The sequence below is a fragment of the Micromonospora sp. WMMD987 genome (genome assembly GCF_029581435.1).
GTDB lineage: Bacteria > Actinomycetota > Actinomycetes > Mycobacteriales > Micromonosporaceae > Micromonospora > Micromonospora rifamycinica.
Map to the genome: position 1 here is coordinate 4,714,998 of NZ_CP120861.1, position 115,343 is coordinate 4,830,340.

At 73.3% G+C, this 115,343-nt stretch carries 101 protein-coding genes and 1 pseudogene (2 of these 102 cut by a window edge); 18 read left to right on the forward strand and 84 right to left on the reverse strand.

The features are described from left to right. The 13 genes from metK to pyrR form a co-directional block, all read right to left on the reverse strand. A protein-coding gene (gene metK, locus O7612_RS19795; protein WP_282266382.1) for a methionine adenosyltransferase crosses the window boundary here: on the reverse strand, positions 1–1,069 show its 5' portion. The gene continues 125 nt to the left of window position 1, outside the view; 1,069 of the gene's 1,194 nt are visible here — the first part of the coding sequence; the start codon lies at positions 1,067–1,069; the stop codon falls past the left edge of the window. An 89-nt stretch (positions 1,070–1,158) separates the two neighbouring features. Then, positions 1,159–2,367 carry a bifunctional phosphopantothenoylcysteine decarboxylase/phosphopantothenate--cysteine ligase CoaBC gene (coaBC, locus tag O7612_RS19800; RefSeq protein ID WP_282266384.1) on the reverse strand — a complete coding sequence of 403 codons (1,209 nt, stop codon included), beginning with the start codon at positions 2,365–2,367 and terminating at the stop codon, positions 1,159–1,161. Between the two features lie 14 nt (positions 2,368–2,381). Continuing rightward, positions 2,382–2,645 carry a DNA-directed RNA polymerase subunit omega gene (gene rpoZ, locus O7612_RS19805; protein WP_007075826.1) on the reverse strand — a complete coding sequence of 88 codons (264 nt, stop codon included), beginning with the start codon at positions 2,643–2,645 and terminating at the stop codon, positions 2,382–2,384. Between the two features lie 135 nt (positions 2,646–2,780). Then, complete coding sequence (locus O7612_RS19810) at positions 2,781–3,281, reverse strand: guanylate kinase (RefSeq protein ID WP_282266386.1); 501 nt, start codon at positions 3,279–3,281, stop codon at positions 2,781–2,783. A gap of 25 nt (positions 3,282–3,306) precedes the next feature. Beyond that, on the reverse strand, positions 3,307–3,624 hold the full coding sequence (gene mihF, locus O7612_RS19815; RefSeq protein ID WP_067309448.1) for an integration host factor, actinobacterial type: 318 nt from the start codon (positions 3,622–3,624) through the stop codon (positions 3,307–3,309). Between the two features lie 174 nt (positions 3,625–3,798). Next, complete coding sequence (gene pyrF / locus O7612_RS19820) at positions 3,799–4,638, reverse strand: orotidine-5'-phosphate decarboxylase (RefSeq protein ID WP_282266388.1); 840 nt, start codon at positions 4,636–4,638, stop codon at positions 3,799–3,801. Between the two features lie 74 nt (positions 4,639–4,712). Beyond that, a complete protein-coding gene (locus O7612_RS19825; protein WP_282266390.1) occupies positions 4,713–5,987 on the reverse strand; it encodes an adenosylmethionine--8-amino-7-oxononanoate transaminase in 1,275 nt (424 codons plus the stop codon). A 220-nt stretch (positions 5,988–6,207) separates the two neighbouring features. Continuing rightward, entirely contained in the window at positions 6,208–7,254 is a 1,047-nt protein-coding gene (locus O7612_RS19830) for a quinone-dependent dihydroorotate dehydrogenase (RefSeq protein ID WP_282273965.1), read from the reverse strand. Between the two features lie 160 nt (positions 7,255–7,414). Beyond that, entirely contained in the window at positions 7,415–10,807 is a 3,393-nt protein-coding gene (gene carB, locus O7612_RS19835) for a carbamoyl-phosphate synthase large subunit (protein WP_282266392.1), read from the reverse strand. Continuing rightward, complete coding sequence (carA, locus tag O7612_RS19840) at positions 10,800–11,999, reverse strand: glutamine-hydrolyzing carbamoyl-phosphate synthase small subunit (RefSeq protein WP_282266394.1); 1,200 nt, start codon at positions 11,997–11,999, stop codon at positions 10,800–10,802. Before carA ends, carB begins: the two co-directional genes overlap by 8 nt. Positions 12,000–12,231: 232 nt before the next feature. Beyond that, positions 12,232–13,563: a dihydroorotase gene (locus tag O7612_RS19845; protein ID WP_282266396.1), complete on the reverse strand. Its 1,332-nt coding sequence runs from the start codon at positions 13,561–13,563 to the stop codon at positions 12,232–12,234. Then, positions 13,560–14,540 carry an aspartate carbamoyltransferase catalytic subunit gene (locus O7612_RS19850; protein ID WP_282266400.1) on the reverse strand — a complete coding sequence of 327 codons (981 nt, stop codon included), beginning with the start codon at positions 14,538–14,540 and terminating at the stop codon, positions 13,560–13,562. Before O7612_RS19850 ends, O7612_RS19845 begins: the two co-directional genes overlap by 4 nt. A 49-nt stretch (positions 14,541–14,589) precedes the next feature. Next, positions 14,590–15,171 carry a bifunctional pyr operon transcriptional regulator/uracil phosphoribosyltransferase PyrR gene (gene pyrR, locus O7612_RS19855; RefSeq protein WP_282266401.1) on the reverse strand — a complete coding sequence of 194 codons (582 nt, stop codon included), beginning with the start codon at positions 15,169–15,171 and terminating at the stop codon, positions 14,590–14,592. 285 nt (positions 15,172–15,456) lie between these two features. Between pyrR and O7612_RS19860 the strand changes: the two genes are divergently transcribed. Beyond that, positions 15,457–15,945 carry a helix-turn-helix domain-containing protein gene (locus O7612_RS19860; protein ID WP_013285505.1) on the forward strand — a complete coding sequence of 163 codons (489 nt, stop codon included), beginning with the start codon at positions 15,457–15,459 and terminating at the stop codon, positions 15,943–15,945. Positions 15,946–16,064: 119 nt separating this feature from the next. On the opposite strand, the gene nusB is transcribed toward O7612_RS19860, so the two are convergent. The 4 genes from nusB to aroB all read right to left on the reverse strand — a co-directional run bounded on the left by nusB (position 16,065) and on the right by aroB (position 18,726). After that, complete coding sequence (gene nusB, locus O7612_RS19865; RefSeq protein ID WP_172898569.1) at positions 16,065–16,475, reverse strand: transcription antitermination factor NusB; 411 nt, start codon at positions 16,473–16,475, stop codon at positions 16,065–16,067. Positions 16,476–16,498: 23 nt separating this feature from the next. Then, a complete protein-coding gene (gene efp, locus O7612_RS19870) occupies positions 16,499–17,056 on the reverse strand; it encodes an elongation factor P (RefSeq protein WP_067309483.1) in 558 nt (185 codons plus the stop codon). Positions 17,057–17,194: 138 nt separating this feature from the next. Continuing rightward, positions 17,195–17,653 carry a type II 3-dehydroquinate dehydratase gene (gene aroQ, locus O7612_RS19875; protein ID WP_282266406.1) on the reverse strand — a complete coding sequence of 153 codons (459 nt, stop codon included), beginning with the start codon at positions 17,651–17,653 and terminating at the stop codon, positions 17,195–17,197. After that, positions 17,650–18,726 (reverse strand): 3-dehydroquinate synthase, encoded by a 1,077-nt coding sequence (aroB, locus tag O7612_RS19880; protein WP_282266408.1) that lies wholly within the window; start codon positions 18,724–18,726, stop codon positions 17,650–17,652. The genes aroQ and aroB overlap by 4 nt, the downstream gene beginning before the upstream one ends. Positions 18,727–18,883: 157 nt before the next feature. Between aroB and O7612_RS19885 the strand changes: the two genes are divergently transcribed. Together O7612_RS19885 and O7612_RS19890 are read left to right on the forward strand one after the other, a co-directional pair. Then, positions 18,884–19,408, forward strand: a complete 525-nt coding sequence (locus O7612_RS19885) for a DUF2243 domain-containing protein (protein WP_282266411.1) — start codon at positions 18,884–18,886, stop codon at positions 19,406–19,408. Next, complete coding sequence (locus tag O7612_RS19890; protein ID WP_282266413.1) at positions 19,405–20,193, forward strand: cytochrome c oxidase assembly protein; 789 nt, start codon at positions 19,405–19,407, stop codon at positions 20,191–20,193. The genes O7612_RS19885 and O7612_RS19890 overlap by 4 nt, the downstream gene beginning before the upstream one ends. Here the strand turns inward: O7612_RS19890 and O7612_RS19895 are convergent. From O7612_RS19895 to O7612_RS20030, 28 genes are all read right to left on the reverse strand, one after another. Then, entirely contained in the window at positions 20,183–20,689 is a 507-nt protein-coding gene (locus O7612_RS19895; RefSeq protein WP_282266415.1) for a shikimate kinase, read from the reverse strand. The two genes, O7612_RS19890 and O7612_RS19895, sit on opposite strands and share 11 nt — an antisense overlap. Before the next feature lie 37 nt (positions 20,690–20,726). Next, the gene (aroC, locus tag O7612_RS19900; RefSeq protein ID WP_282266418.1) at positions 20,727–21,905 is read right to left on the reverse strand and encodes a chorismate synthase; all 1,179 of its coding nucleotides are present in this window, start codon (positions 21,903–21,905) and stop codon (positions 20,727–20,729) included. Between the two features lie 87 nt (positions 21,906–21,992). Further along, positions 21,993–22,880, reverse strand: coding sequence for a sulfotransferase domain-containing protein (locus tag O7612_RS19905; RefSeq protein ID WP_282266420.1), 888 nt, complete (start codon positions 22,878–22,880; stop codon positions 21,993–21,995). A gap of 14 nt (positions 22,881–22,894) precedes the next feature. Beyond that, entirely contained in the window at positions 22,895–24,535 is a 1,641-nt protein-coding gene (locus O7612_RS19910) for a polysaccharide biosynthesis C-terminal domain-containing protein (protein WP_282266422.1), read from the reverse strand. Next, positions 24,532–26,796 (reverse strand): hypothetical protein, encoded by a 2,265-nt coding sequence (locus O7612_RS19915; protein WP_282266424.1) that lies wholly within the window; start codon positions 26,794–26,796, stop codon positions 24,532–24,534. The genes O7612_RS19910 and O7612_RS19915 overlap by 4 nt, the downstream gene beginning before the upstream one ends. Continuing rightward, positions 26,789–27,718 (reverse strand): glycosyltransferase family A protein, encoded by a 930-nt coding sequence (locus O7612_RS19920; protein WP_282266425.1) that lies wholly within the window; start codon positions 27,716–27,718, stop codon positions 26,789–26,791. The genes O7612_RS19915 and O7612_RS19920 overlap by 8 nt, the downstream gene beginning before the upstream one ends. Beyond that, complete coding sequence (locus O7612_RS19925; protein ID WP_282266426.1) at positions 27,711–29,354, reverse strand: lipopolysaccharide biosynthesis protein; 1,644 nt, start codon at positions 29,352–29,354, stop codon at positions 27,711–27,713. The genes O7612_RS19920 and O7612_RS19925 overlap by 8 nt, the downstream gene beginning before the upstream one ends. A 193-nt stretch (positions 29,355–29,547) precedes the next feature. Next, positions 29,548–31,464 (reverse strand): delta-60 repeat domain-containing protein, encoded by a 1,917-nt coding sequence (locus O7612_RS19930; RefSeq protein ID WP_282266429.1) that lies wholly within the window; start codon positions 31,462–31,464, stop codon positions 29,548–29,550. Between the two features lie 221 nt (positions 31,465–31,685). Continuing rightward, positions 31,686–32,630: a glycosyltransferase gene (locus tag O7612_RS19935; RefSeq protein WP_282266431.1), complete on the reverse strand. Its 945-nt coding sequence runs from the start codon at positions 32,628–32,630 to the stop codon at positions 31,686–31,688. Positions 32,631–32,730: 100 nt separating this feature from the next. After that, positions 32,731–33,579: a phosphatase PAP2 family protein gene (locus O7612_RS19940; protein WP_282266433.1), complete on the reverse strand. Its 849-nt coding sequence runs from the start codon at positions 33,577–33,579 to the stop codon at positions 32,731–32,733. 321 nt (positions 33,580–33,900) lie between these two features. Further along, complete coding sequence (locus O7612_RS19945) at positions 33,901–35,142, reverse strand: hypothetical protein (RefSeq protein WP_282266435.1); 1,242 nt, start codon at positions 35,140–35,142, stop codon at positions 33,901–33,903. 115 nt (positions 35,143–35,257) lie between these two features. Next, complete coding sequence (locus O7612_RS19950) at positions 35,258–36,766, reverse strand: glycoside hydrolase family 16 protein (protein ID WP_282266437.1); 1,509 nt, start codon at positions 36,764–36,766, stop codon at positions 35,258–35,260. A gap of 252 nt (positions 36,767–37,018) precedes the next feature. Beyond that, on the reverse strand, positions 37,019–37,828 hold the full coding sequence (locus O7612_RS19955; RefSeq protein WP_282266439.1) for a shikimate dehydrogenase: 810 nt from the start codon (positions 37,826–37,828) through the stop codon (positions 37,019–37,021). After that, positions 37,825–39,054: an endolytic transglycosylase MltG gene (mltG, locus tag O7612_RS19960; protein WP_282266441.1), complete on the reverse strand. Its 1,230-nt coding sequence runs from the start codon at positions 39,052–39,054 to the stop codon at positions 37,825–37,827. The genes O7612_RS19955 and mltG overlap by 4 nt, the downstream gene beginning before the upstream one ends. Then, positions 39,051–39,512 (reverse strand): Holliday junction resolvase RuvX, encoded by a 462-nt coding sequence (ruvX, locus tag O7612_RS19965; RefSeq protein WP_067312321.1) that lies wholly within the window; start codon positions 39,510–39,512, stop codon positions 39,051–39,053. Before ruvX ends, mltG begins: the two co-directional genes overlap by 4 nt. 72 nt (positions 39,513–39,584) lie before the next feature. Next, positions 39,585–42,263, reverse strand: coding sequence for an alanine--tRNA ligase (gene alaS / locus O7612_RS19970; RefSeq protein WP_282266445.1), 2,679 nt, complete (start codon positions 42,261–42,263; stop codon positions 39,585–39,587). Further along, entirely contained in the window at positions 42,260–42,565 is a 306-nt protein-coding gene (locus tag O7612_RS19975; RefSeq protein ID WP_067312326.1) for a hypothetical protein, read from the reverse strand. The genes alaS and O7612_RS19975 overlap by 4 nt, the downstream gene beginning before the upstream one ends. A gap of 33 nt (positions 42,566–42,598) precedes the next feature. Further along, positions 42,599–43,060, reverse strand: a complete 462-nt coding sequence (locus O7612_RS19980) for a DUF948 domain-containing protein (RefSeq protein ID WP_067312329.1) — start codon at positions 43,058–43,060, stop codon at positions 42,599–42,601. A 147-nt stretch (positions 43,061–43,207) separates the two neighbouring features. Further along, positions 43,208–43,813, reverse strand: coding sequence for a hypothetical protein (locus O7612_RS19985; RefSeq protein ID WP_282273966.1), 606 nt, complete (start codon positions 43,811–43,813; stop codon positions 43,208–43,210). A gap of 3,434 nt (positions 43,814–47,247) precedes the next feature. Further along, positions 47,248–48,747 carry a replication-associated recombination protein A gene (locus O7612_RS19990; RefSeq protein ID WP_282266448.1) on the reverse strand — a complete coding sequence of 500 codons (1,500 nt, stop codon included), beginning with the start codon at positions 48,745–48,747 and terminating at the stop codon, positions 47,248–47,250. Positions 48,748–48,822: 75 nt separating this feature from the next. Further along, entirely contained in the window at positions 48,823–49,035 is a 213-nt protein-coding gene (locus tag O7612_RS19995; RefSeq protein WP_067307861.1) for a hypothetical protein, read from the reverse strand. A gap of 114 nt (positions 49,036–49,149) precedes the next feature. Then, complete coding sequence (locus O7612_RS20000) at positions 49,150–50,541, reverse strand: MFS transporter (protein ID WP_282266450.1); 1,392 nt, start codon at positions 50,539–50,541, stop codon at positions 49,150–49,152. Further along, entirely contained in the window at positions 50,538–51,137 is a 600-nt protein-coding gene (locus O7612_RS20005) for a helix-turn-helix domain-containing protein (RefSeq protein ID WP_282266451.1), read from the reverse strand. The genes O7612_RS20000 and O7612_RS20005 overlap by 4 nt, the downstream gene beginning before the upstream one ends. Before the next feature lie 246 nt (positions 51,138–51,383). Continuing rightward, a complete protein-coding gene (gene aspS / locus O7612_RS20010) occupies positions 51,384–53,186 on the reverse strand; it encodes an aspartate--tRNA ligase (RefSeq protein ID WP_282266453.1) in 1,803 nt (600 codons plus the stop codon). 172 nt (positions 53,187–53,358) lie between these two features. Further along, the gene (locus O7612_RS20015) at positions 53,359–54,411 is read right to left on the reverse strand and encodes a S1 family peptidase (protein ID WP_282266455.1); all 1,053 of its coding nucleotides are present in this window, start codon (positions 54,409–54,411) and stop codon (positions 53,359–53,361) included. A 902-nt stretch (positions 54,412–55,313) separates the two neighbouring features. Then, positions 55,314–56,249, reverse strand: coding sequence for an acyl-ACP desaturase (locus tag O7612_RS20020; protein WP_282266457.1), 936 nt, complete (start codon positions 56,247–56,249; stop codon positions 55,314–55,316). Between the two features lie 75 nt (positions 56,250–56,324). Beyond that, positions 56,325–57,647, reverse strand: coding sequence for a histidine--tRNA ligase (hisS, locus tag O7612_RS20025; RefSeq protein WP_282266459.1), 1,323 nt, complete (start codon positions 57,645–57,647; stop codon positions 56,325–56,327). A 71-nt stretch (positions 57,648–57,718) separates the two neighbouring features. Further along, a complete protein-coding gene (locus O7612_RS20030; RefSeq protein WP_282266461.1) occupies positions 57,719–58,438 on the reverse strand; it encodes an MBL fold metallo-hydrolase in 720 nt (239 codons plus the stop codon). Positions 58,439–58,699: 261 nt separating this feature from the next. On the opposite strand from O7612_RS20030, the gene O7612_RS20035 reads away from it, so the two are divergent. Together O7612_RS20035 and O7612_RS20040 are read left to right on the forward strand one after the other, a co-directional pair. Further along, a complete protein-coding gene (locus O7612_RS20035) occupies positions 58,700–59,572 on the forward strand; it encodes a peptidylprolyl isomerase (RefSeq protein WP_282266462.1) in 873 nt (290 codons plus the stop codon). Positions 59,573–59,631: 59 nt separating this feature from the next. Continuing rightward, positions 59,632–60,474, forward strand: coding sequence for a peptidylprolyl isomerase (locus O7612_RS20040; RefSeq protein ID WP_282266463.1), 843 nt, complete (start codon positions 59,632–59,634; stop codon positions 60,472–60,474). A gap of 121 nt (positions 60,475–60,595) precedes the next feature. Here O7612_RS20040 and O7612_RS20045 read toward each other — a convergent pair whose 3' ends face one another. From O7612_RS20045 to O7612_RS20100, 12 genes are all read right to left on the reverse strand, one after another. Then, positions 60,596–63,028, reverse strand: coding sequence for a bifunctional (p)ppGpp synthetase/guanosine-3',5'-bis(diphosphate) 3'-pyrophosphohydrolase (locus O7612_RS20045; RefSeq protein WP_282273967.1), 2,433 nt, complete (start codon positions 63,026–63,028; stop codon positions 60,596–60,598). Between the two features lie 276 nt (positions 63,029–63,304). Next, positions 63,305–63,871 (reverse strand): adenine phosphoribosyltransferase, encoded by a 567-nt coding sequence (locus tag O7612_RS20050; protein WP_282266466.1) that lies wholly within the window; start codon positions 63,869–63,871, stop codon positions 63,305–63,307. Between the two features lie 99 nt (positions 63,872–63,970). Next, entirely contained in the window at positions 63,971–65,170 is a 1,200-nt protein-coding gene (gene secF / locus O7612_RS20055; protein ID WP_282266468.1) for a protein translocase subunit SecF, read from the reverse strand. A gap of 1 nt (position 65,171) precedes the next feature. Beyond that, complete coding sequence (gene secD, locus O7612_RS20060) at positions 65,172–67,079, reverse strand: protein translocase subunit SecD (protein WP_282266470.1); 1,908 nt, start codon at positions 67,077–67,079, stop codon at positions 65,172–65,174. Positions 67,080–67,306: 227 nt separating this feature from the next. Next, positions 67,307–67,654: a preprotein translocase subunit YajC gene (gene yajC / locus O7612_RS20065; RefSeq protein WP_282266472.1), complete on the reverse strand. Its 348-nt coding sequence runs from the start codon at positions 67,652–67,654 to the stop codon at positions 67,307–67,309. Positions 67,655–67,792: 138 nt separating this feature from the next. Continuing rightward, positions 67,793–68,857, reverse strand: a complete 1,065-nt coding sequence (ruvB, locus tag O7612_RS20070) for a Holliday junction branch migration DNA helicase RuvB (RefSeq protein WP_282266474.1) — start codon at positions 68,855–68,857, stop codon at positions 67,793–67,795. A 43-nt stretch (positions 68,858–68,900) separates the two neighbouring features. Next, complete coding sequence (gene ruvA / locus O7612_RS20075; protein ID WP_282266476.1) at positions 68,901–69,503, reverse strand: Holliday junction branch migration protein RuvA; 603 nt, start codon at positions 69,501–69,503, stop codon at positions 68,901–68,903. Further along, positions 69,500–70,027, reverse strand: a complete 528-nt coding sequence (ruvC, locus tag O7612_RS20080) for a crossover junction endodeoxyribonuclease RuvC (RefSeq protein ID WP_282266479.1) — start codon at positions 70,025–70,027, stop codon at positions 69,500–69,502. Before ruvC ends, ruvA begins: the two co-directional genes overlap by 4 nt. 167 nt (positions 70,028–70,194) lie before the next feature. Next, positions 70,195–70,803, reverse strand: coding sequence for a TetR/AcrR family transcriptional regulator (locus O7612_RS20085; RefSeq protein ID WP_282266481.1), 609 nt, complete (start codon positions 70,801–70,803; stop codon positions 70,195–70,197). 11 nt (positions 70,804–70,814) lie between these two features. Then, positions 70,815–72,380, reverse strand: coding sequence for an MFS transporter (locus O7612_RS20090; protein WP_282266483.1), 1,566 nt, complete (start codon positions 72,378–72,380; stop codon positions 70,815–70,817). Between the two features lie 151 nt (positions 72,381–72,531). After that, positions 72,532–73,155, reverse strand: a complete 624-nt coding sequence (locus tag O7612_RS20095; protein ID WP_282266485.1) for a transcriptional regulator — start codon at positions 73,153–73,155, stop codon at positions 72,532–72,534. 155 nt (positions 73,156–73,310) lie between these two features. After that, a complete protein-coding gene (locus tag O7612_RS20100; protein ID WP_282266487.1) occupies positions 73,311–74,348 on the reverse strand; it encodes an aminotransferase class V-fold PLP-dependent enzyme in 1,038 nt (345 codons plus the stop codon). A gap of 270 nt (positions 74,349–74,618) precedes the next feature. Here O7612_RS20100 and O7612_RS20105 point away from each other — a divergent pair, with 270 nt between their 5' ends. Next, positions 74,619–75,479, forward strand: a complete 861-nt coding sequence (locus O7612_RS20105; RefSeq protein ID WP_067307804.1) for an SPFH domain-containing protein — start codon at positions 74,619–74,621, stop codon at positions 75,477–75,479. Between the two features lie 150 nt (positions 75,480–75,629). Here O7612_RS20105 and dnaE read toward each other — a convergent pair whose 3' ends face one another. From dnaE to O7612_RS20125, 4 genes are all read right to left on the reverse strand, one after another. Continuing rightward, complete coding sequence (dnaE, locus tag O7612_RS20110) at positions 75,630–79,160, reverse strand: DNA polymerase III subunit alpha (protein ID WP_282266489.1); 3,531 nt, start codon at positions 79,158–79,160, stop codon at positions 75,630–75,632. A gap of 233 nt (positions 79,161–79,393) precedes the next feature. Beyond that, complete coding sequence (locus O7612_RS20115; protein ID WP_282266491.1) at positions 79,394–80,665, reverse strand: M6 family metalloprotease domain-containing protein; 1,272 nt, start codon at positions 80,663–80,665, stop codon at positions 79,394–79,396. Positions 80,666–80,927: 262 nt separating this feature from the next. Then, positions 80,928–82,511 (reverse strand): MDR family MFS transporter, encoded by a 1,584-nt coding sequence (locus O7612_RS20120; RefSeq protein WP_282266493.1) that lies wholly within the window; start codon positions 82,509–82,511, stop codon positions 80,928–80,930. Further along, positions 82,508–83,197, reverse strand: a complete 690-nt coding sequence (locus O7612_RS20125) for a TetR family transcriptional regulator (RefSeq protein ID WP_282266495.1) — start codon at positions 83,195–83,197, stop codon at positions 82,508–82,510. The genes O7612_RS20120 and O7612_RS20125 overlap by 4 nt, the downstream gene beginning before the upstream one ends. A gap of 183 nt (positions 83,198–83,380) precedes the next feature. Here O7612_RS20125 and O7612_RS20130 point away from each other — a divergent pair, with 183 nt between their 5' ends. Together O7612_RS20130 and O7612_RS20135 are read left to right on the forward strand one after the other, a co-directional pair. Further along, positions 83,381–83,920 carry an RNA polymerase sigma factor gene (locus O7612_RS20130; RefSeq protein WP_282266497.1) on the forward strand — a complete coding sequence of 180 codons (540 nt, stop codon included), beginning with the start codon at positions 83,381–83,383 and terminating at the stop codon, positions 83,918–83,920. A gap of 91 nt (positions 83,921–84,011) precedes the next feature. Next, positions 84,012–84,563: a hypothetical protein gene (locus tag O7612_RS20135; RefSeq protein ID WP_282266499.1), complete on the forward strand. Its 552-nt coding sequence runs from the start codon at positions 84,012–84,014 to the stop codon at positions 84,561–84,563. Here O7612_RS20135 and O7612_RS20140 read toward each other — a convergent pair. Beyond that, on the reverse strand, positions 84,560–86,125 hold the full coding sequence (locus O7612_RS20140) for a protein kinase (protein ID WP_282266501.1): 1,566 nt from the start codon (positions 86,123–86,125) through the stop codon (positions 84,560–84,562). The genes O7612_RS20135 and O7612_RS20140 overlap by 4 nt on opposite strands. A gap of 144 nt (positions 86,126–86,269) precedes the next feature. Here O7612_RS20140 and O7612_RS20145 point away from each other — a divergent pair, with 144 nt between their 5' ends. The 3 genes from O7612_RS20145 (at position 86,270) to O7612_RS20155 (ending at position 88,277) form a co-directional block, all read left to right on the forward strand. Then, on the forward strand, positions 86,270–86,857 hold the full coding sequence (locus O7612_RS20145; protein WP_282266503.1) for a hypothetical protein: 588 nt from the start codon (positions 86,270–86,272) through the stop codon (positions 86,855–86,857). A gap of 119 nt (positions 86,858–86,976) precedes the next feature. Then, positions 86,977–87,318, forward strand: a complete 342-nt coding sequence (locus O7612_RS20150) for a PadR family transcriptional regulator (protein ID WP_282266505.1) — start codon at positions 86,977–86,979, stop codon at positions 87,316–87,318. Further along, positions 87,315–88,277 carry a permease prefix domain 1-containing protein gene (locus tag O7612_RS20155; RefSeq protein WP_282266508.1) on the forward strand — a complete coding sequence of 321 codons (963 nt, stop codon included), beginning with the start codon at positions 87,315–87,317 and terminating at the stop codon, positions 88,275–88,277. Before O7612_RS20150 ends, O7612_RS20155 begins: the two co-directional genes overlap by 4 nt. Before the next feature lie 108 nt (positions 88,278–88,385). Here O7612_RS20155 and O7612_RS20160 read toward each other — a convergent pair whose 3' ends face one another. The 7 genes from O7612_RS20160 to pgsA all read right to left on the reverse strand — a co-directional run bounded on the left by O7612_RS20160 (position 88,386) and on the right by pgsA (position 94,381). Continuing rightward, positions 88,386–89,138 carry a YebC/PmpR family DNA-binding transcriptional regulator gene (locus tag O7612_RS20160; RefSeq protein ID WP_282266511.1) on the reverse strand — a complete coding sequence of 251 codons (753 nt, stop codon included), beginning with the start codon at positions 89,136–89,138 and terminating at the stop codon, positions 88,386–88,388. A 303-nt stretch (positions 89,139–89,441) separates the two neighbouring features. Then, positions 89,442–90,047 carry a pyridoxal 5'-phosphate synthase glutaminase subunit PdxT gene (gene pdxT, locus O7612_RS20165; RefSeq protein WP_282266514.1) on the reverse strand — a complete coding sequence of 202 codons (606 nt, stop codon included), beginning with the start codon at positions 90,045–90,047 and terminating at the stop codon, positions 89,442–89,444. A 28-nt stretch (positions 90,048–90,075) separates the two neighbouring features. Further along, the gene (gene pdxS, locus O7612_RS20170; RefSeq protein WP_282266516.1) at positions 90,076–90,993 is read right to left on the reverse strand and encodes a pyridoxal 5'-phosphate synthase lyase subunit PdxS; all 918 of its coding nucleotides are present in this window, start codon (positions 90,991–90,993) and stop codon (positions 90,076–90,078) included. 130 nt (positions 90,994–91,123) lie between these two features. Continuing rightward, positions 91,124–91,627, reverse strand: a complete 504-nt coding sequence (locus O7612_RS20175; protein WP_282273968.1) for a hypothetical protein — start codon at positions 91,625–91,627, stop codon at positions 91,124–91,126. A gap of 8 nt (positions 91,628–91,635) precedes the next feature. Continuing rightward, positions 91,636–92,808, reverse strand: a complete 1,173-nt coding sequence (locus O7612_RS20180) for a glycosyltransferase family 4 protein (RefSeq protein WP_282266518.1) — start codon at positions 92,806–92,808, stop codon at positions 91,636–91,638. A 14-nt stretch (positions 92,809–92,822) separates the two neighbouring features. After that, positions 92,823–93,764, reverse strand: a complete 942-nt coding sequence (locus tag O7612_RS20185) for a phosphatidylinositol mannoside acyltransferase (RefSeq protein ID WP_282266520.1) — start codon at positions 93,762–93,764, stop codon at positions 92,823–92,825. Continuing rightward, positions 93,761–94,381: a phosphatidylinositol phosphate synthase gene (gene pgsA, locus O7612_RS20190; RefSeq protein WP_282266521.1), complete on the reverse strand. Its 621-nt coding sequence runs from the start codon at positions 94,379–94,381 to the stop codon at positions 93,761–93,763. Before pgsA ends, O7612_RS20185 begins: the two co-directional genes overlap by 4 nt. Before the next feature lie 249 nt (positions 94,382–94,630). Between pgsA and O7612_RS20195 the strand changes: the two are divergent. Next, positions 94,631–96,277 (forward strand): annotated as a pseudogene (locus O7612_RS20195) (GTP-binding protein); the annotation flags it as partial. 390 nt (positions 96,278–96,667) lie between these two features. On the opposite strand, the gene O7612_RS20200 reads toward O7612_RS20195, so the two are convergent. The 4 genes from O7612_RS20200 to thrS all read right to left on the reverse strand — a co-directional run bounded on the left by O7612_RS20200 (position 96,668) and on the right by thrS (position 101,499). Next, positions 96,668–97,726 (reverse strand): aldo/keto reductase, encoded by a 1,059-nt coding sequence (locus O7612_RS20200; RefSeq protein ID WP_282266523.1) that lies wholly within the window; start codon positions 97,724–97,726, stop codon positions 96,668–96,670. A gap of 446 nt (positions 97,727–98,172) precedes the next feature. Next, on the reverse strand, positions 98,173–98,826 hold the full coding sequence (locus O7612_RS20205) for a hypothetical protein (RefSeq protein WP_282266525.1): 654 nt from the start codon (positions 98,824–98,826) through the stop codon (positions 98,173–98,175). Positions 98,827–98,854: 28 nt separating this feature from the next. Beyond that, positions 98,855–99,367 (reverse strand): HIT domain-containing protein, encoded by a 513-nt coding sequence (locus O7612_RS20210; protein WP_282273969.1) that lies wholly within the window; start codon positions 99,365–99,367, stop codon positions 98,855–98,857. A gap of 128 nt (positions 99,368–99,495) precedes the next feature. Next, positions 99,496–101,499, reverse strand: a complete 2,004-nt coding sequence (thrS, locus tag O7612_RS20215; protein WP_282266527.1) for a threonine--tRNA ligase — start codon at positions 101,497–101,499, stop codon at positions 99,496–99,498. Positions 101,500–101,709: 210 nt separating this feature from the next. On the opposite strand from thrS, the gene O7612_RS20220 reads away from it, so the two are divergent. Next, complete coding sequence (locus tag O7612_RS20220; protein ID WP_282266528.1) at positions 101,710–102,591, forward strand: YcnI family protein; 882 nt, start codon at positions 101,710–101,712, stop codon at positions 102,589–102,591. 146 nt (positions 102,592–102,737) lie between these two features. On the opposite strand, the gene O7612_RS20225 is transcribed toward O7612_RS20220, so the two are convergent. Then, a complete protein-coding gene (locus O7612_RS20225; RefSeq protein ID WP_282266530.1) occupies positions 102,738–103,661 on the reverse strand; it encodes an ADP-ribosylglycohydrolase family protein in 924 nt (307 codons plus the stop codon). A 73-nt stretch (positions 103,662–103,734) separates the two neighbouring features. Between O7612_RS20225 and O7612_RS20230 the strand changes: the two genes are divergently transcribed. Then, positions 103,735–104,424: a response regulator transcription factor gene (locus O7612_RS20230; RefSeq protein ID WP_067307012.1), complete on the forward strand. Its 690-nt coding sequence runs from the start codon at positions 103,735–103,737 to the stop codon at positions 104,422–104,424. A 29-nt stretch (positions 104,425–104,453) separates the two neighbouring features. Further along, positions 104,454–105,857, forward strand: a complete 1,404-nt coding sequence (locus O7612_RS20235) for a HAMP domain-containing sensor histidine kinase (protein ID WP_282266535.1) — start codon at positions 104,454–104,456, stop codon at positions 105,855–105,857. 211 nt (positions 105,858–106,068) lie between these two features. Here the strand turns inward: O7612_RS20235 and O7612_RS20240 are convergent, their stop codons facing one another. Next, on the reverse strand, positions 106,069–107,088 hold the full coding sequence (locus O7612_RS20240) for an adenosine deaminase (protein WP_282266537.1): 1,020 nt from the start codon (positions 107,086–107,088) through the stop codon (positions 106,069–106,071). Continuing rightward, positions 107,085–107,873, reverse strand: coding sequence for a trans-aconitate 2-methyltransferase (locus tag O7612_RS20245; protein ID WP_282266539.1), 789 nt, complete (start codon positions 107,871–107,873; stop codon positions 107,085–107,087). Before O7612_RS20245 ends, O7612_RS20240 begins: the two co-directional genes overlap by 4 nt. 86 nt (positions 107,874–107,959) lie before the next feature. Between O7612_RS20245 and O7612_RS20250 the strand changes: the two genes are divergently transcribed. Together O7612_RS20250 and O7612_RS20255 are read left to right on the forward strand one after the other, a co-directional pair. After that, positions 107,960–108,943, forward strand: coding sequence for an aldo/keto reductase (locus O7612_RS20250; protein ID WP_282266540.1), 984 nt, complete (start codon positions 107,960–107,962; stop codon positions 108,941–108,943). A gap of 88 nt (positions 108,944–109,031) precedes the next feature. Next, positions 109,032–109,226 carry a hypothetical protein gene (locus tag O7612_RS20255; protein ID WP_067306999.1) on the forward strand — a complete coding sequence of 65 codons (195 nt, stop codon included), beginning with the start codon at positions 109,032–109,034 and terminating at the stop codon, positions 109,224–109,226. A gap of 108 nt (positions 109,227–109,334) precedes the next feature. Here O7612_RS20255 and O7612_RS20260 read toward each other — a convergent pair whose 3' ends face one another. The 7 genes from O7612_RS20260 to O7612_RS20290 all read right to left on the reverse strand — a co-directional run bounded on the left by O7612_RS20260 (position 109,335) and on the right by O7612_RS20290 (position 113,776). Further along, a complete protein-coding gene (locus O7612_RS20260; protein ID WP_067306996.1) occupies positions 109,335–109,538 on the reverse strand; it encodes a cold-shock protein in 204 nt (67 codons plus the stop codon). Between the two features lie 342 nt (positions 109,539–109,880). Then, positions 109,881–110,153, reverse strand: a complete 273-nt coding sequence (locus O7612_RS20265; RefSeq protein WP_067306992.1) for a DUF4235 domain-containing protein — start codon at positions 110,151–110,153, stop codon at positions 109,881–109,883. Then, positions 110,150–110,509 carry a DUF3618 domain-containing protein gene (locus tag O7612_RS20270; RefSeq protein WP_282266556.1) on the reverse strand — a complete coding sequence of 120 codons (360 nt, stop codon included), beginning with the start codon at positions 110,507–110,509 and terminating at the stop codon, positions 110,150–110,152. Before O7612_RS20270 ends, O7612_RS20265 begins: the two co-directional genes overlap by 4 nt. After that, positions 110,506–110,940 carry a phage holin family protein gene (locus tag O7612_RS20275; protein WP_282266558.1) on the reverse strand — a complete coding sequence of 145 codons (435 nt, stop codon included), beginning with the start codon at positions 110,938–110,940 and terminating at the stop codon, positions 110,506–110,508. Before O7612_RS20275 ends, O7612_RS20270 begins: the two co-directional genes overlap by 4 nt. Positions 110,941–111,216: 276 nt before the next feature. After that, complete coding sequence (locus O7612_RS20280) at positions 111,217–112,452, reverse strand: mechanosensitive ion channel domain-containing protein (RefSeq protein WP_282266560.1); 1,236 nt, start codon at positions 112,450–112,452, stop codon at positions 111,217–111,219. Positions 112,453–112,532: 80 nt separating this feature from the next. Next, entirely contained in the window at positions 112,533–113,354 is an 822-nt protein-coding gene (locus O7612_RS20285) for a DUF1206 domain-containing protein (protein ID WP_282266562.1), read from the reverse strand. Positions 113,355–113,413: 59 nt separating this feature from the next. Then, complete coding sequence (locus O7612_RS20290) at positions 113,414–113,776, reverse strand: hypothetical protein (protein ID WP_282266563.1); 363 nt, start codon at positions 113,774–113,776, stop codon at positions 113,414–113,416. 83 nt (positions 113,777–113,859) lie between these two features. Here O7612_RS20290 and O7612_RS20295 point away from each other — a divergent pair, with 83 nt between their 5' ends. Next, on the forward strand, positions 113,860–115,086 hold the full coding sequence (locus tag O7612_RS20295) for a cysteine desulfurase-like protein (protein WP_282266565.1): 1,227 nt from the start codon (positions 113,860–113,862) through the stop codon (positions 115,084–115,086). Positions 115,087–115,129: 43 nt separating this feature from the next. Here O7612_RS20295 and O7612_RS20300 read toward each other — a convergent pair whose 3' ends face one another. Next, positions 115,130–115,343: the final stretch of a glycoside hydrolase family 3 protein gene (locus O7612_RS20300; RefSeq protein WP_282266567.1), read on the reverse strand. 1,304 nt of this gene lie beyond the right edge of the window; only the last 214 of its 1,518 coding nucleotides appear in the window; its start codon lies off the right edge, out of view; the stop codon is at positions 115,130–115,132.

The window sequence follows — 115,343 nt, forward strand, 5'->3', positions numbered from 1 at the left end:
GGTCCCGGATGATCGCGGCCGGACGCAGGTCGAAGACCTCACCGACCGCCTTCTCGATCGCGGCCACCGGCACCGTCTCGGTGCCGAAGGTCTCGATGAAGAGGCTGACCGGGTGGGCCTTGCCGATCGCGTAGGCGACCTGCGCCTCGCAGCGCTCGGCCAGGCCGGCGGCGACCACGTTCTTGGCCACCCAGCGCATCGCGTACGCGGCGGAACGGTCCACCTTGGACGGGTCCTTGCCGGAGAACGCGCCGCCACCGTGCCGGGCGTACCCGCCGTAGGTGTCGACGATGATCTTCCGGCCGGTCAGCCCGGCGTCGCCCATCGGGCCACCGATCTCGAACCGGCCGGTCGGGTTGACCAGCAGCCGGTAGCCGTCGGTGTCCAGCCCCAGGTTCTCCAGCTCCGGAGCGATGACGTGGTCACGCACGTCCGGGGTGAGCAGCGAGTCCAGCGAGATGTCCGCGGCGTGCTGGCTGGACACCACGACGGTGTTCAGCCGGACCGGGCGCAGCCCCTCGTACTCGATGGTGACCTGGGTCTTGCCGTCCGGCCGCAGGTACGGGATGGTCCCGTCCTTGCGCACGGCGGACAGCCGCAGGGCCAGCCGGTGCGCGAGCGCGATCGGCAGCGGCATCAGCTCCGGCGTCTCCGAGCAGGCGAAGCCGAACATCATGCCCTGGTCGCCGGCGCCCTGCGCGTCCAACGCGCTCTCCGACGCCCCGGTCCGCAGCTCGAAGGCGTTGTCGACGCCCTGGGCGATGTCGGGCGACTGGGCGCCGATGGAGACGCTGACGCCGCAGGAGGCGCCGTCGAAGCCCTTCTTCGACGAGTCGTACCCGATGCCCAGGATCGTCTCGCGGACGATGGTGGGGATGTCGGCGTACGCCTTGGTGGTCACCTCACCGGCGACGTGGACCTGACCGGTGGTGATCAGCGTCTCCACCGCCACCCGGCTGTGCGGGTCCTGGGTGAGCAGGGCGTCGAGGATACCGTCGCTGATCTGGTCGGCGATCTTGTCCGGGTGGCCTTCCGTGACCGATTCGGACGTGAAGAGGCGGCGTGTCACGGGACTCCTAAGCTCTTTTGATAATCGTTGCGCAGCAGTCTAGTCATCACGGTGCGCCACCTTCGACCCCGTCGACGGGCATCCACCGTTCAGGAACGGTCGGCCCACTGGGCGAGCACCAGGTCCCACACCCGGTCGGCCAGCTCCTCCTTGGCCTGTTCCGGCAGGCGGTGCAGGGTGCCGTCCGCGCCGATCACGGTGGCCGTGTTGGTCTCGGCGCCGAAGACCTTGTCCACGCCGACCTCGTTGACGACCACCAGGTCGGCCCGTTTGCGGGCGAGTTTGGCCCGACCGTTGGCCTCGGCGTCGCCGGTCTCGGCGGCGAACACCACCAGCAGCTGCCCCGGGCGGCGCAGGCGCCCCCACTCGGCGGCGATGTCCGGGTTGGTGACCAGCTCGATGGTCGGCGCGCTGCCGTCATCCGACTTCTTGATTTTGCCGGTCGCGTAGTGCGCCGGCCGGAAGTCGGCCGGCGCGGCCGCCATCACCAGCGCGTCGGCGTCCTCGGCGGCGGCCAGGGTGGCCGTGCGCAGCTCCCCGGTGCTGCCCACCCGCACCAGGTCGACCCCGGCCGGGTCGGCCAGCGACACGTTGGCGCTGATCAGGGTGACCCGGGCACCGCGGGCGACGGCCGCGCGGGCGAACGCGTAACCCTGCTTGCCGGAGGAGCGGTTACCGAGGAACCGGACCGGGTCGAGGGGTTCCCGGGTGCCGCCGGCGGTGACCACCAGATGCCGACCGGCCAGGTCGGCGGGGGCGTCGACGCCCCGGGCGAGCACCCGGCGGGCGACGGCGAAGATCCCGGCCGGGTCGGGCAGCCGGCCCTTGCCGCTGTCGGCACCGGTGAGCCGGCCGACGGCGGGCTCGATCACCCGCACGCCCCGGCCGCGCAGGGTGGCGACGTTCGCGACGGTGGCGGGGTGCTCCCACATCTCGGTGTGCATCGCGGGAGCGAGCAGCACCGGGCAGCGGGCGGTGAGCAGGATGTTGGTGAGCAGGTCGTCGGCGAGGCCGTGGGCGGTCCGGGCCAGCAGGTCGGCGGTGGCCGGCGCGACCACCACCAGGTCGGCCCGCTGGCCGAGCCGGACGTGCGGGACCTGGTGGACCTCGGACCAGACGTCGTCGGCGACCGGCTGGCCGGACAGCGCCGCCCAGGTCGGCGCTCCGACGAAGCGGAGCGCCGACGCGGTCGGCACGACCCGGACCCGGTGGCCCGACTCCGTGAAGAGCCGCAGCAGCTCGCACGCCTTGTAGGCGGCGATGCCACCGCCGACTCCGAGCACGATCTCGGCGGACATCGGGGTACGGGCGACTACGGCTGGTCGGTCGGCTCGGCGGTGAGCAGGCCCGCGTTGATCTCGCGCATGGCGATGGAGAGCGGCTTCTCCTGCGGAGTGGTCTCCACGAGCGGGCCGACGTACTCGAGCAGGCCCTCGCCGAGCTGGCTGTAGTAGGCGTTGACCTGACGGGCGCGCTTGGCGGCGAAGATCACCAGCGCGTACTTCGAGGTGGTCTTCTCGAGCAGCTCGTCGATCGGCGGGTTGGTGATGCCCTCGGGGTTGGCGATGGATCCCACGAAATACCCTCTGCGTCTGAAGTGTCCGCGCGAGCGCGGCTGGTCGCTCGGCCACGCGGAGCGCGGCTGATCGCTCGGTCGCGCGGAACGCGACCGGCCGGTCGACCGCGACACCGCGGCCGGACGGAAGCCAGATTAGGACGAACCGAGCAAGCCTACCAGCTCATCGGCGGCGCGCTCGGTGCGGTCGTGTCGGACGGTGTGCGCGGCGCGGGCCGCGACGGCCGGGTCCGGGAGGTGTCCCGGCGGCAACAGCAGCACCAGGCGGACCCACGACAGGGCCGCTCGCAGGGCGAGCGCGCCGGGCAGGTCCAGCGGGAGCAGGACCGGCCGTCCCCGCGCCAGTCGGTCGACCAGCGGGGCGCGCGGGGTGCCCCGGCGGTACGGCCCGGCCCGGGACCACTCGAGCAGCTCGCCCGCGGCGATCATCCGATCGAACTCGACCGGCTCCCGGAAGAGCCGGTCGACACCGTCGGTCTCGCCGGGGCGACGCGCCCGGGTGGTCACCGGAACCGGCACCCACACGGAGGAGGAACGCACCCGGACCGCCTCGACCACACCGCCCCGACCGGCACCCGAAGGTCCGGTCAGGACGGTGAGCCGCACCGCCGGGCACGTCTCGTCATCCGTGCTCACCGCTTGTTTCTACCTGCTGCGGCGATCAGTTGGCGGCGAACTCTCCAAGCAGCGCCTTGCGCTGCTGCTCGCCCAGACCACGCAGACGGCGGCTGTCGGCGATCTTGAGCTTCTCCATGATCTGGGTGGCCCGGATCTTGCCGATACCCGGCATCGCCTGCAGCACGGCCGACACCTTGAGCTTGCCGACGACATCGTCGGACTCGGCTCGCGCAAGGACGGCGGCCAGGGTGGTCTTGCCCTGCTTGAGCTGCTCCTTCAGCTCAGCACGGGCCTTGCGGATCTCCGCGGCCTTTTCCAGCGCGGCAGCGCGCTGCTCGGGGGTCAGTGACGGGAGCGGCACCAGTTCTCCTCAGGTCCCTATCGCGACGGGCGGAACGCACCGACGCTCTGTGAAACGTGGTGTCGCTGGCAACCAAAGGGGTCCGTGGTTCCCAGCGCGGGGAAAACTAGCGTTCGCCGGAGTTTTCGGCAACGTGGACGCGCGATGATCAACGTAAAGTGACCGAGCCGTCAGTCAGTTTGCGGAAGCAAGAATCTGCCGGCAGTCGGCCGCCGCGCGGTCGGCGGCGGCCCGCAACGCGGACGCGTCGGGGCCCGCGTTGAGCACCTCCCGGGAGTAGGACGGCAGCACTGCGGAGAGGTTGGTGCCGAACACGGTGGGTAGATCGGCCGCCGTCGCACCCTGGGCGCCGAGCCCCGGTGCGAGCAGCGGACCATTGACCGAGGACAGGTCGTGACCGGTGTCACCGATGGTCGCGCCGACCACCAGACCGATACTGCCGAGCGGGTCGGCACCCCTGTTGAGCTGGGAAATCTCATCGATAACAAGCTGTGCCACGGTGCGCCCGCCCGAGGTGACCGCACGCTGCACCTGCGCCCCTTCGGGGTTGGAGGTGAGCGCTAACACGAACACCCCGCCACCGTGCGTGGTGGCGGCCTCGAACATCGGCGCCAGCGAACCTACTCCCAGGTAGGGGCTCGCGGTGAGCGCGTCGACATACAACGGGCTGGATGGATCAAGGTACGCGGAGGCGTACGCGGCGACGGTCGAACCGATGTCGCCGCGCTTGACGTCGAGCAGAACGAGCGCCCCGGCCTCGCGCAACTGTCGGATAGTTGACTCAAGAATCCCCACTCCACGGCTCCCGAATCGCTCGAAGAAGGCCGACTGGGGCTTGATCACCGCAACCCGGTCACCGAGCGCTTCCGCGACGGTCCGGGCGAACCGCTCCAACCCGCCGACGTCGTCCGGCAGCCCCCAGCGGGCCAGCAGCCCGGGGTGCGGATCGATGCCCACGCAGAGCGGCCCACGCTCCGCCATCGCCCGGTGCAGCCGGGTTCCGAAGGTCTCCATCGTTGCTCCTCTCGTGTCGTGTCCACCGGCCGCGACGACGGTCGTCGCCCGGCTTCCGGATGCCCGCCCGGACCTCAGCCGGCTTCCACCGCGGCGGCGATCCCGGCCGTGATCCGGGCCACGTCCGCGTCCCCGGTCAGGTACGGCGGCATGGTGTACACCAGGTCCCGGAAGGGGCGCAGCCACACGCCCCGGGCCACCGCGGCGGCCGTCGCCGCCGCCACGTCCACCTCGCGGTCCAACTGCACCACGCCGATCGCCCCCAGCACCCGGACGTCCGTCACGCCCGGCGTCCCCCGCAGCGGCTCCAGGCCGGCGCGCAGCCCCGCCCCCACCCGGGCCACCTCGGCGGCCCAGTCGCCGGCCCGCAGCAGCCCCAGGGAGGCGTTGGCGACCGCACAGGCCAACGGGTTGCCCATGAACGTCGGGCCGTGCGCGAGCACCCCGTCCCGGGCGATGCCCCGGGCCACCCGCGGGGTGCACAGCGCCGCCGCCAGGGTGAGGTAACCACCGGTCAGCGCCTTGCCGACGCAGAGCACGTCCGGACTCACCCCGGCGTGCTCGGCGGCGAACATCGTCCCGGTCCGGCCGAACCCGGTGGCGATCTCGTCGAAGATCAGCAGCACCCCGTGCGCGCGGGTCACCTCGCGCAGCACCCGCAGGTACCCCGGGTGGTGGAAGCGCATCCCGCCCGCGCCCTGCACCACCGGTTCCACGATCACCGCGGCCAGTTCGTCGGCGTGCCGGGCGACGGCGTCGGCCAGCGCCGTCACGTACCCCGGGTCGGGCGGGTCGGCGAAACCGCCGGGCGGCACCGGGGCGAAGACCTGCCGGGGCAGCACGTCCCCCCAGAGGTGGTGCATCCCGCCCTCGGGGTCGCACACGCTCATCGGGTGGAAGGTGTCCCCGTGGTAGCCGCCCCGCCAGGTGCCCAGCCGACGGCGCTCCGGCCGCCCGGTGGCCCGCTGGTACTGCAGGCACATCTTGATCGCCACCTCGACCGACACCGAGCCCGAATCGGCCAGGAAGACGTGTTCCAGCCCGTCCGGGGCCAGCTCGACCAGGGTCCGGGCCAGCCGGACCGCCGGCTCGTGGGTGAGCCCGCCGAACATCACGTGACTCATCCGGCCGAGCTGGTCGGTGACCGCCGCGTCCAGCACCGGGTGCCGGTAGCCGTGGATCGCCGCCCACCAGGACGACATCCCGTCGACCAGTTCCCGCCCGTCGGCCAGCCGCAGCCGCACCCCCTCGGCGCTGCGCACCGGGTAGGGCGGGTGCGCCGGCGGCGACGTCGCGTACGGATGCCAGACGTGCGCCCGGTCGGCGGCCAGGATCTCCTCGGGCGTCACGCGCGCTCCTTTGTACCCTCGTCGACCGGCACCCCGACGGCCCGGCCCGCCGCGCCGCGCCCACGGCACAGCCCTGTCCGGCCCGGCACCCCGACGCCGCGGATCCGCCCGCGGCGCGGCCACCGACCGGGGTCCGGCACGGTGCGACCGGCGGTGGAGCCGGAACGCGGGGTCGACGGCGCGACGGGCACGACCGGGAGCGCCGGGCGTACCCGTCGGCTCACCGCCCGATCACCGCCCGGTCGCCCGCCGTCGCCCCGCCCGACACCCGGGCGGCGGCCCGGACCAGGCCCGGCCCCCGGTAGATGAAACCGGTGTAGAGCTGGACCAGGCTGGCCCCGGCGTCGAACATCCGGGCCGCGTCGTCCGGGTCGAGGATGCCGCCGACCCCGATGATCGGCAGCCGGCCGCCGGTCTCCCGGTGGACGAAGGCGACCATCTCCCGGGCCCGCCCGGTCAGCGGGGCGCCGGACAGGCCGCCGGCCTGGCCGCCACGCTCCCGGTCGGCGGGGGCGAGACCGTCGCGGGCCAGGGTGGTGTTGGTGGCGATCACCCCGGCCGCCCCCCGGGCCAGGCAGACCTCCAGCAGTTCGGCCACCGCCGGCTCGGTGAGGTCCGGGGCGATCTTCACCAGCACCGGCTTCTCCCCCACCAGCGCGGCCAGCAGGGCGTCCAGGTGTGCCCGGTCCTGCAACGACCGCAGCCCCGGGGTGTTCGGGGAGGAGACGTTGACCGCGAAGTAGTCGCCGTGCCCGCGCAACGCGCGGTACGAGGCGAGGTAGTCCTCGACCGCCTCGTCCAGCGGGGTCACCTTGGACTTGCCCAGCGAGATGCCCAGCGGCACCCCGAGCGGGCGGGGCAGCGCGGCCAGCCGGGCCGCCAGGGCCGCGGCACCGGCGTTGTTGAAGCCCATCCGGTTGATCACGGCCGCGCTGTCGGGCAGCCGGAACAACCGGGGCCGGGGGTTGCCCGGCTGGGCGTGCGCGGTGACCGTGCCCACCTCGACGAAGCCGAACCCCAACGCCGGCCAGGCCGGCAGGGCCACCCCGTTCTTGTCCATCCCCGCCGCCAATCCCACCGGGTTGGGGAAGTCCACCCCGAACACCGTCCGGGGCGCCCGGTGCAGATTGCGGGCGCGCAGCAACGCCAGCGCCGCCGGCCGCCGGGACAGGGCCGCCAGCCGGCGCAACGTCCAGTCGTGCGCCGCCTCGGCGTCCCCACCCCCGATGCGGAACAGCGCCCGGCGCACCCCCTGCTCGAACATCACCACGTCACAGCCCTCCGACGGACGCTCCCCCGGCCGACGCCTCCGCCGGTGATCAAGAGGTCCGCGTCACCGCCCCCGCCGTCCGGTGACCGAAACCTCCCGGTCACCGGGCCGAGCGGGGCGCGGGGGCGGGATCCACCCGGCGGGTGGGGGTACCGGGTCACTGGGCGGCCCGGAGGGCGGCGTGGAGTTCCTGGAGGGGACGCACCCGCATGTCGCCGCGGATCCGGGCCTCGATGCCCATCACCGCCGCCGCCACCCCCGGCACGGTGGTGATGCAGGGGATGTCGGCCGTCACGGCGGCGCTGCGGATCTCGTAGCCGTCCGAGCGGGCGCTCGCGCCCGAACCCTGCGGGGTGTTCACCACCAGGGCCACGTCACCGGCGAGGATCATCGACACCGCGTCCGCGCCCTCGCCGCTCTGGTAGTGCTTGCGGATCTGCTCACAGGCGATGCCGTGCCGGCGCAGCAGCTCGGCGGTACCCGTGGTGGCGACGATCTCGAAGCCCAGGTCGGCCAGCCGCTTGATCGGGAAGATCATGGCCCGCTTGTCCCGGTTGGCCACCGAGACGAAGATCCTCCCGGTGGTCGGCAGCGAACCGTACGCGGCGGACTGGCTCTTGGCGAACGCGTGCCCGAAGCTGGTGTCGATGCCCATCACCTCGCCGGTCGACTTCATCTCCGGACCGAGCAGCGAGTCCACGCCCTTGCCGGCCGGGGTACGGAACCGCTTGAACGGCAGCACCGCCTCCTTGACCGCGATCGGGGCGTCCGGTGGCATCGTCCCGCCGTCGCCGGTCGGTGGGAGCAGCCCCTCGGCGCGCAGGTCGGCGATGGTCGCGCCGAGGGCGATCCGGGCCGCCGCCTTCGCCAACGGCACGGCGGTGGCCTTGGAGACGAACGGGACCGTCCGGGACGCCCGCGGGTTCGCCTCCAGCACGTAGAGCATGTCGTCCTTGAGGGCGTACTGGACGTTGAGCAGGCCGCGCACCCCCACGCCCCGGGCGATCGCCTCGGTGTAGCGGCGCACCTCGCTCAGGTGCACGCCGGACAGCGTGATCGGCGGCAGCGCACACGACGAGTCACCGGAGTGGATACCGGCCTCCTCGATGTGCTCCATCACACCACCCAGGTAGACCTCGCCGTCGGCGTCGCAGAGCGCGTCCACGTCGATCTCGATGGCGTCGTCGAGGAACCGGTCGACCAGCACCGGGTGGTCCGGGGAGATCTCGGTGGCCCGACCGATGTAGGCGCGCAACGTGTCGTCGTCGTAGACGATCTCCATGCCCCGCCCGCCGAGCACGTACGACGGGCGCACCAGCACCGGGTACCCGATCTCGTCGGCGATCGCCTTCGCCTCGTCGTACGAGGTGGCCATGCCGTGCGCCGGGGCCCGCAGGTCGGCCCGGGCCAGCACCGCGCCGAACGCGCCGCGCTCCTCGGCCAGGTGGATCGACTCCGGGGAGGTGCCCACCACCGGCAGTCCGGCGTCCTTCAGCCGCTGCGCCAGCCCCAGCGGGGTCTGCCCACCGAGCTGCACGACCACCCCGACCACGCCGGGGCCACCGGCCGCCCGGCCGGACGAGTCCTCGGCGTGCCAGGCCTCCAGCACGTCCTCGAAGGTCAGCGGCTCGAAGTAGAGCCGGTCGGCGGTGTCGTAGTCGGTGGAGACGGTCTCCGGGTTGCAGTTGACCATCACCGTCTCGTAGCCGACCGCACCGGCCGCGTCCGCGCCGCCGCCCACCCCGTCGAGCGGGGCGGTGCGCAACGCCTGCACGGCGTGCACGCAGGAGTAGTCGAACTCGATGCCCTGGCCGATCCGGTTCGGCCCCGACCCGAGGATGAGCACCTTGGGCCGGTCCGACGGGGCGACCTCGGTCTCCTCGTCGTACGTGGAGTAGTGGTACGGGGTCGTCGCCTCGAACTCGGCGGCACAGGTGTCCACCGTCTTGTAGACCGGGCGCACGTCGAGCCGGTGCCGCAGGGTGCGTACGCCGTCCTCGCCGGCCAGCTCCGGGCGCAGCGCGGCGAGCTGCCGGTCGGACAACCCGGCCCGCTTGGCCCGGCGCAGCAGGGCGGCGTCGAGCACCGGGGCGGCGACGATCTCGGCCCGCAGCTCGACCAGGCCGACGATCTGGTCCAGGAACCACGGGTCGATCCCGCCGGACGCCCGGGCGACCTCGGCCACCGACGCGCCCAGCCGCAGCGCCCGCTCGACGGTGTAGAGCCGGCCGTCGTGCGGCACCCGCAGCGCGGCGAGGGTGTTCTCCCGGGTCGCCCCGGCCGGATCCGGCTGGGTCCAGAAACCCACCGCCTTCGTCTCCATCGAGCGCATCGCCTTGTTGAGCGCCTCGGTGAAGTTGCGGCCGAGGCTCATCGCCTCGCCGACCGACTTCATCGTGGTGGTCAGCTCCGGGTCGGCGCCGGGGAACTTCTCGAACGCGAACCGGGGGATCTTCACCACCACGTAGTCCAGCGTCGGCTCGAACGCGGCGGGCGTCTTGCGGGTGATGTCGTTGGGGATCTCGTCGAGGGTGTAGCCGATGGCCAGCTTCGCGGCGATCTTGGCGATCGGGAAACCGGTGGCCTTCGACGCCAGCGCCGACGAGCGGGACACCCGCGGGTTCATCTCGATCACCACGATCCGGCCGTCGGCCGGGTTGACCGCGAACTGGATGTTGCAGCCGCCGGTGTCCACCCCGACCTCGCGCAGCACCGCGATGCCCAGGTCCCGCAGGTTCTGGTACTCCCGGTCGGTGAGCGTCATCGCCGGGGCCACGGTCACGCTGTCCCCGGTGTGCACACCCATCGGATCGACGTTCTCGATCGAGCAGACCACCACCACGTTGTCGTGCCGGTCGCGCATCAGCTCCAGCTCGTACTCCTTCCAGCCGAGCACGCTCTCCTCGATGAGCACCTCGTGCACCGGGCTGGCGGCCAGACCGGCCCCGGCGATCCGGGTCAGGTCCTCGTCGGTGTGCGCCATGCCGGAACCCAGGCCGCCCATGGTGAACGACGGCCGGATCACCACCGGCAGGCCCAGCTCGGCGACGGTCTCGCGGACCTCGTCCATCGAGTGGCAGACCCGGGACCGGGGCACCAGGCCGTCCGGGTCGGGCAGCCCCAGCCGGACGCCGGCCTTGGCCACGATCTCCTTGAACAGCTGGCGGTCCTCGCCCCGGTTGATCGCCTCGATGTTCGCGCCGATCAGCTCGACGCCGTACTTGTCGAGGACGCCCGCCGCGTGTAGGGCGACCGCCGTGTTCAACGCGGTCTGCCCGCCCAGGGTGGGCAGCAGCGCGTCGGGGCGCTCCTTGGCGATGACCAGCTCGACGAACTCCGGGGTGATCGGCTCGACGTAGGTGGCGTCGGCGAACTCCGGGTCGGTCATGATGGTCGCCGGGTTGGAGTTGACCAGGCTGACCCGGATCCCCTCGCTGCGCAGCACCCGGCAGGCCTGGGTGCCGGAGTAGTCGAACTCGCAGGCCTGCCCGATCACGATCGGCCCGGAGCCGATCACCAGGATGTGCTTGAGATCGTCGCGCTTAGGCATTCGTGCGCCCCTCGCTGTGGTTCCGGCCCGGACCGGGCTGCCCGTCGGGGCCACGGCCCTCGATCAGCTCGGCGAAACGGTCGAAGAGGTAGTCGGCGTCGTGCGGGCCGGCTGCCGCCTCCGGGTGGTACTGGACGGTGAAGGCGGGCACGTCCACGGCCCGCAGCCCCTCGACGACGTTGTCGTTGAGGCAGACGTGCGACACCCGCACGCCGCCGAACTCGGTCTCGACGACCTGGTCGGGGACGACCGCGCCGGCCGGCCCGTCGCCGTGGCCCGGCCAGGCCACCGCGAAGCCGTGGTTGTGGCTGGTCACCTCGACCTTGCCGGTGGCCCGGTCGAGCACCGGCTGGTTGATGCCCCGGTGGCCGTAGCCCAGCTTGTAGGTGCCGAACCCGAGCGCCCGGCCGAGGATCTGGCTGCCGAAGCAGATGCCGAACAGCGGAATCCGCCGGCTCAGCACCTCCCGGGCCAGCGCCACCGGCCCGTCGGCGGTGGCCGGGTCACCCGGACCGGGCGAGAAGAAGACCGCGTCCGCACCGGTGGCCAGCAGGTCGTCGATGGTCGACCCGGCGGGCAGCACGTGGGTGGTCACCCCCCGGGCGGCCAGCCGACGCGGCACGTTGCGCTTGATGCCCAGGTCCAGCGCGGCGACGGTGTAGCGGTGGGTGCCCTCCGCCTCGACCACGTACGGTCGGGCCGTGGTCACCTCGGCGGACAGGTCCGCGCCGACCATCGGCGGGGACTGCCGGACCCGCTCCAGCAGGGCGCGCGGGTCGTCCTCGACGCTGGAGATGCCGACGCGCATCGCGCCCCGGTCCCGCAGGTGCCGGGTGAGCGCCCGGGTGTCCACCCCGGCGATGCCGACCACGCCCTCGACGCCGAGCCGGTCCTCCAGACCGCCGGTGGAGCGCCAGTTCGAGCCGATCCGGGCCGGGTCGCGGACCACGTACCCGGCGACCCAGATCCGGTCGGACTCGTCGTCCTCGCCGTTCACCCCGGTGTTGCCGATGTGCGGGGCGGTCTGCACCACCACCTGCCGGTGGTAGGACGGATCGGTCAGGGTCTCCTGGTAGCCGGTCATGCCGGTGTTGAAGACCGCCTCGCCGAACGTCTCGCCGACGCTGCCGTACGACTCGCCGTGAAAGGTGCGCCCGTCCTCGAGCACGAGGATGGCTGAACGCCTGCTCATTCCGTGTTCCCTCCGACCCCCACTGCGGGACTCCGCTGCGCTACGTTCCTCGCGCTCACCGGACCGACCCTTCGCTCGCGACTGCGGGACTCCGCTGCGCTGCGTTCCTCGCGCTCACCGGACCCACCCTTCGCTCGCGACTGCGGGACTCCGCTGCGCTGCGTTCCTCGCGCTCACCGGACCCACCCTTCGCTCGCGACTGCGGGACTCCGCTGCGCTGCGTTCCTCGCGCTCACTTGACAGCCTTTCCGTCCAGGACCGTCGGCTCGCCGCGCAGGAAGGTCGCCACGATGCGACCCGGCAGCGTCATGCGGGCGTACGGGGTGTTGCGACTGCGACTGGCCAGCTCCGTGGGTTCGATCACCCGACGGGCGGCCGGGTCGACCAGGGTCAGGTTGGCCGGCACCCCGGGCGCCGGGTCCAGACCGTGGCCGTCGAGGCCGGCGATCCGGGCCGGGATCCGCGACATCCGGTCGGCGATCAGGTCCCACCGGGGACCGAGCACGTCGAGGACGATGGACAGCGCCGTCTCCAGGCCCAGCATGCCCGGCCGGGCGTACGCCCACTCGCACTCCTTGTCCTCCACCGCGTGCGGGGCGTGGTCGGTGGCGACGACGTCGATGACACCCTCGGCGAGCGCGGCGCGCAGCGCGGCGACGTCGACGCCGGTGCGCAGCGGCGGGTTGACCTTGAAGACCGGGTCGTAGCTCGCCGTCGGGCTCCAGCCGTCGGCGAGCGCGGGGCTGGCCAGCTCGCCGCGCCCGCCCACCACCTCGTCGGTCAGCAGCAGGTGGTGCGGGGTGACCTCGGCGGTGACCCGGATCCCGCGCCGCTTGGCCTGGCGCAGCACCTCGACGCTGCCGGCGGTGGAGACGTGGCAGACGTGCAGCCGGCTGCCGACGTGCTCGGCGAGCAGCACGTCCCGGGCGATGATCGCCTCCTCGGCGACCGCCGGCCAGCCGGTCAGCCCGAGCCGGGTGGACACCTCGCCCTCGTGCATCTGCGCGCCCTCGGTGAGCCGGGGCTCCTCGGCGTGCTGGGCGATGATCCCGTCGAACGCCTTGACGTACTCCAGCGCCCGGCGCATCAGCTTCGGGTCGGCCACGCAGTGCCCGTCGTCGGAGAAGATCCGCACCCGGGCCGGCGAGTCGGCCATCGCGCCCAGCTCGGCGAGCCGCTCGCCGGCCAGGCCGACGGTGACCGCGCCGATCGGCTGCACGTCGACCAGGCCGGCCTGCCGGCCGAGCCGCCAGACCTGCTCGACCACGCCCGCGGTGTCGGCGACCGGCGAGGTGTTCGCCATCGCGCAGACCGCGGTGTAGCCGCCCAGCGCCGCCGCCCGGGAGCCGGACTCCACGGTCTCGGCGTCCTCCCGGCCGGGCTCGCGCAGGTGGGTGTGCAGGTCGACCAGGCCGGGCAGGGCGACCAGCCCGGTGCCGTCGACGACCGCGGCGTCCGGGGCGGTCAGCCCGGCCCCGGTCGCGGCGACGACGCCGTCGCGGATCAGCAGGTCGGTCGGTGCGCCGCCCACGACGCTCACGTTCTTGATCAGGTACGCGGTCACCGGTTGTTCCCTCCGAGCAGCAGGTAGAGCACGGCCATCCTTACGGAGACTCCGTTGGCGACCTGTTCGACGATGGTGGAGCGGGGCGAGTCGGCGACCTCGGGGGTGATCTCCATCCCCCGGTTCATCGGCCCGGGGTGCATGACGACCGCGTGGTCGGGGAGCCGGCGCATGCGCGGGCCGTCCAGGCCGTACCGCCGGGCGTACTCGCGGGCGGACGGGAAGTAGGAGTCGTTCATCCGTTCCCGCTGCACCCGCAGCATCATCACCACGTCCACCCCGGGCAGCACGGCGTCGAGGTCGTAGCAGACGTCGGTGTCCGGGCGGGACACGGCGGCCGGGCCGGCGTCGGTCCCCGGGGACACCGACGGCGCGACGCCCGCGCGGGCGGCCCAGTCGACCGGGATCAGCGTCGGCGGGCCGACCAGGGTGACCTTGGCCCCCAGGGTGCTCAGCAGCAGCACGTTGGAGCGGGCCACCCGGGAGTGCAGCACGTCGCCGACGATCGCCACGTGCAGGCCGGCGAGCCGTCCCAGCCGGGACCGCATGGTGTACGCGTCGAGCAGCGCCTGGGTGGGGTGCTCGTGGGTGCCGTCCCCGGCGTTGACCACCGACCCGTCCACCCAGTTGGCCAGCCGGTGCGGCGCCCCGGAGGCGGGGTGCCGGACGACCACCGCGTCGGCCCCCATCGCCTGGAGGGTGAGCGCGGTGTCCTTGAGGCTCTCGCCCTTGGTGACGCTGGATCCCTTGGCGGAAAAATTGATCACGTCGGCGCTGAGCCGCTTGGCGGCGGCCTCGAACGAGATCCGGGTGCGGGTGGAGTCCTCGTAGAAGAGGTTCACCACGGTCCGGCCGCGCAGCGCGGGCAGCTTCTTGACCTCCCGGCCGGCGACGGTGGCCATCTCGGCGGCGGTGTCGAGGATCTGGGTGGCGGTGTCGGCGTCCAGGTCGGCCCCGGAGAGCAGGTGTCTGATCATGAGCGGGGCCGCCTCTCGTGCGCGCCTGCGGGATGCCGTCGCGGCGCGCTCACCGCGTACCCCCGTAGAGCCGGACCTCGTCGGCGCCGTCGGTGTCGACGAGGGTGACCTTGACGCTCTCGGCGAGCGCGGTCGGGATGTTCTTGCCGACGTAGTCGGCGCGGATCGGCAGTTGCCGGTGGCCCCGGTCGACCAGCACCGCGAGCTGCACCGAGGCGGGCCGGCCGACGTCGTTGAGGGCGTCCAGGGCGGCCCGGACGGTACGGCCGGAGAAGAGCACGTCGTCGACGAGGACGACCCGCTTGCCGTCGATGCCGCCCGGCGGCAGCTGGGTGGGACCGACCGCGCGGGTGGCGTGTCGGCGCAGGTCGTCGCGGTAGAGGGTGATGTCGAGCACCCCGACCGGGACGTCGACGTCCTCGAAGGTGCTGATCCGGGCGGCGAGCCGGCGGGCGAGCGGGGCGCCCCGGGTGGGAATTCCCAGCAGGACGGTGTCGGCCGCGCCCTGGGTCTTCTCCAGGATCTGGTGGGCGATCCGGTCGACGACGCGCTGGACGTCGGCGCTGGCGAGGATCACCTTCACCGAGGGTTGCCGCTCAGGCGACGGATGGGCAGCCGGTGGGCAGGCCACGGCGGACCTCCTTCCCCGCCTCACGGGACGGGTCGTTAAAGGATGTCGGGGGTCCGGACGGGTCGCGGGCGGCCCGACCGGGGCTGCGGCCACGTTACCAGCGGTCACCTGGGGCTTCGCCGCGACCCACTGATCCCCGGATCAGGACGGTGAAAAGGGGACAACTCCCCCACTATCTCCGATGGGAATGTCACGAGCACTTGACCACGTGTCGCAATCCCCGTACCGTCACGCTCCGTAGCGATCGCTGGGAGAACCCCAAAGCACAGCACTGGGAGTGTCCGAATGCCCTCTGAATACGCCAAGTCGCTGGGTGCCCGCCTGCGCTCCATCCGCCAGCAGCAGGGCCTGTCCCTGCAGGGGGTGGAGGAGAAGTCGAACGGACGCTGGAAGGCCGTGGTGGTCGGCTCATACGAGCGAGGCGACCGGGCCGTCACCGTGTCCCGCCTGGCGGAGCTGGCCGACTTCTACCGCGTTCCCGTCTCGGAGCTGCTGCCCGACGGCAGCGGAGTGCGGCACGAGCCCACCAGCAAGATCGTCCTGGACCTGGAGCGACTCTACGACGAGGCCTCCGAGGACCTCGCCTACGTCGCCCGCTACGCCCGGGCGATCCAGCAACAGCGCGGCGACTACAACGGCCGGGTGCTCTCCATCCGGGCCGACGACCTGCGTGCCCTGGCGATCGTCTACGACGCCTCGCCGTCCGGGCTGATCGAGCGGCTCACCGAGCACGGTGTGCTGGTGGCCGACCCGCGGGCGTTCTTCGCCTCCTGATCCGCGGTCGCCGACGAGAATGGCCCGTGCCGTCCGGCACGGGCCATTCTCGTCACACCGTCGCCCAGCCGGGCCGACGGGCACGCCCGCCCCGGTAGGGGGCACGCGCCCGGGCCCGGTCAGCGGGTGGCGTACTCGGCGATCCGGCCGAGGATGCCGTTGAGGAAGCGCGGCGAGTCGTCGGTCGACATCTGCCGGGCCAGCTCCACCGCCTCGCTGATCGCCACCGCGTCGTCGATCTCGTCGACGTAGAGCAGCTCGTAGACGGCGATCCGGGCCAGGTTGCGGTCGACCGCCGGCATCCGGTCCAGGGTCCAGCCCTCGGCGTAGCTGGCGATCACCTCGTCGATCCGGTCGAGGTGCCCGGCCACCCCCTCGACCAGACCGATCGCGTAGTCCAGGTGCTCCGGACGCGGCTTCTCGATCCGTTCGAGGTAGCCGGCGAGCACCTCCACCGGGGGCCGGTCCCGCAGGTCGGCCTCGAAGAGCACGTCCAGCGCCCGCTTGCGCGCCTTGCGACGCGCCGGCATCTGCTGCTTGGCGCCCTCGGCCATCAGGCCCGGCCGAGGTAACGGCCGTCGCGGGTGTCGACCTTGATCTTCTCGTCGGTGGTGATGAAGAGCGGCACCTGCACGGTCGCGCCGGTCTCGACGGTGGCCGGCTTGTTACCGCCGGTCGACCGGTCGCCCTGCAGACCCGGCTCGGTGTAGGTGACCTGGAGCACCACGCTGGTCGGCAGCTCGATGTAGAGCGGCACGCCCTCGTGGGTGGCGACGGTCGCCTCGGCCTCGGGGAGGAGGTAGTTGGCGGCCTCGCCGACGGTGCCGCCCGGGACGGTGATCTGGTCGAACGTCTCCAGATCCATGAAGACGAAGTCCTCACCGTCGGCGTACAGGTACTGCATGGTGCGCTTGTCGACGGTGGCGGTCTCGACCTTGGTGCCCGCGTTGAAGGTCTTGTCGACGACCTTGCCGGACAGCACGTTCTTCAGCGTGGTGCGGACGAACGCCCCACCCTTACCGGGCTTGACGTGCTGGAACTCGACGACGGCCCAGAGCTCCCCGTCGAGGTTGAGTACCAGGCCGTTCTTGAGGTCGTTGGTGGATGCCATTTCCTGCCTTGATCATCAATTGGCGGACAGACCTGGCAAGTCTACTAGCTGCGTCTCATCGACGGCACACCGTCGCCCGGCGGACCGCTCCACCCGCTGTCCGCCACCCCCGATCGTCACGCTCAGTGATGATCGGGGTCAGCCACCCGCGTCCAGCCGGGTGGCGAGGTGCCGCAGGGCCAGCCGGTAGCCGTCCACCCCGAGACCGCAGATCACCCCGGTGGCCACCGCCGAGACCACCGAGTGGTGCCGGAACTCCTCCCGGGCGTGGATGTTGGAGATGTGCACCTCGACCAGCGGCCCCCGCAGCATCGCGCAGGCGTCCCGCACCGCGACCGAGTAGTGCGACCAGGCGGCCGGGTTGAGCACCACCGCCGCGCCCTCGTCCGCCGCGCCGTGCAGCCAACCCAGCAACTCGTGCTCCGCGTCGGTCTGCCGGACCACCACGTCCAGCCCCAGCTCCCGCCCCGTACCGACACAGAGCCGTACCAGATCGGCATAGCTGGTCACGCCGTAGACGTCGACCTGGCGGGTGCCCAGCCGGCCCAGGTTCGGCCCGTTGAACACGTACACCCTGGGGGTCTCCGGCCCGCTCACCGGCTGACCTCCCGGAACGCGGCGTGCAGCAGCCCGTCGTCGGGGCCGTCCAGGATCGCCGGCCGGGCCAGCCCGTCGAGCACCACGAACCGCAGCCGGCTGCCCCGCGTCTTCTTGTCCACCCGCATCGCCGCCAGCAGCGCCGGCCAGGCGTCCGCGGGATAGCCGGTCGGCAGGCCCAGCGCGGACAGCACGCTGCGGTGCCGGTCGGCGGTCGCCGCGTCCAGCCGGCCGGCCAACCGGGCCAGCTCACCGGCGTAGACGGTGCCCACGGACACCGCGTGCCCGTGCCGCCAGCGGTACCGCTCGACCTTCTCGATCGCGTGCGCCAGGGTGTGCCCGTAGTTGAGCACCTCGCGGACGCTCGACTCGCGCAGGTCCCCGGCGACCACGTCGGCCTTGACCCGGATCGCCCGCTCGATCAGCTCCCGCACCACCGGCCCGGCCGGATCGACGGCCGCCGCCGGATCCGCCTCCACCAGGTCCAGGATCACCGGGTCGGCGATGAACCCGCACTTGACCACCTCGGCCAGCCCGGCGGCCAGGTCGGCCGGCGGGAGGCTGTCCAGCGTGCCCAGGTCGGCGAGCACCCCGACCGGTGGGTGGAAGGCGCCCACCAGGTTCTTGCCGGCCGCCGTGTTGACCCCGGTCTTGCCGCCGACCGCCGCGTCGACCATGCCGAGCAACGACGTCGCCACCGGCACCCAGGGCACCCCGCGCAGCCAGCAGGCCGCGACGAAACCGGCCAGGTCGGTCACCGCACCGCCGCCCACCCCGACCACCGCGTCGGTACGGGTGAAGCCGGCCGCGCCCAGCCGGTCCCAGCAGTCGGCGGCCACCTCGACCCGCTTGCCCGCCTCGGCGTCGGGCACCTCGATCGCCAGCGGGGTCGCCCCCGCCGCGGCCAGCCCCTCGCCGATCAGGTCGGCCAGCGCCTTGAGCGGCGGCGCGTGCAGCACCGCCACCCGGGTCGCCTCGGGCAGCAACGCGGGCAGCTCGGCCAACAGACCACGCCCGACCAGTACGTCGTACGGCTGCTCGCCGCCGACCGGAATCCGGGTCACCTCGTTCATCGCCGGCAGCCTAGTCCAGCGCAGGCCCTGGTACGGCGACTGTCCACCTGCTGGCGCGGCCCGGGCCGCCGGCCGCGTGACCCGACGGCGCGCAGGGCGTTTAGCCGGGCAGGACCCGGGCACCGGGACGGGACCGGCCCCGACGGTGGAGGAACCCATGGCGAGCACCACCACCATCGACGGCGCGGACATCCGGCTGCCGGCCACCATCCTCGGCGTCGGCCTCGGCGGGTTCGTCGACGGGATCGTCCTGCACCAGGTGCTCCAGTGGCACCACATGCTCAGCAGCACCGGCAGCGACAACGTCGGGATCCGGGCGTACCCGGTCGACACCGTGCCGGGCCTGCAGATGAACACCCTCTGGGACGGGCTGTTCCACGTGGTGACCTGGGTGGCGGTGCTCACCGGGCTGGCCCTGCTGCACGCCCGGGTCACCCGCTCCCGGGGCCGACTGTGGCGCTCCGGCATGCTCTGGGGCTGGGCACTCGTCGGGTGGGGGCTGTTCAACCTGGTCGAAGGGGTGATCGACCACCACCTGCTCGGCATCCACCACGTGTACGGCGGGCCACACCAGAGCGCCGCGGACATCGGCTTCCTGCTGCTCGGGGCGGCGCTGGTGCTGCTCGGCTGGGTGGTCCAGCGCCGGGCCACGGCCGTGGACACCTGCGCCGGGCGACGGTGACCGGGCCGCACGGCGGGGTCGACCCGCTGCTGCTCGTACCGATGGTGCTGTTCTGGGGTTACCTGGCCGCCGCGCTGCGCCAGCGCGACCCGGGCCGCGCGGGCTGGAGCCACTGGCGGACGGCCAGCTTCGGCGTCGGCACGGCGCTGCTCGCGGTGGCCCTGCTGCTGCCCGCCCACGACCTGGTCGGACACGTGTGGCAGCACCTGCTGGTCGGCATGCTGGCACCACTCGGGCTGGTGCTCGGCGCACCCGGGACGCTGGCCCTGCGCACGGTACGGCCCCGGGTCGGCCGGGCCGCCCTACGGCTGCTGCGCCGTCGGGTCGCGGCGGTGGCCCTCCACCCGGTCACCGGGCTGCTGCTCACCGCCGGGGGCCTCTACCTGCTGCACCTGACCCCGCTGTACCGGGCCACCCTGGCCCACCCCGGCCTGCACACGCTGGTCCTGCTGCACTTCCTGGCCTCGGGTTACGTCTTCAGCTGGGCGATCGCCGGCCCCGACCCGGGACCGCACCGCCCCGGCGTGCCGCTGCGCCTGGCGGTGCTCGGCCTGTCCGTCGCCGCGCACGCCACCCTCGCCCAACTCATGTACGCGGGGCTGGTCGACGTCGCCGCCCCGGCGGACCGGCTCCGGACGGCGGCCACCCTGATGTACTACGTCGGCGACCTGGCCGAGATCCTGCTCGCCCTGGCGCTGCTGGCGACCTGGCGGCCCACGCCCCGCCGGGACCGGCCGACGCCGGACCGGCCGGACCGCCGGCCGCGCGCCGTGGTCAGGACTTGAGCAGGGCGACGACCTCGGCGACGATCTCCTCCGGCGGTCGGCCGTCGGTGACCACCGTCGCCGTCGCGACCTCCGCGTAGAGCGGTCGACGCTGGTCCATCAGGTGCTTGAGGGTGGCCCGCGGATTGATCGACAGCAGCGGACGGCCGGCGCCCAGCCCCACCCGCTTCACCGCGTCGGGAAGCTCCACCGACAGATGGACCACGGTGTGCCCGACCAGCGCGCCCCGGTTCTCCTCGGCCAGGACCGCGCCGCCGCCGAGGGCCAGCACCCCGGCGTGGGACGTCAGCGCCGCCGACACCGCGGCCCGCTCCAACGCCCGGAAGTGCGCCTCGCCCTCGTCGATGAAGATCTCCGGGATCGGCTTGCCGGCCATCTCCTCGATGTCGGTGTCGGTGTCCCGGAAGGCCACCCCGAGCAGGGCGGCCAGCTCCGCGCCGACGGTGCTCTTGCCGGAGCCGGGCGAACCGACCAGCACGCAGACCGGTTTCGTCACCGCGACCGTCCCCCGTCCGTGACCGGGCCGTCGACGCTCATCGGATGATCAGGGCGTCGAGGTACCCGGCGACGTTGCGGCGGATCTCGGCCACCGAGTCGCCGCCGAACTTCTCGGTGGTGGCCTCGGCGAGCACCAGCGCCACCATCGCCTCCGCGACCACCGCCGCGGCGGGGACGGCGCAGACGTCGGAACGCTGGTTGATCGCGGTCGCCGGCTCCCCGGTGCTGACGTCGACCGTGGCCAGTGCCCGGTTCAGCGACGAGATCGGCTTCATCGCCGCCCGCACCCGCACCGGCTCACCGGTGGTGATGCCGCCCTCCAGGCCACCGGCCCGGTCGGTGACCCGACGGACCCCGGTGGCGGTGGGCATGATCTCGTCGTGCGCCTCGGAGCCCCGGGACCGGGCCTGCTGCCAGCCGTCGCCGATCTCCACCCCCTTGATCGCCTGGATGGACATCAGCGCGGTAGCCAGCCGGGCGTCGAGCTTGCGGTCCCACTGGACGTGGCTGCCCAGGCCCGGCGGCACGCCGTAGGCCAGCACCTCGACCACGCCGCCGAGGGTGTCGGCGGCCTTCTTCGCGGCGTCGACCTCGGCGACCATCCGGGCACTGGCCTCCGGGTCGAGGCAGCGCAACGGGTCGGCGTCGATGCGCTGGGCGTCCTCGGGCACCGGTCGCAGCCCCGGCTTGGCCGACACCGAGCCGAGTTCCACCACGTGCGACACGATCTCGATCCCGAGGGCCTGCCGCACCAGGGCCTTCGCCACGGTGCCGACGGCGACCCGGGCGGCGGTCTCCCGGGCGCTGGCCCGCTCCAGGATCGGCCGGGCGTCGGTGTGACCGTACTTCTGCATGCCGGCCAGGTCGGCGTGGCCCGGCCGGGGGCGGGTCAGCGGAGCGTTGCGGGCCTGGCGGGCCAACTCGTCCGGGTCGACCGGGTCGGCGGCCATCACCGTCCGCCACTTCGGCCACTCCGAGTTGCCGACCCGGATCGCGACCGGGCTACCCAGGGTGAGCCCGTGCCGCAGGCCGCCGATGATCTCGATCTCGTCCTGCTCGAACGCCATCCGGGCGCCCCGGCCGTAGCCGAGCCGGCGACGGGCCAGTTCACCGGCGATGTCACCGGTGGTCACCGCCACCCCGGCGGGAACCCCCTCCACCATCGCGACAAGAGCCGGACCGTGCGATTCACCTGCAGTCAGCCAACGCAACACAGCGGCCAGTCTGTCACGCCCGGTGTCCGCCCCCGCGTCGTGCCCGGCCCGTCCCGCCCTGCGGACGCCGTCGTCCGCCGGACCGGGTCAGGACCAGTCGAAGCGCATCCCCAGCCGCTGCTCCAGCGCCGCGTTGTGCGGGGCGAAGTGGGCGCTCAACTCGGCCCGGACCGCCTCCGGCATGGCACTGCTGCGCCGGTGGTTGTGCGCCTCGTAGGCGGCCAGCCGGTGCGCGGGCAGGCCGAGGAAGTCCAGCACCCGGGCGTGGGTGGCGGCCGGCTCGGCGTACAGCGTCTCGCTGGGGAGGATGAGCAGCTGGGACCGGTCGAAGCGGTCCAGCCACGGCGTCAGGTGCTCCAGGTAGCGGCCCCGGGCCCGGTAGGTCCACCAGTCGAACGCCTCGCTGAAGTACGTCGGGTCGGCGATCAGCTTCTCCCGCTCCCCCGCCGTCCGTTCCTCCTCCCGGGCCAGCGCCTCGGCGAAGTCCAGCGGCTCCCTGCCCTCGGTGCGCCGCTCCTTCCAGTGCGAGTACGCCCGCTCCACCGGGTCGCGGAGCAGGAAGACCAGCCGGACGTCGGGCATCAGCTCGGCGACCCGCTGCGGGACGAGCGGGTGGAACATGTACAGCGGCGCGGCCTCACCGACCCGGACCGGCCCACCGTGTCGACGCTCCAGCGCCCGGCGGTGCCGCTCGGTCGGGAAGTGCGACCGGTACCACGCCTCGCCCCGACCCCAGTTCTCCTCGAAGTAGTGCGAGGTCTTGGTGTTCCAGGCCGGGAAGAGCCGGGGCACCAGCGGGTGCGCCAGCAGGTACCGCCACAGTGAGGTGGTGCCGCCCCGCTTGGTGCCGGTGATCAGGAAGTCCGGCAGCGGTCGACGGTCGCTGGTCCGTTCGCCGTACCGCACCAGCGAGCTGCGCACCTGGTGGCTGACCCGGTGCGGGACCACACCCTTGAGGCGGTCGCGGATCGTCATCGTCTTCCCTCTCGTCACGCCGGTCTCGGGCCGGGCATCGTCCGGCCGCTCTCGGTCGGCCTGAGCATCGTCACGGCGGCCCGCACCGTACGCCGGACCCGCCGGTCCAGCAGCAGCGCGGCGACGGCCACCGCCAGCACCACCAGGGCCAGCGCCAGACCGGCCACGCCCCGGCCGGCGACCAGCGCGCTGAGCACCGCCACCACGGCCGCGCCACCGCCGGCCCCGGCCGCGGCCCAGCCCACCGAGCGGGTCAGCAGCGGCTCGCCGATCACCACCCGGGCGGCCACCGCGGCCAGCACGTTCTCGGCGACCACCCCGGCCGTCCAGGCGTACGCCGCGCCGAGCGCCCCGTGCCCGGGAACGAGCAGGAAGCCCAGCCCCACGGTGAGCGCCAGCCCGACCACGGTGGCCTGGAGGTGGCGGGCGCTGTTGCCGCTCATCAGCAGCATGGTCTGCACGATGCCCACCCCCGAGTTGACCAGCATGGCCCCGGCGAGCACCGCCAGCGGGGCGGCCCCGGCGGTGAACCCGTCGCCGAAGAGGCTGAGGAAGGCCGGCGCGAAGACCGCCAGCAGGAGGTACGCGGGCCAGGACAGCAGGATGGTCACGACGGTGACCCGACGGTAGACCAGCGCCGCCTCGGCGGTACGCCCCTGCCCGAGCAGCCGGGACAACTGGGGCGCGACGGCCACCCGCAGGCCCTGCATGATCAGCAGCCCGGCCAGGGCGTAGCGGCCGACCGCGCCGAAGACGCCGGACTCGTCCCCACCGGCCAGCGCCGCGGTGAGCAGCACCCCGACCCACATGCTGCTGGCGTCGATCGCCGCCGACACCGCCCGGGGCAGCGCGAAGCCCCAGAGGGTACGCCAGTCCGCGCCGTCCGGCCGCAGCCGCGCCCCGGCGAGCAGGCCGAGGGGCCGCACCAGCAGGACGGCGGCGGCGACCACGGCGAGCGCCACCGGCAGCAGCCAACCGCCGAACCCGACGACCACGCCGGCACCGGTGGCGACGGTCGCCAGCAGCAGGACGGGCCGGGCCAGCGGCACCAGCACGTACTGGATGCCGACCACGGCGGTCACCGGGCGGACCGCCCGGACGGCGGCGAGCAGGACGGTCATCGCCACGGTGGCCGGCAGCGCGAGGAAGGCCAGTCGCAGCAGCATCGGACCGTCCGACCGGGCGAAGAAGACCGGGGCGAGCCGGTCGGCGGTGAGCACGCCCACCGCCGCCACCAGCCCGGTGAACCCGAGCACCGGCAGCAGGGCCACCGGCAGCAGTCGGGCGGCGTCGCCGTCGACCCCCGGACGGCGTCGGGGCAGCGCCCAGACCAGCGCGGTGTCCGCACCGGCACAGCAGACCGCCCCCAGGATGGAGACGACCCCGATCGCGGTGAAGAGCGCGCCGGAGCGGTCGGTGCCGAAGCCCCGCACGATGACCACGGTGAGCAGGAAGCCCAACACCCCGTTGACCGCCGCGCCGACCAGCCCGACCGCGCCGCTGCGGGCGCTGCGCCGTACCTCGCCGGCACCGCCCGCCGCGTCGGCCCCGTCGGTGGCCGCCGGGCCGGTCGACGGGTGCGCCCCCGGGTCGGCGGCGCGGCGGTCGAGCTGACGGGGCACCGCCGGAGTGGTTCCGGTTCCCGGTCGTCTCATGCCTGCTCCCTGCCGTCCTCGGTGCGGGTCTGGTGCCCGGTGCCGCCCTCGTTTCCGGCGCGGGTCCGGTCGTCGGCCGGGGTGCTGGGTGGGGTGTCCCCGCCGACGCGGACGGGTTGTACCACGGTCGGCGTGTCCACCCCGCCGACCGGCCGGGAACCGTTGGCAGATATCGCCGCCGGGGTGGGCGCCGGGGCCGGAGCCGACACGGGGGCCGGAGCCGCCGTCGGAGCCGGGGCCGGAGCCGGGGTCGGGGTCGACGCCTGGTCGGGAGCCGGCGGTCGGGACGGCCCGGGAAGGGGGATCGCGGTCCGGGGGGTCATCGGGCCGAGGGCCGGCCCGGACGTCGGGCGCGGGGCCGCGACCGGTGGCGGGGTCGGGGACGGCCCCTGGGCCGGCACCGGGGTGGGTGGGCTGGGGCGGGCCGGGGCCTGAGCCGGGGGCCAGGACGGAACCGACGAGGCCGGTGGCCGGCCCGGCGCGGACGTCGCAGGCGGGACCGGCGAAGGGGGCGCGGCCGGGGACGACGGCACGGGCGGAGCCGAGGCATGCGGCGCGGTCGCGGACGGGACCGAGGCATGCGGCGCGGTCGCGGACGGGACCGAGGCATGCGGCGCGGTCGCGGACGGGACCGAGGCATGCGGCGCGGTCGCGGATGCCGTCGCGGACGCAGGTGGGGCCGGGGGTACCGGCGGGGGCGGGGCCGCGGACGGGGCCGGGAGGCGGGACGGGACCGGGGGTACCGGCGGGGGCGCAACGGGGGGTGGGACGGCGGCGGGCCGGGGCGGCACGGAGGCGGCCGCCCGGGTCGGCCGGGTCGGGACGGAGGCCGACGCCCGGGCCGGCACGGCAGCGGTGCCGGTGGCGGGGGCCGTACCGCCGCTCGCGGTATCGCCGCTCGACGGGGTGCCGGTCGCCGGGGACGGTAGGCCGGAGCCGGCCGTCGCGGGGCGCGGCGTTCGGGCGTCGACGACCCCGGGCGCGAGGGTGACCGGGCGGTTCACCGGCCCGCTGACCGCCGCCAGCCCGGCCCCGACCGCGAAGAAGATGACCGACATGTTCGGGTCGATGTAGGCGTACACCGGGATCACCACCAGGGCGATCACCGGGATGGTACTCAGCCACTGCCCGGCCGGGGAGACCGCGCCGGCCAGCCGCTTGGCGATCAGCACCAGCCAGGCCAGGAAGGCGACCAGGGCCGGGATGCCGTGGCTGTAGAGCACCTGCCAGATCATGCCCTGGGTGCCCAGGGGTTCCTCGGCGAGCGTGGTGTCGACACTGTTGGGTGCGCCGTACCCGAGCAGCGGCGATCGTTCGACCGCCTGGAGGGTACGCACGTAGAGGTCCATCCGGTCGACGTTGGTGTCGGTGCTGCTGACCCGGTTGTCGATCAGCTCCTGTACCGGCACCACCAGGCTGACCACCCAGACCAGCAGCACCAGCCCGCCGATCGAGGCGATCAGCTTGGCGTTGCCCCGCACCAGCGCCCGCAGGCCCAGGTAGGTCAGCCCCGCGCCGAGGCCGAGGAACATGCCCCGGTTGAGGGTCATGAACGCGGGCACCATCGACAGCGGCAACGACACCAGCAACGCCACCCGGAACTTGCCGGTACGCACCGAGGTCAGGTACGCCAGCACGCACGGCACCAGCAGCGCGTACGCCGTACCCCAGTTGTTGGTGTACGGGTAGGGCGCGGCGGTCCGGTAGATCGGCGCCCGCGAGACGGGGTTGAACTCGTTGGCCCGCACGTGGGTCAACGCCTGGATGAAGCGCTCCCCCGACATGCTGCCCGGCAGCAGCAGCTCCACCGGGGTGGTGAGCTGGAAGCGGGGTGCCAGCACCGCCAACCAGCCGAGGGCGACCACGCCCAGCCAGTACCAGCCGAGCGGGCGGAGCACCTGGGCCCAGGGGACGCCGTCGCGGACCAGGTTGTAGACGTACACGCAGACGATCAGGGCGGTGATCATGAAGCCGAGCCGCAACCCGGAGGTGAGGTAGGCGGTGGCCCGGTCCAGCCGGGTGAAGCTCAGCAGCACCAGCGCCAGCAGCACCAGCCAGCAGGCCGTGCCGGCGGGCAGCGCCACCCGGCCCCGGGTGACCATCAGGCCCAGCAGCACCAGCCCGAACGCCGACCAGCCGAGGTAGAAGCCGCCGAGCGCCCACCAGAGCGGCATCAGGCCGAACATGGCCAGCAGCGGCCAGGTGGGTAGCGGCGGCAGTCCGGACGGCGAGGTGCCGGCCCGACGCCGCCGGTCAGACACCCCGCCCCCGGCGCTGGGCCAGCCGGAGCACCCGTTCCCCGGAGAGCAGCCCGAGCACCACCGGGACGGTCACCAGCACCCGCTTCTCCCGGGGGTTGAGCCGGACCACCCGGCCGAGTTCGCGGACCGCCTCCCGTCGCCGCCGGCCGGAGGCGAGCGCGAAGGCGATCTGGCCGTGCAGCCGGGCCAGGCCGGTCCGGCTGCCCGCCAGCTCGGGGTGCTTGTCCAGCAGGTAGCGGGTGGCCTCGACGATGGTCGCCCAGCGGCCGAAGAAGAAGGAGCCGCCGTGCCAGTCGACCACCACCAGCACCTCGGGGACGATCACCACCGGGCCGTGCGCGGCGATCCGCAGCAGCCACTCGTAGTCCTCGCCGTAGCCGCCGGGCAGTTCCTCGTCGACCGGGCCGATGGCGTCCCAGGTCGAGCGGCGGATCAGGATGGTGCTGGAGTGCACCTCCATGATCCGGTCCTCGACGAAGTCGGGGAGGGTGACCTCGGCCCGGTCGAGCTGCCGCTCCTTGGCGATCCCCGGCCCCTCCAGCCGGATGCCGCAGCTCGCGGCGGCGGCGTCGGGACGCTGCGCCAGCAGCTCCACCTGGCGGCGCAGCTTCGCCGGCAGCCAGAAGTCGTCGTCGTCGCAGAACGCGATCAGCGCGGCGGTGGCCTCGTCGACACCGGTGTTGCGCCCGCCGGGCAGGCCCTGCCGGTGGGTGTTGTGGACGTAGCGGAGGCTCCGGCCGGCCGGGACGTCCACGGCCAGCTCGCGCAGGTCGGTGTGGTCGTAGACCACGATGCACTCCACCGGGCCGGGGTAGTCCTGGTCGAGCACGGCGGCCACGGCGCGTTCCAGCAGTCCGGGCCGGTCCCGGGTGGCGATCACCACGGTCACCGGCTGGTGGTGCCCGACCGCCGCCTCAGTCACGCTTCTCTCCCGTCACCACGAATCCGACCGGCTCGACGCCCACCGCGCGCAGCCGTTCCACCAGTTGGCCCAGCCGGCCGGTGCGGGTCTTGTCCCGGGCGGCGACCAGCACGGCCCGGCCCTCCCGGGCGGCCCGCACGCCCCGCTCGTCGTGCAGCGCGGGCGGCGCGTCGATCACGGTGACGCCGCCGCCGGTCGGGGCGTCCAGCGGGACCAGGTGCACCGCGCCGGAGCCGATGCGCAGTTCCTCACCGTCGACGGTGGGGGTCTGGGGCAACACCCGGGGGATGACCTCGGTCTTGTCCGCCGCGTTGGTGGTGGACCGGTAGACCCCGCCGTTCTTCGCGTCGTCGGTGGGGAACGGCCGGGGCTTGCGGACCGGCTGAATGACCATGGTGTCCTCCGGGTTGCCCGTCGGGGCGGCGGCCGGCGTCGGTGCCGGCGTCGGCACCGCGCTGGGCGCCGGCCGGGGCCGGGGCACCCGGGGGCGGGTCGGCGCGGTCGCCGGGTGGCGGCGCTGGGCCTCCTGCAGCAGCGGCCGGATCCGGTCCCGGCTCTCCGGGGCGACTCCGAGGCGCACCTCGTGCCCGCCCTGGGCGAGCGCCGCGGCGATCCCGGCGGTGACCTGTTCACGTCGCTCGTCGGCGGCGCTGGAGAGCAGCACCACCGGGAGTGGCTTTGGCCCGTCCACCCAGCGGCCCAGGGCCAGCGCCAGGTAGCGCAGGTCGGTGTCGGAGAGCTGGCCGGACCGGTCCCGCCCGACGGTCCCCAGCAGCGGTGCGCCGACCAGGGCCGACACCTCGTCGGCGGTGCGTACCCGGCGGTCCACGGACTCCCGCACGAAGGCGACCAGGCCGCCCACCAGCAGGCCGCCGAGCAGCCCGGCGACCAGGATCAGCGGGGCGGCGTCCCGGCTCGACGGGACGGGGGCGCGGGCGGCGCTGGTGACCGAACCGGGGCTGAGATCCGCCGAACCGATCTTGGAACGCTGCTCGGCCAGCGTCGCGAGCTGGTCGTTGAGCGCCCGGAGCTGGTCCAGCAGGGCGCTGGTGCGCGGTGACGGGGTCGAGGAGTTCTGGTTGGCGGGCAACGACCGCTGGGTGGTGGTGCGCTGGCTGGTGACCAGGGCGATCGTGTCGTCGTACGACTTGAGCACGGCGGCGCGCTGGTTCTCGTACATCCCCTTGCGCAGTTCGAGGTACGCCTCGGCGGCCCCGTTCGCGCCGTCCACCGCCTCGGTCTCGCTGTGCCCCGAATAGCTGAACCGCATCACCTGGCCGCCGACCGGGGTCTCCACGGTGAGCGCGTCGGCCACGGCGGTGGTGTCCCGGCCGGTGATCGAGGCGACCTTGTCGATGACCCCGTTGCTGGTGGCGATCCCGCTCTCGGCGGTCATGTTGACCGCCCGGTCGGCGCCACCGGAGGGCACCGAGAACGGGTCGGTGACCACCGGGCGGACCACCACGGCCGTGGTGGCGGTGTAGGTGGCGGGGAAGACCAGGAGGTAGGCGGCCACCAGCAGCAGCACCAACCCGGTGGCGGCGAGCACCGTGCGCCACCGCCGCAGCGGGATACGGGCCAGTTCGGCCAGGCCGACCGGGCGCTGCCGGGCCGGAGTGACGTCGGTCACGTCCATCAGTCAGGTCCTCTTGCGATGAGGGGGTGTGGGCGGGTCGGCGCGGGCCGGACGACGGCCCCGGTGCGAGCCGCCGGTCGTCCTATTGTCGCCGACCGTTCACCCGTGGTCGACAGCCGACCGGTCCCCTGCGCCACGGGCGGCCCGCCGGTGTCCCGGGGACACCGACGGACCGCCCGTACCGGAAGGTCGATCAGGAGGTGGCGAAGAACAGCGTCTTGCTCGACCAGGTCAGGTCGGCGCTGGCCGGCGCGATCTCGACCGAGGCGGCGCCGTCGACGGCGACCTCGTCGAACGGCACGGCCCGCAGCGAGCCGTTGGTGTTGCCGTAGACGATCTTGCCGTCGACCCAGGTCATCCCGCGCACGTTACCCCAGCTCACGCCCACGCTCGGCAGGGTGAACTCGGAGCAGCCCACGATGTAGCCGTCCGGCTCCAGGTAGCGGTAGAACAACTTGTTGGTGCCGGCCTTCGTGTAATACATCCGACCGTCGAGGTAGAACGCGCCGGCCATCGTCGCCGGGTTGAACCAGTCGTTGTAGCCGCTGCTGACCCAGGGTGCGCCCACCGAGCCGCCGGTGAACATCGACACACCCAGGTAGCTGCCGCCCGGGGCGGTCGCGTCGGTCTTGGACCAGTAGAGCTTGTTGCCGACCGCGAAGGCCGCGCCGGCCGCGGTGAGGTTCGCCTGCGCGCTGCTCACCGGGGTGCCCAGGGCACTGCCGTTGAACGGCACCTTGGTGGTCTGCCCGTTGCCGGTCCCGACGTACAGGTAGCCGGACGACGCCGTCGGCGCGTTGGTCGCCGCGACGGTCCGGCCGCCGGCCAGCGGGAACAGGCCCAGCCGGCCGTGGTACTCGTTACCGAGCCCGTCGGAGTCGAAGCCGGCGTACAGGCCGGTGCTGCCCCGCCACAGCTCCCACATGATCGGACCCCAGGTGGTGGTGCCCGCCGGGGCGCCCGACCGGGTCGGGTTCCAGACCAGCGGCAGGCCGTTGATCGGGTCCAGCGCGCCCAGGCCGAACCGGTTGATCGCGCCGCTACCGGCCGAGTCGTTGCCGTTGGCGTTGCTCAGCCAGCGGAAGTGACCGCCGACGTAGACCACGTTGTCGGCCACCTCGACGGAGGTCACCGAGTCGGTGCCGGTGTAGTTGACCCAGGTCGCGTCCATGGCGGAACCCCGGTCGGCGGTCTCGAACCGGGCGATGGCGTCGCAGTACGCCCCGTCGCCCCGGCCACCGTCCGCGATGATCACGAAGTACGAGCCGTCGTCGGAGAAGTCGACGTCCCGGGCGTAGAACGGGAACGAGGCGCTGTAGCAGGGGGCTACGTAGCGCTGGGTGCTCCAGTTGGCGACCGCCGGGGTGCCGTCCAGGTCGACGACCACCACCTGGTTGCGGGGCTGGCCGTTGACCTCGGTGAAGTTGCCCACCGCGACCAGGGTCTTGCCGTCGGGGGCGACGGCGAGGCCCCAGACCAGCTCGCTGCTGGCGCGGGCGACGCTGGCGTCGATCTGGAAGCCCGGGTCGATCGCGCCGGTGGTGGCGTCGAGCCGGGCCAGCAGCGAGTGCTCGGTGCCGTTGACCCAGTGGAACGCGCCGGCGATGTAGAGCTTGTTGCCGACCACGACGGTCCGGCGGACCAGGCCGCCGTCGCTGCGGCCGACCCAGCCGGTGACCGTCGCGCCGGTCGCCGGGTCGAGCGCGACGAGGTTCTTGCGGCTGACCCCGTTGACGTTCTTGAACGCCCCACCGACGATCAGCTTGCCGTCCGGGCTCGCCGCGAGGGCGTGCACCGCGCCGTCCAGCGTCGGGGTGAAGTCGGCCTTCAGGGCACCGCTGGTCCGGTCGTAGGCGAACAGGTAGTTGCGGGAGGTCCAACTCCCTCCGGCGGCCTTGACCGACGTGAAGGAGCCGCCCACGTAGACCGTGTTGCCGATCTCGGCGAACGCCTTGGTGTCACCGTCCTGCGCGTGCGGAATGTTGTCCGCCGGGTTCGCCGACGTGAGGGTGCTGGTTACCGGGGTGAGGTCCGCCGCGCGGGCGGGCGCGGCCAGCAGGCCGACCGCGAGCACCGGTGCGGCGAGCACGGCGAACCACCGCCGCCACACCGGTCGAGACGTTCTGTGAAGCACTGGCGCCCCCAAAGATGAAGTGAGATCCCGCGTAGCTTGCTCTGCCCGGACATTTCGCACCATCGACCGACCGGTCCGCCCGACCACCGGCTCGGTCCGGTCCCGCCGTACGGGTCGCGTCCGGACGACCCACGGAGGACGAGGATTCCGCATCGACCGGCGCGTCCCGCCACCGGGCTGCCCGGTCCCGGCCGCCCTCATGCCGGCTGCTCCCAGCGGAACGGTGGGACCGTACCGGTGTTGGTGACCGTCCAGGACGCCGCGTCGGCCAGGTCGTCGGCCGTGACGGCGTCGGCCTCCCGGGCCAGCACCAGGCCCCGCCGGTCGAGTTCCCGGGCCATCTCGACCTGGTGGTCGTCGACGTGCTCGCCGTGCCGGGCCCGGCGCGGCACGTAGACGGCGCGGTGACCGGCCCGGATCGCGGCCAGCGCCGACCCCACCCCGGCGTGGGTGACGATCACGTCGGCCTCCCGCATGGCCTGCTGCATCTCGTCGTGCGGCACCTGGCGGCGGGCGTCGGCCGGCATCCGGGGGATCCGGGTCGACCCGACCTGCCAGAGCACCTCCGCCTCGGGGGGCACCACGTCGACCAGCCGTTGCAGCAGGCGCGGAAAACCGAAGCGGTCCTGGGTGCCGAGGGTCACCACGATCCGGGAGACCGGGCGTGGGGCGGCGGGCTCGGGCAGGTAGCCGTCGAAGATCGAGCCGCCGTAGCGCCACCGGCCGCCCGCCCACCCCGGGTACTGGGTGTAGAGCCGGGTCCGGGGCACCCGGGCGACCAGCCGACCGGTCAGCGACGGGCCCTCCGTCCGGGTGGCGCTCTCGATGTAGTGGCAGTCCAGGCCGTGCCGGGCGGCGGGCAGGAAGAACGACATGGCGACGCTGGCACCGGTGCTGACCACCCGGCGGAAGCGCCCACCGCAGAGCACCCGGCGGGCGGCCAGCAGGTCACGCAGCGCACCCACCGGATCCCGGGTGGCGGCCGGTGGCACGTGGATGACCTCGTGCCCGTCGAGCAGCGAGCGGCTCTGCGGGGAGTCGAACGTCGCCCAGACGCAGTCGTGCTGCACCCCGAGCCGGGGCAGCAGGTCGTGCAGCTCGGCGAGGTGCCCACCGGTGGAGGCGACGAGGAGGGTGGTCACGGTGGTGGCCCAACTTCCGTTCGTGGAGTGGTGGGGGCCGGGTCCGGACCGGCGCGGGGAGGGGTCGCGCCGACCGGACGGGGTACGGGTCAGGTGTCGGTCAGGGACCGGTCGTCGACAGCGGCGGGCGGCTCGGCCGGTCGTCGACAGCGGCGGGCGGCGCGGCCGGTGGTCGGACCCGACCGTCGGCGACCAGCACGGCGAGCACCATCACACCGGTCAGCAGGGTGCCGAAGAACCACCCGCCGAAGACGTCGGTCAGCCAGTGCTTCTCGGCGTAGATGCGGGTGTACCCCTCCACCGAGACCAGCACCGCCAGCGCGGTGACCAGGCCGATCAGCACCCGACGGGGGATCCGCCAGGTCAGCGCGGCCAGCACCAGGATGGTGCCGAAGGTCATCAACACCCGGCCGCAGCCGCCGGAGGGGTAGGTGCCCAGGTCGGTCGGCGGGTGGCCGCGGTCGACGACCTTGGCGAGGATCGTCTGGGTGTACTGCTCGACGACGAACTGCAATGGCATCGCCACCAGCGGGATCCACCAGCGGCGACGACGCCAGGCGATGGCGAAGCCGATCGCGGCCACCGCGGTCACCCACTTGAGCGGGTAGCGGTCACCGATCGGGGAGATGAACAGGTTGACGTCCTCCCAGAAGCCGACCCGCCGGGCGTGCACGTAGTCGAAGACCGGGTGGTCGACGTGGGGTTCGAGCCGGGAGATGGCCTCACCGAGCGGCCAGCAGACGGCGACGACCGCCGCCGCGCCGGCCAGCAGCACCACCAGGGCCGCGCCGACCCGACCGAACGCGGCGGTCAGTCCGGCCAGGGCGAGGCGCACCCGTTCGGCCGTCCGGCCGGTGTCCACGGCCGACGCCCACCGGGCGGCCAGCACCGGAACGGTGACCAGGGGCACCAGTACGGCCAGCACGGCCAGTGCGTAGACGACGGTCACCTCGGCTCACCGCCGCCCGAACCGCCGGTGGCCGGAGCGCAGCGCACCCCGAGCTGCGTGACGCGTGACGATCCCATCGTGCTCCCTGCTTGTGCCAGCCATCGGCGGGGGCTTTGTCCACACCGTGTGCCCCGGACGAGGTCCCCACGCCGTCCCGGGCCGGACCGACCCCGCCGTCGCCGGCCGGTGGTGGTCTGAGTGGGGCCACACTAGTGGAACGTGAGCCGGGTTCGGTAGCGGCGGTGACGGCAGTGTGGGCTTTTCGCCGTTTTTCCGGTCGGGACTCCGACACGAGTCCCAGCCAGCGGGAGAAAGCGCCGGTCAGGGGCGGGGTGAGCCCAGCCGGTCGGCGAGCGTGTGCACCAGGGCGGGGTGCAGTTTCGCGCTCCAGCCACCCCCACCGGCCGCGAGTTCGGCGGTACGCAACCACAGCTCGACGAGATAGGCGTCGGCGACGAACCGCTGCCCGGCCGGGTGCAGACCGAACGCCGCCCCGTGCCGGTCCAGCACCCCGACCATCTCCCCGGTCGCCCCCGCCACGTCCCGGCCGCCCAACGACAACGCGCTCTGGAAACCCTGGTGCGCGAGGTCGAACCCGACCGGCCGGTCGACGCCGCTGTTCTCCCAGTCCCAGACGACCAGCCGACCCCGGTGGCGACCGAGGTTCCACGGCACCCAGTCGCCGTGCCAGCGGCCGAACTCCACCGGCAGCTCGCCGTCCCGCGCGGCGAGGGCGGCCACCGCCGCGACCACCGGACCGCCGGCGGTGGCCGCCCGCGCGCTCAGGTCGGCCAGGAACGCCGAACCACGTACCGGCCGCGGCGGGTCCGCCGGGCCACCGCGCCGGGCCACCGCCAGCATCGCGGCCACCTCCGGGCGCTGCGGGTGACGCAGCCGGCGCACCCGGGCCGGCATCGGCTCGACCAGGGTCACCGCGAGGTCACCCCAGGCGACCTCGCGCAACAGCCGGGGCACGTCGGGGAAGTCACCGCCGTCGCGGGGCAGCTCCCGCAACGCGGCGGCCTCCGCGCGGACCATCGCCCGGGTCGCGTCGTTCCAGCCGATCTTCGCGTACGCCCGCGCGGCGCCCCGGTCGTCGAAGAGCTGCAACGTCGGCTTGTGGTGCGGATCGGGCGGTCGGATGCCGATCGCGGCGTGCAGCGGGCGGCCGGTCAGCCGGCCCAGGTGCTCGGCGAGCAGCAGCTCGGCCGGATCGGCGTCGGTGGGCACCGCGACGGTCAGCACCGGCATCCGGGCCAGCCCGGTCGCCCCGAGCGCCGCCAACAGGCCGACCGCCACCCGGTTGGCCCGCACCCGGGGCGGACGCAGCGCGTTGTAGGCCAGGGTCGACGCCGCGCCGACCCGGCGGGAGGCCAGCGGAAGCAGGAACCTGGCCCGCTCGACCGAGGGCACCACGGCGTACCGGGCGGCCGCGCGGTGGGTGGCGGGGACCGTGGCCGGGCCGGTCGGGACGTCGAGCCGGAGCCGGGGGTCACCGAAGATCGCCCGGGTCACCCAGCCCAGGCCGTCCTGTCGGGTCCGTGGGTCCGTCGCCACCGTCATGCCCTCCACCTGTCCCGCCCGACCGCCGCGCGCTGGCGGCCACGATAGGGCCAGCGGACAAGCCGCCGCCCGGCGGGCCGTGACCCGCCGGGCGGCGTACTCCGTGCCGGGTGGGTCAGCGCTGCCAGACGCGGACGTAGTCGACCCGGAAGTCGGCCGGGAACCGGGTGGCCCCGTCGGGGTCGCCCAGCCAGCCACCGACCTGGAAGTTCAACCGCAGGTTGAACGGCTTGTTGAAGGCCTCGTCGAACCACGGGGTGGTGCTGCGGTCGCGCTGCCACACCTGCCGGCCGTCGATGTACCAGCGGATCACCCCCGGCTCCCACTCGGTGGTGTACGTGTGGAAGCCGTCACCCGGGTAGCCGGTCGGGAAGTCCCACCGCTGGTCCTGCTTGACCGGCGTGTAGTCGTAGAAGATCGCCTGGGTGGCGGCCCCGTGCAGGGACGCGCCGCCGGGCAGCTCCACCACGTCGATCTCGCCCTTGCCGCCGTCGTCGGGACGCAGCCAGAACGCCGGCCAGAGGCCCTTGGAGTCGGTCGGCCCGTTCGGGGACTTGGCCCGCATCTCGAACCGGCCGTAGGTGAACGACGCCTTGCCGATGGTGTCCAGGTAGCTCTGGGTGTACTGCCGGGTCTGCGAGCTGCACACCGCGGTCTCCCGCTGGGCGCGCAGGGTCAGCACCCCGTCGGCGACGAAGGTGTTGTCCGGGTCGTCGACGTTGCAGCCCTTGTCGATGTCGCGGCCCTCGTTGTCCCGCAGGTTCCACCGCTTCAGGTCGACGGTGGGTCCGGTGAACTCGTCGGACCAGACCAGCCGCCAGCCGGGCACGTCGGTGCCGGGCCGCACCGTCGGCGTCGGGCGCGGCGTGGCGGTGGTCGGCGCGGGCGGGCCGACCGTCCGGGTGGGCGTCGGCGGCACCGTCCGGGTCGGGGCGGGCGTCGGGGCGGCGGTGGTCGGCGGCGGCGTGGTGGTGACCGGCGGCCGGGTGGGGAGCCGGCCGTCCCGTTGGTACGTCACCACCAGGCTCGGCCGGATGGTGGTCTTGGCGTTCTCCCGGGAGGCCCAGTAGATCCGGGTGTTCCAGTTCTCCTGGGTCAGGGCCAGGGTGACCTGACCGTTTCCTCTGACCGCACCGGAGACGTCCCACTCGTTGTATCCCTGGGTGACCCGGTCGACGCTCGCCAGCGCCGGGCCGAGGGCGGGCCGTTGGTGCCAGGCCCCGGTCCCCGCGGCGGTGCCCTGGGCGGCGTGCGCCCGGACCCGGGAGGTGAACTGCTGCCAGGCGTACACCCGCAGGGACGCCTTGACGGCGACGGCGTCGGCGGGCAGGCCGCGCACCTGGAACTCCAGCACGGCGTCGCGCTGGCCGACCCGGTTGCCGTCGCAGAGCTGCGGACAGCTGGCCAGGGTGGTCTTGATCCCGTTGTCGCCGTCCTGGGGGACCTGGGTGACCGTGGTGTCCGCGACGGCGGAGAGCACGATCGGCGGAATCTCGGCGGCGATCAACGGCATCATGGTGGCCACGATGCCGCCGACCGCGGTGACGCTCAGGACACTGAGGACGGCCGCCCTGCGTCGACCGCTGATGGCCGGAAGGGCGCGGTGGATTCCGTGCCTGCTCAAGGAACACTCCCCGGGTGGGCGACGATTACCGGCAGCAGCGTATCGACCACGAGCGGATATGGCAGGGGTGGAATCACGACGCCGACACGACTTAAGCAAAGAATAAGAGAACAGGGGTTGCTTTTCGGCGGTCCAGCAAACGAATGCCGGCTTCCCGAGGTTACGCCTGATTGACCGGAAAGTCGGCGATGGTCGACGGTGGGTAGCGGCGGCCGGCACCCGGGTCGCCGGGCGACGGCGACCACCGGCGGATCAGTGCCGGACACCGGCGAGGGCGGTACGCATCGCGTCGACCGGCGCCGACACCCCGGTGAACTGCGTGAACTGGCCGACGGCCTGGGCCAGCAGCAGATCCAGCCCGGAGACCACCCGCAGACCGGCGGCCAGCGCCGAGGCCGCCAGCGGGGTCGGCCACGGGTCGTACAACGCGTCGAAGAGCACCGTGGACGGTCCCCAGTCGACCCCGGCGGCCAACGGGTCGGCGACCCCCTTCGGCACCGTGGAGACCACCAGGTCGGCGTGGGTGTGCGCGGCGGCGTCCGGCCAGGCCACCGCGACCACGTCCACCCCGACGGCCGCCCCCACCGGCCGCAGCCGCGCCACCGCCGACAGGCGGCGGGCCACCACGGTCACCGTGGTCGCGCCGAGCTGGGCGGCGGCGGCCACGGCGGCCCGGGCGGTGCCCCCCGCCCCGAGCACCGTGACGGTGGCGCCCGGACGCACCCCGGCCGAGGTCAGCACCGTCACCATGCCGGTCACGTCGGTGTTGTCGGCGAACCAGGAACCGTCGGGACGACGTACCAGCGTGTTGGCCGCGCCGACGGCGGTGGCGACCGGTGACGCCCGGTCGGCCACCGCGAGCGCCGCCTCCTTGCCCGGCATGGTCACCGACAGCCCGGCCCACTCCGGTCCCAGGCCGGCGACCAGCGCCGGCAGCTCCTCGGCCCCGCACTCGATCCGGGTGTACGACCAGCCGGCGAGCCCGGCGGCGGCGTAACCCGCCTCGTGGATCACCGGGGAGAGGGAGTGTGCGATCGGCCGACCGAGCACCGCGGCCCTCACCGGCAGTTCTCTCCGCTCAGCACGCCGTTGGTGCACATCTGGCGTTGCAGGTCACGGAAGTCGGCGTCGGTCGTGCCGTACCCCATGGTGCCCTTCTTGTCGACGGTCATGAAGTAGACCCAGGTGCCGTTGGGCGGGCTCATCGCCCCCTTGAGGGCGTCCTCGCCGGGGTTGCTGATCGGGGTGATGGTCAGCCCGTCCGCACCGTGCGTCCGGTACGGGTTCCTCGGGTCGTTCAGCTCGGACTGTTTGAGGATGTCGGAGTCCTTCGGGTTCTTGCCCTGCAACCGCAGCCAGTAGTTGATCGCGCTGTCGATCTCCAGGCACTTGCAGTGGTAGCGGTCGGTGTAGACCCGGTTGTAGATCACCCGGGCCACCTTCGGCATGTCCACGTGGTTGACCGACTCGGCCTGCGCGATCGACGCGGTGATCAACGCCTCGTACGGCGAGATGCCCCGGTCGGCCTCGACCGTCTCGACGAACTTCATCTCCTCCGTCACGTCGAGGAACTTGTCCACCATCATCGACAGGATCTGCGCGGCGGTCGCCTTCGGCGGCAGCTCGTAGGTGGCCGGATAGAGGAAACCCTCCAGGCTCCGGGGCCCCTTCTTGCCGTCCTTGCGGTTGAACCAGAACTCGGGAACGCCCAGCTTGACCGGGTCCTTCGCGGCGGTCTTGAACTCGCCGACCGGAATCTTGGTCTCCTTGGCCAGCAGGTCGTAGATGGCCAGCGTGATCATGCCCTCGGGGATGGTGACGCCGTTGACCACCCGGCTCTTGGGATCCAGCAACAGGGTGAGCGCGTCCGAGGCGCGCATCTCCTTCTTGACCCTGTACCGGCCGACCTGGATGTTCTTGCTGAGCGCGTTCTCCTCGGCCGCCTCGATGAACGCCTTGGTGCTCTTGACCACCCCGGCGTCGTACAGGGAGTTGCCGATGTCGGTCGCGGTGTCACCGGTCTTGACGTCGACCAGCGCCTCACCGGTGCCCGGACCGTCGAAGTCCGGGGTGATGAAGTGGTTGCGGATCCGGTCGAAGCCGTAGAAGGCCCCACCACCGATGCCGCCCAGCAACACCAGGGCCATCAGCAGCGCGAAGATGGTCTTGCCGGGGCCGCCGCCCGACTTGCCGTTGCGCCGGTTGACGAAGCCGCGCCGGTGCCGGCCCTTCTCCCCCTTCTCCCCCCTCTCCTGCTCGTCGAACCCGAGGTCCAGATCGTCGATCATTCCGTCCGCCTCCGCTGCGCTTCCAGCCAGCTCTGCAGGATCTCGACCGCGGCGGCCTGATCCACCACCGCACGTTGGCGCTTTCCCCGGACGCCCCGCTCGGCAAGCCTACGAGACGCGACGACAGTTGACATCCTCTCGTCGGTGAGGGTCACCGGAACCGGGGCTATCACCTCGGCCAACCGGTCCGCGTACGCCGACACGTGCTGGGCCGCCGGCCCGTGCCGACCGGCCAGGTTGACCGGCAGCCCGACCACCACCTCGACGGCCTCGTACTCGGCGACCAGCTCGGCGAGCCGGGCGAGATCGGTCGGAACCGCCTCCGGCCCGGTGCGCTGGTCCCGGGCCAGGGTGACCAGCGGGGTGGCCAGCACCCCGTGCGGATCGGACCGGGCCACCCCCACCCGTACCTGACCGACGTCGACACCCAACCGGACACCACGGGACCACTCAGTCACGGCAGGTCACCCTCCCCGGTGACGCGCCAGGGCGGACCACCTCGGGTCCGCCCTGGCCTCCACGCTGTCCCGTCACGCGTCGGCGATCGCCTTCTCGACCGTGAGCAGCAGGTTCGGCGCCTCGACGGCGGGCAGGCCACCGCCCTGCGCCACGTCCGGACTGCCCCCGCCACGACCGGAGAAGGCCGCCTTGACCAGGTCGTTCGCCGCCAGACCGCGCCCACGGGCCGCCGCGTTCACGGCCACCACCAGGGATGCCTTGCCGTTCGATCGGGCCGCCACCGCCACCACCGCCGGCCGCGCCGGATCGATCTTGCCGCGGATCTCCTGGGCCAGGGTCCGCACGTCGTTGCCGGCCGCGCCCTCCGGCGCCTCGGTGCCGACGTACGCCACCCCACGGACGTCCTTCGCCTGCCCGGCCAGCGCCGCCGCCCCGCCCAGCACCAACTGGGCGCGGAGCTTCTCCAGCTCCTTCTCGGCGTCCCGCAGCTGGGTGACGGTCTGCTCCACCCGGTCGGCGACCTGCTCGCCGGGCACCCGGAACAACTCCGCCAGCCGGGACACCAGCAGGTGCTCGCGGGCCAGGAAGCCGAACGCGTCCATCCCGACCAGCGCCTCGATCCGGCGCACCCCGGAGCCCACCGACGCCTCGGAGAGGATCTTCACCAGGCCGAGCTGGGCCGACCGGGCCACGTGGGTGCCGCCGCACAGCTCCCGGGCGTAGTCGCCGACCTCGACGACCCGGACCCGCTCGCCGTACTTCTCGCCGAACAGCGCCATCGCGCCGATCCGCCGCGCCTCCTCCTGGGTGGTGATGAAGGCGTTCACCTCCAGGTCCGCCAGCAGCACCTCGTTGACCTGCTGCTCCACGTCGTGCAGCACGCTCGGCGACACCCCGGCCGGGGTGTTGAAGTCGAACCGCAGCCGACCCGGAGCGTTCAACGAACCCGCCTGGGTCGCCGACTCACCGAGGAAGTTGCGCATCGTCTGGTGCACCAGGTGGGTCGCGGTGTGCGACCGCGAGATGGCCCGCCGCCGGGTCACGTCGATCTCCGCGTAGCCGGTCTCCCCGGCCCGCACCTCACCCCGGACCACCGTCGCCCGGTGCACGATCAGGCCCGGCACCGGCTGCTGCACGTCGAAGACCTCGACCTGCCCGGCGCCGACCGTGATCAGACCCTGGTCGGGCTGCTGGCCGCCGCCCTCGGCATAGAACGGGGTGGTGTCGAGCACCAACTCGACCGTCTCCCCCTCGACCGCCGCGCCGACCGTCGCGCCACCGCGCAGCAGCGCCCGGATCCGGGACTCCCGGTGCAGCTCGGTGTAGCCGGTGAACTCCACCTCACCGCCGTCGTCGCGCACCGACCGGTACGCCGACACGTCGGTGTGCCCGGTCTTGCGCGCCTGCGCGTCGGCCTTCGCCCGGTTGCGCTGGTCGGCCATCAGCCGACGGAAGCCCTCCGCGTCGACCTGGAGCCCCTGCTCGGCGGCGATCTCCAGGGTCAGGTCGATCGGGAAGCCGTAGGTGTCGTGCAGCTGGAACGCCTTCTCCCCGGACAGTGCCGGCCTCCCCGCCGACCGGGTTTCCGCGATCGCCGTGTCCAGGATCGTCGTGCCCGCCCGCAGCGTCGACAGGAACGCGTCCTCCTCGGCGTACGCGTACTGCGAGATCCGGTCGAACTCCTCCGCCAGCTCCGGGTACGACGGGGACATGCAGTCCCGGGCCACCGGCAGCAGCTCCGGCAACGCCCGCTCCTGCCAGCCCAGCAGCCGCACCGCCCGGATCGCCCGCCGCATGATCCGGCGCAGCACGTAGCCGCGCCCCTCGTTGCTCGGGGTCACCCCGTCGCCGATCAGCATCAGCGCGGTCCGCACGTGGTCGGCGACCACCCGCAGCCGTACGTCGTCCGGGTGCGACTCGCTGGCCACGTGACCCGAGTGCGCGCCGTACCGCTTGCCGGTCAGCTCCGCCGCCCGGTCCAGGATCGGCCGTACCTCGTCGATCTCGTACAGGTTGTCGACACCCTGGAGGATCGAGGCCATCCGCTCCAGGCCCATGCCGGTGTCGATGTTCTGCGCCGGCAGGTCACCCAGGATCGGGAAGTCCTCCTTCCCGCTGCCCGGGCCCCGCTCGTACTGCATGAAGACCAGGTTCCAGAACTCCATGTAGCGGTCCTCGTCGACCGCCGGGCCGCCCTCGCGGCCGTACTCCGGACCCCGGTCGTAGAACAGCTCCGAACACGGGCCGCACGGGCCGGGAATGCCCATCGACCAGAAGTTGTCCGCCTTGCCCCGGCGCACGATCCGCTCGGCCGGCACCCCCACCGACCGCCAGATCTCGAACGCCTCGTCGTCGTCCAGGTAGACCGTCGGCCAGACCCGCTCGCCGTCCAGCCCGTACCCGCCCTCGGCGACCGGCTTGGTGACCAGGTCCCAGGCCAGCGGGATCGCCCCGGACTTGAAGTAGTCGCCGAAGGAGAAGTTGCCGTTCATCTGGAAGAACGTGCCGTGCCGGCTGGTCTTGCCGACCTCGTCGATGTCCGGCGTGCGCAGGCACTTCTGCACGCTCACCGCCCGCCGGTACGCCGGGGTCTGCTGCCCCAGGAAGTACGGGACGAACTGCACCATGCCGGCGTTGACGAACAGCAGGTTCGGATCGCTGATGGCGGGCAGCGGAGCGGACGGCACCACGGTGTGCCCGTTCGCCTCGAAGTGGGCGAGGTACCGCCGCTTGATCTCCGCCGTCTTCATCGCTGGGGTTCCTCCGGAAAGATCTCTCGGTCGCCGATCCGCGGGTCCTCCCGCAGCTCGGCGAACTGGTCGTCGAACGCCTCACCGCGGGCGAACGCCTCGTGGATCTCCTGCTCGCGCTCGGCCATCCCGATCCGTACGTCCTCCACGAAGCTACGCAGCGACTCGACAAGACCGCCAGCGGATTCGGACAGCCCGCTGGCGATGCCGGCCGGGGTGTACGCCTGCGCGGTCCGGGTGGCCTTGCGGACCACCACCACGCCCACGGCCAGCCCGATGCCGAGCCAGAAAAGTCGCCTCATGTCGCCATTCCTCCTGTGCGGCGTCGGGCCGGATCAGCTGTTGCCGCGCCGGGCGGCCCGACGCTGCTGCTTGATGGTGTCGCGCACCTCACGCTCGGTCTCCGCGGTCCGCCGCGCCGACGCGGCCCGGCGGACGCCGTACCCGAAGGCCGCCACCTTCACCAGCGGGTTCGCCGCGGCGGCCGAGACGACGGTGGCCAGGTTCGCCACGTTCGCGGTGACGTTCTGCGCGTGACTGGTCATCGTGTCGACCTTGGCGAGCTGCAGGTTCACCCCGTCGAGGGAGGTCTGGACCTGCTCCAGGGCGACGTTCACGTTCTTCACCGTGGTGTTGACGTCACCCAGCAGCGGAGCGGTCTGCTCGTTGAGGTCGTTGATCATCCGGGTCGTCGCGTCCACCGTGTGCCGCAGCCGCAGGATCGGCACCGCCAGCACGAGCACCAGCATCAGGAACGCGCCGGCCGCGATCAGCGCAGCGATCTGTCCACCATCCACGCATGTCCTCCTCAAGCAGGGGTTCCGGGGCCGGACGCCCCGGAACACGCGACCCGGGTGCCCGCACCGCGGCACGACCCGCGCAGGGTCATCGGGAGCAGGCGTGCCTGCCAGCCCCAGACCCTACCGTCCGTGATGGAAGCCGGCTCAGGACGGTGAGCGTGTCAGGCCACCGAGCGGATCGTCGGTGATCGTCGGGAACGGGTCCTCACCGGTCAGTGACGGGTCGGTGCTCGGCTGTGGCCGGGTCCGCTCGTCGTCGATCGCGTTGCGGACCTTCACCGACACCAACGAGCCGCCGCACTGCCCCGCCGCGGGCGCGGTCGGCGTCTCCGGCGGCACCGCCGGCTCCCCGCTCACCGGCGGTGGGGCACAGGTCGGTTCCCGTACCCACAGGTCGAGGGTCAACTCGTCCCGCCGCCAGCAGGTGTAGCTGCCCTTGGCCGGCTGCTCCGGACACCGGGTGACCTCCCACCGCCGCCAGCCCTCCGCGCGCAGGGCCTGCTCGTAGACCCGGGTGGTCTCCTCCGGCGCGCGGTCGGACTCCACGGTGCGCTCCCGCAACCGGCAGTCCTGCAGGCACCACCGGCTGCCGCTGACGTTGTCCACCGTCTGCGTGGTCGCCCAGCCCGGCACCCCCAACTCGTCGAGGGTGTCGAAGACCGGATCCCGGCTCAGCGTCCGCATCCCGAAGTAGAGCGGGAGCGCCCCGAGCAGCACCACGCTGACCAGCACCAGGATCCCCAGCCGCAGGCGACGCCGGGATCCCGTCCGGCGGCGCGGCTCGGCACCGGCACCGTCGGGATCGGCGTCGCCCGGACCGTCCTGCGTCGCCGGACGCAACGGCCCACCGCCCGCGGACCCCTCCGGATCGGACCGGACGCCGTCCGGCGGGGCCACCCGGGCCACGCCCGGGCTCTCGGCCCGACCGGACGACGGGACGGCCACCACGCCGGCCGCCTCCGTCCGGTCCGGTGGGCGCACCGGCGGGGCCGCCCGTCCGGTGGCCTCCTTCGGGCCGGCACCCGGGTGTACGCCCGGCACGGTGGCCCGGGCCACCGCCGGCCCGGCCACCGACCCACCGGCGTCGGCGGGCCGGGGACCGGCCTCGGGATGCGGCCCGGAGCGGCGGTCGGTGGTCGGCGGTGCGGAGGCACGACGTGCCTCGCCCGGTGGAACGGGCGGTCGGGCGGTACCGGTGACGGGGCCGTCGGGCCGGGCGCTGCCGGTGACGGGGCCGTCGGGCCGGGCGCTGCCGGTGACGGGGCCGTCGGGCCGGGCGCTGCCGGTGACCGTGCCCTCCGGCCGGGCGGTGCCGGTGACCGTGCCCTCCGGCCGGGCGCTGCCGCGTGCCGGGAGCGGAGGCCGCGGAGCACCCGGATCGGGCACGCCGAGCCGCGGACCCGCCGGGGCGACGACGTCAGGGTAGGGGTGGGCGGCGTCCCCTACGGGCGCCGCCGGGCGCGGCCCGGCGGTGCCGTTCGGGACCGGGACACCGACCCGGGGGGCGCCGGACGTGGGCGCCGCCGCCGCGGCGTCCCGCCCCGGCACACCGGGCGGACGGGCCGCCACCGGCCCCGGCCCTGCCGGACGCGGACCACCGACGGTGGGCGCAGCGCCGGGCACCGGAGCCGACCGACCGGTAACGGGGCCACCGGGAACCGGGCCACCGGGAACCGGGCCACCGGGAACCGGCCCGCCGGGAACCACACCGGGACCACCGGTACGCGGTCCCCGGTTCGGATCCGGTACCGGGCCGGGATCGGCGTGCGGTCCCCGGACCGGGTGCCGGTCGTCGTCCGCCAGCCCGGGAACGGGGCCGGTCGCCCGGCCGGGAGCCCGCGCGGGCGGCGTCGGCCGGGCCGCGCCACGGGCCGGACCGGGCTGCCCCGGCCAGGGCGGCCCGGACTGTTCCGGCCGGGACGCGCCGGCCTCGACGTCGGTCCGCCCGGGACCGCCCCGCGTCGGGGCGGCCGGAGCGGTTCCACCCGGCGGGTTCGAGCGGTTGAGCACCCGCAGCGCGGGATCGGTGTGGGTGGTGCGTCCGGCCTGACGCAGCCAGTCCGCCGGCCGGTCCGGTCGGTCGCCACGCTCGCCCTGGACGGGCACCGGCGGCACCGGCTGACCGGTCGGCCCGGCAGCGTCCGGGCGGCCCGGCCGGCCCTGCGGTCCGTCGGTGTCCGGGCGGGGCCGGGAACCGGCCGCTGCCGTACCGCCCACGGTGCGCCACGCCCCCGACGGCGGCTCGCCGTCCGGGCGGGAGCGCCGGCCCACGGCCGCCTCGCCGTCCGACGCCGGACGGTGGGCGGCCGGTTCGGCCCCGTCGGGACGGACCCGCCGGCCCGCAGGGGGGACGACGTCGGCGGAGGCACGACGACGCCCGTTGTCGTCCCGGTCGGCCTGACCGGACCGACCCGCATCGGGCACGGACGGGGTCGGCGGCACCCCGGGGGGCGTCGCCGGGACACCGGGCAGCGGCGGCGCGTTGCCGGTCAGCGGCACCACGGGCGGCTCCGGCTCGGCGGCGCGACGGCGGCCGGCCCGCTCGCCTGCCGGCCGCTCACCGGCTTCGCGGCCCGGAGCGGACGGGGTCTCGGCGCGGCGACCGTCCGCCACCCGGGGGCCGGACGCGGTCGCGTCGGCACGGGCACCACCGACGGGGGCGGCGCGCGGCCCACCCACCGGCGGCACCGGGGCCGCTTCCGGGCCGACCGGGCTGCCCGTGCCGGCGCGGAGCGCGTCGGTCGGACGCGCCGGAGCGGTCGGGGGGCCGCCGGGATCGGGGCGGCCCACCGGTTCGACCGGACCGGACCGCCGGCCGGTCGACCGGTCGTCGGGTACGGTGCGACGGTTCCGCAGGGCGGGACCGTCGGGAACCGCGCCCGGCCGGTCGTCGGGCACCACCCGGGCCGACCCTGACGGCCCGGCCGGGCCACCGTGCGACGGCCCGGCGGTGCCCCGGGTGGCCGGCGGCGGGGCACCGGGACCGGCCCAGCCGACCGGAGGGGCCTGACCGGGGGCAACGGCAGCCCGCCCGGGGGGCGGGGCCTGGGCGGGACCGGTACCGGGGACCGCCGCCCGACCGGCACCGGGAACCGACGCCCGCGCAGGACCAGCGCCGGGGACCGACGCCCGACCGGGGCCGGGGGCCGAGGCCCGTCCCGGACCGGGACCACCGACGACGGGGTGGGCGCGGGACGTCTCCCCGGGTCGCTGCCCGTCGGCGGGGCCGACCGACGCCGCACCCGGCCGGGCACCCTCACCCGGACGGGGGCGTTGCTCGGCAGCCGCCGGCCGACCCGTTCCCCGCAGCGGCGGGGCGGCCTGGCCGGCGGGGTGCGCCGACCCGGGCGGTGGACCGGCGGGGTGCGCCGACCCGGGCGGTGGGCCGGCGGGGTGCGCCGACCCGGGCGGTGGGCCGGCGGGACGCGGCACGCCCCGGGACGGTTCACCGCCGGGCGACGCGGGGTCGACCCGCCCCGGCCCGCCGGCCGACGACGGGACGGACTGTCCGCCGGGCGGCCCCGACCGTAGGCCGCCGGGGGGCGTGGAGGGCTCCCGGCGCGGACCCGGCAGGCCGGCGGGCGGACCCACCGGCGGTGCCGAGGACGGCCGGGCACCGGGCGGCACGGAAGACGACCGGACCCCGGGAGGCGCGGACTGCGGCCCGGCACCGGGTGGTGCGGAATCCGGACGGACACCGGGCGGCGCGGACTGCGGGCGGACACCCGGAGGCGCGGCATCCGGGCGGACGCCGTCCGGGCCGGGTTCCGGGCGGACCGCCGGGGGCACCGGCTGCGGCCGGGAACCCTGCTGCGGCGGGCGTGGACCGCCCGGCGTCGACCCGTCGGGGCGCAGGACGGGCTGGCCGACACGCGGGGCGACCGGCCCCTCGGGGCCGCCGGGCCGGGGCGAGGCCGGACCCCGTCCGGCAGGCAGCGGGGCCGGACCCCGTCCCGCAGGCGGCGGGGCCTGCGCACGGACCGGCGGCACCGGTCCGTTGTCCGGCCCCAGCTCGATCCGTTGCTGCTTCGCCGTACGCAGGTCGTCGATCCAGCCGAACTCCTCGCCGGCCGGCTCGGGCGGGGTCTCGTCGCCGCCCCGCCCCCGACCCCACCGACGTCCCCTGGCGCGAGGTTCACGCCGCTCGTCGGGACCGTCCTGCGGTTGCTCCCCACCTCGCGATGTCACTGCTGAACCTCCCCGGCGGCGTCGCCGCCGTCCTCAAGCGCCCCACCGGTGTGCCCCGTGCCCGACAGGTGACGGCCGTTGACCACCGGCACCGGCCCGTCGGGGCGCGACGCCGGGGCGGGCAGCCCGCGGACGATCCGGCGCAGCAGGGGCAGCCGGGCGGCCACCGACCGCTCGACGCCGTGCCCGCTGGGCCGGTAGTAGTCGGTCCCGACGAGGTCGTCGGGAGCGTACTGCTGGGTGACCACCCCGCGCTGGTCGTCGTGCGGGTAGCGGTAGCCCGCGCCGTGTCCCAGACCCCGGGCGCCGGAGTAGTGCGCGTCGCGCAGCCCGCGCGGCACCGCGCCGCCCCGGCCGGCCCGGACGTCGGCCATCGCCGCGCCGAGCGCGGTGGTGGCCGAGTTGGACTTCGGCGCGGTGGCCAGGTGGATCACCGCCTGGGCGAGGTTGAGCTGGGCCTCGGGCAGGCCGACGTACTCGACCGCGTGCGCGGCGGCGGTGGCCACCGTCAACGCGGACGGGTCGGCCAGGCCGACGTCCTCGCTGGCGAAGATGACCAGGCGGCGGGCGATGAACCGGGCGTCCTCCCCGGCGACCAGCATCCGGGCCAGCCAGTGCAGCGCGGCGTCGACGTCCGAACCCCGCATGCTCTTGATGAAGGCGCTGGTGACGTCGTAGTGCGCATCGCCGTCGCGGTCGTAGCGCACGGCCGCCACGTCCACCGCCTGCTCGGTGGTGGCCAGGTCGATCCGGTCGGCACCGAGTGCGGTCGCCGAGGTCGCCGCCGCCTCCAGCGCGGTCAACGCCTTGCGGACGTCGCCACCGGCGAGGCGTACCAGGTGGTCCTCGGCGTCGGTGGCCAGGGTGAGCGTGCCGCCGAGGCCGCGCGGGTCGACGACCGCCCGACGCAGCAGGGACCGCACGGCCGTGTCGTCCAGCGGCTGGAGGGTGAGCAGCACGCACCGGGACAGCAGCGGGGAGATGACCGAGAAGTACGGGTTCTCGGTGGTCGCCGCGAGCAGGGTGACCGTGCGGTCCTCGACGGCGGCGAGCAGCGAGTCCTGCTGGGTCTTGCTGAACCGGTGCACCTCGTCGATGAAGAGCACGGTCTGCGGGCCACCGGAGCGCCGCTGGCGGCGGGCGGCCTCGATGACGGCCCGGACGTCCTTGACCCCGGCGGTCAGCGCCGACATGGCCACGAAGCGGCGGTCGGTGGCCCGGGCCACCAGGTGGGCGATGGTGGTCTTGCCGCTGCCCGGCGGACCCCAGAGGATGACCGACAGCGCCGCGCCGCCGCCGACCAGCTGGCGCAGCGGAGCGCCGGGCGCGAGGAGGTGTTCCTGCCCGACCAACTCGTCGATGCTCGCCGGCCGCATCCGTACGGGCAGCGGGGAGTCCGCCCCGGTCGAGGCGAACTCGTCGACCCCGACGACACCCGCGGGCGCGCTGGGCGCCGCGGCGGGTGCGCCGAGGGAGAAGAGGGCGTCGGAATCCATCAGGAAGACAGTACCGGGCGCGGCCCACGACGCCGGAATCGCGCCGCGGGCCGCGCCCGTTCTGATCCGTCGCGGTCAGCCGCGGCCCGGCCGACGGCCCCGGTACCACCGGCCGCCGCCACCGCCACGCGGGCCGCTGCCGACGCCGGCCAGGTAGAGCGAGAGCAGCAGTAGGCCGATCAGCACCAGGGTGTTCCAGTTGAACAGGTCGGGGGCGCCGAAGTTGGTGTTGAGAAGGTCCAGCAGGAGCGCGAAGCCGAACACGACGGCCGCGAGGATGGCGAGCATTTTGATGTCCTCCGGTAGGGGGTCCCAGTAGGTCGGCCCGGATGTACCCAATCGGTCGACTCGTCAATCTCCACCGTGGAGATCGGCGTCGTCGGGGCGGTCCGGCCCGCCGGGTCACCGGCTGCTCGCATGATCGACACCGGACGCACAGTGGCCCGCGACCGGCGGGGGCGGCGGCTGGGCGGGCACGGCCGGACCGGCCCCGGCGGGCACGGCCGGACCGGCCCCGGCGGGCACGGCCGGACCGGCCCCGGCGGGCACGGCCGGGGTGGTCCGACGGCCGGCCCGCCAGGCGGGCAGGTAGAGCGGGGCGGCAACCGCCAACGCCACCGCGCCCACCACCATCGCCGTGCCCACCCCGGAGCGGTCGGCCAGCGCGGTGAGCAGCACCGCGCCGAGGGCGAACCCCGGCTGGCCCATCATCGAGTTCAGCGACAGGACGCTGGTCCGGTACGGCCCGTCGACCTGCCGGTGCAGCAGCCCCAGGTGCAGCGGGTTGGACGCGCCGTGCACGGCGTAGCAGGCCAGGTAGGCGACCAGCACGCCGAGCGGCCCGGCGAGCAGCCCCATGCCGAGCACCGTGACGCCCTGCACGACGCGCAGCAGCGCGGCGGCGGGGGCGGCGCCGAGCCAGCGCAGCAGCAACGGGGTGACCGCCGCTCCGGCCGCCGACACCAGCCAGGCCGCCGAGTTGGCCGGGCCGAGCAGCGCCGCCGCCCGCTCGGGGTCGCCGACCACGTCGGCGAGCCGGACCGGCAGCAGGGACTCGAAGGTGACCATGCCGAAGCCCCAGAACAACTCCACCGAGACCAGGGCCAGCAGCACCCGGGAGCGGCGCAGCAGTCCGACGGCCTGACCGACCATCCGGGGGGCCGCCACCACCGAGGCGCGCAGCGTGCCGGAGCCCCGGGCCGGTCCGGGTTCGACCAGCAGGGACAGCAGAACGACCAGGGCGACGGCCTGGAGGACGGCGGCGACCAGTACCGGTACGGTCAGCGCGCTGACCGGGCCGACCGGGCCGAGCGCGATGAGGCCGCCGCTGAGCAGCGCCCCGGCGGCGATGGTGACGCCCGCGACGGTGCCGGCGAAGCCGAGACCGGGTTCGTAGTCGGCGTCGCGGTCGGCGGCCCGGGTGGACTCGACGTACCAGGAGTCGAGCGGGCCGCTGTCGAGCGCCCGGTAGACCCCTTGCAGCGCCCAGACCAGGAAGAACAGCGCGAAGGAGTCGGCCACCGCGAACAGGCCGAGCGACAGCAGGCTCACCGCCCAGGCGGTCACCAGGACGACCCGACTGCCCAGCGCGTCGGCCAGACCACCGGTGGGCAGTTCCAGCGCCAGCACCACCAGGCCCTGGGCGGTGGAGACGATGCCGATCTGGGACAGCGACAGGCCCCGTTCCTGCATCAGCAGGATCATCACCGGGATGGTCAGACCGGTGGGTAGCCAGCGCAGGCCGTAGAGGGTGAGGTAACGGAACCGGACCTGGCGGACGGTCAGCACGCTCACGGCCGCTGCTCGATCATCGGGAACGCGGCCAGGAAGACGTGCACCCGCTCGGCGTCGGGCTGTGCCGGGTCGGCCTCGGCACGGTAGCGCTCCAGCACCTGCCACAGCTCGTCGGAGAGGGCCTGGAGCCGGTCAGCCGGGAGGGTGAGGAAGGCGTCGCTCATTCCGAAGGCGTCCCGCCAGGCCGGCGACCAGTCCTGCTGGACGGCGAACCAGCGTTCGGCCCGCTCCGCCAGCAGGCGTACCTGGTCACCCTGGATCCACTCGATGGCGGCGCGGGCGTCGGGGTCGTCGTCGAAGTCGCTCGGTTCCCAGTCGGTCACCTCGTGCGCGGCCCGCCACCAGCGCTGCCGCCCGGTGCCCCGGTCCGGGTCTTCTACCACCAACCCCACGTCGGCGAGCTGGCGCAGGTGGTAGCTGGTGGCACCGGTGTTGGTGGCGAGCACCCCGGCGAGGGTGGTGGCGGTGGCCGGCCCCTGCACCCGTAGCGCACCGAGCAGCCGCAGCCGCAACGGATGGGCCAGCACCCGGACCTGCCGGTGGTCGATCCGCACGGCCCGGGAGGCGCCCCGTCCGCCGTTCTCGTCGTTCTCCATACATGCACAATAGCTGTGCACAAAAACGATGCACAACTCTTATGCATTCCCCCTCCCCCGCCCGCCCTCCCCCGCCCCTCCCTTCCCCGCCCCGCTCCGTCCCTCCCCGCTCCGCCCTCCATAACGATCAAGAGGTTTACGTCACCGCAGGGCGGGCGGGATGACGTAAACCTCTTGATCAATGATGCGGGGTGGAGCCGGGCACGGCCGGGCGGGTGGGGTGGAGTGGGGTAGCGGGGTGGGGAGTCAGACCGGGGTGGCTACCGGGGCGGCGGGGCCGGCGGTGCCGGCGGACGGGGTGGGAGGCTTCGGCTTGGCGTCGATGCCGGCCTCGGTGCGCTGCTGGCCGGTGATCGGGGTCGGTGCGCCGGTCAGCGGGTCGAAGCCGCCCCGGGTCTTCGGGAAGGCGATCACCTCGCGGATCGAGTCCGCCCCGGCGAGCAGCATGCAGACCCGGTCCCAGCCGAAGGCGATGCCGCCGTGCGGCGGGGCGCCGTACCTGAACGCCTCCAGCAGGAAGCCGAACTTGTCCTGCGCCTCGGCGGGGGTGATGCCGAGCAGGTCGAAGACCCGCTGCTGCACGTCACCCCGGTGGATACGGATCGAGCCGCCGCCGATCTCGTTGCCGTTGCAGACGATGTCGTACGCGTACGCCAGCGCGCGGTCCGGGGCCTCCTCGAACCGGTCGACCCAGTCGGCGTTCGGCGAGGTGAACGGGTGGTGCACGGCCGTCCAGCCACCGTCGTCCGTGTGCTCGAACATCGGCGCGTCGACCACCCAGCAGAACGCCCAGGCGCTCTCGTCGATCAGCTTGGCCCGCTTGGCGATCTCGATCCGGGCCGCGCCGAGCAGCTCCTGCGCCTCCCGGGTGTTCGTGCCGGCGGCGAAGAACACCGCGTCACCGGGCTTGGCCCCGACCGCGTCGGCCAGCCCGCCCAGGTGCTCGGCGGAGAGGTTCTTGGCCACCGGCCCGCGTGCCTCGCCGGTCTCGGCGTCCAGCACCACGTACGCCAGGCCCCGCGCGCCGCGCGCCTTGGCCCAGTCCTGCCAGCCGTCGAGTTCCTTGCGGGTCTGCGCCGCCCCGCCCGGCATGACGACCGCGCCGACGTAGCCGCCCGCGTCGATCGCCGCGGCGAAGACCCGGAAGGCGGTGCCGCGCAGGTAGTCGGTCAGCTCGGTCAGCTCCAGGCCGTAACGCAGGTCGGGCTTGTCGGAGCCGTACCGGGCCATCGCGTCGTGCCAGGTGATCCGGGGGATCGGCCGGGTGATCTCGTGACCGGCCAGGTCCTTCCAGAGCGCCGCGACGATCGCCTCGCCGAGGTCGATCACGTCGTCCTCGGTGACGAAGGACATCTCGATGTCGAGCTGGGTGAACTCCGGCTGCCGGTCGGCCCGGAAGTCCTCGTCGCGGTAGCAGCGGGCGATCTGGTAGTACCGCTCCATGCCGCCGACCATGAGCAGCTGCTTGAACAGCTGCGGCGACTGCGGCAGCGCGTACCAGCTGCCGGGCTGGAGCCGGACCGGGACCAGGAAGTCGCGGGCACCCTCCGGGGTGGACCGGGTCAGGGTCGGGGTCTCGATCTCCAGGAAGTCCCGCTCGTGCAGCACGCCGCGGGCCAGCTGGTTGGCCCGCGAGCGCAGCCGCAGGGCGTTGGCCGGGCCGCTGCGGCGCAGGTCGAGGTAGCGGTAGCGCAGCCGGATGTCGTCGCCGGCCTCGATCTGGTCGTCCACCGGCAGCGGCAACGGCGCGGCCTCGGAGAGCACCTCCAGCGCGCTGGCGGTCACCTCGATCGCGCCGGTGGGCAGCTCCGGGTTCTCGTTGCCCTCGGGGCGGCGGGTCACCTCGCCGGTGACCTTGACGCAGAACTCGTTGCGCAGCGCGTGCGCGTCCTCCTCGCGAAACACCACCTGGACGACGCCGGAGCCGTCGCGCAGGTCGACGAAGATGACACCGCCGTGGTCGCGCCGGCGGGCCACCCACCCGGCGAGCGTCACCGTGGTGCCGGCGTCCGTCGCGCGTAGGCTGCCGGCGTCATGGGTACGGATCACGACTTGCGTCTCCTCATCTGCGGTACGGCTGTGTCACCCGCATTGTGTCAGCCGCCCGGTCCGCGCGGTTGCGGGGTGAGCAACGCCGGCCCCGCCCACCGGACACGCGGAACGGGCCGCCGGTGTCCCGACGGCCCGTTCGCGGAGGTGGATCGGATGACGCGGAGGTGGATCAGATGATGCTGACGCCGTAGACGCTCAGCGGCTCGGTGACGGGCTGGAAGTAGGTGGTGCCGCCACGGGTGCAGTTGCCGCTGCCGCCGGAGGTGAGGCCGACCGCGCTGCTGCCGCTGAACAGCGAACCGCCGCTGTCGCCCGGCTCGGCGCAGACGTTGGTCCGGATCAGGCCGGAGACCGAGCCCTCGGCGTAGTTCACCGTGGCGTTGGTGGCGGTCACCGAGCCGCTCTTGAGGCCGGTGGTGCTGCCGGAGCGCTGCACGCTCTGGCCGACGTAGGCGTTGGCGGCACCGGTGACGTCCCGGAAGCTGCCGTTGTAGAGGGAGACGTTGCCGGTAGCGTTGGCCGCGTTGCTGTGCCGGACGATGCCGTAGTCGTTACCCGGGAAGCTGGTGCCGGTACGGGTGCCGAGCACGCTGGTCTGGCCGGAGTTCGAGTACCAGGTCGAGCCGATGTTGGTGCAGTGACCGGCGGTCAGGAAGAAGGTCTGACCGGCGCTGTTGCGCACGTTGAAGCCGAGCGAGCAGCGGCCGCCGCCGGTGTAGATGGCCTGGCCACCGGAGATCCGGGTGCTGAGCACGCCGGCCTCGGCCTCGACCCGCACGGCGCCACCGGTGCGCGCGGCGGCGGCCTTGACCCGCGCCAGCTTGGCGCCGGTGACGGTGCTGTCGACCGACACGACGACCTGGTTGGTGGCGGCGTCGGTCCACCACGCGGTGCCGGGGATCTTGGCCGACCGCTCCAGCTCGGCGGTGGCGGAACGGAGCTGGGCCGCGCCCCGGGTGACCATCTTCGGGGTGGCGCCGGCGGCGCGGACCTCGCGGGCCGCGGCGGAGTCGGTGACCGCGACGACCATCTTGCCGGCGGCGTCGGCGTAGGTGCCGGCGGCCCGGTCGCCGAGACGGTCGGCCAGGCTGGCGGCAGCGTCGGGGGATGCGGGCGAGGCGGGGGCCGCCTGGGCGGGTGCGCCCATCAGCGCGCCGGTGACCAGAGTGCCGGCCATGGCGACGGCGGCGACGTGGCGGAGTGAGGACCTCGTGGGTCGCATGCAACAACCTCCGGAAGGGGGTGACGGGCAGCGTCATGCAGACGCACCCGAGGGCACCCGGCCGACCTGGGGAGAATCGGCCGAGAGGTTGAAGTATTCACATATCTAAGATCGTAAACAAGACATGGCTTTGCCCGGATTCACCCCGCCGGCCGATATGACGCCCAGGCAACACCGTGGACACATCCATGTCAGACCCTCCGCTGACACGCCCCCACCCCCAGCGACGGCCGCGCGGACGCGGCCACGACCGCCGCGCCGACTCACGCCGCGACAACCGCCGGCCCGACGCAGGCGGCCACAAGCCGCCGGCCCGACTCACGCGGCCACAAGCCGCCGGCCCGACTCACGCGGCCACGACCGCCGGCCCAACGCAGGCGACCCCACCCCTGCCCGTCCGCCGAATCCCGGTGACACCGGCCCGACCACACACCACGAACCGACCCGGGCCAGGACGTCTCGCGCCGGCGGGCGGGGGACGGCAGGAAGAGGTCCTCGACACCCGTCACTGTGCGTCATCGCCAGCAGGCCCCGCCACCTGACGGTCGCCCGCTTTGCTCTGCTGCCCCCACCGCGACAGCTACATTGAGTAGCCGCGCGTCAGGGCACCGGCGAGCCGCACACCGTAAGGAGAAGCAGCTCCAAGCGGTGTCGCTTCGATGGCAGCAGAGCAAAGCGTGGAAAGGTGGGAACATGAGGGAGGGGCATTAGTTACAGAAAGTCACGCCAGCCGATCCATCACCGGCCACCACCGACGGTCACCGACATTGGGGGACGGACGGGTCGTCCGACCGGGTCGGCGCAGACCCGGGCGAGGCGGCGTAGGCCGGGGTGCCCCGCTCCGACGGTGCGGCACGCCGACGCGCCCGCCGCACGGCCCACCGCCGGAGGGGACGAGCAGGTCAGGCGCGGGCGGCCAGCTTGGCGGCACGGGCGTCGCGCTTCTCCTCGAACCGGGAGGCAGCCTGCTCCAGGCCGTCCAGCCGGGCGGCGATCTCGTCGCGGGCGGCCTCACCGTCGGCGTCCAGGCCGACGACGTTGAACACGTCCCACTGGCGCAGCACCGGGGCCACCACGTCGTCGCGGTGCTGACGTAGGTCGTAGATGCCGGCCAGGGCGATCGCCACCGACTTGCGGGTGAAGCCCTCGATGCCCACCCCGGGCATCTGGAAGTCGCCCAGCACCTCGGCGATCGCCCGCATCGTCTGGCTCGGGGCCACCTCCAGGGCCGCGCCGAGCAGGTTGCGGTAGAAGACCATGTGCAGGTTCTCGTCGGCCGCGACCCGGCTCAGCAGCGCCTCGCAGACCGGGTCGCCGGTGATCCTGCCGGTGTTGCGGTGCGAGATCCGGGTGGCCAGTTCCTGGAACGAGACGTACGCCAGCGAGCGCAGCATCGACGAGTCGTGCGAGTTGCTGTAACCGGCGGTCATGTGCACCATCCGAGCCCGCTCCAGGGCCACCGGATCGACCGCCCGGGTGACCGTCAGGTAGTCCCGGATGGCGGTGCCGTGCCGCCCCTCCTCGGCGGTCCACCGGCCCACCCAGGTCCCCCACGCCCCGTCCGGCCCGAACAGGCTGGCGATCTGGTGGTGGTACGACGGCAGGTTGTCCTCGGTGAGCAGGTTGACGATCAGCGCCGTCCGGGCCACCTCGGGCAGCGTCGAGTCCCCCTCCGACCACGCCTCGCCACCGAGCGGGCCGTCGAAGGTGCGTCCCTCACTCCACGGCACGTACTCGTGCGGGAACCACTCCTTCGCCACCGCCAGGTGCCGGTCGAGGTTCTTGGCGACCACGGGCTCGAGTTCGTGGAGCAGCGCGGTCTCGCTGAGTTCGGTCACAGGATCCCTCCCTACGGTGGCGTAACTTACGCCACCGTAGGTCCCCGGGGACGTACGCGCCAGTAACCGGACGGCTCAACCGACCTGTGGCTTCAGGTCCTGGTGGGGAGGCATCCAGTCGCCGGCCGCCGCGTCCACCTGCTCGCCCGAGCGGATGTCCTTGACCTGGTCGCCGTCGGCCCCGGGGAACCACACGTACGGAATGCCGCGCCGCTCGGCGTACCGGATCTGCTTGCCGAACTTCGCCGCGTTCGGCGACACCTCGGTCGGCACGCCCCGGGACCGCAGCGCCTCGGCGACCGCGTTGCTGGCCGCCCGCTCCTCCTCGGCCCCGACGGCCACCAGCACACAGGTCGGCACGCTCCGGGAGATCGACAGCGCCCCGGCGCCGAAGAGCAGACCGAGCAGCCGGGTCACCCCGATCGAGATCCCGACGCCCGGGTACGAGACGGCACCGGCGGTGGCCAGGTCGTCGTACCGGCCACCGGAACAGATCGACCCGAACCGCTCGTAGCCGACCAGCGACGTCTCGTAGACGGTGCCGGTGTAGTAGTCCAGACCCCGGGCGATGCGCAGGTCGGCCACGCAGAGCCCGGGCGCGTGCGCGGCGGCCGTCTCCACCACCGCGACCAGTTCGGCGATGCCCTCGTCGAGCAGCGGATCGGTCACCCCCAGGGCGCGCACCGCGTCGGCGAAGGACGCGTCCGCCGCGGAGATCCCGGCCAGCGCCAGGCAGGCGTCGGCCTGTGCCTCGCTCGCCCCGGCCGTCTCGGCCAGCAGCGCGGCCACCTTCGTCGGGCCGATCTTGTCGAGCTTGTCGACCGCGCGCAGCGCCGCCTCCGGGTCGGTCAGCCCGATGCCCCGGTAGAAGCCCTCGCAGATCTTGCGGTTGTTGACGTGGATCCGTACCGGCGGAATGGGCAGCGACCGCAGCGCGTCACCGATCACCAGCGGCATCTCCGCCTCGTAGTGCGCCGGCAGGGTGTCCCGGTCCACGATGTCGATGTCGGCCTGGAGGAACTCCCGGTAACGCCCCTCCTGCGGGCGCTCGCCCCGCCACACCTTCTGGATCTGGTAGCGGCGGAACGGGAACTGGAGCTTGCCGGCGTTCTCCAGCACGTACCGGGCGAACGGCACGGTCAGGTCGAAGTGCAGGCCGAGCGCGTCGTCACCGGCCGGGCCGTCCGCGTCGGCCTGCAACCGGCGCAGCAGGTAGACCTCCTTGGAGGTCTCCCCCTTGCGCAGCAGCTGGTCCAGCGGCTCCACCGACCGGGTCTCCAGCGGCGCGAAGCCGTACAGCTCGAAGGTGTGCCGGATCCGGTCGAGGACGGACTGCTCGATCATCCGCTGCGACGTGGTCCACTCCGGGAAGCCGGAGAGGGGCATGGGCTTGCTCATGGGCGTACTCCTTGCGGGTCCGCGCGGGGCGCGGTGAGATCGACAGCTCCGCGCGCGGCGCGGAGCGGAGACTAGAGGCCGCGGGTGGGCGTCGCCGGACGCGTCCCGCCGGACCCCGCCACGTCGACGAGGTACGGATTGCGCACGCGTTCCCGGCCGATGGTGGTCGCCGGGCCGTGACCGGGCAGCACGACGGTGTCGTCGGCCAGCGGAAGGACCTTCTCCCGCAGGCTGTCCAGCATCCGGGACATGCTGCCGCCCGGCAGGTCGGTGCGGCCGATCGAGCCGGCGAAGAGCACGTCGCCGGAGAGGCAGACCTGCTCGGCCTCCCAGGGCGAGCCGGCGCCGGGCAGCCGGAACAGAACCGACCCGCCGGTATGGCCCGGGGCGTGGTCGACGGTGATCTCCAGTCCGGCCAGCGCCAGCGTCGCCCCGTCGGTCAGCTCCGTCACGTCGTCGGGCTCGGTGTAGGGCAGCCGGCCGCCGAACAGCGCGGTGAGGTCCATCGACAGCGCCTTGGTCGGATCGGCCAGCAGCTCCCGGTCGTCCGGGTGCACGTAGGCCGGGATGCCCCGCGCGCCGCAGACCGGCGCGACCGAGAAGGTGTGGTCGAGATGGCCGTGGGTGAGCAGCACGGCGGCCGGGTGCAGGCGGTGCTCGGCGAGCACGGCGTCGAGCCGGTCGAGCACCCCGATACCGGGGTCGACCACCACGCACTGCTCCCCCGGCGCGGTCGCCACCACATAGCAGTTGGTGCCGAAAGCGTCCGCGGGAAAGCCGGCCACGAGCACGTCAGCTCCCCTTCCGTTCGAGTCGACTGTCTCCCGGGCAGCCTAGCCGCCGCCGACGCCGCGGCACGCGTTCCCACCCGTCCCACCCGCCCCGGACGGCGCAGTGACGCACTTTGATAAACCCAGGCCGGACCTCGTACACCACTTTCACAGCGGGTACCCGTACACTCTGCGGGCGTGTGGCGTGGCGCACCCGCGGACACGTGCGGGCGTGAACGGCCCGACCGCCGGTGACGACCAGGGTAGAGGAGGGGAGCACGGGTGGCTTCCAGCAGGGACCGGCAGCGCAAGCTCGCGCGGGAGAAGCTCGACCGGCAGCTGGCCCGGCGGGCCGCCGCCGCGCGACGGCGTCGACAGATCCAGGCCGGGGTCGGCGCGGCCGTGGTGCTGGTGCTAATCGTGGCCGGCGCGGCCTGGGGGCTGGGCGCCTTCGACCGCGACCCCGAGCAGAAGGCCGCCGAGGACGTCTGCCTCTGGACCCCGCAGGACGCGAGCGCCAACACCAACCTCAAGGACGTCGGCGCCCCGGCCACCACCGGCCTGCCCACCTCCGGGGTACGCACGGTGACCGTCGACACCGACCAGGGTGGCCCGATCACCGCCGAGCTGGATCTCGCCGCCGCGCCGTGTGCCGGGGCGAGCATCGCCCACCTGGCCGGCAAGTCGTTCTACGACAACACCACGTGCCACGAGATCACCGCCGAGGGCGCGCTGCGCTGCGGCGACCCGAGCGGCACCGGCCTGGGTGGCCCCACCTACACGTTCTACAACGAGAACGTGCCGACCGGACCCGAGGCGAGCCCGTCGGCCAGCCCGGCCCCCGGCCAGCCGCCGACGTACCCGAAGGGCACGGTCGCCATGATCGGCAACCCGCCGGGCGCCAACGGCAGCCAGTTCCTCGTCTTCTTCAAGGACTTCAGCCCGGCCCAGCCGGCCTACCCGGTCATCGGCCGGGTGACCGGCGGGTTGGACGTGGTCGAGAAGATCGGCGCCCTGCCGACCGTGGACAACGGGGCGGGCGCCAAGGTCAAGCCGAAGACCGACGTGACGATCCGCAAGCTCACCGTCGGTGAGGCACAGGCCGCACCCGCGCCGGCGACCGGTTCCCCGGCGGCCAGCCCCAGCGCCGGCTGAACCGGCCCCCACCCGTACCTGCGGCCACGCCGCGTCCGAGATGTCCAGGAGGAGTGACCGTGACGTCCACGAGAGAGCGGCAGCGCGCGGCGGCGCGGGCCCGACTTGAGCGGGAGATGGCCGAGCGCTCGGCCAAGGCCCGTAAGCGCCGGCAGACGCAGGCGATCGTCGGGGCGGCCGCGATCCTGGTGCTCGTGGTCGCCGGCACCGTCTGGTTGGCCACCAGCCTCGGCGGCGATGACGACGACAGCAAGCAGCAGGCCGCCGGCACCGAGGGCTTCTCGCAGTGCGCCTACACCGAAACGCCCAAGGAGGGCAGGACGGCGCAGATCAAGGACGTCGGGCTGCCGCCGGCCCAGCAGGCCAGCAAGGGCACCCAGACGATGACCCTGGAGACCAACCTGGGGCCGATCGTCGCCAAGCTCGACCGGACCAAGGTGCCCTGCACCGCCGGCAGCTTCACCCACCTGGCCAGCAAGGGCTTCTTCGACAACACCAAGTGCCACCGGCTGGTGACCGAGGGCATCAAGGTGCTCCAGTGCGGTGACCCGAGCGCGACCGGCAAGGGCTGGCGGCAGACCGACGGCACCGGCGGGCCGGGCTACGGCATGGCCGAGGAGAACCTGCCGACCGACAAGCGTCCCCCCTACCCGGAGGGCGTCATCGCGATGGCCAACTCCGGGCAGCCGGGCAGCACCGGCAGCCAGTTCTTCATCGTCTACGGCGACTCGCAGCTCGACCCGAACTACACCGTGCTGGGCACCGTCACCTCAGGCATGGACCTGGTCAAGCAGGTCGGGGCGGCCGGCGACGACAAGGCGTACGCGCAGTCGGCGGGGGGTGGCCACCCCAAGAAGGAGGTCACCATCACCAAGCTGACGATGAGCGACATCGAGGGCTGACGACCCCTCCGGTACGACGAGCGCCCGCCGGCCGAGCCGGCGGGCGCTCGTCGTGTGCGGTCCGCTTTCCGTGCCACCCGGCGGCTGTCCGTGCCGCCGGGCGTGGGCCGCCCGACGGTCGTCAGGCGCCGGAGGTGACCCGGTAGGCGTCGAACACCCCGTCGACCTTGCGGACGGCGGCCAGCAGGTGCCCCAGGTGCTTCGGGTCGGCCATCTCGAAGCTGAACCGGCTCACCGCCACCCGGTCCCGGGTGGTGGTGACCGTCGCCGACAGGATGTTGACCCGTTCCTCGGAGAGCACCCGGGTGACGTCGGCCAGCAGCTTGTGCCGGTCGAGGGCCTCCACCTGGATGGCCACCAGGAACGTCGAGGCGGAGGTGAGCTTCCAGCTGACCTCCACCACCCGCTCGACCTGGGCGCGCAGGTCCTCGGCGTTGGCACAGTCGTCCCGGTGCACGCTGACCCCGCCGGAGCGGGTGACGAACCCGAAGACCGAGTCCGGGGGCACCGGCGTGCAGCACCGGGCCAGCTTGATCCAGACGTCGCTGACGCCCCGCACCACCACCCCGGGGTCGCTGCTGTTCTGCCGGCTGTGCGGGGGACGGGTGGCGACGGCGGTCTCGGCGATGTCCTCCGCCGCGCCCTCCTCGCCGCCGTACGCGGCCATCAGCTTCTGCACCACCGACTGCGCCGACACCTGGCTGTCGCCGACCGCCGCGTAGAGCGAGGCGACGTCGGCGAGGTGCAGGTCCCGGGCGATCGCCATCAACGCGTCGGAGGTGAGCATCCGCTGCAACGGCATGCCCTGCTTGCGCATCGCCTTGACGATCGAGTCCTTGCCGGCCTCGATCGCCTCCTCCCGCCGCTCCTTGTTGAAGTACTGGCGGATCTTGGTACGCGCCCGCGGGCTCTTGACGAAACTCAGCCAGTCCTGCGTCGGGCCGGCCGTGTCGGACTTCGAGGTGAAGATCTCGATCACGTCGCCGTTGGACAGCGTCGACTCCAACGGCACCAGCTTGCCGTTGACCCGCGCCCCGATGCACTTGTGCCCCACCTCGGTGTGCACCGCGTACGCGAAGTCCACCGGCGTCGAGCCGGTCGGCAACGGGATGACGTCCCCCTTGGGGGTGAAGACGTACACCTCCTGGCTGGACAGGTCGAACCGCAACGCGTCGAGGAACTCGCTCGGGTCGGCCGCCTCCCGCTGCCAGTCCAGCAGCTGCCGCAGCCAGGTCATCTCGTCGATGTGCGCCGGCGGGCCGACGATCTGGGTGCCCTTGTGCTCCTTGTACTTCCAGTGCGCGGCGATGCCGAACTCGGCGGTGCGGTGCATCGCGTAGGTGCGGATCTGCATCTCCACCGGCTTGCCGGTGGGCCCGATGACCGTCGTGTGCAACGACTGGTACATGTTGAACTTGGGCATCGCGATGTAGTCCTTGAACCGGCCCGGCACCGGCTGCCAGTTGGCGTGGATGACCCCCAGCGCCGCGTAGCAGTCCCGCACCGTGTCGACCAGGATCCGCACCCCGACCAGGTCGTAGATGTCGTTGAAGTCCCGCCCCCGCACGATCATCTTCTGGTAGATCGAGTAGAGGTGCTTCGGCCGACCGGTCGTCTCCGCCTTGATCTTGGCGGCCTTCAGGTCCGTGCCGACCTTCTGGGTGACCTGCTTGAGCAGCGACTCCCGCTGCGGCTGGTGCTCCCCGATCAGCCGCAGGATCTCCTCGTACCGCTTGGGGAACAGGGTGCCGAAGGCCAGGTCCTCCAGCTCCCACTTGATGGTGTTCATGCCGAGCCGGTGGGCCAGCGGGGCCAGGATCTCCAGCGTCTCCTTGGCCTTCTGCTCCCGCTTCGGGGCCGGCAGGAAGGACAGCGTGCGCATGTTGTGCAGCCGGTCGGCCAGCTTGATCACCAGGACCCGGGGGTCCTTCGCCATCGCCACGACCATCTTCCGGATGGTCTCGGCCTTGGCCGCGTCGCCCAGCTTGACCTTGTCCAGCTTCGTCACGCCGTCGACGAGCAGGGTGACCTCGGGGCCGAAGTCGGCCCGCATCTGGTCGAGGGTGTACTCGGTGTCCTCGATCGTGTCGTGCAGCAGCGCCGCCACCAGCGTGGTGGTGTCCATCCCCAGGTTGCCCAGGATGGTCGCCACCGCCAGGGGATGGGTGATGTACGGGTCGCCGGACTTGCGGTACTGGCCGGAGTGCCAGCGCGCGGCGGTGTCGAAGGCCCGCTGGAGCAGCCGGGCGTCCGCCTTCGGGTGGTTCTCCCGGTGGCTGGCGATCAGCGGTTCGAGCACCTCGCTGACCTGGGAACTCTGCCAGGGTGCGTTGAACCGGGCCAACCGGGCGCGGACCCGCCGCCCGGTCGGCGCGTTGGACAGCGCGAAACCCGCGCTCGGCGACGGGTCGTCGTCGAACGACGCCCCCGGGACCACACCGTCGGGCGCGGCACCGGCGGCCTCGCCGGACCCCGCGGGGGCGGTCGGTGAATCGTTCTGCCGATCGGTCACCGCGCCGTCAGCCTCGCCTGTCGGGTGCACCGTGCCCTCCACCGGAGGGACGACATCGTGAGACACCGGCCTCCTCACCGATCGCCGGGACCACGTCGGCCGTACGACCGACGCCTGTCTTGCCGAACCGGCCGTCGGGCCGGTGTGTTCCCGCCGGCCCTGTCGGGCCGGTGGCCCTGCCGCCGGCCCGCGACCGGCGTCCAGATCCGCCGCCCGGAAGGGTGACCACCCGGTCAGCAATGGGCAATGCTACCCGCACGGTAGGTGCCCTGCTGCTCCGCCGGACGGTCGGTCTCCGGTCGCCGGGACGAGCGGGAATCAAACGGTCAGCAGGGCGTGGACCGGACGCCCGGCGAGCCGCTGCCGCCCGGCCAGGAAACCCAACTCCAGCAGTACGGTGAAACCGGCCACCGTGCCACCGGCCCGCTCCACCAGGTCGAGGGTCGCCTCGGCGGTGCCGCCGGTGGCCAGCACGTCGTCGACCACCAGCACCCGGTGCCCGGCGGTGAAGGCGTCCTGGTGCACCTCCAGCGTCGCCTCGCCGTACTCCAGAGCGTACGAGGCCGAGTACGCCGGCCGGGGTAGCTTGCCCGCCTTGCGCACCGGCACCACGCCCAACCCGGTGGCGTACGCGATCGCGGCGGCGATCACGAAACCGCGCGCCTCGATGCCGACCACGATGTCGAAGCCGTCCCGCCCGTGGTACCCGATGATCCCGTCGATCACCTCGCGGAACACGTCCCCGTCGGCGAACAGCGGCATCAGGTCCTTGAACATCACCCCGGGCTTGGGGAAGTCCGGCACGTCCAGCACCCGGCTGGCGACCAGCCGGGCCATCTCCGGGCCACTGTCTCCCCGTACCCCGGTGCTGTGGGTCTCCGTCACGGTGGTCGGCTCTCCTTCGGTACGACGACGGCGTCCGTCACGCTGCTCGCACAGCATGGCGGACGCCGTCGACTCGACGTGGGGCGGGTCGCCCTCCGGTCAGCGCCGCTTCGCGCCACCGGGCCGGTTGCCGCCGCCCCCGGCGGGACGGCCGCCCCGCGCACCGGCCGACCGCTTGGCCGCCGGGCGGGCGCCGACCTTGGGGGCGCTGCCGGCCAGGGCCGCCGCCTCCGGGTCGATCGGCTCGTCGGTGGCCTCGTCGGCGGCGGCCTGCCGGGCCGCACCGCGCGGGGTGATCTCGCCCCGGGCGATGGCGCCCCGGCGGGCCAGCACCCGCTTGGTGTGCGCGTCGATCCGCGGGTCCTGGTTCTTGAGCATCACCAGCAGCGGGGTGGAGAGCAGGATCGAGGTCAGGAACGCCATCGCCATACCGACGAACAGCACCAGGCCGAGGTCCTTCAGGGTGCCCGCGCCGAGCAGGCCGGCACCGATGAAGAGCAGGCCGCCGACCGGGAGCAGGGCGACCACCGAGGTGTTCAACGACCGCATCAGGCTCTGGTTGAGCGCCAGGTTGGCCGCCTCGCCGTAGGTCTGGTTGTTGTTGGCGGTGATGCCCCGGGTGTTCTCCTGGACCTTGTCGAAGACCACCACCACGTCGTAGAGCGCGAAGCCCAGGATGGTGAGGAACCCGATGATCGTCGACGGGGTGACCTCGAAGCCGACCAGCGAGTAGATGCCGGCGGTGAGGATCAGGTTCATGAACAGCGAGATGATCGCGGCGACCGCCATCCGCCACTCGAACCGCAGCACCAGGTAGACCGCCACCACCAGGACGAAGATGACCAGACCGAGCAGCGCCCGGGAGGTCACCTGGCTGCCCCACGCCTCACTGACCTGGCTGCCGCTGATCTGGTCGGCGTTGATGCCGAACTCCTGAGCCATCTTGGCCTTGACCGCGTTGGCCTGCTCGGCGGTGAGCTGCGAGGTGCGCAGCTCGTAGTACTCGCCGCTGGTGCTGCCGACCTTCTGCGCGGTCACCACCTCGGCGCCGTCGCCCTCGGCGGCCAGCGCGTCGTTGACCTTGTCCTCGGTCTGCTCCAGGGTGCCGACGCTGGCCGGCACCTGGAACGAGTTGCCACCGGCGAACTCGATGCCCAGGCTGAAACCGCGCACCGCGAAGCTGAGCACGGCGATCAACACCAGCACCCCGGCGACGGTGAACCAGAGCTTGCGCCGGCCGACGATGTTGAGACCGGCCTCGCCCCGGTAGAGCCGGGACGCCAGACCACTCTTAGCCATCTCAGGCCTCCTTGACGCGCGGGTTGCGGGCGGTGCCCGATTCGGCCGTACGGGGCGGCAGTGCCCGACCGAGGCCGCTGACCCGGGGCGACAGGAAGGCCGGGGTCCGGGCGAACATCGTCATGATCGGGTGCCGGAAGAGGAAGACGACCACCAGGTCGAGCACGGTCGCCAGGCCGAGGGCGAAGGCGAAGCCCTTCACCGTGCCGACCGAGACGATGTAGAGGACCACGGCGGACATCAGGGTGATGGCGTTGGCCGAGATGATCGTCCGACGGGCCCGGATCCAGGCCCGGGGCACCGCGCTGCGTGGGCTGCGCCCCTCCCGGATCTCGTCCTTGAGCCGTTCGAAGTAGATGACGAACGAGTCCGCCGCCACACCGAGCGAGACGATCATGCCGGCGATGCCGGCGAGGGTGAGGGTGAAGCCGATCGACCGGCCGAGCACCACCAGCGCCCCGAAGACCAGCAGCGCGGAGAGCACCAGGCTCAGGAAGATGACCGAGCCGAGCAGCCGGTAGTAGAAGAACGAGTAGACGATGACCAGCAGCATGCCGATGCCGGCGGCCAGCAGGCCGGCCCGCAGGTGGCTGTCGCCCAGCGTCGCGGTGACGTTCTGCTGCTCCTGCGGCACGAAGGTGACCGGCAGCGCGCCGTAGCGCAGCTGGCTGGCCAGCGCGTTCGCCGAGGTGTTGTCGAAGCTGCCGGTGATCTGCGAGTCGCCGGTGAGCACGCCCTGGATCTCGGGCGAGGAGACGATCTCGTTGTCCAGCACCACGGCCACCCGGCACTTGCCGTCCTGGCCCAGGGCCGTCTGGTCGCAGCCGCCGCCGGTGTTGTTGAACGCCTCCCGGGTCAGCTCGGTCCACTTGGACTGGCCGTCGCCGGTGAAGTTCAGGCTGACCACCCAGGTGCTGGCCTGGTCGAGGACCGCGTTGGCGTCCTTGACGTCGGTGCCGACCACCTTGGCCTGGTCGAGCAGGTACTTCGCCGCGCCACCCTCACAGGCGACCGCCTGCTGCTTCTCGTCCTTGATCGACGCGGGGGGCCGCTTGTCGAGCTGGGCGCAGGTGATGGTCGGCACGTTGAACTGCATCTGCGGGGTCAGTACCGCGACCTCCTGCGGGGAGAGCGCGCCGAACGGCTTGAACGTCTCCGCCAGGGCCGGGTTGGTGGCCAGGTCGGCCGGGGCCTGGAGCCCGCTCGCGGCGGCCCAGGCCGCCGCGCCGACCTTCTTCTCGACGGCCTTGCGCTGCTCCTCGATGCTCTGCGGCACCGGGGCCTCGCTGGCGCTGGGCGAGGCGGCCGGGGCGCTCGGCGAGGCCGACCCGGACGGGGTGGCGCTCGGCGCGGGGGCGCCGCCGCCCTGCCCACCGGCGCTCGGCGAACCGGTCACCTTCGGTGAGGCGCTGCCGGAGGCCTTCGGCGAGGCGCTACCCGACGGGCTGGGCGCGGCGCTGCCGGACGGGGTCGGCGTCGGGGTCGCCGGGGCGGCGACCGCGCCGCTGCCGTCGGCGGCCTTGAGCACCTTGCGGAAGCGCAGCTCCGCGGCACTGCCGACGTCGGTCAGGTCGCGGTTCTCACCGGGCAGGGAGATGACGATGTTCCGGTTGCCCTCGGTGACCACCTCGGCCTCGGCCACCCCGTAGGCGTTGACCCGGCTCTCGATGATCTGCCGGGCCTCCTCCAGGTTGGCCGACGTCGGGGGTTTGCCGTCGAGGCTGTTGGTAGCCTCCAGCGTCAGCCGGGTGCCGCCGATCAGGTCCAGCCCGAGCCGGGGCTCCAGCCGGTCCTTCCAGCCGCCGCTGGCGCCGCCGGAGAAGAACACCAAGGAATAGAGGACGACGAAGATGAACCCGAGCACGGCGAGCTGCCGCCCGGGGCGCATCTGTCCCTGAGGTGGTGCCACGGCTGTCTGTCTCCCTGTAACGGTCGCGCCGCCGGTGCAGCGGCGACGGGGTCGGGGCGGGGTTGCCACTCCGACGCGCTCTGCGCGGACCGCTCCCGCCCGGCGACACGGCGTACCGCCGCCGACGTGGGGCGTCGGGCGGACGGGGCGCGTGCCGGCCCTCGGGGACCGGCCCACCTATCCAGTTGTCCCGTCCCGCCCGCCCGGTGCGGGACGGGGCGGGGCGCTCACTCCTTGACGGTTTCCGCGTCCTCGATGACCGGCTCGTCGGCCTCCGGCCGCTCGGCCCGGGTGACCACCCGGGCGATGGCCGGACGGGCGTAACGGGTCTGCACGCCGGGGGCCACCTCCAGCAGCACGGTGTCGTCCTCGACGCCCACCACCGTGCCGTAGAGCCCGCCGATGGTGACCACCTCGTCACCGGGGCCGAGCGCGGACTGCATGGCCTCGGCCTCGCGACGGCGCTTCTGCTGCGGCCGGATCATCATGAAGTACATGACCCCGAAGAGCAGGGCGATCATGAGGATCGGCGTCAGACTGCCGGCGCCTCCGCCGGACTGTGCTGCGTAAAGCACGGTGTGCGACCTTCCCATTGGCCCCCGTCACGGCGCGTAGGCGCCGGAGCGGAGGCGGATATTCACATCCTGTACAGACCGCGGCGAGTCTAATCCCTGCACCTGGGAACGCCGAATGCGGTGCAGATCACGTTCAGATCACGGTGGATCGGGCGCGTTCGAGAACAGATCAGGTACAGCGGGAGCTTCCATGCCAAATGTACCATTTGGCGGCGTGCGGCCGAGGTGCCGCCAGGCGGCCTCGGTGGCCACCCGTCCCCGCGGGGTACGCGCCAGCAGTCCGGCCCGCACCAGGAACGGCTCGCAGACCTCCTCCACCGTGTCCGGCTGCTCCCCCACCGCCACCGCCAGGGTGGACAGGCCCACCGGACCGCCCCGGAACGAGTCGACCAGCGCGGTCAGCACCGCCCGGTCCAGCCGGTCCAGCCCCAGGGCGTCCACGTCGTACACGGTCAGCGCGGCGCGGGCGGTCTCCAGGGTGACCACCCCCTCGGCCCGGACCTCGGCGTAGTCCCGCACCCGGCGCAGCAGCCGGTTGGCGATCCGGGGCGTGCCCCGGGACCGGCCGGCGATCTCCACCGCCCCGTCCGGGGTGATCGGCACCCCCAGGATGCGCGCCGAACGGTGCAGCAACGCCTCCAGGTCGGCCGGGGAGTAGAAGTCGAGGTGCGCGACGAAGCCGAACCGGTCCCGCATCGGGCCGGTCAGCAGGCCCGACCGGGTGGTCGCGCCGACCAGGGTGAACGGCTCGACGTCCAGCGGGATCGCGGTGGCACCGGGCCCCTTGCCGACGATCACGTCGACCCGGAAGTCCTCCATCGCGCTGTAGAGCAGCTCCTCCGCCGGCTTGGCGATCCGGTGGATCTCGTCGATGAACAGCACGTCGCCCTCGGCCAGGCTGGTCAGGATGGCGGCCAGATCGCCCGAGCGCTCGATCACCGGCCCGCTGGTCACCCGGATGCCGGAGCCCAGCTCGGCGGCCACGATGTTGGCCAGGGTGGTCTTCCCGAGGCCGGGTGGACCCGACAGGAGGATGTGGTCGGGCGGGGCGCCGCGCCGCATCGCGCCCTGCAACAGCAGGTCGAGCTGGTCGCGGACCCGGTGCTGGGCGATGAACTCGTCGAGCCGCTTCGGCCGGACGCTGACCTCGGCGTCCCGTTCGGCGTCGTCGGCGTACGCCGAGACCAGGCCGTCGCCGGTCATGCCGCACACCCCGGTCGCGACCGCGCCCGCCGTGCCACGCCGGTCACCGGGTCCGGCCGAGCAGTCGGATGGCCTGCTTGAGCAGGACCGGCACCGGCGGAGTGGGACCGTCCACCGTCTCGGCCACCGCGGCCACCGCCTGGTCGGCCTGCCCGGCGGTCCAGCCGAGCCCGACCAACGCCTGGCGGACCTGGTCCGGCCAGGCCCCGACGGTCACCCCGGCCGCGCCGTCCGCACCGACCGGCACCGGGCCGATCCGGTCGCGCAGCTCCAGGACCAGCCGCTCGGCACCCTTCTTGCCGATCCCCGGCACCCGGGTCAGAGCCGCGGTGTCGGCGTTGGCGATGGCCTTGCGAACCGCGTCCGGGGTGTGCACGGCCAGCACCGCCTGGGCCAGCCGGGGGCCGACGCCGCTGGCCGTCTGGAGCAGCTCGAACAGCTGCTTGGCGTCGTCGTCGGCGAAGCCGTAGAGGGTGAGCGAGTCCTCCCGGACCACCAGGCTGGTGGCGAGCCGGGCCGGCTGGCCGACCCGCAGCTCGGCCAGGGTGCCCGGGGCGCACTGCACGGCCAGGCCGATCCCCCCGACCTCCACCACCGCGTGGTCCGGACCGGTCGCGGTCACCGTGCCGCGCACGCTGGCGATCATCGCGCTCCTCCTCGTCGTACCCGGTGGGCGGCCTCGGCCAGCTTGGACCGGGTGCCACCGCGCCACACGTGGCAGATGGCCAGGGCCAGGGCGTCCGCCGCGTCGGCCGGTTTGGGCGGCTCGGCCAGCCGCAGCAGCCGGGTGACCATGGCCGTCATCTGCTTCTTGTCGGCCTGGCCGGAGCCGGTCACCGCGGCCTTGACCTCGCTCGGCGTGTAGGTCTGCACCGGCAGACCGGCCCGCGCCCCGGCCAGCACGGCGATCCCGCTGGCCTGGGCGGTGCCCATCACGGTGCGGACGTTGTGCTGGCTGAACACCCGCTCGACGGCGACCGCGTCGGGCCGGTGCTCGGCCACCAGGTCGGTCAGCGAACGGTCCAGGTGCAGCAGGCGCAACGCCAGGTCGTCGGCGGGATCGGTGTAGACCACGTAGTAGGCGACCAGCGAGCAGGGCCGCCCCGGCACACCCTCGACCACGCCGACCCCGCACCGGGTCAGTCCCGGGTCGACGCCCAGCACGCGCACGCCGCCTCCTCCCCGACCCCTCGGCAGTACGGGTGTTCGACACCCTACCGACCCGCCCCGACGCGCCGGTCGGCGGACACGCCGTCCCCGGCCGGCACCGCCGGGGGCGACCGGGAACAACCGCCCCGCCGACGTACCGCCGGCCACACTGCGGCGGTGCGTGGGGCTCAGCGTGCCCGCAGGCCGGCCAGGACCCCGTCGACGATCTTCTCCGGGAGGATCCGGTCGTCCAGCTCCGGGTGCCAGCGCAGCAGCCGCTGGATCAGCATCGGGCCGGTCAACAGCGCCATCGCCACCTCGATGTCGAGGTCGGCCCGCAGCTCACCGGTGGCCACCCCGCGGCGGAGCACGTCCCGCATCAGTTTCCGCCGGGGCTCGATGATGTTCTGGTAGAGGTGGAAGTGGTCCGGGCTGCGGTTCACCTCGGGCAACAGGCAGGGCATGATCCGGGCGGCCCGGGGGTCGACGTTGTGCCCGACCGCCCCGACCAGCAGCACCAGGTCGTCGCGGACGGACTGCCCGGCGGGTTGCGCGGCGACCCCCTTGAGCCGGCGCAGCGCGTCCAGCAGCAGGGTCTCCTTGCCCGCCCAGCGGCGGTAGATGGTGGCCTTGCCCACCCCGGCCCGGGCGGCGATCGCCTCGATCGACAGCGCCTCGATGGTGCTGCCCTCGGCGAGCAGGTCGAGGGTGGCCTCGATGATGGCCTCGTCCGCGCGGGCGCTCCGCGGTCGCCCGGGCGACCGCGGAGCGTCAGCGGTGGTGTTCATGTCAGTCATCCTCGTCGAACCTAGGTGGTCCCGGCCAGTTCCCGCTCTTCCACCGGCGTCACGGTGGTGGCGGTGGCGGGCCGCCCCGGCATCCAGCGCAGCACGATGATGAGGCCGAGGGCGGCCACCACCGTGGAGATCGCCGCCGCCCAGTGCATCGCGGAGATGAAGGCGTCGTTGGCCGCGGTGATCAGCCGGGGCGCCGCCGGGCCGAGCTGCGCCGCCGCCGCGTACGCCCCGGAGACCGACTCGGTGGCCGCGTCCCGGGCCGGGGCGGGCAGGCCGTCGACGGCCGCGGCGATGTCCTGCCGGTAGACCGCGGAGAGCACCGAACCGAGCACGGCCACGCCCAGCGCCCCGGCGATCTGGCGGATCGTGTTGCTCACCGCCGAGCCGACGCCGGCCTTCTCCCGGGGCAGCGCCGACATGATCGACTCGGTGGCCGGCGGCATGATGTTGGCCATCCCGACACCCTGGAGGAAGAAGGACACCAGCACCACCCACAGCGGCGTGTCGGCGTCGATGAAGGCGAACGCGGCCAGTGCCACGGCGGTCAGCACCAGGCCGACCGCGGCGACCGACCGGCCACCGTAGCGGCGCACCATGGTGGCGCTGCGCGGCGCGAAGACCAGTTGGGCGGCGGCGAACGGCAGGAAGCACAGGCCGGTCTCCAGCGGGCTGTAGCCCCGCACCAGCTGCATGTAGAAGGAGCTGAAGAACATCACGCCCATGGCGGCGAAGAAGACCAGGCCGACGATCGCCACCGGGGCGGCGAACCGGGGCACCCGGAACAGCCGGACGTCCAGCGACGGGTGGTCGCTGCGCCGTTCGTGGGCGACGAACCAGGCGAGCACCGCCGCCCCGCCGACGACGGCGGCCCACACCGTCGGCCGACCGAAGCCGTGCTCACCGCCGTCGATGATGCCGTAGGTCAGCGCGACCAGCCCGACGACCGACAGCAGCACGCCGAGCACGTCGACCCGGCCGGGCCGGGGGTCGCGCGACTCGGGCACCAGCAGGGTCACCAGCACCACGCCGACCGCCACCACCGGCACGTTGATCAGGAAGACCGAGCCCCACCAGAAGTGCTCCAGCAGCACCCCGCCGAGGATCGGGCCGACCGCCACCGCCAGGCCGACCGCCCCGGCCCAGACGCCGATGGCGCGGCCCCGTTCCCGGGGGTCGAAGACGTTCGAGATGATCGACAGGGTGACCGGCATGATCGCCGCGCCGCCGACGCCCATCAGCGCCCGGGCCGCGATGAGCTGGCCGGGGTTCTGCGCGTACGCGGACAGCAGCGACGACAGGCCGAACAGCACCAGGCCGACGAGCAGGAACCGGCGGCGGCCGACCCGGTCACCGAGCACCCCGAAGGTGAACAGCAGGCCGGCGAAGACCAGGGTGTAGGAGTTGACCGCCCATTCCAGTTCGCCCTGGCTGGCCCCGAGGCCGTGCACCGGGTCGGCCAGGGTACGCAGGGCGACGTTGAGGATGGTGTTGTCGAGGACGACGACGAGCAGGCTGATCACCAGCACGCCGAGGATCGCCCATCGTCTCGGGTGTCCGGTGTTCTCGTTCGGTTGCATGGGTCCGGTGCTCCCCCCGGTTCACCCGTCCCGGGTAATACGGAACGGGGAAGACTCGTAACGGTGCTCACCTTACGAGGTCGACGTTTCGATACGGTACCGGTTCGTATCGAATGTGTCGCGGGTCACCGGGGGCGGTGGCCGCCGGGGCTCAGGCCGGGACACCGCACGCGGTCAGCGCGGCGGAGAAGTTGGTCAGCCGGGTCGACGGCGGCGGGAAGGGCTCGATCCACCCCGGTCCGGCGGCGTACACGCGTACCCCCGGGAAGTCCCGGCCGAAGCGGACCAGCCGGTACGCGCGGCCGGTGACCGGCGTCTGCGACCAGACCACCACCACCCGCGGCCGGGCCCGCAGCACCGCGGAGCCCAGCGCCACCCAGGGCAGGGCCGGCCCGAGGTGCAGACAGCCCCGCCCCTGCTCGCGCAGCGCGGCGGCGACCGCGTGCAGCCCCAGGCAGTGCATCTCGTGCTCGACCCCGGCGAGCAGCACGCCGTCGGTGCGCAACCGCCGGTCGGGGTCGCGCCGGTGCACGTCCAGCCCGATCCGGATGCCCTCGGACAGGGCGTGCTCCACGGCGATCTCGGCGGCGTCCCGTCCCCGCAGCCCGGCCAGTAGCGGCACGCAGACCTCCTGCCAGACCGCCGCCACCCCGGCGTCGGCGGCGGACTCCAGCACCAGCGCGGCGACCAGGTTGGCGTCGAGGTCCTCGGCGGCCGCCGAGAGCCGCTTGCGGGCCGTCTCGACGGCCTCGACCGGCATCGGATCCGACAACACCAGACGCACCCCCCGGGTAGCTCACCATTACCAGGGGTTCGCCCGGACGACGCCGAACGGATGCGCCGTCGGTGGTATTTGTCGGCGGCGGCTCAGCCGGTGGGGCGCCGCCACCGCGGGCGGCTCAGCCGATGGCCGCCGCCACGGCGGGCGGCTCAGCCGGTGAGCGCCGCCACGGCACGGTCCACGTCCGCCTCGGTGGTGTAGAGGTGGAACGCGACCCGCACCTGACCGGCCCGGACCGCCGCCCGCACGCCGGCCCGCGCCAACCGCTGCCGCGCGTCGGGCACCTCCACCGCGACGATCGCGCTGCGGCCCGGCGGGCGTCCCAGCCCGGCCAGGAACCGGTTCGCCAGCGCCACGTCGTACGCCCCGATCACCGCTGGGCCGAGGTCGGCCACCAGCTCCAGGGCCGGCGCGGTGCCCACCCAGCTGAACCAGGCCGGGGAGATGTCGAACCGCCGGGCGTCGTCGGCCAGCCGCAGGGGCGGACCGTAGTAGCTGGCGTGCGGGTCCTTGCCCGCGTACCAGCCGGCGGCGTCCGGGCGCAGCCGCTGCCGCAGCTCCGGCGCCAGGTAGGCCAGCGCCGAGCCACGCGGCGCCATCAGCCACTTGTACGTCCCGACCGCGACCGCGTCGGCCAGCGACGCGTCGAACGGCAGCCACCCGCAGGCCTGGGTGGCGTCTACCACCACCCACGCACCGTGCGCACGGGCCGCGGCCACGATCTCGGCGTACGGCGCGATCGCCCCGTCGGCGGACTGCACCAGGCTGAACGCCACCAGGTCGGTGCCGGCGTCGATGGCGTCGCGCAGCCCGTCCAGCGGCACCGTCCGCACCCGCACCCCCCGGTCCTGCTGCACCAACCAGGGGAAGAGGTTGGAGGTGAACTCGACCTCCGGGACGACCACGGTGGCCCCGGCCGGCAGGGCGGCGGCGACCGGCGCGAGCAGCTGCGACACGGTGCTGCCGACGGTGACGTCCGCCGCCGGCACGCCGACCAGCCCGGCGAACGCCTCCCGGGACCGCTCGGTCGCCTCCCCCCACCCCTCCCAGGAGGTACGCCCCACCCGCCAGTCGGCCATCGCGTCCTGCACCGCCGCCCAGACCGGCTCGGGCGGCAGCCCGTAGCTGGCGGTGTTCAACCAGCCGGGCTCCGGCTGCCACAGCGTGCGTGCCTCTTCCAGCTCCATGGCGTCGAGGCTAGTGACGGCCGGTCCACCCGCTCAGCGCCAATCCACCGGTGGTGGCCCCCGCCTCCACCGGTGGTCCCCCGCCTCTGCCGGTGGTCCCCCGCCTCTGCCGGTGGTCCCCCTCCTCTGCCGGTGGTCCCCCTCCTCTGCCGGTGGTGGCCCCGCCCGAGCCGCACCGCCCGCGCCACCGGCCACCCGGTGGGACCGGCCTTGACAGCCCCACCTAGGTTGATGATCCACATCGTGGTCCCCCTGGAAGGGTGATGCCCCGTGCCGGTCGGCTTCACGTTCGCCGTCATCCTCGCCATCGGGCTGGCGGTCGCCGGCACCGTGGCACTCGTCGCCCGCCACCCGGGCGTCAAACGCGTCGGCGTGCTGGTCGCGCTCGGCTGCCTGGCCGGCGCGCTGCTGTTCACCGTCGGGGCGAGCGCGCACTCGGTGCCGATCCGCTCGGTCGGCATCGTCACCAGCTTCAACAAGCCGACCGGTGAGGTCACCGGCTCCGGGCTGAAGTGGGTCGCCCCGTGGCAGAAGGTCGGCGAGTGGGACGCCGGCCGGCAGAAGTACGACCACATCGGCGGCGACCAGTGCGTCCGGGTCCGCACCGGCACCCTCGCCGACGCCTGTGTGGAGGTGCTGGTCGAGTGGCAGGTCAAGCCGGAGAACGCGCCGAAGCAGTTCATGGACTACAAGGGTGACTTCGAGAGCTTCCGGGGTCAGCGGGTGGGGGTGCAGCTCGACAGCGCGGTCAACGACGCCTTCGCCGCGTACAACCCGCTGGAGAAGATCGACGCCCGGACGGGCAACCTCAACGTCGACCTCAAGCCGTTCGCCGAGGGCATCCGGGGCAACGCCGAGGGACGACTCTCCGGCGACGTCGACATCCTGTCCGTCACCATCACCCGGGTCAACCACGACGACAAGACCGAGGGCAACATCAAGGCCTTCCAGGACAAGCTCGCGCAGACCCGCAACCTCGAACAGGACCGCCGCAACGCCGACATCCAGCGGCAGATCACCGAGACCAACGCCAAGGTCGACAAGGTGTCGCGCTGCCTGGAGATCGCGGAGAAGAACGGCAGCACCCCCGGACTGTGCATCAACCCGGGGATCGTCACCGGCGGCAAGTGACGACCGCCCGACCGGTGCGACGATCGCCGTGCTGCTGACGCGCTGGCCGCTCGATCCTTGTTGTGGTGGCATCCACACCGGGGGAAGCCACCACAACAAGGATCGAGCACGATCTTGCAGCCCACCGACGTCAGCCGGCCGGCGGGCGGGTCAGCTGACGTTGGCGGGGCCGAGGACGCTCTTCAGGTCGCCCATCAGCGCGGTGGTGGCGGCCACCCGGAACGGGCCGAGCCGCAGAGTGGTCACCTTCCCGCCGTTGAGCAGCTTGACGTGCACCTCGGTGTCGCCCGGGTGCAGCACCAGGGTCTCCTTGAGCCGTTCCACCAGCGGTGGGGTGCAGCGGTGCACCGGAATGGTCAGCGTCACCGGCTTGCTCCCGGGGGTGCTGGTGACGTCCGGCATGGACATGTCCATCGCCATGATCCGGGGGGTGTCGTCGCGCCGGTCCACCCGGCCCTTGACCACCACGATCGCGTCCTCGGCGATGTACTGGCCGATCACCTCGTAGGTGTTCGGGAAGAACAGCGTCTCCACCCCGCCGGCCAGGTCCTCCAGCGCGGCCGACGCCCAGGCCCGGCCCTGCTTGGTGACCCGGCGCTGGACGCCGGAGAGGATGCCGGCCAGGGTGACCACCGCCCCGTCGGGCACCGTGCCCTCCTCCGAGAGCGCGGCGATGGTGGTGTCGGCCGCCGCGCCGAGCACGTGCTCCAGACCGAACAGCGGGTGGTCGGAGACGTAGAGGCCGAGCATCTCGCGTTCGAAGGCGAGCTTGTCCCGCTTGTCCCACTCGGCGTCGCCGATGGTCGGCATCACGGTGGTGCTGCCGGTGTCGGCGTCACCGAAGCCGGCCCCGAACAGGTCGTACTGGCCGACGGCCTCCTTGCGCTTGACGTCGGCGAAGGCGTCGATGGCGTCGGCGTGCACGGCGAGCAGCCCCTTGCGGGTGTGGTCGAGGGAGTCGAAGGCACCCGCCTTGATCAGGGATTCGATGGTCTTCTTGTTGCAGACCACCGCGTCGACCTTGGAGAGGAAGTCGTAGAAGTCGGCGTACTCGCCCTTCTCGTCGCGGCACCGCATGATCGCGGCGACCACGTTCGCCCCGACGTTGCGCACCGCGGCCAGACCGAACCGGATGTCCTTGCCGACCGGGGTGAACGGGCCGGCGGAGGTGTTCACGTCCGGCGGCAGCACCTGGATCCGCATCCGGCGGCACTCCGACAGGTAGAGCGCCATCTTGTCCTTGTCGTCGCCGACGGAGGTGAGCAGCGCCGCCATGTACTCGGCCGGGTAGTGCGCCTTGAGGTACGCCGTCCAGTACGACACCAGCCCGTACGCCGCGGAGTGCGCCTTGTTGAAGGCGTACCCGGCGAACGGCACCAGGACGTCCCACACGGCCTGGATCGCGGCGTCGGAGTAGCCGCGTTCGCGGCAGCCGTCCCGGAACGGGATGAACTCCTTGTCGAGGATCTCCTTCTTCTTCTTGCCCATCGCCCGGCGCAGCAGGTCGGCCTGGCCGAGGGTGTAGCCGGCGAGGATCTGCGCGGCGCGCTGCACCTGCTCCTGGTAGACGATCAGGCCGTGGGTGGGGGCGAGGATCTCCCGCAGCGGTTCCTCCAGCTCCGGGTGGATCGGGGTGATCTCCTGGAGGCCGTTCTTGCGCAGCGCGTAGTTGGTGTGCGAGTCGACGCCCATCGGGCCGGGCCGGTAGAGCGCCAGCACCGCCGAGATGTCCTCGAAGTTGTCCGGCTTCATCAGCCGCAGCAGCGAGCGCATCGGCCCGCCGTCGAGCTGGAACACCCCGAGGGTGTCGCCCCGGGCGAGCAGTTCGTAGGCGGGCTTGTCGTCCAGCGGCAGGGCCAGCAGGTCGAGTTCCCGGCCGTGGTTGAGCTGGATGTTCTTGACCGCGTCGTCGATGATCGTCAGGTTGCGCAGGCCGAGGAAGTCCATCTTCAACAGCCCGAGCGACTCGCAGGTCGGGTAGTCGAACTGGGTGATGATCGCCCCGTCGGCGTCCCGGCGCATCAGCGGGATGTGCTCGATGATCGGCTCGGCCGACATGATCACCCCGGCGGCGTGCACCCCGGTCTGCCGGATCAGCCCCTCGATGCCCCGGGCGGTGTCGATCACCTTGCGGACGTCCGGGTCGGACTCGTAGAGGCCGCGGATCTCGCCGGCCTCGGCGTAGCGGGGGTGCTTGGGGTCGAAGATGCCGGTGAGCGGGATGTCCTTGCCCATCACCGCCGGGGGCATCGCCTTGGTGATCCGGTCACCGACCGCGTACGGGAAGCCGAGGACCCGGGCCGAGTCCTTGATCGCGGCCTTCGCCTTGATCGTGCCGAAGGTGGCGATCTGGGCGACCTTGTCCTCGCCCCACTTGTCGGTGACGTACTTGATCACCTCACCGCGCCGACGCTCGTCGAAGTCGATGTCGACGTCCGGCATCGAGACCCGCTCGGGGTTGAGGAACCGCTCGAAGATCAGCCCGTGCGGGATCGGGTCCAGGTCGGTGATGCCCAGCGCGTACGCCACCAGCGAACCGGCCGCCGACCCACGCCCCGGGCCGACCGCGATGCCCTGGCTCTTGGCCCACTGGATGAAGTCGGCCACCACCAGGAAGTACGACGGGAAGCCCATCTGGTTGATGACGCCCAGCTCGTACTCGGCCTGCACCACGTGCCCCTCGGGGATGCCCCCGGGATAGCGGTGGGCCAGCCCCTTGAAGGTCTCCTTGCGGAACCAGGACTCCTCGGTCTCCCCCTCGGGAACCGGGAACCGCGGCATCAGGTTGTGGAACTCGAACATCCCGCTCGGGTCGACCTTCTCGGCCACCAGCAGGGTGTTGCGGCAGCCCTGCTGCCAGAACTCCGAGGAGTCGACCGCCCGCATCTGGTCGGCGGACTTGACGAAGTAGCCGCCGCCCTCGAAGCGGAAGCGATTGGGGTCGGCGACGTTGCTGCCGGTCTGCACGCAGAGCAGCACGTCGTGCGCCTCGGCCTGCGCCTCGTGGGTGTAGTGCGAGTCGTTGGTGACCACCGGCGGGATGTCCAGCTTGCGGGCGATGGTGATCAGATCCTCACGGACCCGCTGCTCGATGGAGAGCCCGTGGTCCATGATCTCCAGGAAGTAGTTCTCCTTGCCGAAGATGTCCTGGTAGGCGGCGGCGACCTTGAGCGCCTCGTCGAACTGGCCCAGCCGCAGCCGGGTCTGCACCGCGCCGGACGGGCAGCCGGTGGTGGCCATGATGCCCTCGGCGTGCTCGGCGATCAGCTCCATGTCCATCCGGGGCCACTTGACGTAGTGCCCCTCCATGGACGCCCGGGAGTTGAGGGTGAAGAGGTTCTTCAGGCCCTGCGCGTTGCGCGCCCACATGGTCTTGTGGGTGATCGCGCCGTTACCGGAGACGTCGTCGCTCTTCTGCTCGGGGCGACCCCACTTCACCCGCGCCTTGTGGTAGCGCGACTCCGGCGCCACGTACGCCTCGACGCCGAGGATCGGGGTGACACCGGCCGCCATCGCCTGCTTGTAGAAGTCGTTCGCGCCGTGCATGTTGCCGTGGTCGGTGATCGCCACCGCCGGCATCCCCAGCCGGTTGGCCTCGGCGAAGAGGTCCTTCAGCCGGGCCGCTCCGTCGAGCATCGAGTACTCGGTGTGCACGTGCAGATGCGCGAACGAATCGCCCATGCGTGGCGTCCCCCCGGATCGGATCATGGGTCACGAGATCAGGCCGGTCCACGATAGCGCCGCCCGGCGGAGCCACCGCACCCGCCGCGCGGACACCTCCACGCGGAGGTCGTACGGCCCCGCCCGCCGTACACCGACGGTCACTGAACGGTTCCGCGAGCCCACCGCCGACGCGGACGGGGGTGCCCCCGTCCGGCCGGACGGGGGCACCCCCGCGACGTCCACCGACGCGATCAGACGACGGTGACGGAGACCTCACGGTTGTTCCCGGGGGTGGCGGTCAGTTGCACGGTCACCCCGCCGTAGGTGACAGTGTGGCCGATCGTGGTGAGGGTGGCGTTGACCAGCGCCTTCTCCTCAGCGCTGCACGTGGTGACGTCCGAGCCGGGGGTGCGGTCGACCACCTCGACCGGGAAGGGCCCGCCGATGGGGGGAACGTTCCCGCCGGACCAGGCGCCGCCGCTGAACACCGCGGTGGTCACCCGGTAGACCAGCACTCCGGCCTGGAAGCAGCCCGACGCCACGTCGAGCGTACTGACCTGCCGGTTCTCCACCACCACGGCGGTGTTCCCGCCGGTGTGGACGACCACCGCCTTGGTGCCACCGGCCGTACCCAGGGGGGTCAGGACCGTCGAGGCGCTCCCCGTCGTGGTCCGGCAGTCGATCTGGGAGTCGGTGAGCCAGCCCGCCTTCCACTTGTGCCAGGCGAACAGGTCGGGAGCGCTGGCGGAGATGAGGCCCATCAGGTCCCAGCCGCCCACCGCCCGGTGGATGCTGTCGGCGTTGTTGTACGAGTAGAGGTCCGGCAGCCCGAAGAGGTGCCCGGTCTCGTGGTTGAGGATCTTGAAGCCCCAGTAGTCGACATCCTGACCGAAGGTGACGGCGTGGCGCAGTTCAACCCCGTCGGCGGTCACCCCGTCACCGGGGGCGGCGATCCAGGTCGGCGAGATGTCGAAGGTCGACGCGGACTTCGGCGGCACCACGTAGACGATCTGGTAGGAGCTGAAGTCGATCGCGGCGTTCGCGGCGGCCACCGCGGCGGCCACGTACGACCGCTGGGTGGTGAAGCTCGACTTGTAGCCGGCGAAGTTGCCGTGGGGCTGCAGGATGTGCCGCCACGCGGTGTCGAAGGTCAACTGGAGGTTCAGCGCGCCGTACGAGGCCTGCGTGAAGACGTTCGGGGCGGCGCTGAACATGCTGGTCCGGCCAGCCAGCTCCCCGGCGACCGGGGCCGCGTTGGTGAAGTCCACGAACAGCACGATGCCCCGGACGGTGCCGCTCGGCGGCAGCCAGGTGGCGTAGTTGGTCGGCCCCTCGTGCTGCCACCCGGTCGCCGGGGTGGGCAACTGGCAGGGGCTGACCAGTGTCGACCGGGCCGGCCCCGCCGCCGCCGGCCCCTCGGCCGGTGCCGCGGCCGGTGCCGCCGTCGCCGGCAGCGCCGGAGCGACCAGCGCACCGGCCATCACCACCGCGAGAGCCGCCCTTACCCGGACACTCACTGACATTCACGTCCTCCTCTGTGAGCCTGTCGAGCCGGCTGAGGAAACGTCCGTCACCCATTGACGATGATTCCTCACGCCCGAACAGGGCCGATCCTGCCAAGGTGCTCACCAGGCTCACATCGGTAGAAAATACGTAGACTTCCGCATCGGCGCGGCGACCGTGGTGGGTACCGGCGGAGGTGTCCGACGCCACGGCCGCTCCCCCGCCGCTCCACGACGACGCCTCCCGGGCCGCAGACCGGACCCGGGAGGCGTCGCGCCGGCTTCAGTGCACCGCGGTCAGGGCCGCCGACTCCTGCGCGGCCCGTTCGTCGCCACTGGTCTCGTGCAGCGGCTTCTCCCGGACGAAGAGGACCGCGACCAGGGCGAGGAAGGCGATCGGCGCACCGACGAGGAACAGCTCCGCGGTGGCCGTGGCGTACGCGTCCCGGACGACCGCCAGGACCGGGGCGGGCAGCGCGGCGAGATCGGGCACCTCGGTGGTGCCGCCGCCGGTGGTGCCGGCGGCCGGGCCGAGCCGCTCGGTCAGCAGGCCGGTGACCCGGTTGGCCAGCACCGCGCCGAGGGCGCTGACCCCGATCGCGCCGCCCATGCTGCGGAAGAACGTCAGCACCGAGGTGGCCGCGCCCAGCTCGTGGGCGGGCACGTCGTTCTGCGCGGCCAGGACCAGGTTCTGCATGAGCATGCCCACCCCGGTGCCGAGCACCGCCATGTAGAGCGAGAGCAGCGGTACGCCGGTGTCCGCGTCGACGGTGCTCAGCAGCAGCATGCCCACCGTCATCACGGCCGCCCCGGCCACCAGGTAGGCCTTCCACCTGCCGTACCGGGTGATGAGCTGGCCGGCGACGGTGGAGGAGACCAGCAGACCGAGGATCATCGGCAGGCTCATCAGGCCGGCGACGGTGGGCGACTTGCCCAGCGAGGTCTGGAAGTACTGCGACAGGAAGACCGTGCCGCCGAAGAGGGCCACCCCGACCAGCACGCTGGCGACCGTGGTCAGCGTGACGGTGCGGCTGCGGAAGATCCGCAACGGGATGATCGGCTCGGGGACCTTCGACTCGACCCAGACCGCCAGCGCCAGCAGCACCAGCCCGCCGACCACCATCAGCGCGGTCCAGCCCGAGGCCCAGGCGAACCGGTGTCCGGCCAGCGAGGACCAGACCAGCAGGGTGGAGACACCGGCGGTGATCAGCAGCGCGCCCCACCAGTCGATGCGCGTCTTGCGGCGGACCACCGGCAGGTGCAGGGTGCGTTGCAGCAGGGCGATCGAGATGAGGCTGAACGGCACGCCGATCAGGAAACACCAGCGCCAGCCCAGCCAGGAGGTGTCGACCAGGACGCCGCCGATCAGCGGACCGGCGATGGTGCCGACGCCGAAGACCGCGCCGAAGACACCGGCGTACCGGCCCAGCTCGCGGGGCGGGATCATGGCCGCCATCACGATCAGCGCCAGGGCGGTCATCCCCCCGGCGCCGACGCCCTGCACGATCCGGCTGACCAGGAGGACCTCCACGGTGCGGGAGAGCCCGGCGATCAGCGAGCCGAGCACGAACAGGCCGAGCGAGAGCTGGATCAGCAGCTTCTTGCTGTAGAGGTCGGCCATCTTGCCCCACAGCGGCACGGTGGCGGTCATCGCCAGCAACTCGGTGGTGACGATCCAGGTGTAGACGGTCTGGCTGCCGTTGAGTTCGGCGATGATGCGCGGCAGCGCGTTCGCCACCACCGTCGAGGCGAGGATCGCCACGAACATGCCGACCATCAGACCGGAGAGGGCCTGGAGGACCTCCCGGTGGGACATCCGGCCGGGAGCCGCCCCGGGCGGATCGATCGACTCGGCAGTTGCGGTCATGGGCGTTTCCTCACAGGAGTGTGCGGACCACCCGACGCGGTCGCGTCGGGCCGGTCGATGGTGGGATCGGTGGCCCCGCCGGCTCGGGGGTCGGGCAGCCCGGCGGCGACGGCGGCGAACGCCTCGTCGAGCAGGTCGGCCAGCGGACGGGATCCGCCGCCGGTGGCCCAGCGGACCATCGCGGTCCGCAACGCGGCACCGGTGACCGCCACCACGAGGGCCGGATAGCCGTCGTCGGGCGCGTGTCCGGTACGCGCCGCGAGCGCCTCGACCATGGCCTGCTCGGTCGCCGCGTTACCGGAGACCAGCCGGGCCAGCAGCACCGGGTACCGCATCACCACCTGCATGCGCAGCAGCCACGACGCGGCGTCGCCCTCCACGTCGGCGACGACCCCGGCCAGGGCCAGCCGGATCGCCGACAGCGCCGGGACCGCCGCGGGTACCTCGGCCAGTGCCCGCAACACCCGTTCCCGGTCCCCCTCGGTGTCGCCGACCAGCGCGTCGTCCTTGCTGGCGAAGTAGTTGAAGAAGGTCCGCGCGGAGACGTCCACCGCCGCGCTGATCTCCTCGACGGTGACCTGGTCCAACCCCCGCTCGGCGACCAGCCGCAGCGCGGCGGCGGCCAACGCGGCGCGGGTCTGTCGCTTCTTGCGGGTCCGCCGCCCGGCCCCCTCGGCACTGGTCACGGTCGGAGCCTAGGAACAAAAGTGCACTGTCTGCAAACTTGCACGATGTGACATGAGCCTCGGTCGCCGGGAGCCCGGCCGCAGCGCACTGGCAGGCCACGGTCGGCTGGCCGACTCGACGACGGGTACGCCCGCCCGGTGGCATAGCCTCGACGGCACACACCACGGCGGTCGGGGGCCGGCATGCTCCGCACGGACGACATCGATGGTCTGGCCCGCGCTGCCGCCCGGGGCGAGCCGGGCGCGCTCGACGCGCTCCTGACCGCGGTACGCCCCGAGGTGCTGCGGCTCTGCGGCCGGCTGCTGCCGCACCGGGAGGACGCCGAGGAGGCCTGCCAGGACGCTCTGCTCGCGGTCGCCCGGGGCATCGGACGCTTCGAGGGCAGGTCGTCGTTCCACACCTGGCTGTACCGGATCACCGCGAACCGAGCCCGCTCCACCTACCGGGCGCTGCGTCGACGCTGGCAGCTCGAGGCCGACGGCGTGCCGTTGCCCGACCCGCCCGACCCGCAGCGGACCAGCGTGGTCGCCGGCACCCGACTCGACCTGCTCGACGCACTCGACGCGGTCCGCCCCGAGGCCGCCGAGGCGTTGACCCTGCGTGACCTGCTCGGGCTCTCCTACCGGGAGATCGCCACCCTGCTGGACGTGCCGGAGGGCACCGTGAAGTCCCGGGTCCACCTGGCCCGCCGGCAGGTCCGCCAACGGCTGACCGGTGACTGAGCAACCCGGCCCCGGCCGGCGGTCGGCCGGTGACCGGGCGGCCCCGGCCCGGCCGGCGACCGGGCGGCCCCACCGGGACCGGGGTTGGCCGGTGACTGAGCTACCCCGGCCCGGCCGGAGGCTGGCGGTCCTGCTGGCGCTCGTACCGGTGACGGCGTGTGGGCCGACCCCGGTGGCCCCGCTGCCGGTGCGTCCACCGGACCCGACGGTCGCCCCGGCGACGGCCTCCCCGACGGCGACCGTCCCGGCCGCGCCGCCCACGACCGGCCCGGCCGCGACCACCGTGGACGCGTTGCCGTCCCGGCCCCCGGCACCGCCGCCGACCACGCCCGCCCGGACCCCGGGCCACACCCGCCCACCGTCGACGAGCCCCCGGCCGAGCGCCTGCCTCGGCCCGGTCCGCTACGACCTGGTGCTCGCCGACACCGAGCTGGCGTTGCTCAGGTCGCTCTGCCTGAGCGTCGGCGGGGTGCTCCGGATCCAGGGCATCGGCCCCGGCGAGGTCGGGGTGGACCGGGAGGACCTGGTCTCCCGCCACTACGAGGCCGGGGTGGTGGACATCCGGTTCGTCCAGCCCGGCACGGTCCGGGTCACCATCCCGCAGGACGGCACCACGTACCCGGTCACCGTGGTGGTGGTCTAACCACCCGAGGGGGTCACCCGCACCCCGGCCAGCAGCGTGTCGACGAAGTCCGGCCCGCTGCCCGGGGGCGGGACGACCTGCACGTAGAGCAGGCCCGCGGGACCGGCGCGGGCGGCGGCCTCGACCAGCACCGGACGGCCCACCGGGCAGGCGTAGCCGGCGACCACCCAGTCCACCCCGGACTGTCGGGTCCGGCGCACGGGTGCGGCCACGCAGTCGGCGTGCGGGCGCTGCGCGACGAACTCCACCGGGGTGGTCCGCCGGCCCAGGCTGGCGGAGAGGCCGACGAACGCTCCGGGCACCATCGGGTCGGCCGCCCACCGGCCGGGATCGGGCGACACAACCAGCGCCGGTTCGAGTCGTCCCCGCTCGTCGTAGCGGCCGGCCCAGCCCGTCCCGACCGCCCGCCAGCCCGCCGGCAGGGCGACGCTCACCGGCCCGCTGCGGCCCCGACCACCGTCGGTCGCCGGGCGGGCCGCGTCGCCCCCCGTGCCGCCCAACGCGACGAGGGTCAGCGCACCGGCCCCGACCAGACCGAGCAGGCGTCCCGGCCCGCGCCGTGGTCGCGGCGCCCCCGCCACCCGGTCCGCCCGGCCGGTGGGATCGGCCCGCCCGGCCCACTCGCCAGCCTCGGCCCGTTCGGCGGGTTCGGTCCGCTCGGCAGCTTCGGCCCGCTCTGGAGGTACGGCCGGCCCGGCAGGTTCGACCCGTTCGGCAGGTTCGACCCGGCCGGTGCGGGGGGTTTCGTCGGCGGGATGCGGCGTCCCCGGCGGGCCGTCCTCCGACCGGGACGGATCGCCGGACGACCGGGTGGCCCGGTGCAGCGCGGCCCGGAAGGCGTCCGCGTCGGGGTAGCGGTCGGCGGGCCGGCGCGCGGTGGCCCGCCGCAGCACCGCCGCCACCGGTGCGGGCACCCCGGTCGCGGGCAGCCGCTGCCCGGGGCCGCCGAGCAGCCGCAGGCCGAGCCGGCCCAGCCCGAACACGTCGCTGCGGGTGTCCACCACGGCCAGCGGGTCGTCCTGTTCGGGGGCCATGTAGCCGGGGGTGCCGGCACGGGCGGTCAGCCCGGAGGCGGCGGCGAGCGCCTTGGCCAGCCCCAGGTCGGCGATGACCACCCGGTCGCCCTCGCCCGACGAGGCGAAGAGCACGTTGCCCGGGGTGAGGTCGCGGTGCACCACCCGCTGCCGGTGCAGGACGGCGACACCGGCGGCGATCTCGTCGAGCAGCACCAGGGCCTCCGGAACCGGCAGCGGTCCGTCGGGCAGCCGGTCCCGCAGGCTGCCACCGTCGGCGAGGGCCAGCACCGCGTACGGTCGACCGTCGGGCAGTTCACCGACCGCGTGCACCCGGACCAGCCGGGGATGGTCGAGTCGTCGCAGCAGCCGGGCCTCGTCCCGGAAGCGTTCCCGTACCCGCAGGTCGTGGCTCCAGTTCTCGGCCAGCACCTTGATCGCCACCCGGGAGTCGAGGGCCGGATCGTGACCGAGCCAGACGGTCGCGAAGGAGCCCGCGCCGAGCAGTCGCTCGATCCGGTAGGAGCCGATCCACGGCGGAGTGCTCATCGTCCCGCCCACACCGCACGGTAACCGGCGGCGACGGGTCGCGTCGGCCACCGGGGCCGGGACCGGTCGGAAAACCGACGAACGGATCCCGGCCGGGCGGAGACCAACAGGACGACAGACCCGTACCACCGAAGGAGTTGCGTCATGCCTCGTCTCCCCGCCACCCTGCTGGCCAGCGTGCTGGCCCTCGCCATCGTCGCGCCGGCCGGTCCGGCCGCCGCCCACCGGGGCGACGCCGGTGTCCGGCCCGGCTCCACGGTGGACCTCCGCCCGGACCGCCCGGATCTCGGCACCGACCTGCTCAGCGTCCGGGGCGCGGGGCCGTTCCGGATCGGGGCCTCGTTGACCCGGCTCACCTCGGCCGGGCTGATCGACTGGACGGCCGTCGGGTGCGACGGCGTGGTCGATGCCGGTGTCACCGGTGAGTGGGCCGGGGTCATCCTGGTGTCGTTCCGCGACGGACGGCTGGTCGAGGTGGGCACCGCCACCGCCCCGCCGCGCTCGCCGGCCGGCGCGGCCGTCGGTATGACCTTCGCCGAGCTGGAGGAGATCTACGGCCCGCGGGGTGCCCTGATCCACAACGACGCCGGGGACGCCACGGCGTACCTGGTCCGGTTCGGCCGCCGGGTCGAGCTGTTCACCGGGCACCCGATCCGGGCGGGTGTCGGCTACTTCCAGGTCGGGCTGGCGGATCACGTCGAGCGGGCCTTCCGGCAGGGCCGCTCCTGCTGACCGGTCCCCGGGAGGAACCGGGGCGTCGGGGTTTCCCGACGCCCCGGTTCGCATGGTGGCACCAACCACAGTGATGTTCTGTTAGACATTAGTGTGTGCCACACAGTATGGTGTGAAGCATGGTTAGCGAGGAGGTCCTCCGGACCCATCTTCAGGAACTTCGCCGCGGCACGGTGGTGGTGGCCAGCCTGGTCGCGCTGCGCCGGCCCGGTTACGGCTACGCGTTGCTGCAACAGCTCACCGGCCACGGCTTCCCGGTCGACGCCAACACCCTCTATCCCCTGCTCCGACGGCTGGAAGAGCAGGGCCTGCTGACCAGCGAGTGGAACACCGAGGAGAGCCGGCCGCGCAAGTTCTACCGCACCAGCACCGACGGGGAGACGGTCCTGGCCCGCCTGCTCGACGACCTCACCGCCGTACAGACCTCCGTGACCGGGCTGATCGAAGGAGCCGACCGATGAACACCCTGACCGACCGCTATCTCGCGGCCACCCTGCGGACGGTTCCGGCAGCCCGGCGGGAGGAGATCGCCACCGAACTGCGCACCGCCATCGAGGACATGATCGACGACCGGGTCGGCGGCGGGCAGGACGGCGCCACCGCCGAACGCGAGGTGCTCACCGAACTGGGCCATCCGGAACGCCTGGCCGCCCGGTACGCCGACCGTCGGCTCCAGCTCATCGGCCCCACCTACTACCTGACCTGGCAGCAGGTGCTCCGCCGGCTGCTGATCACCATCCCCGGCATCGTCGGCGTGATCGTCGGGGTGGTCCAGGCCACCGTCGCCGACGACCCGACCGGGGCGATCGGAGCGGGCATCAGCGCGGCCTTCCAGGCGGCGGTGCAGATCGCCTTCTGGGTGACCCTGAGCTTCGCCATCCTGGAGCGCACCAACACCTCGCTCCCGCTGCCCGAGTGGAACGTCGACCAACTGCCGGAAACACCGGCGGAGCGGGACATCCGGCTCCCCGACACCTGCGCCTCGGTGGCGATGGTCCTGTTCACCCTGGCTTTCCTGCCCTGGCAGCACTTCCGGTCCTGGGTCCGGGACACCGACGGGGAACGCATCCCGCTGCTCGACCCCGCGCTGTGGACGTCCTGGCTGCCGGTGCTGGCCGCCGTCCTGCTGGCCGGGCTGGTGCTGGAGGTGGTCAAGTACCGCACCGGCCGGTGGACCTGGCCGCTCGTCGTGGCCAACGCCCTGCTCGACCTGGCCTTCACCGTGCCGCTGATCTGGCTGGTGCTCACCGACCGGCTGCTCAACCCGGAACTGGTCGACCGGTTCGGCTGGCTGCGCGACGGCGACGGCCTGGGCGTCACCGGCCGGATCACGGTCGTGGTCATCGCGGCGATCACCCTGTGGGACCTGGCGGACAGTGCGCTGAAGGCCCGCCGGAGCGCCGCCCGGACCAGCGGCTGAGCCCCGGCCCCGCTCCGGCGCACACGGGGACGCCGGACCGGGACACCGCACCGCCCGCGGGGACTCCCGCCGGACGACACGTCGTCCGGCGGGAGTCCGACGCACCGGTCAGGCGTCCACCGCCGTCATCACCTCGTCCGAGACGTCGAAGTTCGCGTAGACGTTCTGCACGTCGTCGCAGTCCTCCAACACGTCGATCAGCTTGAAGACCTTGCGGGCGCCGTCCTCGTCGAGGGGCACGTTGACGCTGGGGATCAGGGAGGACTCGGCCGACTCGTACTCGATCCCGGCCTCCTGCAGAGCGGTACGGACACCGATCAGGTCGGCCGGCTCGGAGACCACCTCGTACGCCTCACCGAGGTCGTTGACCTCCTCGGCCCCGGCGTCGAGGACCGCCATCATCACGTCGTCCTCGGTGGTGTCGGCCTTCGGGACGATCACCACCCCCTTGCGGGAGAACATGTACGACACCGAGCCGGCGTCGGCGAGCGAGCCACCGTTGCGGGTCAACGCGGTACGCACCTCGGTGGCGGCCCGGTTGCGGTTGTCGGTCAGGCACTCGATCAGCATGGCCACGCCGTTCGGGCCGTACCCCTCGTACATGATGGTCTGCCAGTCGGCGCCGCCGGCCTCCAGGCCCGAGCCGCGCTTGACCGCCCGGTCGATGTTGTCGTTCGGGACCGAACTCTTCTTGGCCTTCTGGATGGCGTCGAAGAGGGTCGGGTTGCCCGCCGGGTCACCGCCACCGGTCCGCGCCGCGACCTCGACATTCTTGATCAGCTTGGCGAACATCTTGCCGCGCTTGGCGTCGATGACGGCCTTCTTGTGCTTGGTGGTCGCCCACTTTGAGTGGCCGGACATCTCGTACCTCCGTCTGTTGACTCACGCCTCGCGTCGACTGGCCGCGCCGGCTCCAGGCCGGGACCGGCCGCACTGGAGGGCCGCGACGGGCGGTGCCCGCGCCGAACCGCGGCAATCCTACCGAGAGCACCGACCCCACCGTCACACCCGGCACGTCGGACGCACGGACCTGTCCGGCGAATCGTCACCATTCGCCCGTTCCGCCGGCCGGACCGGCGCTCACCGGCCCCGGTCCCCGGCCGGGATCCGCCCCCGGTCGTGCGATCCGGGGGCGGAAACCGACGTCAGGGTGGGGACGGAGGCTCAGCGGGCGGCCCCGACCAGGTCGGCGAAGTAGCGGTGCAGGCGCAGGTCCCCGGTCAGCTCCGGGTGGAAGGAGGTGGCCAGCAGGTTGCCCTGGCGGACGGCGACGATCCGGTCGACGGCCGGGCCACCGGTGACCCGGCCCAGCACCTCGACGCCCGCCCCGACCCGCTCGACCCAGGGTGCCCGGATGAAGACGGCGTGCAACGGCCCGCCGTCGATCCCGGTGATCCCCACCGGGGCCTCGAACGAGTCGACCTGCCGACCGAACGCGTTCCGTCGCACGGTCATCGCGATACCGGCGAAGCCCCGCTGGTCGGGACGGCCGTCCAGCACCTCGGCCGCCAACATGATCATCCCGGCGCAGGACCCGTAGACCGGCATCCCGTCGGCGATCCGCTTGTCGATCGGCCCGCGCAGCCCGAAGACGTCCACCAGCCTGCTCATGGTGGTGGACTCCCCACCGGGGATGACCAGCCCGTCGACCGCGTCCAGCTCGGTCGACCGGCGTACCGGACGGGCCTCCGCGCCGACCCCGGCCAGGGCGGCGACGTGCTCCCGGACGTCCCCCTGGAGGGCGAGCACCCCGATCACCGGTCCGCGCACGGCCCCTCCCCCCGCCCCGGCCAACGGATCACCAGCCGCGCTCGGCCAGCCGGTGCGGCTGGGGGATCTCGTCGACGTTGATGCCGACCATCGCCTCACGCAATCCCCGGGACACCTTGGCCAGCACGTCCGGGTCGTCGTGGAAGGTGGTGGCCTTGACGATCGCGGCGGCCCGCTGGGCCGGGTTGCCGGACTTGAAGATGCCGGAGCCGACGAAGACCCCCTCCGCGCCAAGCTGCATCATCATCGCGGCGTCGGCCGGGGTGGCGATGCCGCCTGCGGTGAACAGCACCACCGGCAGCTTGCCCGTCTCGGCGACCTCCCGGACCAGCTCGTACGGGGCCTGCAACTCCTTCGCCGCGACGAACAGCTCGTCGGCCGGCAGGGAGCTGAGCCGGGCGATCTCCTGCCGGATCCTCCGCATGTGCATGGTGGCGTTGGAGACGTCGCCGGTGCCCGCCTCGCCCTTGGACCGGATCATGGCGGCACCCTCGGTGATCCGGCGCAGCGCCTCACCCAGGTTGGTCGCCCCGCACACGAAGGGGACGGTGAACGCCCACTTGTCGATGTGGTTGGCGTAGTCGGCCGGGGTCAGCACCTCGGACTCGTCGACGTAGTCGACGCCGAGCGACTGGAGGACCTGCGCCTCGACGAAGTGACCGATCCGGGCCTTGGCCATCACCGGGATGGAGACGGCCGCGATGATCCCGTCGATCATGTCGGGGTCGCTCATCCGGGAGACCCCGCCCTGGGCGCGGATGTCGGCCGGCACCCGCTCCAGCGCCATCACGGCCACCGCGCCGGCGTCCTCGGCGATCCTGGCCTGCTCGGCGGTGACCACGTCCATGATCACGCCACCCTTGAGCATCTCGGCCATGCCACGCTTCACGCGGGCGGTGCCCCAGACGTGGGTGGCGTCGGCGTTCGGGGAGGGCGTTTCGGGCATGGTCCATCACTCCTCGGACGTGCTCGGGGGTCGACTGCGGCTGATGCTATGACGGCGCGGACGCCGCTCCGACAGCCAATCGGCCCCACGGTGGACTGCCCTGTGGCCCCGGTCACCCCGTGCCCCTGACTCAGCCTGTCGGCACGTCGGCGGGCAGCGCCAGGGTGGGATCGTCGATGTCGAAGTAACGCGGCCAGGGGTGGCGGCGACCCATCCGGCACAGTCGCACCAGTGGCCGGCTCCGCGCGGCACGGGCGTCCCGGACCAGGTCGGTGTGCACCTGCCGGGACAGGGCCAGCCGTCGGCTCGCCGCGATGACCGCCCCGCAGGCGGGATCGGCCGGGTCGAGCCGGACCGCCCGCAGTTGCCGGGTGAGGTCGTTCTCGGCCGCCTCCCGCTCCTCGGGGACCGCGTCCAGGGCGATCCGCGCCGCCGCGTACAACTCGACGCCGTAGCGCTTCTCGGCCAGCACCGCGGCGGCGGCGGCCCGGCGCAGCAGATGGGCGTCGAGCGCCCGGGCGGCCGCCGCCGCACGGGTCTGCAACCGCTCCACCCGACCGGCCGTCCAGACCAGGTAGACCCCGGTCAGCCCGGCCACGACCACCGCGGCCAGCACCGCCCACAGGTGCGGCATCGTCGTGGTCACTCCGGACCACCCAGCCCCGCCCGTTCCTGGTCGATCACCCGGCCGTCGGTCGCCTCAATGGCCGCGGCGTAGACCTCGACCACCCGGCGGGCCACCACCGGCCAGTCGTAGAGCGCCACCACCTGTTCACCGCAGGCGGACAGCGCGGCCCGCTGGGCCGGATCGTCGAGCAGCTCCACCAGGGCGGCCCGCAGACCGGCCGGGTCGCCGGTCGGGAAGAGCCGACCGGCCCGACCGCCGTCGAGCACCCGACGGAACGCGTCCAGGTCGCTGGCGACCACGGTGGCCCCGGCCGCCAGCGCCTCGGTGAGGATCATGCCGAACGACTCGCCGCCGGTGTTCGGGGCGACGTAGAGGTCGACGCTGCGCAGCATCCGGGCCTTGTCGACCTCGGAGACCATGCCGAGGAACGTCACCCGGTCGCGCAGCTCCGCCGGGAACTGCCCGAACAGGTCGTCCGGGTCACCCGGCCCGGCCACCAGCAGCCGCAACCCGGGCCGCTGCGGGGCCAACGCGACGAACGCGTCCCGCAGGATCGGGAAACCCTTGCGGGCCTCGGTGAACCGGCCGAGGAAGCCCAGCGTCCCGCCACGGCCCGGGGCGCACTCCCCCGGCCAGCCGGGCAGCGGCGGCACCCCGGCGAACTTCGCCACCGCCACCCCGTTGGGGATCTCCACCGCCCCGCCGTCCAGGTGCTCGACCTGCACCTTGCGGGCCAACGCGCTGACCGCGATGCGGGCGGTGATCCGTTCCAGCGGGATCTGGAGCATCCCCTGCGCGGCGGCCATCACCCGGGACCGGGTGATGGCGGTGTGGAAGGTGGCCACCACCGGACCCCGGGCGGCGAGCACCGCCATCATCGACAGGCTCGGGATCAGCGGCTCGTGCACGTGCACCACGTCGAAGTCACCCCGGGCGATCCAGCGCCGGACCCGGGTGGTGGAGACCGGTCCGAACAACGCGATCCGGGCCACCGAACCGTTGTACGGCAGCGGCACCGCCCGGCCGGCGGCGACCACGTACGGCGGCAGCGGGGACTCCTCGTCGGCGGGGGCCAGCACGCTCACCTCGTGGCCCAACCCGATCAGCGCCTCGGCGAGGTCCATGACGTGGTTCTGCACCCCGCCGGGGACGTCGAAGGAGTACGGGCACACGATGCCGATCCGCACTGGCGCCCCCTCCCTCAGACCGAACCGGCGCTGGCCGGAGGCGACGGTGCGGCGGATCCGCCGTCGGTGGAGCCCCGCTGGTCCAGCCACATCCGCTGCAACATGTGCCAGTCTTGCGGATAACGGGCGATGCCCGCCGCCAGACAGTCGGCAATCCGCTGGGTCAGCACCCGGACCCGCTCGTCCAACGGCGCGCTGTCGGACCCGGGCACCGGCAACGGGCCCTCCAACTGCGCACGCGCCATCTCCGGTTCGTACCACAGCGAGGCGACGTAGAGCGGGGCGCCGGTACGGATGGCCAGCAGCGCCGGCCCGGCCGGCATCCGGGTCCGGCCACCGAAGAAGTCCACCTCGATGCCCCGGGCCGACAGGTCCCGGTCGGCCAGCAGCGGCACCACCGCGCCCGCCCCCAGCCGGTCCACCAGCACGTCGAAGGCGGGCCGGGTACCGCCGTGGGTGGGCAGGATCTCCATGCCCAGGGTCCGTCGGAAGGCCAAAAACCGCTGGTAGACGCCCTCCGGCTTGAGCCGCTCGGCGACCGTGGTGATCGGCCACCCGGTGGCGGCCACCCAGGCTCCGGCGGCGTCCCAGTTGCCGGCGTGCGGCAACGCCACCACCGCGCCCCGCCCGGCCGCCACGTCGGCGGCGAGCAGCTCCGATCCGCCCAGGTGGAAGCCGGCGAGGATCTGCTCCCGGCTCAGCGAGGGCAGCCGGAAGGCCTCCATCCAGTACCGGGCGTAGGAGCGCAGGCCACGCCTGACCAGCGCGTCCAGCTCCGCCTCGGGCAGCTCGGGGCCGACCACCCGGCGCAGGTTGGCCCGCAGCCGGGTGGCACCCTTGCCGCGCGCCCGGTGGGCGCGGTCCGCGCCGGCCCGGAAGGCCGCGGCGACCACGGGCCGGGGCAGCACGCGGGCCAGCCGCCAACCGGCGACGTAGCCGAACTCGGTGAGGTTCACTCCCGGCCGACCAGTTGCGCCTGCCGGTACACGTGGGCCACCCGCTGCCCGACCGTGAAGATCGACACCGCGGCGAGCAGCCAGAGCGAGATCTCCAGCGCCGGCCCGACGCCGAGGCCGGTGAGCAGCCCCCCGACGCCGACGATCAACAGTCGTTCGGTGCGCTCCGCGACGCCCACGTTGCCGCTCATCCCCAGCCCCTCGGCGCGGGCCTTGACGTAGGAGACCAGCCCGCCGGCGGCCAGGCAGACCAGCGCGGCGGCCACCCCGGAGTGGTTGCCCTCGGTGGCCAGCCAGTAGGCGACCGCGCCGAAGACCGCGCTGTCGGCGACCCGGTCCATCGACGAGTCGAGGAACGCGCCGAAGCGGGTCGAGCCGCCGCTCATCCGGGCCATCGTCCCGTCGAGCATGTCGGTGAGCGCGAAGAGGGTCACGATCAGCGCACCGGCGACCAGGTGACCGCGGGCGCCGAAGCCGAGCGCGCCGACGAGCACGCCGACGGTGCCGGTCACGGTGACCGCGTTGGGGGACACGCCGGCGCGGAGCAGACCGCGCGCGACCGGCTCCACGACGCGGGTCATCCCCGCGCGGGCCGTCTCTTGGAAGATCTTCGCCATGGCGGTCCCACGATAACGGCCGGCACCGGCGGGCGGTACGGCCGGTCGTCCGACCCGCCCGACGGAGCTTGTACCGGGTTGTCCGAGGAGGTGGAATCCGGAGGAAAGTGAGCCAGCTCACCACGTCGCCCGTTGACCGCCGGTCGACCGGCGGACCACCGGAGGATATCGCCGCGGCACCCGCCCGTGCCCGCTTCCCGTCGCGCGCGGCGGTCACCGTCCACCACCGGCTGAGGGAGGTGCGCCGCGATGGCGCAGAGGAACCAGGAGAACGGGTCCACCGGCGGCCCACCGGCGGCGACCACGCCCGACCGGGTGCGCAACGTGGTGCTGGTCGGGCACTCCGGGGCCGGCAAGACGACACTGGTCGAGGCACTGCTCGCGGCCAGCGGCACGATCGACCGGGCCGGCAGCGTCACCGCCGGCACGACCGTCGGCGACCACGACCCCGCCGCGGTACGCCAGCAGCGCTCGGTCGCGCTGTCCTGCGCCCCGCTGGAGCACGCCGGGGTACGGGTCAACCTCCTGGACACCCCCGGGTACGGCGACTTCGTCGGCGAGCTGCGGGCCGGTCTGCGGGCGGCCGACACCGCGCTGTTCGTGGTCTCCGCCGTCGACGGGATGGACGCCACCACCGCCGCCCTCTGGGAGGAGTGCGCCGCGGTGGACCTGCCGCGGGTCGTCGCGGTCGCCCGGCTGGACCACCCGCGCGCCGACGTCGACGAGGCGGTGGCGCTGTGCCAGCGGGTCTTCGGCGACGACGTGCTCCCCCTGCACCTGCCGATGCTCGGCGACGACGGCCAGTCGGTCGCAGGACTGCTGGCGCTGGTCACCCGGCAGGTGCACGACTACTCGGCCGGGCTGCCCGCCGCCGTACGGGAGCCGGATCCGCAGCACCTGCCGGCCATCGCCGAGTCCCGGGGCGAGCTGATCGAGGGGATCATCGCGGAGAGCGAGGACGAGACCCTGATGGACCGCTACCTCGACGGCGTGGAGATCGACACCGAGGTGCTGGTCGGCGACCTGGAGAAGGCGGTCGCCCGGGGTCACCTCTACCCGGTGCTGCCGGTCTGCGCGACCACCGGCGTCGGGCTGGACGTGCTGCTCGACACGCTGGTGTCGGCGTTCCCCCCGCCCCTGGAACGGCCGGTGCCGGCGGTCACCGGGCTGGACGGTTCCCCCCGCCCGCCGCTGACCTGCGACCCGGACGGCCCGTTGGTCGCCGAGGTGGTCCGGACCACCGTCGACCGGCACCTCGGCCGGATCTGCCTGGTGCGGGTCTTCTCCGGCACGCTCCGCCCCGGTCAGCCGGTGCACGTCGCGGGGCACGGGCGGGCCGACCAGGGACGTCCGGACCACGACACCGACGAACGGATCGGGGCCCTCCACCGCCCGCTCGGTGCGGCCCTGCGGGAGGTGGCCGGCTGCGTCGCGGGCGACATCTGCGCGATCACCGGGGTCGGCGGGGCGCACACCGGCGACACCGTGTCGGCGACGGACGAGCCGCTGCTGCTCGCGCCCTGGGAGATGCCGGAGCCGCTGCTGCCGGTGGCGGTCGTGCCCCGGCACCCGGACGACGGGGACGCCCTGACCCGCAGCCTGGACCGGTTGATCGCCGGCGACCCGACGGTGCGGCTGGAGCGCGACCCGCAGACCCACCAGCTGGTGCTCTGGTGCATGGGCGAGGCGCACGCCGACGTGCTGCTCGACCGACTCCGGGCCGACGGGGCGGAGCTGGACACCGAGCCGGTACGGGTGCCACTGCGGGAGACGTTCACACAGGCCGCCGCCGGGCACGGCCGGCACGTCCAGCAGCCCGGCGGGCACGACCAGTAAGCCGTCCGCGACCTCATGGTGGAGCCGCTGCCCCGTGGCGCGGGGGTCGCGTTCATCGACTCCCCCACCCCCACAGCAGCGTCGATCATGAAGTTGCCGTGAGGATTGCGTCGATCATGGAGTTGTGGTGGGTATTTATCCCCCATATGCAACTTATGCGGAGCACCACAACTCCATGATCGACGGGGTGAGGGGCGGCCTGGGGGTGGGATGGGTTCGACGGGGTGGGGCTCGGCGGGGTGGGGCTCGGCGGGGAAGCGGGTGGGTTGGGCTCGGGGGTTGGGGTGAGGCTGGGGCTCGGGGTGAGGCTGGCGGGAAAGTGGGGTGGGTTGGCTCGGGATGGGTTGGGCTCGGGATGGGTTGGGCTCGGGATGGGATGGGGCTCGGGATGGGATGGGGCTCGGGATGGGTTGGGCTCGGGGTGTGGGGCTGGAGGGTTGGGTTTGGGGGTTAGGGGCGGGCGGCGGGGATGGGGGGGAGCGGCCAGTGCGGCCGGTCGGCGTCGCGCAGCGCGGCCGTCCGTAGTGCGGCGAGTCCCCGTTCCACCTCGGCGAAGTGGTCCGGGGCGAGCGGGCCGAGACGCAGCGCGGCGGCGTTCTCCTCGACCTGGACGACGGTGCGGCAGCCGGGAATCGGCACCGTCCTGCCGCTGCGTGCCCAGATCCAGCCGAGCGCGCCCTGCACCAGGGTCCGTCCGTCGGCGGTGAGCGCACTGCGGACGGCGGTGACCCGGCGCAGCCACTCCGGTGCCGGTCGACCGCCGCGGAACCACTCCAGCCAGCCCGGCGCCCTGCCCCGGATGTCGTCGCGGGGCAGCGTCGAGCCGGCGGTGTACTTGCCGGTGAGCAGCCCCATCCCGAGCGGACCCCGGTTGACGCTGGCCAGGTCGTGCTTGTCGCAGGTGGCCAGCATCACCGGGGCGTCCCGCAGCACGGACAGGCTGTGCTGGATCGCGGTGGCGTGCGGGGCGACCTGGGCGAAACCGGCGGCCCGGTCGGCCCGGTCGGTGCTCCAGCCGTACGCCCGGACCAGACCCTCGGCGACCAGTTCCTCGCAGCCGCCGACCAGCGCTTCCACCCTGGGCAGCGGCAGGTCACCCAGGTGCAGCTGGTAGAGGTCGATCCGGTCGGTGCCCAGTCGACGCAGCGAGTCGACCACAGCCCGCCGCAGGTACGCCGGGGAGGCGTCCTCGCCGGTGGCCTGGCGGGACCGTTCGTCGAAGGTGTACCCCCACTTGGTGGCGATCACCGCCTCGTCCCGGCGACCGGCCAGCGCCCGCCCGAGGATCCGTTCACTGTGCCCCGCGCCGTACGTGTCGGCGGTGTCGAAGAGGGTCACCCCGAGGTCGAGCGCGCGGCGGACGGCCCGTACCGACTCCTCGTCGTCGACCGCGCCCCAGCCCAGCGGCTGGGTTCCCTCGGCCCAGGGGCCACCGATCGCCCAGCACCCCATGCCGAGGGCGCTGACCTCGATGCCGCTGCGACCCAACGTCCGTGTCGTCACTGCCATCGCCGCATCGTGTCACCTTCCGGGCGGGTGGGAGGACGAAGCTGACGGATCGTGCCCGCTCGACCACATGCGACATTGCCACCGTGGCTCCCGGACGCCGCCCGCACCGGCGTCCGGCCTCCCGGTGGACCGTCGGCGGACCCGTCCGGCCTACCCGGGGCCGGCTGGCCGGCGATCCCCGGCGTGCCGGCCGGCCGTCGCCCCGACGGCGGCGATCGGCCGTCGCCCCGGTAACCCGACGACCAACGATCGGTCGTCGCCACGGCACCCCGACGGCAATAGTCGACCGTCGCCCCGGCAACCCGACGACGACCGGTCGACCGTCGCCCCGACGGCAACAGTCGGTCGTCGCCCTGGCACCCCGACGGCAACGGTCACCCCGGCAACCCCACGGCAACGGTCGACCGTCGCCCCGGCACCCTGACGACGACGGTCGGTGCGGCGGGTCAGCGCGGCAGGGCACGCGCCAGCGGCAGCGGGGTCGGCTGGCCGGGCCAGACGCCGGTCAGCGTCGCCCCGGCGGACCCGTCGGCGGGTGCCCCCTTGCCGAACAGCCCGTCGCCGGACAGCCGGCGCGCGACGACCAGGTCGACGGTGTCGGCGACGATCCGGGTCGGCTCACCGTCGGTCACCTGGCGTACCCCGCCGACGGCCGGGACCGCGACGTCGCCCTGGACGGCCACCGTCATCGACGGCTCACGGACCTCCCGTACACCGTTGACCTCGAAGTACTCCTCGGCCTGCCCGACGCCGGTCCCGATCGCGGCGGCCAGGGCGGCGGCGTAGACCGGGTCACCGCAGGCGTCGTAGACCCAGCGGGGGCCGAGCACCGAGTGCCGGGTGGTGCCGACCAGCCATTCGTCGGCACCGGCCAGCGGGGCGTCCCGGTAGGTCAACGGCACCTGGTACACCGGCCCGGCCCCGACCCGGACCAGCATCGTCTCGATGCCCACCGCCCCGGCCGGGTCGTCGAACCGGTAGCTGGCCACCCGGGCCGGCTCGCCGTCGACCGGTGCCGGGTACCACGGTCGGCCGGGCAGCCAGGTGGCGAGGAGTTCGAGTTTGCCGGGGCGGATCTCCGCCCGGTGCAGCAGCGCCATGATCACATCCTAGGTCCGTCCCGACCGGTCAGGACGGCCAGACCCGGGCGAGCAGTTCGCGGGTGTCGAAGAGCAGTTGCGGCAGCACCTTCGTCCGGCCGATCACCGGCATGAAGTTGACGTCTCCGCCCCACCGGGGCACCACGTGCTGGTGCAGGTGGGCGGCGATACCGGCGCCGGCCACCCCGCCCTGGTTCATCCCCAGGTTGAACCCGTGCGCGCTGCTGACCTGCCGGACCACCCGCATCGCGGTCTGGGTGAACGTCGCCAGCTCCACCGTCTCGGCCGGGTCGAGGTCGGTGTAGTCGGCCACGTGCCGGTAGGGGCAGACCAGCAGGTGCCCCGGGTTGTACGGGTAGAGGTTGAGCACCGCGAAGACGTGCACGCCCCGGGCCACCACCAGGCTCCGGTCGGTCGGCAGCCCGGGGGCCAGGCAGAACGGGCAGCCGGCGGGCTTCTCGTAGCCGCCCTCGGGCCGGTCCTCCCCGGAGATGTAGGTCAGCCGGTGCGGGGTCCAGAGCCGGTCGAGCCCGTCGGCCAGGCCCTCGTCCGCCGGGCCGTGGTCGGTGTCGCCGTCGAGGTGCCGCTCCGCCCCAGTCACGCCATTGATCCTACGGTCCCCGCGACACCCGGGCACCGGCCCGCCGGGCGGGCCGGTGCCGGGCCGGGTCAGCTACCGGCCGACGGTCCGGCGTTGGTCCGCGAGGACACCACGTCGAGCACGTGGCCGACCGCCTCGGCGACCGGCACCCCGTTGCGCTGGGAGCCGTCGCGGTAGCGGAACGAGACGGTGCCGGCGGCCACGTCGTCGTCCCCGGCGATCACCATGAACGGGATCTTCTGCTGCTGGGCGGTGCGGATCTTCTTCTGCATCCGGTCGTCACCGGCGTCGACCTGCGCCCGGATACCCTCGGCGCGCAGCGCGGCGACGAAGCCGTGCAGGTAGTCGGTGTGGTCCTCGCGGATCGGGATGCCGACCACCTGCACCGGGGCCAGCCAGGCCGGGAAGGCCCCGGCGTAGTGCTCGGTGAGCACCCCGAAGAACCGCTCGATCGAGCCGAACAGCGCCCGGTGGATCATCACCGGCCGCTGCCGGCTGCCGTCGGCCGCCTGGTACTCCAGGCCGAACCGCTCGGGCAGGTTGAAGTCGACCTGGATGGTGGACATCTGCCAGGTCCGGCCGATGGCGTCCTTGGCCTGTACGGAGATCTTCGGCCCGTAGAACGCCGCGCCACCCGGGTCGGGCACCAGGGTCAGGCCCGACTCCTGCGCGGCCGAGCGCAGCGCCTCGGTGGCCCGCTCCCAGTTCTCGTCGGTGCCGACCGACTTGTCGGGGTTGCGGGTGGACAGCTCCAGGTAGAAGTCGTCTAGGCCGTAGTCGCGCAGCAGCTCCAGGACGAAGGCGAGCAGCGACTTCAGCTCGCCGGCCATCTGCTCCTCGGTGCAGAAGATGTGCGCGTCGTCCTGGGTCATGCCCCGGACCCGGGTCAGCCCGTGCACCACGCCCGACTTCTCGTACCGGTAGACCGTGCCGAACTCGAACATCCGCAGCGGCAGCTCCCGGTAGGAGCGGCCCCGGGACCGGAAGATCAGGTCGTGCATCGGGCAGTTCATCGGCTTGAGGTAGTAGTTCGCCCCCTCCACCTCCATGGGGGGGAACATCCCGTCGGCGTACCAGTCGAGGTGCCCGGAGACCTCGTACAGGTGGCCCTTGGTGATGTGCGGGGTGTTGACGAACGCGTACCCGGCCTGCTCGTGCTTGATCCGGGAGTAGTTCTCCATCTCCCGGCGGATGATGCCGCCCTTGGGGTGGAAGACCGCCAGGCCGGAGCCCAGCTCGTCGGGGAAGCTGAACAGGTCGAGGTCGACACCGAGCTTGCGGTGGTCGCGCCGGGCGGCCTCCTCCAGCAGCCTCAGGTACGCCTTCAGCTCGTCACGGGTCGGCCAGGCGGTGCCGTAGACCCGCTGGAGCTGGGGGTTCTTCTCCGACCCCCGCCAGTAGGCGGCGGCCGAGCGCATCAGCTTGAACGCGCCGATCAGCCGGGTGTTCGGCAGGTGCGGACCCCGGCACAGGTCCGACCAGCAGACCTTGTCCTCGCCGGCGGCGAGGTTGTCGTAGATGGTCAGCTCGCCGCCGCCCACCTCCATCACCTCGCTGGTGTCCAGCCCCTCGCCCTTGACGTCGATCAGTTCGAGCTTGAACGGCTCGGCGGCCAGCTCGGCCTTCGCCTCGTCCAGGCTGGCGAAGCGGCGACGACGGAACCGCTGGCCCGACTTGACGATCTCCTGCATCCGCTTTTCCAGCTTGGCCAGGTCGTCGGGCTGGAACGGCTTGTCGACGGCGAAGTCGTAGTAGAAGCCGTTCTCGATCGGCGGGCCGATGCCGAGCTTGGCCTCGGGGAAGACGTCCTGCACGGCCTGGGCGAGCACGTGCGCGGTGGAGTGCCGCAGCACGTCGAGCCCGTCCGGCGAGTCGAGGCTGACCGGCTCGACGACGGTCTCTTCGGCGGGGGTCCAGTCCAGGTCACGGAGCTGGCCCTGCGGGTCGCGGACCACCACGACCGCCTTCGGGCCGGCGGCGGGCAGCCCGGCCGCGGCCACCGCGTCGGCCGCCGTCGTCCCGGCGGCCACGACGACGGGGTCGGCCACGACGGGGGTACGGGGTGCGGACACGGTGACTCCTCAACGGCAGACGGCACGGATGGGCCGGGCGTGCCGGCCCCTTCGATGCTATCGGTCCCCCGGTTCCGCCCGGTCGCCGGGAAAGGATGCCCCCACCGGGTCGTCGGCGCCCCGCGCGTTGAACCTTTTCGGCCCGCCGTCCGAACTACCAGGTGTGGCCGGAGCCGGTGTCGGCCACGGCGAGACGGATGGGGGCGGAAGATGGCGACGACCCGTGGTGACGCCCGGCGGCGTCGGAGCGTACTGGTGCTGGCGGCGGTGGCGGCCGGGGTGTTCGGTGCCCCGGGCGCGGCGCTGGCGGACGGGGTGACGTCCAGCCCGAGCCAGGCGGTGCAGGGCGACGCGGTGGAGTTGACGTTCGTGGTGCCCGAGGAGCGGGCCGGCGCCCGCACCGAGAAGATCGAGTTCCGGCTACCGGAGGACGCCCCGGTCGGCGAGGTCTACCCGCTGTCGGTGGACGGCTGGGCACCCCTGATCACCTCCCGCGAGCTGGCCGCGCCGGTGGCCGGCATCCACGCGCCCTCGGTGAGCACGGTGACCTCGGCGGTGGTCTGGACCCGGGGGGCGGGGCCGGCGGTGCCCGGTCCGGCCCGGCTCTCGGTGGCCATGGGTCCGCTGCCGCAGCTCGACCGGATGACCTTCGAGGTGGTGCAGACGTACTCGGACGGCACCGTGGTGCGCTGGGCCGACCCGGCCGGCGGCGGCCACCCCGCTCCGACGCTGACGCTGGTGCCGCCCGCCCCGGGTGCCGCCACCGGTGGGCACCACGGTGGCGCGGCCGACGCGACGGACGCCCAGGCCGCCCCGGACGCCGCCGCACCGGCGGGCGACGACGGGGACGGTGGACCCAGCGCGGATCTGCTGCTCGGTGGCGGCCTGCTGGTCGGGTTGGGTGGCGGCGCGGCGATCGGCTGGGTGGCGAGCCGCTCCCGCCGTCGGGCCGCCGCCGACGCGCAGCCCGACGGGGACGACGAGGCGACGCCGGACGCCGGCTCCGCCCCGGTCGACCGGGGCTGGCGGCTCGACGGGCACGCCCCGGCCGAGGCCGCCGACACCGCCCCCGAGCGGGTCGCGGCACGCTGAACGCCAGGCGGCACGCTGAACGCCGGGCGGCTGACGGCACGCTGAACGCCGGGCGGCTGACGGCACGCTGAGCGCCGGCCGGTCGCGGCACACCGGGCGGCTGACGGCGGGCTGAACGCGGACCGGGCGACCTCAACCGGGCGACCTCAGTCCAGCCAGTCGGGCAGCGCCTCCCGGGCGGCCACCCAGTCGTCGGGCACCCCGCCTAGGGTGCCGGTCCCGGTGTGTCCACCGACGATTCCACCGACGATCGCGGCGGTGGTGTCGACGTCTCCGCCCGCCTCGACGCAGGCCCGGATGGCGGCCGGGTAGTCGGCCAGGTGGGTGGCGGCCACCCAGAGGGTGAAGGCGACGGTGTCCTGGGCGGTCACCCGGGATCCGTTGCCCAGCGCCGCGACGACCTCGTCGAGGGGGCGGCCGAGCAGGCCGATCGCCCCGCGTACCCGCCGGTGCACCTCGGCGGCCGGGTCGACCGCCCCGGCGACGGTGGCGAGCAGCCGGGTCGGGTCGGGACGGTGCTCCCCCTCCAGCCGGCTCCGGGCGGCGAGCGAGGCGGCGACGGCCACCGCGACCGCGCCCGCGATCCCCTCCGGGTGGGCGTGGGTGACCTCGGCGCAGGCGCGCGCCCGGGTGGCCGCGCGGGCGGTCGAGTCGGCGTACCAGGCGCCGAGCGGGGCGATCCGCATGGCGGCGCCGTTGCCGCAGGAGCCCTGGCCGTCGAAGGCCGACGCGGCGGCCACCGGCCACGGGGTGCCGGTGCGGATCAACCGCAGGATCGTCACCGCACCCGGTCCGTAGCCCCGGTAGGGCTCGGCCCGGGTGGCGAAGGCCAGGGCCAGCCGGTCGGGGTCGATGTCCCCGTGGGTGGCGAGTTCGGCCAGCACCGAGCAGGCCATCTCGGTGTCGTCGGTCCACTGCCAGGGCGGCGGGGGCAGCCGGCCGGCCGCGAGGTCGGCGGGTCGCCGCCCCGGGACGAAGAACTGGGAACCGAGGGCGTCGCCGACGGACAGCCCGGCCAGGCTGTCCCGGGCCAGCGCCAGCCGCGCGTCGGGAAAGAGGGTGAACGACATCGTCGTACCATTTTGCCCGGTTCGCGGGTCCGTCGCAACGCGCCCGACTTGCCACGGGCAGTACGGTGCTGACGTGGCCACCGTGCTCCTGGTCGAAGACGACCACGTCGTCCGGGGCGCGATGCTGCGCTCGCTCAGCGAACGGGGGCACGCGGTGCACGCGGTCGGCACAGCCCTGGACGCGCTGCGCCGGGTCGCCGCCGAGACCCCCGATCTGGTCGTGCTCGACCTGGGCCTGCCCGACCTGGACGGCTCGGACGCGCTCCGGATGCTGCGCGGCATCACCGACGTGCCGATCATCATCGCCACCGCCCGCGACGACGAGCAGTCGGTGGTCCGGCTGTTGCGGGCCGGCGCCGACGACTACATGGTCAAGCCGTTCACCGGCGCGCACCTGGACGCCCGGATCACCACCGTGCTGCGCCGGGTCGGCCGGGCGAGCCGCACCGTGGCCCCGGCGGTGCACACCGTCGGCGGCCTGCGGGTCGACGTGGGCGAACGCAGCGCGGTGCTCGACGGGGAGCCGATGGCGCTCACCCGCAAGGAATTCGACCTGCTGGCGTACCTGGCCGCACGACCTGGCCGGGTGGTGTCCCGGCGGGAGCTCTTGGAGGAGGTATGGCGCCAGCCGTCGGTCGGCGAGGACCAGACCATCGACGTCCACCTGTACTGGCTACGGCGAAAGATGGGCGAGTCCGCGGCGAAGCCGCGCTACCTGCGCACCGTGCGGGGGGTGGGGTTCCGGCTGGTGGCCCCCGACTGAGGCCGACGCTGGCCGCCCTGACGGCCGGCATGTGCGCGCTGGTCGCGCTGGCCTTCCTGGTGCCGCTCGGGCTGGGCCTGCGCGGTGAGGTGCGCAGCGAGGCGTTGGCCGACGCGGCACGGCGTGGGGCGATGGTCACCGGCGCGCTCGCCGTCAGCACCGAGCCGGCCGCGGTCCGCCGCGCGGTCGAGGCCACCGGGGACGATCCGGCGACCCGGCCCGTGGTGCACGGCCTGGCCGGGGAGCAGCCCGCCGGTCGGGCCCCGGCCGCCGACCTGGAGCGGGCGCGGGCCGAGGAACGGTCGCGGGTCGTCGACGTCGACGGCGGGCTGGTACGGCTCGACCCGGTGGTGCTCGACGGCACGGTCGCCGTGGTCGAGGTCTTCGTGCCCGCCGACGTCCTCGACGAGGGCGCGGGCGACACCTGGCTGCTGCTCGCCGGGGTGGCCGTGACGCTGGTCGGCGCGGCGGTGGTCGTGGTGGACCGGTTCGCCGCCCGGGCGGTCGACGCCACCCGGGGCCTGGTCCGGGCCGCGCTCGCCGTCGGCGACGGCGACCTGGGGGTACGGGTCGACCCGAGCGGTCCGCGTGAGCTGGCCGAGGCCGGCTACGCGTTCAACCGGATGGCCGACCGGCTGGTCGCCGCCCGCACCGACGAGCGGGAGCTGGTGGCGGACCTGTCCCATCGGCTGCGTACCCCGTTGACGGTGCTGCGGTTGGACGCCGAGGGGCTCGACTCCGACGACACCAGCGTCGGCTCGTTCAGCCCGGCGGAGCTGGACCGGCGGCGGACGATCCGGCGCATCCGGCAGGCGATCGTCACCCTGGAGGGCGAGATCGACGTGCTGATCAAGACGACCCGCAAGGCGGTGGCGCACGAGGCCGGGCCGGCCGAGTGCGACGTCAGCGAGGTGGTCCGGGACCGGATGGTGTTCTGGGCCGCGCTGGCCGGCGACCAGAACCGCCCGCACCGGGTCAGCGGCGCGCAGTTGCGGATTCCGGTGCCGGTGCCCCGGGCCGAGCTGGCCGCCGCCCTGGACGCGGTGATCGGCAACGTCTTCCGTTACACCCCGCAGGGCACCGCGTTCGAGGTGGCCGTCTCCCGTCGGGACGGGTACGTGGCGATCCGGATCGACGACGCCGGGCCGGGCATCGCGAATCCGGACCGGGCGTTGCGGCGCGGCAGCAGCGACCAGGGCTCGACCGGGTTGGGGCTGGACATCGCCCGGCGGGTGGCGTTGCAGGCCAACGGCTCGGTGAGCCTGGACCGGGCACGGCTGGGCGGGGCGAGCGTGGTGATGCTGCTCGCCGATCCGCAGGCGACTCCCCGGCAGGTCAACCGGTTCGGGCTGGTGGGCCGGATGGCGCGGGAGGCGCGGGAGCAGAAGGGTGGGGGCCGCCGGTGGCCCCGGCAGCGCCCCACCGACGGCTGACCGTCGGCCCTGACTGTGCTGCGGTACAAGGTTTCCTTAGATCCGGATTAACGACGGCGACGCGGGGCGCGCGGACTGTCAGGATGGTGACCGAACCCATCAGTCCACCGGCCTGTCGCCCCTGACACCCACCGGCCGGTGGATCAGTACGCGCGGCGGGGGCACGGTCCCCCACACCAGTCCCCGCCGCGCGTACCACCTCTCCCGTGGTTCAGCGGCCCGCCACGAAGGCGTCGATCTCGGCGATGATCCGGGCCTGCCCCGCGGGGTCGAGGAACGAGGCGGAGACCGCCTCCCGGGCCAGTGCCGCGAGCTGGTCGGGACCGGCGTCGAGCAGCCGGGCGGCGACCGCGTACTCGTCGTTGAGGGTGGTGCCGAACATCGGCGGGTCGTCGGAGTTGATCGTCACCCGGACACCCGCGTCGACCAGGTGCCGCAGCGGGTGCTCCTCGATCCGGGCGACCGCCCGGGTCCGCACGTTGGAGGTCGGGCAGACCTCCAACGGGATGCGCCGCTCGGCCAGGTGGGCGAGCAGTTCCGGGTCCTGCGCGGCGGAGATGCCGTGGCCGATCCGCTCGGCGCCCAGCTCGCGCAGGGCGTCCCAGACGGTCTGCGGGCCGGTGGTCTCCCCGGCGTGCGGCACGGACCGCAGCCCGGCGGCCCGCGCCCGGTCGAAGTACGGCTTGAACTGCGGCCGGGGCACCCCGATCTCGGGGCCACCGAGGCCGAAGGCGACCAGCCCGTCGGGGCGCTCGTCGAGGCTGATCCGCAGGGTCTCCTCGGCGGCCGGCAGACCGGCCTCGCCGGGGATGTCGAAGCACCAGCGCAGCGCGATGCCGAAGTCGGCCTCGGCCCGTCGGCGGGCGTCCTCGATGGCCTCGCAGAACGCCGGGGCGGGGATGCCCCGGCGCACGTGCGAGTAGGGGGTGACGGTCAGCTCGGCGTACCGCACCTGCTGGCGGGCCAGCTCCCGGGCCACCTCGTGGGTGAGCAGCCAGACGTCGTCGGGGTCGCGGACCAGGTCCACGACGCTGAGGTAGACCTCGATGAAGTGGGCGAAGTCGCGGAACGCGAAGTAGTCGGCGAGCGCCTCCGGGTCCGCCGGCACGGGGCTGCGTCCCTCGTGCCGGGCGGCCAGCTCGGCGACGATCCGGGGGGACGCGGAGCCCACGTGGTGCACGTGCAGCTCCACCTTGGGCAGTTCGGCGATGAAGGCGGACAGGTCGGTCACTGCTTCTCCTCTGCACGGGCACCCGTACGGGCGACCACGAAGATCCGACGGAACGGGAAGTACACCTGACCATGCCGTACCGGGTACGCGCGGGCCAGCCGGGTGCCCAGCGCGGCGCGGAAGTCGGCGTAGCCGGTGTCGTCCAGCACCGCCCGGACGGGCCGCAGGGCGGTGCCGTCCAGCCAGCTCAGCACGGGGTGTTCGGCGGCGGCGGGCAGCCGGTGCAGGTAGGTGGTCTCCCAGGCGTCCACGGCGCAGCCGGCGGCGGCCAGCGACGTGGCGTACCCGACCGGGTCGTCGACCGGGGCCTCGCGCAGCAACGGCCGGACGGTGTCCGCCCAACGGGGGCCGGCGGCGACCGCCCGCAGCGCCCGGTGGGCGGGCGCGTCGAAGTTGCCGGGCACCTGGAACGCCAGCCACCCGCCGGCCGGCAGTTCGCCGGCCCAGCGGCGCAGCAGGTTCGGGTGGTCGGGCACCCACTGGAGCACCGCGTTGGCGACCAGCACGTCCACGTCACCGGCGGGGTGCCAGGCGGCGACGTCACCGAGGGTGAAGTCGACCGGGGTGTCGAGCGCCCGCGCCCGGTCGATCATCTCCGGAGAGGAGTCGATCCCGGTGGTCCGGGCGGTCGGCCAGCGCCGGGCGAGGGTGGCGGTCAGGGTGCCCGGCCCGCAGCCGAGGTCGACCACCGCGCGGGGCCGGTCGGCGTCGACCCGGGCGAGCAGGTCGTGGAAGGGGCGGGACCGCTCGTCGTCGTAGCGGAGGTAACTGGCCGGATCCCACATGCGCGACTCCCAAGACGTACGTACGGTTTGGTGAGACCATACGGCCCGCGCTGCGGCCCGACAACCAGGTCACTAGGCTCGACGACATGGAACAACGCAGCTTCGACCGGCTCGGCCGGCAGGTGGGTGTGGTCGGTCTCGGGGCCTGGCAGCTCGGCGCGGACTGGGGTCAGGTCAGCGAGGACGACGCCCTGGCCGTCCTCGACGCCGCCGTGGAGGACGGCGTCACCTTCCTCGACACCGCCGACGTCTACGGCGACGGCCGCAGCGAGCAGCTGATCGGGCGGTTCCTGCGGGACAACCCCGGGCACGGGCTCACCGTCGCCACCAAGATGGGCCGCCGGGTGCCACAGACGCCGCAGGCGTACACCCTGGACAACTTCCGGGCCTGGACCGACCGGTCCCGGGCCAACCTCGGCGTGGACACCCTCGACCTGGTGCAGCTGCACTGCCCGCCGACCGAGGTCTTCGCCGACGACCGGGTCTTCGACGGCCTCGACACCCTGGTCGCCGAGAAGCGGATCGCCGGCTACGGCGTGAGCGTGGAGACCTGCGACCAGGCGCTCACCGCGATCGCCCGGCCGGGCGTGGCCAGCGTGCAGATCATCCTGAACGCGGTCCGGCTCAAGCCGCTCGACGAGGTGCTGCCGGCCGCCGCCGCGGCCGGGGTCGGGATCATCGCCCGGGTGCCGCTGGCCAGCGGGCTGCTCTCCGGCCGGTACGACGAGCACACCACCTTCGCCGCCGACGACCACCGCACCTACAACCGGCACGGGGAGAGCTTCGACGTCGGCGAGACCTTCTCCGGCGTCGACTACGACCTCGGGCTGACCGTGGTACGTCGACTCGCCCCGCTGGTCGGCGACGGGCGCACGATGGCCCAGTTCGCCCTGCGGTGGATCATCGACCAGCCCGGTGTCACCGTGGTCATCCCCGGTGCCCGCAACCCGGAGCAGGCCCGGGGCAACGCCGCCGCGGCCGGCTCCCCGGCGCTGACGACGGCCGAGCTGGACACCGTCCGGTCGGTCTACGACGAGCTGGTCCGGCCCCGGGTGCACGACCGGTGGTGAGCCACGCCGGTCGGGTCGTCGCCCCGGCGCGGGCCGGCCGGCATCCTGGTGAACGGGCCGGATCGACCGGCCCGCGGAGGGAGGACCGGTGAGAGGTTGGCTCACCCTCACCCTGGGCCTGCTGGCCGTGGTGGTCGGCGCCGTCTGGACGGTGCAGGGCCTCGGCTACGTCGGCGGCAGCGTGATGACCGACGAACGGCTCTGGGCCGTCGTGGGGCCGCTGGTGGTGCTGGCCGGGCTGGTGCTGCTCTGGCGCGGCCTGCGCTCCCGTCGCCTGCCCTGACCGGGGACGACGACCGATGCGGAAAGCCCCGCGTCCGGTGAGGGACACGGGGCTTCTCGTCGATCCGGCTGGCCGGATCACCCGGGCCGGCAGCGCCGACCGGCTCACTCAGAGGGGGCGGACCTGCTCGGCCTGCGGACCCTTCTGACCCTGGGCGATCTCGAACTCCACCCGCTGGTTCTCCTCCAGCGAGCGGTAGCCGCTGGACTGGATGGCCGAGAAGTGGACGAACACGTCAGCACCCCCGCCGTCGACGGTGATGAAGCCGAAGCCCTTGTCAGCGTTGAACCACTTCACGGTTCCCTGCGCCATGTGTATCTCCTTCTAAAACTGGCGGCCGAGCACGCCGTGCGGCCGATTGGCCGTTTCGAGCAGCGATGGTCACGGGCGGCCCCCGGAGCGGGAGACTGCTCGCCACCAACGCCGTCTCGCAACAGCGGGATCAGCAAACCACGTACCCAAAAACTCTGCACAGCCTAATCGACGAAATTCTCCGACATGTGACCTGACGGATGCCCGACGATCACTGGCCGGATCGCCACCACTGTGCAGAAGGCCCCCCGTCCGTCGGTACGGACGGGGGGCCGTGGCCGCCGTCGTCGCCGGTCGGCACCCGGTCGTGGCTGGTCGCCGGGGGTGCCGTGCCGGTAACGGTCAGTCGGGCCAGCGCCCGGTCAGCCGCCGTACGCCGACCGCGCCACCCCGGTCCACCGCGGCGCGGACGACCGAGAAAATCGCCCCCTGCAACGCCGCCGCCGCGAGAATCTCGCCCCAACGGCGGTCCTCGTCGGTGGGGTTGGGCGCTTCACCGTCGCCGGCGGTCGCCTTCCAGACCTGCCGGAAGATCGCCCCCGCGAGCGTGCCCGCGGCCAGCCCCAGCAGCACCCCGACCGGCTTGTACGCGGTCCTGCCGATCCCCTTGCTCACCTGCGCCTCCCCCGAACGATCAACAGCACCACCACCACGGCCAGCGCGCCGGCCGCCACCGTCGCCCACGGCACCGGGTTGCTCCGGACCGCGACCCCCGTGTCGTACGCCTGCGCCCGTGCGACGTCGGCGCCCTGCGCCGCCTGGCTGCGTACCCGGGCCACGGTCAGGGCGGCCTGCTCGCGCACCCGCTCCCTCGCCTGCTCGGCGGAGTCCTTCAGCCGGGCCTTGACGTCGGCCTTGGCGGCCAGCAGTTCCATGGTCTCGCCCAGCTCGGACCGGGTCCGCCGGATCTCCTCGCGCAGCGCCTCGGTGTCACCGCTGCCGTTACCGTTGCTGCCTGTCGTGCCCGTCATGCCCGTCCCCTGTCCTTCACCGCGGTGGCGACGGTGTCCACGTCCGCGCGGACGCTGCGGACCGTCGCCTCCGGCACCGGGGGAACCGCATGGCTGACCTGCTTCTTCCCGATCAGGGCGAGCACCCCGGCGGCGAGGAAGAGCACCACCGCCACGATCAGCGCCGCCGCCCAGGCGGGCAACACCAGGGCCAGCAGCAGGATCGCGGCGGTGACCAACGCACCGAGCCCGTACAGGGCCAGCGCCCCGCCCCCGCCGAACAGACCGATCCCGATCCCGGCGTGCTTGCCCTTCTGGGTCAGTTCCACCCTGGCCAGGGCCAGCTCGTCCCGGATCAGGCGGGAGACCTGTTCGGTGGCCCGCTGCACCAACTCGGCGGTGGACGGCTCGCTCCCGGTCCGGGACGTGCGGTGGTTCGCGACGTCAGCCATGCTGTCCTCCTTTCGTCATCACCGCGCTGTATGCCCGGAGCCGCCGTCCGTCAATCCTGCGCACGGTGACCAACCACATCTGACCCCAGCCGGGGCCGGAACGTCCGGCGAAACGCGGAAGCGGGCACGACGGAGCCCCCGCGGTGCGGACCGCGGGGGCTCCGGAGGCGGCCCGGCCCCGAGGCCGACGGCCGTGCGGGACGACAGGACGACAGGACGCGGGACGGCGGGACGCGGGACGACGCCAGCGTGCGGGACGGACCCCGCCGGGCCGGCTCAGCGCCGGGCGTCGGCCCCGTTCTCGGCTCCGACCAGGGGGTCACCCCGGACCTCGGTGTCCGGGCCGACGAAGGCCTCGCTGCGGGCGTCGCCGTCGTGACTGCCACCGAAGACCCGGGCGTCGTCGGGCACGTCGCCGTCGGACCGGCGGCGGGCCGGCCGGCGCGGCTGCGCCCACTGCCAGGGCAGGCTGCCGGAGGAGTCGCCCAACTCGGTCCGGGTCCGGGGCAGCGCGGTGGGCCGCTGGTCGCGGACCCAGCCGACCAGGTGCTCCCGCACCAGGCAGCGCAGGTCCCACAGGCTGCCGGCGTCGGCGGCGCTGACCAGGGCGCGCACCGTGATCGCGCCGCCGGTGGCATTGGTGACCTGGAGCACGCAGACCCGGCCGTCCCACAGCTCGGTGCCCTCGACCAGCCGGCGCAGCTCCTCCCGCATCGACTGCACCGGGATCGACCAGTCGAGCTCGAACTCGGCCGTGCCGAGCACCGCCGCCTCGGTCCGGGTCCAGTTCTGGAACGGGGTGCTGGTGAAGTACGAGGTGGGCAGGATCAGCCGCCGGTCGTCCCAGATCTGGACCACCACGTAGCTGAGCGTCAACTCCTCGATCCGGCCCCACTCCCCCTCGACCACCACCACGTCGTCGAGGCGGACGGCGTCGCTGAAGGCGAGCTGGAGGCCGGCGATGACGTTGCCGAGCAGGCTCTGCGCGGCCAGCGCGGCGACCACACCGACCACACCGGCGCTGGTGAGCACCCCGGCGCCGATGCCGCGTACCGCCGGGAAGGTCATCAGCATCACGCCGACGGCGAGCACCACGATCACCACGATGGTCAGCCGGCGCAGCAGCACCACCTGGGTGCGTACCCGCCGGGCGTGCCGGTTGTTCGGCACGTCCACCCGCAGGAACCGGGCCAGCGCGGTGTCCTCCGCCACCACCAGCAGCGCGGCCACCAGCCAGGCCACCGCGGCGACCACGCCGAGCACCAGGATGTGCAGCACCGCCTGCCGCCACCCGGTGCCGACGGCGTAGCCGGTGGTCCACCGCACCGCGAACTGCACGGCCACCACCGTGCCGGCGACCTGCAACGGCCGGTGGACGTGTTCGGTCAGTTCGGTCATCAGGTGGGACCGGCGGCCGAGCCGCCGGATCAGCCGGTGCGCCACCTCGACGAGCAGCAACGCGATCGCCGCCGCGGTGGCCGCGGCGGCGATCGTCTCGAGGTAGTCCTGCACGTGGTTGTCTCCTTCCGGCCGGGCTGATCGCATTCGGGCAAAGGCCCAATGGTGCCCGGCGTTTCCGGTATCGACCAGGCTCAGATCTTGCGGAACCGGGACTGGAAGAAGCAGTAGACCCCGAACGCGGCGATGCCGAGCGCCATCAGCGCCAGGATGAACGGCCCGTACGGCTGGTCGCGCAGGGTACGCAGCGCGGCGTCCAGACCACGCGCCTTCTCCGGGTCGTAGTTGATCGCGGCGACCACGATCAGCAGGCCGGCGACCGCGAACACCGCGCCCCGGGCGATGTAGCCGGCCATGCCGAGCCGGCGGACCGTCTGCCGGGTCTTGCCGTTCATCTCGTTGGTCTTCAGGTTCCGCTCGAACTTCTTCTTGTAGCCGTAGATCATCATGCCGATGCCGACGGCGGCGAGCACCAGGCCGGCGAGCCCGACCAGCCAGCGACCGCCGCTGGAGGCCATCAGCTTCTCGCTGAACTGCTCCTGCTGGTCGGCGCTGTTGGAGCTGGCGTCCTGGACCACCTGGATCGAGGTCCAGGCGAGCCAGAGGAAGACGACGGTACGGACGCCCGAGGCGATCCGTTCGAAGAGACGTTCCTTGCCGCGCTTGGCGTGGTGGCCGACGGCGGCCTCCAGCGCCTGCCAGATGGCCATCGCGATCAGGCCGACGGCGATCGCGATCAGCAGGAACTTGCCCATCGGCTGGGCGCCCAGGGCGCGCAGGGCGCCGTTCTGGTTGCCCTCCTCGCCGGAGTTGGAGAAGGCGATCTGGAGGATGACCCAGGCGAAGAGCAGGTGCACGATCCCGTAGCCGATGAAACCGGCCCGGGCGAGGAGTTCCAGCCAGCGGCTGTCCGCGGTGCGGGCGGCGGTGGCTTCGGCGTTCCGGGTGAGTGGCATGGCGGCACAATCTCCGCTTGCGAAGATTCTCAAACGTGCCCCGCCACCGCTGTGCGCGGTCAGCCGCCCGCGTTGCGCGCCACCCGGATCTGCACCTGCTGGTCGGTCACGCTGTCCAGGGTCACCGCGAAGCCGCCCACCTCGGCCGCCTGCTGGCCGATGGTGAGCGAGAGCTGCTCTCCGGCGACCTCGACGGTCACCTGGTCACCCTGCGCGCCGATCAACTTCGCCTCCACCCCCAGGATGGAGGCACTGGCGTCGACACCCCGGTCGAAGGTGACCGTGCAGGCGTCCAGCCCGCAGTCGGTGTCGGCGCCGTCCGAGCTGCATCCGGCCAGCACGGCCACGCCGAGTGCCAGGCCGGCGAGCAGGCCGGCGGTCCGACGGAGGGGGGTGGGGGTGGTGGCGCTTCGCTTCGTCACCCCACCAAGGGTACGAGACGCGGCCCACCGCGCCATCCGGGTGGATCTCCGCAGGCCGGTCGGGGCGGGCTAGGGTCCGTGCCATGCCGTTCGACATCACCCGGACCCGGGCCGCGTACCCCGCGCTCGCCGAGGGTTTCGCCCACTTCGACGGTGCCGGCGGCACCCAGACCCCGCAGGCGGTGATCGACGCGGTGGCCGACGCGATGCGGACCGCCGTCGGCAACCGCAGCACCGCCTCCGTGCCCGGCCGACGCTCGCTGGAGCTGGTGGCGGCCGCCCGCGACGCGGTGGCCGACCTGCTGGGCGCGGCGCCGGCCGGGGTGGTGCTCGGGTCGAGCGCCACGACGCTGACGTACACCCTGGCCCGCACGCTCGGCGGCACCTGGCGTCCGGGTGACGAGGTGGTGGTCTCCCGGCTCGACCACGACGCCAACGTACGACCCTGGGTGCAGGCGGCCGAGGCGGCGGGGGCCACCGTGCGCTGGGCCGGGTTCGACCCGGCCACCGGGGAGCTGCCCGCCGACCAGTACGCCGCCCTGGTCGGTGACCGGACCCGGCTGGTGGCGGTGACGGCCGGCAGCAACGCCACCGGCACCATGCCGGACGTGGCGGCCATCGCCGCCACCGCGCACGCCGTCGGCGCACTGGTCTGTGTGGACGGGGTGCACTCGGTGCCGCACGGTCCGACCGACCTCGCCACCTCGGGCGCGGACTTCCTGGTCACCAGCGCCTACAAGTGGTCCGGCCCGCACCTGGCGGCGATGGTGGCCGACCCGGAGCGCTGGGCCACGCTGCACCCGGCCAAGGTGGTCCCCTCCTCGGACGCGGTGCCCGACCGGTTCGAGGCCGGCACCCCGAGCTTCCCCCTGTTGGCCGGGGTGGCCGCCGCCGTCGACCACCTCGCCGGGTTGGACCCGACGGCCACCGGTGACCGGCGGGCCCGGGTCCGCGCCGGGCTGACCGCCGCCCGGGCGTACGAGGAGTCGGTCTTCGGCCGGCTGTGCGAGGGGCTGGCCGACCTGCCCACGGTGACCGTCCTGCCGGCCGGCGCACGGCGCTGCCCGACGGTGTCGTTCCGGCTGGCCGGGTGGACGCCGGCCGGGCTGGCGGGTGCGCTGGGCGCGGCCGGGCTCTGCCTGTCCAGCGGTGACTACTACGCCTACGAGTACTTCCAGGCGCTCGGCCTGCGGGACAGCGGTGGGGCGGTACGGGCGAGCGTCTACCACTACAACACCGTCGACGAGGTGGACCGGCTGCTGGCCGAGCTGGACCGGCTGGCCGCCCGGCGGGAACAGCCGGTCGGCTGAGCCCTCCGGTCGGGGCGGTCCGGCGGGTGGTCGGGGCGGGTGGTCAGCGGATTCCGGCGAGGAGTTCGGCGGCGGCGCGGGTGGCGGCCCGGGTCGCGCCGTGGGTGGCCAGGTGCAGCCGGCCGGTGACCAGCTCGGGCACCCCCAACTCGACGACCACGGCGTCCGGCCGGCTGGCCAGCGCCCGGTCGACCGCGGCCCGCATCCAGCCGTGCCGGTGCAGGTCCCGTACCACCAGCACCAGCGGCCGGCCGGCC

What these genes read in the sequence shown, in the direction of transcription:
- coaBC (WP_282266384.1), bottom strand. Translation starts at nt 2,367, where the DNA reads ATGTCCGCCGAGATCGTGCTCGGAGTCGGCGGTGGCATCGCCGCCTAC.
- pyrF (WP_282266388.1), bottom strand. Translation starts at nt 4,638, where the DNA reads ATGGAGACCTTCGGAACCCGGCTGCACCGGGCGATGGCGGAGCGTGGG.
- carB (WP_282266392.1), bottom strand. Translation starts at nt 10,807, where the DNA reads ATGCCTAAGCGCGACGATCTCAAGCACATCCTGGTGATCGGCTCCGGG.
- carA (WP_282266394.1), bottom strand. Translation starts at nt 11,999, where the DNA reads ATGAGCAGGCGTTCAGCCATCCTCGTGCTCGAGGACGGGCGCACCTTT.
- O7612_RS19850 (WP_282266400.1), bottom strand. Translation starts at nt 14,540, where the DNA reads ATGATCAGACACCTGCTCTCCGGGGCCGACCTGGACGCCGACACCGCC.
- O7612_RS19860 (WP_013285505.1), top strand. Translation starts at nt 15,457, where the DNA reads ATGCCCTCTGAATACGCCAAGTCGCTGGGTGCCCGCCTGCGCTCCATC.
- nusB (WP_172898569.1), bottom strand. Translation starts at nt 16,475, where the DNA reads ATGCCGGCGCGTCGCAAGGCGCGCAAGCGGGCGCTGGACGTGCTCTTC.
- efp (WP_067309483.1), bottom strand. Translation starts at nt 17,056, where the DNA reads ATGGCATCCACCAACGACCTCAAGAACGGCCTGGTACTCAACCTCGAC.
- aroB (WP_282266408.1), bottom strand. Translation starts at nt 18,726, where the DNA reads ATGAACGAGGTGACCCGGATTCCGGTCGGCGGCGAGCAGCCGTACGAC.
- O7612_RS19885 (WP_282266411.1), top strand. Translation starts at nt 18,884, where the DNA reads ATGGCGAGCACCACCACCATCGACGGCGCGGACATCCGGCTGCCGGCC.
- O7612_RS19905 (WP_282266420.1), bottom strand. Translation starts at nt 22,880, where the DNA reads ATGACGATCCGCGACCGCCTCAAGGGTGTGGTCCCGCACCGGGTCAGC.
- O7612_RS19910 (WP_282266422.1), bottom strand. Translation starts at nt 24,535, where the DNA reads ATGAGACGACCGGGAACCGGAACCACTCCGGCGGTGCCCCGTCAGCTC.
- O7612_RS19925 (WP_282266426.1), bottom strand. Translation starts at nt 29,354, where the DNA reads ATGGACGTGACCGACGTCACTCCGGCCCGGCAGCGCCCGGTCGGCCTG.
- O7612_RS19945 (WP_282266435.1), bottom strand. Translation starts at nt 35,142, where the DNA reads ATGACGGTGGCGACGGACCCACGGACCCGACAGGACGGCCTGGGCTGG.
- mltG (WP_282266441.1), bottom strand. Translation starts at nt 39,054, where the DNA reads ATGATCGACGATCTGGACCTCGGGTTCGACGAGCAGGAGAGGGGGGAG.
- alaS (WP_282266445.1), bottom strand. Translation starts at nt 42,263, where the DNA reads ATGAAGACGGCGGAGATCAAGCGGCGGTACCTCGCCCACTTCGAGGCG.
- O7612_RS19975 (WP_067312326.1), bottom strand. Translation starts at nt 42,565, where the DNA reads ATGAGGCGACTTTTCTGGCTCGGCATCGGGCTGGCCGTGGGCGTGGTG.
- O7612_RS19990 (WP_282266448.1), bottom strand. Translation starts at nt 48,747, where the DNA reads ATGGATTCCGACGCCCTCTTCTCCCTCGGCGCACCCGCCGCGGCGCCC.
- O7612_RS19995 (WP_067307861.1), bottom strand. Translation starts at nt 49,035, where the DNA reads ATGCTCGCCATCCTCGCGGCCGTCGTGTTCGGCTTCGCGCTCCTGCTG.
- O7612_RS20005 (WP_282266451.1), bottom strand. Translation starts at nt 51,137, where the DNA reads ATGGAGAACGACGAGAACGGCGGACGGGGCGCCTCCCGGGCCGTGCGG.
- O7612_RS20015 (WP_282266455.1), bottom strand. Translation starts at nt 54,411, where the DNA reads ATGCGACCCACGAGGTCCTCACTCCGCCACGTCGCCGCCGTCGCCATG.
- hisS (WP_282266459.1), bottom strand. Translation starts at nt 57,647, where the DNA reads ATGAGCAAGCCCATGCCCCTCTCCGGCTTCCCGGAGTGGACCACGTCG.
- secF (WP_282266468.1), bottom strand. Translation starts at nt 65,170, where the DNA reads ATGGCTAAGAGTGGTCTGGCGTCCCGGCTCTACCGGGGCGAGGCCGGT.
- ruvB (WP_282266474.1), bottom strand. Translation starts at nt 68,857, where the DNA reads ATGACCGGCGACGGCCTGGTCTCGGCGTACGCCGACGACGCCGAACGG.
- ruvA (WP_282266476.1), bottom strand. Translation starts at nt 69,503, where the DNA reads ATGATCGCCAGCGTGCGCGGCACGGTGACCGCGACCGGTCCGGACCAC.
- O7612_RS20085 (WP_282266481.1), bottom strand. Translation starts at nt 70,803, where the DNA reads ATGACTGACATGAACACCACCGCTGACGCTCCGCGGTCGCCCGGGCGA.
- O7612_RS20090 (WP_282266483.1), bottom strand. Translation starts at nt 72,380, where the DNA reads ATGCAACCGAACGAGAACACCGGACACCCGAGACGATGGGCGATCCTC.
- O7612_RS20100 (WP_282266487.1), bottom strand. Translation starts at nt 74,348, where the DNA reads ATGGAGCTGGAAGAGGCACGCACGCTGTGGCAGCCGGAGCCCGGCTGG.
- dnaE (WP_282266489.1), bottom strand. Translation starts at nt 79,160, where the DNA reads ATGGGCGATTCGTTCGCGCATCTGCACGTGCACACCGAGTACTCGATG.
- O7612_RS20115 (WP_282266491.1), bottom strand. Translation starts at nt 80,665, where the DNA reads ATGTCAGTGAGTGTCCGGGTAAGGGCGGCTCTCGCGGTGGTGATGGCC.
- O7612_RS20120 (WP_282266493.1), bottom strand. Translation starts at nt 82,511, where the DNA reads ATGACCGCAACTGCCGAGTCGATCGATCCGCCCGGGGCGGCTCCCGGC.
- O7612_RS20130 (WP_282266497.1), top strand. Translation starts at nt 83,381, where the DNA reads ATGCTCCGCACGGACGACATCGATGGTCTGGCCCGCGCTGCCGCCCGG.
- O7612_RS20140 (WP_282266501.1), bottom strand. Translation starts at nt 86,125, where the DNA reads ATGAGCACTCCGCCGTGGATCGGCTCCTACCGGATCGAGCGACTGCTC.
- O7612_RS20145 (WP_282266503.1), top strand. Translation starts at nt 86,270, where the DNA reads ATGCCTCGTCTCCCCGCCACCCTGCTGGCCAGCGTGCTGGCCCTCGCC.
- O7612_RS20150 (WP_282266505.1), top strand. Translation starts at nt 86,977, where the DNA reads ATGGTTAGCGAGGAGGTCCTCCGGACCCATCTTCAGGAACTTCGCCGC.
- O7612_RS20155 (WP_282266508.1), top strand. Translation starts at nt 87,315, where the DNA reads ATGAACACCCTGACCGACCGCTATCTCGCGGCCACCCTGCGGACGGTT.
- O7612_RS20160 (WP_282266511.1), bottom strand. Translation starts at nt 89,138, where the DNA reads ATGTCCGGCCACTCAAAGTGGGCGACCACCAAGCACAAGAAGGCCGTC.
- pdxS (WP_282266516.1), bottom strand. Translation starts at nt 90,993, where the DNA reads ATGCCCGAAACGCCCTCCCCGAACGCCGACGCCACCCACGTCTGGGGC.
- O7612_RS20175 (WP_282273968.1), bottom strand. Translation starts at nt 91,627, where the DNA reads ATGCCGCACCTGTGGGCGGTGCTGGCCGCGGTGGTCGTGGCCGGGCTG.
- pgsA (WP_282266521.1), bottom strand. Translation starts at nt 94,381, where the DNA reads ATGGCGAAGATCTTCCAAGAGACGGCCCGCGCGGGGATGACCCGCGTC.
- O7612_RS20200 (WP_282266523.1), bottom strand. Translation starts at nt 97,726, where the DNA reads ATGGCAGTGACGACACGGACGTTGGGTCGCAGCGGCATCGAGGTCAGC.
- O7612_RS20205 (WP_282266525.1), bottom strand. Translation starts at nt 98,826, where the DNA reads ATGGCGCTGCTGCACCGGGCGGAGATCCGCCCCGGCAAACTCGAACTC.
- O7612_RS20220 (WP_282266528.1), top strand. Translation starts at nt 101,710, where the DNA reads ATGGCGACGACCCGTGGTGACGCCCGGCGGCGTCGGAGCGTACTGGTG.
- O7612_RS20225 (WP_282266530.1), bottom strand. Translation starts at nt 103,661, where the DNA reads ATGTCGTTCACCCTCTTTCCCGACGCGCGGCTGGCGCTGGCCCGGGAC.
- O7612_RS20235 (WP_282266535.1), top strand. Translation starts at nt 104,454, where the DNA reads ATGTGCGCGCTGGTCGCGCTGGCCTTCCTGGTGCCGCTCGGGCTGGGC.
- O7612_RS20245 (WP_282266539.1), bottom strand. Translation starts at nt 107,873, where the DNA reads ATGTGGGATCCGGCCAGTTACCTCCGCTACGACGACGAGCGGTCCCGC.
- O7612_RS20250 (WP_282266540.1), top strand. Translation starts at nt 107,960, where the DNA reads ATGGAACAACGCAGCTTCGACCGGCTCGGCCGGCAGGTGGGTGTGGTC.
- O7612_RS20260 (WP_067306996.1), bottom strand. Translation starts at nt 109,538, where the DNA reads ATGGCGCAGGGAACCGTGAAGTGGTTCAACGCTGACAAGGGCTTCGGC.
- O7612_RS20270 (WP_282266556.1), bottom strand. Translation starts at nt 110,509, where the DNA reads ATGACGGGCACGACAGGCAGCAACGGTAACGGCAGCGGTGACACCGAG.
- O7612_RS20275 (WP_282266558.1), bottom strand. Translation starts at nt 110,940, where the DNA reads ATGGCTGACGTCGCGAACCACCGCACGTCCCGGACCGGGAGCGAGCCG.
- O7612_RS20285 (WP_282266562.1), bottom strand. Translation starts at nt 113,354, where the DNA reads ATGCCACTCACCCGGAACGCCGAAGCCACCGCCGCCCGCACCGCGGAC.
- O7612_RS20295 (WP_282266565.1), top strand. Translation starts at nt 113,860, where the DNA reads ATGCCGTTCGACATCACCCGGACCCGGGCCGCGTACCCCGCGCTCGCC.